The sequence below is a fragment of the Pseudomonas sp. NKUCC02_KPG genome (genome assembly GCF_019345465.1).
Lineage (GTDB): Bacteria > Pseudomonadota > Gammaproteobacteria > Pseudomonadales > Pseudomonadaceae > Aquipseudomonas.
The window spans coordinates 1-115,343 of sequence record NZ_JAHKRC010000018.1; the positions used below are offsets into that span (position 1 = coordinate 1).

Here is a 115,343-nt window from a genome sequence, read left to right on the forward strand (position 1 = left end):
CCTGGCGGCGCGTTCGGCCTGCGCGGCGTTATCGATCATGGCCAGTTTTTGAGCGCTCATGCACGGGGTTCCTTGTTGGTGAGCAACTGGTACGTCAGCTCGGTGTTCAGGTTATCCAGACGTTGTTCGGGGGTTACGCCGGGCTCAGCCAGTATCAGGCGATAAGCACCATGGGCCGGGCCTTGAGGAAAGTCCGTCCCCAGCACCGCTTGAAAACGCGCCCACAAAAAAATCTCATCGGCGGCGCTGTAGCCGTATCGCTCGGCAGTGTTTATGCAGTGGGCGACCCATTGTTCTGCGGTCATGTCCTGACCTTGCAGATAGTCGGGGAAGTAAGTGTCGCAATGTTCGATCAAGCGCCGGGTAAAGCCCTGTTGCTTGGCACTGTTCAAGTGATCCAGTTGTTCTGCGGGCAGACGCAGCCAGGGCGTGTCTGCATACCGCGCTGCGGGCTGATCAGGTTGGGCCTGATGAATTACTGAGTGCGCCAGTCGTATTAGTTGTATTGGCCCCATCAAGGGGGCGCGCTCATGGGCAGGCAAGTCGGCTAGCCACAAGGCGGTAATCCGGGGGTCGTAGAAACGGAATAACACCGTGACCTCGCCCTGGACGCGGGCATGGACGAGGCTGCGCACATGCTCGACTACGGTTTTTTCATCAGCCAGTGATTCCAGCCAGATCCCCGCCGTGGCGCTCCACTGCTCGGTAAAGGTGTGAGCCAGAGGGCTGTTGGGCGTCACTGGGACCAGTACTGGGCTGACTTCATCCAGCGCGCTGTAGGCGGTGCGTTGATACAGGGAATGCAATTGCACGCCGGGCGCGACCTCGAACAACCGGTGCGCCAGATTGTCGATTTGGGTGCGATCAAGTAACAGGTACGCCTGACTCATACCTTCGACTCCTCAAGCTTCTGACACACCGCACAAATAGAGGTGACCTGTTGCGTGGCCTGCCTCACGGCTGTTTTTTGCGCAGGCAATGAAGGCATCCCCCACGCACCCGCCACTACCGGAACCACCGAAGCCGCAGGCATGGCCCCTATTCCCACCGCCGGTGCGCCGCCCACGACGATGGGTTGGCTGCTGAAAATACCGCCGGCACTGATGACGATGTGTTGGCCGCCCGCTGCCAGCGTGAGGCTCATGCCTGCATCGATCACTACGTTGGCGGCGCTGAGGTGTGCCTGGCTGGTTGCCTGTATCACCAGTGAGCCATCGGCCGTGGTGCTGCTGTTACCGCGGATGGACAACAGCTCGTTGCCGCCGATCACAGTGTTGCGCAGGCCCTGGGTGGTGTGCAGTTCGTCGCCTTCAATCAGGCTGGAGCTGTTGCGGTCGACCTGCTCGAAGCGGTCGTGTTCGATCAGGCTGTGGCTGTCTCGGGTGATGTGCTCGCGGCGGTCGTTGCCAATGGTGGTGTCGCTGTTGTTGAGGATTACCTGCTCAAGGTCACGTTGGGCCCGCAGGTAGATTTTTTCCTGGCCTGCACGGTCTTCGATCAACAGTTCGTTATAGCCACCGGTGTGTGGCGAGCTTTGGCTGCGCAGCACGGTTTTGGTTTTGTGCGCCGGTAACGGGTAAGGCATCGGGTTGGTCTTATTGGGGACGCAACCGGTGATCAGCGGTTTGTCGGGGTCGCCTTCGACGTAGCTGATGACCACTTCCATGCCGATGCGCGGGATCGTCACGGCGCCGAAGTTTTCCCCGGCCCAGCTGGATGAAACCCTGACCCAGCAGCTGCTTTTTTCGCTGTTGAGTTCAGCTCGGTCCCAGGGCAGTTCAATCTTTACCCGTCCTAGCTCGTCGCAATAGATCTCTTGACCTTGGGGGCCGGTCACGCGGGCGGTTTGCGCGACCAGTGGCGCGCGGGCGGGTGGCAGGGGTGGGCGGAAGAACACGTCCCACGGTATCGCACTGAACGTGTTGCGGTAGCCCTGGGTGAAGCCGTCAGCGGGTGTTGCATCGCGGGTGATCGATTCTTCCAGCGCCTGGGGCTGCTTGCCTTCGTGGTTCACGCTGAGCAATAGCCACAGGTCGTTGCAGGCTTTGCGCGGGTGTTCGCTCAGGGTGAACAAGTGGCCACTGCGCAACGTGGGCTGATCGCTTTTGCCTTCGGCCAGTTGGTAGTCGGTTCGATGGCGTTCGAGGGCTTGCCGGGCCAACTGTTGGCCGCGCTTTTCGGTACTGATCAGTACCGGGTAGTGGTAATCCTCCAGCGCGGGGGTGAACTTGGCGGTGAAGGCATTTTCGATCAGCAGGCTTGGCCGGTTCAGGTCGTAATCACGACGGGTAACCGTGCTGGTGCGGGTACTGAAACGTTGGGAAAACTGCTCAACCACCGGGTAATCGGCGACGTTTCCGGTGCCTTGCTGGTAGGGCGTTTCGCCCAGCGCAGGAAAATAGGCCTGGCTGTCAGTGAATACCAGCAGGTGGCCGTCTTTCGTATGCTGGTGATGCCAGGCAATACCGTCTTCGGCACACAGGCGTTGCAGGAATGAATAATCGCTTTCGCCGTATTGAGTGCAGTACTCGCGCACAGGGCTGGTGCGGACATTAAAGCTAAATGCGTCAGCCTGAATACCATGGCCTTGCAGGACTTTTGCGATGATCTGCGGCACGCTGTGGTGTTGGAAGATTCGCTGGTCGTAGCTGAACTGCAAATAGTGGAGTGCGGGGACCAGGGTCAAGTGATAGTGGGTCAGGCGCTTGCCGGATTCGCCCACGCAAACATCTTCGATGCGCCCGTGTATGCCTTCGCCGTTGAGGCCAAATTGCAAAAAGGCAGGCAGGCTGAGCAATGATTCAAGATTGATGTCTGGGTTTTCACTGACCAGTTCAATGTTGATTTCGTAGAGTTGGCTGATGGCTTCAAATCCTTCAAAGCCGAGCACTTTGAAGTCGTTGCGGATATCGGGAATGTGCAGCGAGAAGTGTGCCGTGTTGGCCGGTACGAACATGCAATGACCTTCGGGGTGGGAGTTTAAATAAGGGCATTGAAAGCCTGTGGGTCAAAGAGTATGACCGATGGTTATTTGTTGTTGAAGTGCCTGGCTATATATAAAGATTTGTTTAATCTATATAAAAATTCATGCTTATCAATGGCTTGCATAAATTCAGAGGGCTGAAGTTTATTTAAATTATTTGAATTATTTTATAAAGTGCGCAAGATGTTGCGCACTTTCTACCGGTTAATAACGGCTTGATTAGTAGCGGTAAATAAGCAAGTGGTCTTTATCCAAGTGTGCAACAAGTTGCGCACTTGGATAGATAGGGTTTGTTTTCGATGGCCATGGTGTGTCGTGTTGCAGCGTGATCAAGGGCACATTTCACTGCCGGTGAAAGCAGGTCGTGGGTGGTTTTTACCGCTTGAAACGTGCCTCTGGGTCACCGGGCGGGGAACTGAGTAGCAAATAGGCAGTCTTTAAGGCGGGTAAAGCAAGGTCGCCGCTAGCTTAGGCGGTGACTTTTCTTTATCGTACGCGCCCTCCGAAACTGCTTGAGAACACCACCATGATTGAGTCATCCCTTAGCAAACTGGAACAACTGGTCAGCGACCTGGTTCAGCAAAAGCAAGAACTGCTGGACGCCAACGAACAGCTGAGCGCTGAACTGGCTCTGGCCAAAGACGAAAACGAAAGCCTGCAACTGACCCTGATGGAACAGGAAGAGAAACAAGGCGCAACCGCAGCCCGCATTCAGGCACTGGTTGAGCGCGCGAGCCCTGTCAGCGCATGAGCGTGGACAGAGACGGAGTAAATGTCGTCTCGATTTTGGGTAACGACTACACGATCAAAGCGCCGGAGGGGGAGCAAAAGACCCTGATGGCGGCCACGGTCATGTTGAAAGCCGCCCTGGCCGAAACGAAAAGAAAGTACCCGAGCCTGATCGGGGACAAGCTGTTGGTGCTGGCAGCGCTGAATCTGTGTTCCAAGCAGATTGAGCTGCAACTGAGCCACAAACAGGAACTCGACCGTTATCAAGAGCAAGTCAGCGCCACGGTCGATGTGATTGAGCGAACGTTAGGGCAATCCTGACACTTCGCAATACTCTGTAGTCGCTGCCCAAGGCTGAAGGTCCTGCGGACCTTATCGCAGCCTTCGGCAGCGACTACAGGGAATCAGGCTGTTTTTACCCCGCCATCACTTCGCGAATATCCGCCGCCAGTTCCCGTACCCGTGCCTCTTCGGTGTCCCAGGAACACATGAAACGTGCGCCGCCTTTGCCGATAAAGGTATAGAAGCGCCAGCCCTTGGCGGTCAGCGCAGCCACGGCCGGTTCCGACAGTTGCAGGAACACGCCATTGGCTTCCACGGGGAACATCAGTTCAACCCCCGGAATGTCACTCACCAACTGGCTCAGCAACTGCGCGCAGTGGTTGGCGTGGCGTGAGTGTTTGAGCCATGCGTCGTTTTCCAGCAAGCCCACCCAGGGTGCCGACAAAAAGCGCATCTTCGACGCCAGTTGACCGGCCTGTTTGCAGCGGTAGTCGAAGTCCACCGACAGGGTGTGGTCGAAGAACAGAATCGCTTCACCCACCGCCATGCCATTTTTGGTCCCGCCAAAGCACAGTACATCCACACCGGCTTTCCAGCTCAGCTCTGCGGGCGTGCAGCCGAGGAAGGCGCATGCGTTGGAGAAGCGGGCACCGTCCATGTGCAGCAACAGGCCCAGCTCCTTGCAGGTGTCGCTGATGGCGCGAATTTCTTCAGGGCGGTACACGCTGCCGACTTCCGTGGCCTGGGTGATGGTCACCACTCGCGGCTTTGGATAGTGGATGTCTTTGCGCTTGAGGGCGATTTCGCGGATCGATTCGGGGGTGATCTTGCCGTTTTCAGTGCGGGCGATCAGCAGCTTGGAGCCGTTGGAAAAGAATTCAGGCGCGCCGCATTCGTCGGTCTCGACGTGGGCGGTCTCGGAGCAGATCACGCTGTGGAAACTCTGGCACAACGATGACAGGGCCAGGGAGTTGGCCGCAGTACCGTTGAAGGCAAAATAGACTTCGCAGTCGGTTTCGAACAGTTTGCGAAAGTCGTTGGCAGCGCGCAGGGTCCACTCGTCATCGCCATAAGAGCGTTGATGACCGTGGTTGGCCAGTTCCATGGCGGTCCAGACTTCAGGGCAGATACCGGAGTAGTTGTCGCTGGCGAATTGTTGGCTCTTGTCAGTCATTTCCCGGTTCCTTGGTCGAATTGTGTCGTGCACTTTATCCAAGATTTTGTCGGGTGCACAGGCACGACTCAAAGTGCGGAAAACCCTTACAAAAGAATAGCTCAAAGTCCCGTAATAAAAGTGTGGGAGGGGGCTCGCTCGCGGTGGCATCGCCCGGGTTTGCCAGGCAAACCGCGCCGCCAGTATCGCGAGCAAGCCCGCTCTCACAGGGTTATGCGAAACCATGTCGTAAACGCACCATTGCGTGGCGTCCATAGGCATTTGATCTGCCTGCGCCAGCTCTACCATCTGGCTCAAAGGGCATACGCCCCACCGAGACCAAAGGCGCGCTGGCGCTGGGAGACACGCAATGTTCAGCAAGCAGGATCAGATCCAGGGTTACGACGATGCCTTGTTAGCGGCCATGAATGCCGAAGATCAGCGCCAGGAAGATCACATCGAGCTGATTGCCTCCGAGAACTACACCAGCCAGCGTGTGATGGAGGCCCAAGGCAGCGGCCTGACCAACAAGTACGCCGAAGGCTATCCGGGCAAGCGCTATTACGGCGGCTGCGAACATGTGGATAAAGTCGAGCAGCTGGCCATCGACCGCGCCAAACAACTGTTCGGCGCCGATTATGCCAACGTGCAACCACACTCCGGCAGCCAGGCCAACGCGGCGGTGTACCTGGCGTTGCTCAATGCCGGTGACACCGTGCTGGGCATGAGCCTGGCCCACGGCGGGCACTTGACCCACGGCGCCAGCGTCAGCTTCTCCGGCAAGTTGTACAACGCCGTGCAGTACGGCATCGACACCACCACCGGGCTGATCGACTACGACGAAGTAGAACGTCTGGCCGTTGAGCATCAGCCAAAGATGATCATTGCCGGCTTCTCGGCTTACTCCAAATTTCTCGACTTTCCACGCTTTCGCCAGATTGCCGACAAGGTGGGTGCCTACTTGTTTGTCGACATGGCCCACGTGGCCGGCCTGGTCGCGGCGGGGCTGTACCCCAACCCGCTGCCCTACGCCGACGTGGTCACCACCACTACCCACAAAACCCTGCGCGGCCCCCGCGGCGGGTTGATCCTGGCCAAGTCCAACGAAGCCCTGGAAAAGAAACTCAACTCGGCCGTGTTCCCCGGTGGCCAGGGCGGTCCGCTGATGCATGTGATCGCGGCCAAGGCGGTGTGCTTTAAAGAAGCCCTGGAGCCGGGCTTCAAGACCTATCAAAAGCAGGTCATCGACAACGCTCAGGCGATGGCCGAAGTGTTTATCAAGCGTGGCTTCGACGTGGTCTCGGGCGGCACCGACAACCATCTGTTCCTGCTCAGCCTGATCCGTCAGGGCCTGACCGGCAAAGACGCCGACGCAGCCCTGGGCCGTGCTCATATCACGGTCAATAAAAATGCGGTGCCCAATGACCCGCAATCACCGTTCGTGACGTCGGGCCTGCGCATCGGTACCCCGGCAGTGACCACGCGCGGTTTCAAAGTGGCGCAGTGCACGGAACTGGCGGGCTGGATCTGCGACATCCTCGATCACCTCGGCGATGCCGATATCGAGGCCGACGTGGCACGCCAGGTGACCTCGCTGTGCAAAGACTTCCCGGTTTATCGCTGAGCGCGTTTTTGGAGTAAACCCTATGCAACGGTATTCAGGCTTCGGCCTCTTCAAACACTCCCTCAGCCACCATGAAAACTGGCAGAAGATGTGGCGCACGCCGACCCCTAAAAAGGTCTACGACGTGGTCATCGTCGGCGGTGGCGGCCACGGGCTGGCCACTGCCTACTATCTGGCCAAGGAGCACGGCATCACTAACGTGGCCGTGGTCGAGAAGGGCTGGCTGGGCGGCGGCAACACGGCGCGCAACACCACCATCGTGCGTTCCAACTATTTGTGGGACGAGTCGGCGCACCTGTACGAACACGCGATGAAGCTTTGGGAAGGCTTGTCCCAGGACTTGAACTACAACGTCATGTTCTCCCAGCGCGGTGTCTACAACCTGTGCCATACCTTGCAAGACATACGTGACTCGGAGCGCCGGGTCAGCGCCAACCGCCTCAACGGCGTGGATGGTGAACTGCTTGACGCCAAGCAAGTGGCGGACGAGATCCCGTACCTCGATTGCTCAAAAAATACCCGCTACCCGATTATCGGCGCCACCGTACAGCGCCGTGGCGGTGTGGCCCGTCACGATGCCGTGGCCTGGGGTTTTGCCCGGGCTGCGGATGCGCTGGGTGTAGACCTGATCCAGCAAACCGAAGTGCTCGGTTTTCGCAAGGAAAACGGCGTGTGCATCGGCGTTGAAACCAGCAAGGGTTTTATCGGTGCCAAGCGCGTAGGCGTGGTGACGGCCGGTAACTCCGGGCACATGGCCCGTCAGGCCGGTTTCCGCCTGCCGATTGAATCCCACCCGCTGCAAGCGCTGGTGTCGGAGCCGATCAAGCCAATCATCGACAGCGTGATCATGTCCAACGCGGTTCACGGCTACATCAGCCAGTCCGACAAGGGCGACCTGGTGATCGGTGCCGGGATCGACGGCTACAACGGCTACGGTCAGCGCGGCTCGTACCCGGTGATCGAGCACACGATTCAGGCCATTGTGGAAATGTTCCCGGTGTTGTCCCGCGTGCGCATGAACCGCCAGTGGGGCGGCATCGTCGACACCACTCCCGATGCTTGCCCGATCATCTCCAAGACCCCGGTGCCGAATCTGTTCTTCAACTGCGGCTGGGGTACGGGTGGCTTCAAGGCCACGCCGGGCTCGGGCAACGTGTTTGCCGCCAGTCTGGCCAAGGGCGAGATGCACCCATTGGCTGCACCGTTTTCCATTGACCGGTTCCACACCGGCGCCCTGATCGACGAACACGGCGCTGCCGCTGTCGCCCACTAACAGGAGAAACACTCATGCTTCATATCTTCTGTCCCCATTGCGGCGAACTGCGCTCCGAAGAGGAATTCCATGCCAGCGGCCAGGCGCACATCCCGCGCCCGCTGGACCCCGCGGCCTGCACCGACGCCGAGTGGGGCGACTACCTGTTCTTTCGCGACAACCCTCGCGGCCTGCACCACGAACTGTGGAACCACGTCGCCGGTTGCCGCCAGTTCTTCAACGCCACGCGCAACACCGTGACCTACGAAATTCTTGAAACCTACCTGATTGGCACCCAGCCGCAGTTCACTGAACAGGCGGCACCACTGATCACCACGGCCACCCGCGAGCAGGGAGAAAAGGTATGAGCCAGACCCATCGCTTGCCTAATGGCGGCCGCGTAGACCGCAGCAAAGTGCTGACCTTTACCTTCAACGGTCAACAATACAAAGGCTACGAGGGCGACAGCCTGGCCGCAGCGCTGCTGGCCAATGGTGTCGACGTCATTGGTCGCAGCTTTAAATATTCCCGGCCTCGGGGCATTTATGCTGCCGGTGCCGAAGAGCCCAACGCGGTGCTGCAGATCGGCGCCACCGAAGCGACCCAGATTCCTAACGTGCGCGCTACGCAGCAGGCGTTGTACCAGGGCCTGGTTGCCACCAGCACCAACGGCTGGCCCAACGTCAACAATGATGTGATGGGGATCCTGGGCAAGGTTGGCGGCAAGCTGATGCCGCCGGGCTTCTACTACAAAACGTTCATGTACCCGCAATCGTTCTGGATGACGTACGAGAAGTACATCCGCAAGGCGGCAGGCCTGGGCCGTTCGCCGACCCAGAACGACCCCGACACCTACGACTACATGAACCATCACTGCGACGTACTGATCGTCGGCGCAGGGCCTTCAGGCCTGGCGGCGGCACTGGCTGCAGCACGCAGCGGCGCGCGGGTGATCGTGGCCGATGAGCAGGAAGAGTTTGGCGGCAGCCTGCTCGACAGCCGCGAAAGCCTGGACGGCAAACCGGCGATGGAATGGGTTGCTAAAGTCATCGCTGAACTCAAGGCATTGCCGGGCGTGACGCTTTTGCCTCGGGCGACAGTCAACGGCTATCACGACCACAACTTCCTGACCATCCACGAGCGCCTCACCGACCATCTGGGTGATCGCGCACCGATTGGCCAGGTTCGTCAGCGCATTCACCGGGTTCGGGCCAAGCGTGTAGTCCTGGCGACCGGCGCCTGCGAGCGGCCATTGGTGTACGGCAACAACGACGTGCCGGGCAATATGCTGGCGGGCGCAGTGTCGACTTACGTGCGCCGTTACGGCGTGGCACCGGGTAAAAAACTGGTGCTCAGTACCAACAATGACCACGCCTACCGCGTTGCTCTGGACTGGATCGATGCAGGCCAGCAAGTGGTGGCTGTCGCCGATGCGCGCAGCAACCCTCGCGGCGCACTGGTAGAAGCGGCGCGGGCCAAGGGCATCCGTATTCTGACCGCCAGCGCGGTGATCGAAACCCGTGGCAGCAAACACGTGACCGGTGCCCGTGTGGCCGCGATTGACCTTAAAACCAACAGTGTCGCCAGCCCCGGCGAATGGCTGGAATGCGATCTGGTTGCCACTTCGGGCGGTTACAGCCCGGTGGTGCATCTGGCCTCGCACCTGGGCGGTAAACCCACCTGGCGCGAAGATATTCTGGGTTTCGTACCCGGCGAAGCACCGCAAAAACGTGTGTGCGTAGGCGGCATCAACGGTGTCTACGGGCTGGGCGACAGCCTGGCCGATGGGTTCGAAGGGGGCGTGCGTGCTGCCAGCGAAGCCGGCTTCAAAGCGGTAGAGGGCGTGTTGCCCAAAGCCCTGAACCAGCACCAGGAGCCAACACTGGCACTGTTTCACGTGCCCCATGAAAAGGGCACTGCACGGGCGCCCAAACAATTTGTCGACCTGCAGAACGACGTCACCGCCGCGGCCATCGAACTGGCAACCCGTGAAGGTTTCGAGTCGGTCGAACACGTAAAACGCTACACCGCGCTGGGCTTCGGTACCGATCAGGGCAAGCTGGGCAACGTCAACGGGCTGGCCATCGCCGCACGCTCGCTGAATGTAACCATCCCGCAGATGGGCACCACCATGTTCCGCCCCAACTACACGCCGGTGACGTTCGGCGCCGTGGCGGGTCGCCATTGCGGGCATATTTTCGAACCGGTGCGTTACACCGCGCTGCAAGCCTGGCACGTCAAGCAGGGTGCCGAGTTTGAAGATGTGGGCCAATGGAAGCGTCCGTGGTACTTCCCGCGTAATGGCGAAGACCTGCACACAGCGGTCAAGCGCGAGTGCCAGGCGGTGCGTGACAGCGTCGGTATTCTCGATGCCTCCACCCTGGGCAAAATCGACATTCAGGGCCCGGATGCGCGGGAATTCCTTAACCGCATTTACACCAACGCCTGGACCAAGCTCGATGTGGGCAAGGCTCGCTACGGCCTGATGTGCAAAGAAGACGGCATGGTGTTCGACGACGGCGTAACGGCCTGTCTGGCCGACAATCACTTTGTCATGACCACCACCACCGGTGGCGCAGCACGGGTACTGCAATGGCTGGAAATCTACCAGCAGACCGAATGGCCTGAACTGAAGGTGTACTTCACTTCCGTGACCGATCACTACGCGACGCTGACCCTGTCCGGGCCCAACAGCCGCAAGCTGCTGAGCGAAGTCACGGATATCGATCTGGACCGTGAAGCGTTCCCGTTCATGACCTGGAAAGAAGGGCTGGTAGGCGGTGTTCCGGCGCGGGTGTTCCGCATCTCGTTTACGGGTGAGCTGTCGTATGAGGTCAATATCCAGGCGGACTACGCGATGGGCGTGCTGGAAAAAATCGTCGAGGCGGGCAAGCAATACAACCTCACCCCCTATGGCACCGAGACCATGCACGTGCTGCGGGCCGAGAAGGGTTTCATCATTGTCGGCCAGGACACCGACGGGTCCATGACCCCGGACGACTTGAACATGGGCTGGTGTGTGGGTCGTACCAAGCCGTTCTCGTGGCTCGGCTGGCGTGGCATGAACCGCGAAGACTGCGTGCGTGAACAACGCAAACAGCTGGTGGGCCTCAAGCCGGTAGATCCGACCAAGTGGCTGCCTGAGGGCGCGCAGCTGGTGTTCGATCCCAAGCAGGCAATCCCGATGACGATGGTGGGTCACGTGACCTCCAGCTATGCCCACAACTCACTGGGTTATTCGTTTGCAATGGGTGTGGTCAAGGGCGGCTTGAAGCGCATCGGCGAACGTGTGTTTTCGCCCCAGGCCGACGGCAGCGTGATCGAGGCTGAAATCGTGTCTTCGGTGTTCTTCGACCCGAAAGGCGAGCGCCAGAATATTTGAGTGACACCTGTGGCAGCGGGCTTGCCCGCGATGACGGCAGACCAAACTACACAGAATTGAGCGGGTGACCCATGACCACAGCCAACGTATACCAACAGCGCCCGGACTCGGGCGCCAAAGCCGAGTCATCGTTACACCAGGCCAATCTCGCGGGCCTGATCGGCAAGGGCCGCAAAAACCCTGGCGTGACCGTGCGCGAGAAGAAACTGCTGGGCCATTTGACCCTTCGCGGCGACGCCAAAGACCCGGCCTTTGCCGAAGGCGTGCACAAGGCCCTGGGCCTGGAATTGCCGGTGGCCCTGAGCCTGGTGGCCAAAGACGAGACATCGTTGCAATGGATGGGGCCGGATGAGTGGTTGCTGATCGTACCCGGAGGCCAGGAATTCGCCGTGGAGCAAGCGTTGCGTGCAGCACTGGTCGGGCTGCATATCTCGGTGGTCAACGTCAGCGGCGGGCAACAACTGCTGGAACTGAGCGGGCCAAAGGTGCGCGAAGTGCTGATGAAGTCCACCAGCTATGACGTCCATCCGGACAACTTCCCGGTGGGCAAGGCGGTGGGCACCGTGTTCGCCAAGTCGCAGCTGGTGATTCGCCACACGGCTGAAGACACATGGGAGCTGCTTATCCGCCGCAGCTTTTCGGACTACTGGTGGTTATGGTTGCAGGATGCAGCAGCGGAGTACGGGCTGAACGTCGAAGCGTAAATATGATCCTGCCTGCGCCTCTGTGGGAGCGGGCTTGCTCGCGATTGCAGCACCACGGTCATCCGGATGTACCGTGTTGTTTGCAGCGCGAGCAAGCCCGCTCCCACACAGGTCGTGTGCGTTCCAATACCCATCAAGGAGCACCCCATGAGCCGCGCGCCCGATACCTGGATTCTCACCGCGGACTGCCCGAGCCTGCTGGGCACGGTGGATGCGGTCACGCGTTATCTGTTCGAGCACAGTTGCTACGTCACCGAGCACCATTCCTTCGACGATCAGCGCTCGGCGCGATTCTTTATTCGCGTGGAGTTTCGTCAGCCCGACAGGTTTGACGAGCACGCCTTTCGCGCAGGCCTGGCCGAGCGTGGCCAGGCGTTCGGCATGACGTTCGAACTGACGCCACCCCATCACCGGCCCAAAGTGCTGATCATGGTGTCCAAGGCCGATCACTGCCTCAACGACCTGCTCTATCGCCAGCGCATCGGCCAGTTGTCGATGGACGTGGTGGCCGTGGTGTCCAATCACCCCGACCTGGAGCCGCTGGCAAGCTGGCACGGCATCCCTTACCACCACTTCGCTCTGGACCCGCTCAACAAACCGGCGCAAGAAGCAAAGGTGTGGCAGGTGATCGAAGACACTGGCGCCGAACTGGTGATCCTCGCCCGTTACATGCAAGTGCTGTCTCCTGAGCTGTGTCGCAAGCTCGACGGCAAGGCGATCAATATTCACCACTCCCTGCTGCCCGGTTTCAAGGGCGCCAAGCCCTACCACCAGGCCTACGAAAAGGGCGTCAAGCTGGTGGGTGCTACGGCGCACTACATCAATAACGACCTGGACGAAGGCCCGATCATTGCCCAGGGCGTGGAAGTGGTCGACCACAGCCACTATCCCGAAGACCTGATCGCCAAGGGCCGCGACATCGAGGCCCAGACGCTGGCTCGCGGTGTGGGCTATCACATAGAGCGGCGCGTTTTCCTAAATGGAGGTCGTACGGTGGTGCTGTAGGGGCGCGGCACGTTCTAAGCTGGCTGCAGCAAGTAATCTCTCCAATAACAACAAGGGTGAATACGATGGCTGACAATCGCGGTGTGGTGTACCTGGGCAATGGCCAGGTTGAAGTGCAAAGCATTCCTTTCCCGAAGATGCAAAACCCTCAAGGCAAGCCCATCCACCACGGCGTGATCCTGCGTGTGGTATCGACCAACATCTGTGGCTCCGATCAGCATATGGTGCGTGGCCGTACCACGGCGCAAACCGGGCTGGTGCTGGGCCATGAGATCACGGGCGAGGTGATCGAGGCCGGGCGCGATGTGGAGCATCTGAAAGTCGGCGACCTGGTATCGGTGCCGTTCAACGTGGCGTGCGGGCGTTGCCGCAGTTGCAAGGAGCAAAACACCGGCGTCTGTCTGACCGTCAACCCGGCCCGTCCCGGCGGTGCCTATGGGTATGTGGACATGGGCGATTGGGTCGGCGGTCAGGCTGAATATGTATTGGTGCCTTATGCCGATTTCAACCTGCTCAAGCTGCCTTATCGTGACGCGTCGATGGAAAAGATTCGTGACCTGACGTGCCTCTCCGACATCCTGCCCACCGGCTATCACGGTGCTGTCACCGCAGGTGTTGGCCCTGGCAGTACGGTGTATATCGCCGGCGCCGGCCCCGTAGGCCTGGCCGCGGCGGCTTCGGCGCGTTTGCTGGGCGCTGCGGTCGTGATCGTGGGTGACGTGAATCCGATTCGCCTGGCTCACGCCAAGGCACAGGGGTTTGAAATTGCCGACCTGTCCAAAGACACGCCATTGCACGAACAGATTGCCGAGCTGCTGGGCGAGCCGGAAGTGGATTGCGCCGTCGATGCCGTGGGCTTTGAAGCCCGGGGTCATGGGCATGACGGGGTGAAACACGAGGCGCCGGCCACGGTGCTCAACTCACTGATGGGCGTGGTGCGGGTTGCGGGCAAAATCGGTATTCCGGGGCTGTACGTCACCGAAGATCCGGGTGCCGTCGATGCAGCCGCGAAAATGGGCAGCCTGAGCATCCGCTTTGGTCTGGGCTGGGCCAAATCCCACAGCTTCCATACCGGGCAGACCCCGGTCATGAAATACAACCGCCAACTGATGCAGGCCATCATGTGGGACCGGATCAAGATCGCCGATATCGTGGGCGTTGAGGTGATCAGCCTGGACGAGGCACCACGGGGCTATGGCGAGTTCGATGCCGGTGTGCCGAAGAAGTTTGTGATCGATCCGCACCGGATGTTCAGCAAGGCTTAAAAGCCACAACTGACTGTGTAGTCGCTGCCGCAGGCTGCGATGGATTGCGCAGCGATCCTGCCTTGAAGGGCCTGAGGCCCTTATCGCAGCCTGCGGCAGCGACTACAGGTTGGTTTACAGTGTCGCCAGCGGCCCCTGATACAACACGGGGCCGGTTGGCTGCCCGGTTGGTGAGCCGCCCTGCGGCTCAAGACTCACCGCCAGTACCACCGGAACCCTGATCAATTGCTGCTGGCTCTGGCTCAGGGCTATCCGACCATCGCCATCCGCGGGGATCAGCCCCAGGGACACCGGCTTGCCCTCAACCGGAATCGCCCACAATTCCAGACTGCGTCCTGCCTCAACCGCGCTCAGCTCAAGCGGTCGAACCTTCAGGTAATCGGCGTGGGCCTCGATCCTGAGGCCGGGCTGAGCGGTGCCGCTGAGCAGAGTTGCCTTGTACTGGACGCTGTCGTGGTTGTAGAGCAGGCCCACGGTCAAGGCGACCAGCAACGAACAGGCAACCGCACCCAACCGCAGCCAGTTCCAGAACGCACGCTTTGGCGGTACATGGAGTGTTTGCGGTTCAATGCGCGCCACGATGGCGTGCCACACGTGCTCGGGCACAGGTTGCTCGATCAGGGGCTCGGTCAGTTGGGTGAGGTGGTTCTGCCAGTGGGCCAGCTCGCTACGCAGGTCGGTATCGTCCAGCAGCAGGTTTTCGAAACGTTTGCGGGCGGTGGGCGGCATCAGGCCGATGGCGTAATCGGCGGCCAGCGCACGGCGCCGTTCAGGGGTTTGATAGTTCATGATTCAAGGCACCTGCGCAGCCGCTCCATGCCCCGGCGGATCCAGGATTTGACCGACCCCAGCGGTGCATCAAGGGTGTGCGCCAGTTCGCTGGCACTCAGCCCCTGAAAATAGGCGATGGTGATGCTCTGGCGCTGCATGCCTTCCAGTCGTTCAAGGCAATGGCCAAGGGCGCTGGCCGCCCGGGCGCTGTCCAGTTGCTCATGGGCGCTGGGGCTCTCATCGGCCAAGGTGTCTTGCTGCAGGTCACTCAAGGGCAGTTCGCGATGTTTGCGCAGCTGGTCGATGGCCAGGTTGCGAGTGATGGTGATCATCCAGGTCAGAGGGGCCGACAAGTGAGCTTCATAGCGGGGGGCGTTGTGCCAGATGCGCACAAAGCTTTCCTGTACCACGTCTTGCGCCAGGTCGCTGCGGCCCATGCAGCGCAGTGCCACGCTGTGCAGGCGCGGCGCCACGGTTCGGTAGAGGGTTTCGAAGGCGCGGCGATTGCCCAGTGAACATTGGGCCAAGAGCGTTGCAAGGTCATCGGCATCGGTAATTAAAATAGCCACTCTCCCGTCAAACACAGTCAGGGCATCAGACCAGTCGTCGGTTGAGGTTAGTTCAGGCTGTGTGGTTGTTCCAATCATGTGGCACCTCTGTGTCCTGTATACGCAGGCAAGGGCACAGCGGATGCAGCGGTTTTCAATTAAGATTGCGGCCCGTTTGATCCGATAGTGGCACCTGGGAACATCTGCTGGGGTTTTGGGTCATAGACATAGTTTTACCGCTCTATTGCAGGCGGTTTTTTGGTTCTGGAGGTTGAAGCGATGAATAAGTTGAGCGGCGTGGCACTGGCAACATTGATGACCGTGGCAGCGAGCCCGGTGTTTGCAGGTTTCAGCCTGAGCGACGTGGCCAACGTGGCGGCGCAAGTGCAGGGTGCCAATGGCAATGGCGCGACCACCGACAAGTCGGCGCAAGCGGTGCAAATGCTGACCAAAGTCAACGAGCTGGGTGTAAAGCCTGAGCAGGCGGCGGGCGGTATCGGCGCGATGTTGAGCCTGGCGAAAAACCAGCTGACCTCCAGCGACTATTCCGAACTGACCCAGCAAGTGCCGGGCGTCAACAAACTGGCTGGCGCCGGTGCACTGGGCCAGTTGAGCCAGTTGGGCGGCCTGCTGGGCAAATCCAGTGGCGTGTCCGAGACCGCGACCAGCGCCGTCAGCAACGTGGCCAACACCGACCAGTTGAACAGTGCATTCACAGCCCTGGGCATGCAGGACGGCATGGTTGCCAAGTTTGCCCCGGTATTGCTGGAGTACTTCAAGGGCCAGAACGTCAGCACTTCGCTGCTGAGCAAGCTGGGCAGCGCCTGGGGCGTTTAAGGCTGGCAACTTTCACACCGTATTCTCTTTAAAAGGAAGTGCCCGTATGAGGTCTGTTTTTGTGTTGCTGTCTGTATTGGCGTTGCCGGTGATGGCGGCCGAGCCGACCCTGTACGGGCGTTACGAATACATCAAGTTGCCGGAAATTGGTGAAACCCTTAAAGCCAAGATGGACACCGGAGCCCTGACGGCGTCGCTGTCGGCCAAGAACATTCAGACCTTTACCCGTGATGGTGACGAGTGGGTCCGCTTCCAACTGGCGACCGAAGGCGCGAGCAGCAAGGTGTACGAGCATAAAGTGGCGCGCATCAGCAAAATCAAGAGCCGCGCCGATGAAGATGATGAGAAAGAAGTCCCCGAAAGTGCCAAGCGCCCGGTGGTCGACCTGGAGATGTGCCTGGGTAACGTCAAGCGCACCGTGGAGGTCAACCTCACCGATCGCAGCAGCTTCAACTATCCGTTGCTGATCGGCGCCAAGGCGCTGCGCGAGTTTGGTGCCGCGGTGAACCCGGCCCGTCGTTACACGGCAGACAAGCCCGATTGCTGATTTAGGTGGGAGCGGGCTTGCTCGCGATGGTATCGACGCGCTTTAACTGCAAGACCGAGTCGATTGCATCGCAGGCAAGCCAGCTCCCGCCTGCTCAGCGCTTGAGCAAACCGCGCACACTGATCCACACCGGGATCCCCAGCCCGATCCAGCTCAAGATGTCCCACGCGCCGTCACCCAGTAGCGCGCTGAACAATCCGGTCACGCTCACAAGCCCAATGGCCAGCGGGATGGAAAACACCTTCCAGAAGTTCGACTGACGCGGCCTCATCGAGCGTTCTCCCTGGCCGCACGTCGACGCACCCACCACAGGTACAAGCCGCTGGCGAGCACCACGATGGTCAGCAGGTCGAGGGCTGCCCAGAGGACTTTCATCGGCATGCCGCCGTAGTCGCCAAAGTGCAGCGGCTGGGACATGCCCATCGCATCCATGTACCACGGCCGTCCGGCCACCGCAGTGACGGCCAGGGTGCTGGCATCGATCAATACCGGTGTCAGCAGGTGCGAGGTCAGGTGCGTGCTGCCTTTCATGAATACGGCGTAATGGTGTTCGCTGGAGAAGCGTGTGCCGGGGAAGGCGATAAAGTCCGGGCGCATGTCGGGCGCGGCTTTTGCGGCGATCTCCAGCAGTTGGCTGGCCGGGGCGAGACGGGTCAGGGGCGGGGCCTCGCGGTAGGGTTCGATCATGGCGCTGAGGCTGTCATTGCGCCAGGCGGCGATGATCAGGTCGGCGCAGGCGCTGATCACGCCGGTCACGCCCACCACCAAGGCCCAGGTCAGGGTCACGGCGCCAAGCAGGTTGTGCAGGTCGAGCCAGCGCAAGCGGGTGGACTTGTCGGTGCGCACCGTCGCGAATTCGTGGCGGCGCATGAAGGGTAGATACAGCACCGTGCCGGAGATGATCGCCAGCACAAACAGCAGACCCATGAAGGCCAGCAGCAGCTTGCCGGGCAGCCCGGCGAACATGTCTACGTGAAGGCGCAGCATGACCATCATGATCCCGCCATTGGCTGACGGAACCTCTATGGCCTCGCCGGTGCGCGCATCGAGCATAAAGGTGTGGGACGAGTTGGGCTCGGTGCCCGCGGTGGCCGCCATGATCGTGAGGACGGCATTGGGTTCGTCTTCTTCCCAGCCGAAGTACTGCATGACCTCGCCAGGCCGATGAGCTTCGGCGGCGCGTACCAGTTGTTGCAGGTCGAGCGTCGGGGTGTCGGAGGGCAGTTCCTTGACCTGCGGCGCATCGCCCAGCAGGTGGTCGATTTCATGGTGAAAAATCAACGGCAAACCGGTCAGAGCCAGCATCAGCAAAAACGCGGTGCAAATCAGGCTGGTCCAGGTGTGGACAAAGGACCAGCGGCGGATGGTTTTGCTTTTCATGAAAATCCTGAATGCGTAAACCCTCTGTGGGAGCGGGCAAGCCCATTCCCACAGGAGTCAGGTGTCCCTTGGCGGGTTACCACTTGTAGTTGACGCTGGCCATTACGTTGCGGCGATCGCCGTAGTAGCAGTAGAAACCGTCGCAGGTCGACAGGTATTCCTTGTCGAATACGTTGTTGGCATTAACCGAGACCGTGGCACCCTTGAGCGTTTTACTGACCTTGGAGAGGTCGTAATGCACGGCTGCGTCGTAGACGGTGTAAGCATCGGTGTGCCCGTAGGAAGCATCCGGCACATAGGCCATGCTGCCGATCGCAATGTTGTCGGTTTCACCAATGTAGCGAGCGCCAAAGCCCACGCCGAAGCCATCCAGCACGCCTTTGTGCCAGGTGTAGTCAGCCCAGATGGACGCCTGATGTTCAGGCGTCAGTGGCAGTGGACGGTTCTTGTCCAGCGGGTCGGACACCTTGGTCATTTTGGTGTTGGCGTAGGTGTAGGCGGCTGTCAGCTTCAGGTTGTCGTTGACGTTGCCCACGGCCTCCAGTTCTACACCGCGTACGTTGGCTTCACCCAGTGGTCGGCTGACACCCAGGGTATCGCTGAGCACAATGTTTTTGCGGGTCAGGTCATACACGGCTGCCGTGAACAGCATCTCGGTGCCGGGTGGCTGGTACTTGAGACCCACTTCGTATTGCTTGCCTGTGCCGGGTTTGAAGGCCTTGCCGCCAAAGCCACCCGGCTCGGCCTGGAACGATTCGGCATAGGAAACGTAAGGTGTGAAGCCTGAATCGAACACATAGCTCAGCGCGGCATTGCCGGTGAAAGCGCTGTCGTCACGTTTGTCGCGAGCGTTGTTTTCGTTGTAGAACGTGGTGTCGGTGTGCAGCCAGTCCTGGCGTCCGCCCAGGGTCAAACGCCAGTTATCCAGCGCCATCTGGTCTTGCAGGTAGAGGCCGGTATCACGGGTTTTCTGGTTGTAGTCGTTATAGGCGGTGTATTGGACGTTGCTGAAGTCTTGCCCGTAGATCGGGTTGATTATGTTGCTGGCCGGGGCAGCGCCGTATTGCCATTTATAGTTGGTGTTGACGCGCTGGTGGTCGAGCCCGATCAGTACCGTGTGCTTGAGGGTGCCGGTGTTGAAGTCCGCCTGGAAGTTGTTATCCACGGCGAATTGACTGATGTCCTCGTTCACGATGTTGGCGCCGCGCTGCAGAGTGCCGTCGTCGGCAACCGAACCGTAATAACCGCCTGCCGTGATGCCCTGGAAGGACAGATCACTTTTTGTGTAGCGCAGGTTCTGGCGGAACTGCCACACATCATCAAAACGGTGCTCAAAGGCGTAGCCGAGTGCGTAGTAGGTTTTGTCGTAGAACTCCCACTTTGGATCACCCAGGTTCTCGTGAAACTTCACCTTGCCCGCTGGTGAGTCCACTTTGGTGCCCTGGATCGGCAAGAACTGGCTGGTGATGCCGGTGTCGTCACGATTGAACTGGCTGAGGAACGTCAGCTTGGTGTCTTCGTTGATGTTCCAGGTCAGGCTGGGCGCGATGTTGTAGCGTTTGTCTTCGTTATGATCGATTGCAGTGTTGCTGTCGCGTACCACGCCGCTGACTCGATACAAGAATTGCCCTTCATCATCAATCGGGCCGGTGCTGTCGAAGCTGATCTGCTTGCGCTGGTAGCTGCCGACTTGTACCTGCACTTCATGGCTTGGGGTGTCTTGCGGGCGACGGCTGACCATGTCCAGCAAGCCGCCAGCAGGTGTCTGGCCGTAAACCGATGATGCCGGGCCACGGAGCAGGGCTACGCGCTCCAGGTCCCAGGTTTCCAGCTTGGGCATGGTGTAGGAACCCTTGGGCAGCGGCAGGCCGTCCAGAAACTGGGTCGGTTCAAAACCACGTACCTTCAGCCACTCCGAGCGGCTGTCGCTGCCGTAACTGCTGGCCGTAACGCCGGGCATATAGCGCACCGCGTCATCCAGGTTCTGCACTGCCCTGTCCTGCATCTGGCTGCGTGTGGCAACGGAGATGGAGCGCGGAGCTTCTGCCAAAGAGGTATCGGTTTTGGTGCCCGACGCTGTGCGCTGGGCCAGGTAGCCATCAACCGGGCCCCAGGCGCTTTCGTAATTGCCCTGGCCAGAGATAGTCGTTGCCTCCAGGGCCAACGCACCCTGGGGGATTTCGATCAGTGTGAAGCTGCCAGCAGTGCCGGGCACCAGCTGCAACCCGCTCCCCTGCAATGCTTCACGCAATGCAGTCGTGGCCTCGAACGTACCTTTGACCGGCGCCGAAGTTTTGCCCGCCAGCAAGGACGAGTCGATGGCCAGGGTGATGCCGGCCTGGCTGGCGATCTGATTCAGGGTGGCCGCCAAGGGTCCGGCGGGCAGGTTGTAGCTGCGCGCAGACGATGCCTGCTCGCCAGCAACCAGAACGGTACTGGTCAACGGGGCGCAGAGGGCGATGGCGATGGCTAACAGGCTGGGGCGCAACAACGTGTCGAGGGAGCGGGACATTCGGCGGGTTCCTGAATGGAAATGTTTCTGATGCCTCTCTGCCGGATGAGAGTTGAAAAGTGATAGGGCTGATTGAAAATAATTTAGATTCAGTTCGCCGACGGCTTGGCGCTGACGGTGATCCACCACGGGGTACGTTGCTCGATACGCACTGGCAAGGTCGGCTGCAAGGCATTGAGCGACCGTTCGATGTTGTTCAGTGGAAAGCTGCCGGTGATGCGCAGGTCGGCGACTTCGGGGCCTACGCCCAGATGGCCGACGTGATAGCGACTGAGTTCGCTGACCATGTCGGCCAGGCGCACGTTGTCCAGCACCAGCATGCCCCGCGTCCAGGCGTCTGCCCCCGGGCTGAGGGTGAGCATCTGGCCCAGGTGGTCGCGGCGCATCAGGACCTGCTGGCCTTCGCTATAGATGATGTGGTCTGCGCTGTTCTCTGGGTGTGCTTCGACTCGCGATTGCAGCACGCTCAGGCGCGTGCCGTCGTCTTCGCGCTTGACCATGAACCGTGTGCCCAGTGCGCGCAGGCTGCCGTCGCGGGTTTGCACGATAAACGGTCGAGGGTCGCCATGGCCGGTCTCAACCATGATCTCGCCTTCCTGCAGGATGATGCGTCGGGTCGTTTCATCAAACTGCACATCGACTGCGCTGTGGGTGTTGAGGTTGAGCAGCGTGCCATCGGCCAGGCGCAACTGGCGTTGTTCGCCGGTGGCGGTGCGCTGGTCGGCCATCCAGTAATCAATGGGCAGGTAGTTTTTACCGGCGAACAAGGCCAGCCCACATACCAGCGCGATACTGGCCAGGCCACTGCCGATTTTGCGCACCTGTCCCTGTGCGCCGTTGCGGGCATTGAGCAAGGCGTTGCGCGCCGGGATGCTGGTAGTGCTGAAGCGCTGATCGAGCATGCCCAGTTGCAGCCACGCGCGGGCGTGTTCTTCGCTGGCGCTGTACCACTTGGCAAATTCGGCCTGCTCCACGGCACTGCCGCTGCCGCAATCCAGGCACAACTGCCAGGCGATGGCGGCGTCCAGCACCTGAGAGGAAACCGGTTTGGTGTTGGCCTGGCTCATGTCGGTTCGCCATACAAGGCGATATAGCACTGGCGGATGCCCTGGGCCAGATACTGGCGTACGCGGGGCACAGACACGCCAAGGCGTTCGGCGATTTCAGCGTGGGTCAGTCCATCCAGACGGCTGTGAAGGAAGGCTGCACGGGACTTGCTCGACAGCTTGCCCAGCAGGCGATCGATGGCCCTGAGGTCTTCAAGGATCAGGTGCTGGGCTTCGGGTGAGGGGTGTTCGGCCTCGGGGATCAGCATCAGCTCGTTGAGCCAGGCCTGCTCCAGTGCCACGCGGCGAAAATAGTCGAACAGCAGGCCCTTGGCGATGGCCGCCAGCAATGCCCGTGGTTCGCGGGGGGCTTGCAGTCCTGGGCGGCCGAGCAGGCGCACAAACGTGTCCTGACTCAGGTCTTCGGCCCGCTGCGGGCAGGCCACGTTACGCCGCAACCACGCCAGCAGCCAGCCGCGATGGTCGCGATAAAGCGCTCCAACCAGCTCACTGTGTGGGTTTTGGACTGACGACAAAGACATCACCGACGGCAAGTTTTAACTAACGATAATTATTCGCGATTGTGTCAGAGGGAATGGTCCTACGCAATTGACGCTCATCGGATGGCAGACCGGGAGGGGTAAAAACCATTTTTTGTGGGAGCGGGCTTGCTCGCGATGAAATCGCTGCGGTGTGTCTGATGGACCGGGTTGTTTGAATCGCGAGCAAGCCCGCTCCCACAGATTAAAAACCGTGCATCTGCTTGCGCCGTTGCCACTGGTTCAGCCGCTGTTGCAGGGCCTGGGGGGTGTCGATGCCTTGGGTGCGGGCACGGCTGAACAGGATCAACGCCAGTTCGGCGGTGGCCAGGGCATCTGCGCTGGCGTTGTGGCGGTCTTCGACCTGCAGGTTGAAGTGGTTGATCCATTGATCAAGTCCGGCTTCGCGCAGATTCACCTGGGGACAAAGCATGGGTGCCAGTGCCGCCACATCCAGAAACGGATGCTGCAAGCGGTAGCCCAGGCTGTCCTTGAGGGCACGGGCGAGCATGTGCTGGTCAAACGGCGCATGGAACGCCAGCACCGGGCTGTCGCCAACAAAATCCATGAAGTCGAGCAGGGCATCGACCGGGTCGCTGCCTGCGGCAATGGCGGCAGGCCCCAGCTCATGGAGCAACATGCTGGGGCTCAAGGGGTTGTCGGGGCGCAGCAGGGTGCGTTCAAACCCCTGGCTGAAGTCAATGGCGCCGTCCTCAATGACCACCGCACCGATCGACAGCACTTGGTCGCGATTGAGGTTCAGGCCGGTGGTTTCCAGATCGACCACCACCCAGCGTTGCGTGCGCATGGGTGTCTCGCTCAACCCGCAGGCGGTCGGCAGTCGCAGCAGGCGCTGATGCTGCTCAAGGCTGAGCACCGGTTTTTTGCGTGGCAACAACCATGACAGCAGGCTCATAGCTGATACCGCAGGGCCAGGCTGCTTTGCAGGCGCTGGGCCTGGCGCAGGGCTTCACGCAGGATGCGTCGGTCCAGCTGGTTGAGGCTGTCAGGGTCGACGCGGTTGGAGTACGCACGGTTTTCCCGGGTTTGCAGCTGGTGCTGCTGCATGCGGGTTTGCTGGATGAAGTGATAGGCCTCTTCATAGGCGGCCCCGTCCAGTGGCTCGATCACGTGCAGGGTGACCAGCTGGCGCAGACGTTCCAGGGTATTGTTGGCTTCGACCCCGTTGGCCAGCGCCAGCAAGCGCGCGCCGTCAACGAAAGGCGTGAGGCCCTGGATCTTGAGGTCGAGGGTGGCCTTGTCGCCGCCTTTGCGTTCCAGCACAAACTCACGAAAGCGCCCCACGGGCGGGCGATGACGCAGTGCGTTGTCGGCCATCATGCGCTGGAACAGACGGTTGTCGGCGACCTGTCCAAGCATGCCGCGGCGCAGTTGCTCACAGCCCTGTTCATCGCCCCAGACCACCCGCAGGTCGAAATAAATGGTGGAGGCCAGCAGGTTTTCAGGGGTGGCTTCGCGGATAAATGCGGCAAAACGGCGGGCCCACTCGGCGCGTGACAGGCACAGGTCGGGGTTGCCGGCCATGATGTTGCCCTTGCACAGGGTGAAGCCGCAGGCTGCCAAGTGCTGGTTGATCTGCTGGGCGATGGGTAGCAGGCGCTGGCGAATCTCGGCGGCCTGGGCGTCATCCCTGGCCTCGAACAGAATGCCGTTGTCCTGGTCGGTGTGCAGGGTTTGCTCGCGTCGGCCTTCACTGCCAAAACACAGCCAGGTAAACGGTACGCCGGGGTCGCCCTTGTCAGCCAGCACCAGTTCGATTACCCGGCATACGGTGTGGTCGTTGAGCTGGGTGATGATGTGGGTGATCTGCGTGGAGGACGCACCGTGGGCCAGCATGCGCTCCACCAGTTGGCCGATTTCACCGCGCAGGTTGATCAGGGTATCCAGCCGTGGCGCGTGGCGGATGGTGCGCGCCAGATGGACCAGATCGACCCGTTGCAGAGAGAACAGATCGCGTTCGGACACCACGCCACACAGGCGCTGGTCCTTGACCAGGCACACGTGGGCAATGTGCCGTTCAGTCATGGCGATGGCGGCGTCGAAGGCGCTGTTATCCGGGCTCAGGTAGAACGGGTCGGGTGTCATGTGCAGTTCGATGGCTTGCGCAAAATCCTCAATGCCATTGGCCACCACCTGACGCAGGTCGCGCAGGGTGAAAATCCCCAGGGGCGATTTGTGTTCGTCGACGATCACAATGCTGCCCACTTGCTGTTCGTGCATCAGCCGTACGGCTTCGCGCAGCGAGACGGTGGGCGCACAGGTCACAGGGTGGCGCATGGCCAGTTCGCCCAGGCGGGTATTGAGCGAGTATTGGGTGCCCAGGGTTTCAGCCGCTTTTTGCTGAACCTGCTGATTGACCTTGTCGAGCAGGCTGCTGACGCCACGCAGGGCAAAGTCGCGGAACTCGTCGGACAGGCCAAACAGTTTGATAAATGCGAGTTTGTTCAGTTGCAGGCAAAACGTGTCTTCGGCGGCGCGGTGTTCAGTGCGGGTGGCGCGCTCGCCCAGCAAGGCGGCAAGCGGGAAGCACTCGCCAGCGGTGATCTCGAAGGTGGTCTGGGCTTCTTCGCGGCCCACGTGGGTGCGCTCGCCCACCACACGGCCCTGCTTGACGATATAGAAGTGTTCCACCGGGCCGTCGGTCGGTCGGATGATGCTTTCGCCGGGGGCATAGAAGCGCAGTTGGCACTGCTCGACCAGATACGCCAGGTGAGTGTTTTCCATTTGGTTAAAGGGCGGGAATCGCTGCAAAAACTGCATGGTGCCGTGAATGTTCTGTAGCACCGCGGTTTTCCCTGCCTGGAGAAACGCATCCGATTTACTCATTACTGATACCGCGTTGTTGGTGGTTAACCGTTGTTGTTATGACCGGACAGGGCTTCGCCCCATGGCGTACTTCTATCCCTCATGCTCGGCGGTCTGCACGCGGGTGCCCATTGGACGTAAGTCTATGGGGCCAGGGTTCTGAGACGGCTTTCAAAAAGGCGGACAGGTTTTTGTACATTATTTGTACTGCAAGGCTTGGAAATGCGAATGGCTAAGTGCACATTGGCAAATGGTCAGGGATAACCGACTACGCTCTTAGGATATTTCGCCGACAAGTTTGCTTTAGAGAAACATATGACTGAGCACGACATTTTGACTGACGCCGAACGTGAGGCCTTGAAAGAGGTCATGCTGACCCCTGCTTCGGCTTCATCATGTGTGTTGATTGTTGAGGACGATCCAGTGGCTCGGGAGTTGTTGGCGGAGCTTCTGGAACTCAATGCAATCGAAAGCCTCACGGCCAGCAATGAAGAGCAGGCGCTGGCGCTGTTGGCATCGGACAAGCCGATTAACCTGATGATCACCGATTTACGCATGCTGCCCCACGATGGCTTGCACTTGATTCGCAAAGTGCGCGAGTCGGATCAGGCCACCTTGCCGATTATCATCATGTCGGGGGATGCGAGTGTGCGCGATGCCATCGATGCCATGCATCTGCATGTGGTGGACTTTCTGCTCAAGCCGATTGATACCGCCAAGTTGCTCAAGCTGATCCGTCAGGAACTGGGGATCTAGGGCTTGCTGCGGGAAGGTGGGTCAAGGCAATAAAAAAAGCCCCGAATGTTCGGGGCTTTTTTTATCGTGACGGGTTACAGGCCGTTTTTGGCCTTGAACTCGCGACGACGACGGTGCAGTACCGGCTCGGTGTAGCCGTTTGGCTGCTGGGTGCCTTCGATCACCAGTTCGATGGCCGCCTGGAAGGCGATGTTGCTGTCGAAGTTTGGCGCCAGCGGACGGTACAGCGCGTCGTTGGCGTTTTGACGATCGACCACAGGCGCCATGCGCTTGAGGCTTTCCAGGACCTGGGTTTCGCTGACGATGTCATGACGCAGCCAGTTGGCGATGTGCTGGCTGGAAATACGCAGCGTGGCACGGTCTTCCATCAGGCCGATGTCGTTAATATCCGGCACCTTCGAACAACCTACGCCCTGGTCGATCCAGCGCACCACGTAGCCCAGGATGCCCTGGGAGTTGTTGTCCAGTTCGTTCTGGATCTGTTCCGGCGTCCACTGGGGGTTCACTGCCAGCGGGATGGTCAGGATATCGTCCACCGACGCAGGGGCGCGCTTGGCCAGTTCGGCCTGACGGGCGAACACGTCAACCTTGTGGTAGTGCAGCGCGTGCAAGGCGGCGGCGGTCGGCGATGGCACCCAGGCGGTGTTGGCACCGGCCAGCGGGTGAGCGATTTTCTGCTCCAGCATCGCGGCCATCAGGTCGGGCATGGCCCACATGCCTTTGCCAATTTGCGCACGGCCTTGCAGGCCAGTGCTCAAGCCGACATCGACGTTGTTGTTTTCGTAGGCCGAAATCCACTTCTCGGCTTTCATGTCGGCCTTGCGCACCATCGGCCCGGCTTCCATCGAGGTATGAATCTCATCGCCAGTACGATCCAGGAAACCGGTGTTGATGAACACCACGCGCTCGCTGGCAGCCTTGATGCACGCCTTGAGGTTGATCGTGGTGCGCCGCTCTTCGTCCATGATCCCGACTTTGAGCGTGTTGCGTGGCAACTTGAGTACGTCTTCGATACGGCCGAACAGCTCGTTGGTGAACGCGGCTTCTTCAGCGCCGTGCATCTTCGGTTTGACGATGTAGACCGAACCGGTGCGGCTGTTGCTGCGCGTGGCCTTGCCGTTGAGGCTGTGGATCGCGGCCAGGCTGGTCAGCAGGCCGTCGAGGATGCCTTCGGGTACTTCGTTGCCGTCCTTGTCGAGGATCGCATCGATGGTCATCAGGTGACCCACGTTGCGTACGAACAACAGCGAGCGGCCGTGCAGGCTGACGGTACCGCCATTTGGCGCGGTGTACTCGCGGTCCGGGTTCATGGTGCGGGTGAAGGTTTCGCCGCCCTTGGACACCTGTTCGCTGAGGTCGCCTTTCATCAGGCCCAGCCAGTTGCGGTAGATCACCACCTTGTCATCGGCATCAACGGCGGCAACCGAGTCTTCGCAGTCCATGATGGTGGTCAGGGCCGCTTCCATCAGCACGTCTTTGACGCCTGCGGCATCGGTCTGGCCGACAGGGCTTGCGGCATCGATCTGGATTTCGAAGTGCAGGCCGTTGTGCTTGAGCAGCACGGCGGTCGGTGCCGCGGTTGAGCCGTGGTAGCCGATCAGTTGCGCGGTGTCGCGCAGGCCGGTGCTGGCGCCGCCCTTGAGGGTGACCTGCAAGGCGCCGTCAACGATGGCGTAGCCGGTGGAGTCAACGTGAGTGCCGCTGGCCAGAGGCGCGGCTTCGTCGAGAAAGGCGCGGGCGAAGGCGATGACCTTGTCGCCGCGAACCTTGTTGTAGCCGCGACCCTTGGTGGCGCCATCGGCTTCGCTGATGGCATCGGTGCCGTACAGCGCGTCGTACAGCGAGCCCCAGCGGGCGTTCGAAGCGTTGAGGGCGAAGCGCGCATTCATGACCGGCACGACTAATTGCGGGCCTGCCATGCGGGCGATTTCGTCATCGACGTTTTGTGTCGTTGCCTGGAAATCTGCGGCTTCTGGCTGCAGATACCCAATATCCTGGAGGAAGGCTTTATAAGCCACGGCGTCATGGGCCTTGCCGGCCTGAGCCTGGTGCCAGGCGTCGATCCGCGCCTGCAAATCATCGCGTTTGGCGAGCAGTGCTTTGTTCTTGGGTGCCAGGTCATTGATGACCTTGTCGGCACCGGCCCAGAACTGATCGGCGGTGAGGCCGGTACCGGGGATAGCTTCGTTGTTTACGAAGTCGAACAGGACTTTGGCGACCTGCAGGCCACCGACGTGAACGTGTTCAGTCATTGCTTGCCTCACTCATTTTTATTTAAAGCCTGGAGCGCTTCTTAAAACACCGCGTGGCTCATGCTGGCGGGGTTGGACGGGGTACAGCAGACACCTTGGCGGACCATGTTGCAAGTTATGTAGTGGTCGCCGAGGCATACTACATGATCAATTGCAGATGTGAAAATCAGACCAATCACGTCGTTCTGCGACCGTTTTTACGCTATCGGTCACGCAGAAGAACAGGATGTTCTCAAGAAACATGCAGGTTGTTCCAGATAATTCTAAAAACAGTACACAATTTAATGTTTAGCGATCGGGTTTTATCTGTGTAGTCGCTGCCGAAGGCTGCGAAGGGTTGCGGAGCAACCCGTTTTCCATAGAGCGACACAACCCGCTTCGCAGCCCTCGGCAGCGACTACGAGCATTTGATGGCGGCCTATACTCATTCGATCCCCCCAACAAGAGAGACCCCCGCCATGAACCATCTTGTGATTACGGTGTTTGCCCAGGACAAGGCCGGGCAGGTCGAGCGCATTGCTCAATGCATCGCCGAGCATGGCGGTAACTGGCTGGAGAGTCGAATGTCGCGCATGGCCGGGCAATTTGCCGGAATCCTGCGCGTGGGTGTGCCCGCCGAAGCTCACGATGAGCTGGTCGATGCGTTGCAGCATCTGGGCAAGGAAGGGATTCGGGTGTTGATTGCCGAAAGCGGCATCGAGCAGTCCTGCACCTGGAAGCCCATCGCCATGGAGCTGGTGGGCAACGACCGCCCCGGCATTGTGCGCGACATCACCCGGGTGCTGACGGAGCAGGGCGTGAGTCTGGAGCGGCTGGTGACAGACGTGCGGCCCGCGCCGATGAGCAACGAGCCGCTGTTTCATGCCGAGGCCATTTTGGCGGTGCCCCTGACCTTGTCCCTGGATGTGCTGCAAAAACGTCTGGAAACCCTGGCGGATGAGCTGCTGGTGGATTTGAAGTTCAGCACCGAGGAGTAACGTCGCCGGTTCAGCTGCGCTTGCGCAGGCTGAACCAGGCATCGAGGCTGTACACCACCAGGCCGGCCCAGATAAATGCAAAGGCGATCAAGGTGCTTTCGGACAAGTGCTCGCCGTAAACCGATACCGCCAGAATCAAGACCAGCGTCGGCGCGATGTACTGCATAAAGCCCAGGGTTGTGTAGGGCAGATGCCGTGCGGCGGCGTTGAAACACACCAGGGGTATCAGCGTGGCCGGGCCTGCGGCGACCAGCAACCAGGCCTCTGAGGTGCTCCAGAAGTCGGCATGGGCGCTGTTGGCCTCGGGGTGCAGCAGCAACCAGACGATGGCCACCGGGACCAGAATCCATGTTTCGACCACGAGCCCCGGCAATGCCTTGACCGGGGCCTGTTTGCGGATCAGCCCGTAAAAACCGAAGCTCAGTGCCAGCGCCAGGGACACCCAGGGCAGACTGCCCACTTGCCATACCTGTTGTGCCACACCGACAACGGCCAGGCCCACTGCAATCCACTGCAGGCGGCGCAGGCGTTCCCCCAGCAACAACATGCCGAGCAATACGTTGACCAGTGGGTTGATGTAGTACCCCAGGCTGGCTTCGAGCATGCGGTCGTTGTTCACGGCCCACACATACGTCAGCCAGTTGGCGGCAATCAGCAGGCCACTGAAGGTCAAAACGCCAATGCGCTTGGGGTTGTCGCGCAGTTCCTGCCACCAGCCGGGGTGTTTCCACACCAGTAGCAACAGTGAACCGAACAACGCGGACCAGAGCACCCGGTTCACGATGATTTCGGCAGCCGGAACGCTGGCCAGCAGTTTGAAGTAGAGCGGGAAAAGGCCCCAGATGACATAGGCCGTGAGGCCTAAAATATACCCGCGACGCGGGTTTGCGGCTTGCATGCAGAATCCTTGCTTAGGCAACTAACAGACACGGAAGAAGCTGTGAGTGTAAGCAGGTTTTGCAGGCGTGTCCGGTGTGAGGCGGGACGTTTTCTGTAGTCGCTGCCGAAGGCTGCGAGGGGTGGCCGGCGCTCCCGGGAAAACGGGTTGCTTCGCAGCCCTTCGCAGCCTTCGGCAGCGACTACAGTGTTCACCCGGCTTTCTTAAAACAGCTTCAGCGGCTCTTCATTCAATGCCGAAAGCTGCTCGCGCAATGCCAGGATCTGGTCGCCCCAATAACGCTCGCTGCCAAACCACGGGAAGCTGTGGGGGAAGGCCGGGTCGTCCCAGCGCCGAGCCAGCCAGGCGCTGTAGTGCATCAGGCGCAAGGCGCGCAGCGGCTCGATCAGCGCCAGTTCGCGGGGGTTGAAGTCATGGAACTCGCTGTAGCCGTCCATCAGCTCTGACAGCTGGCCCAGGCATTCCTGGCGATCCCCGGCCAGCATCATCCACAGGTCCTGCACTGCAGGGCCCATGCGGCAATCGTCGAGGTCGACGATATGGAACACTTCGTCGCGGCACATCATGTTGCCGGGGTGGCAATCGCCGTGCATGCGGATGCTGGTGTGGGGGGTGGCGGCGTAGACGTCTTCGACCCGCTTGAGCAGGTCGCGGGCGACGGACTCGTAGGCCGGGAGCAGGCTGCGCGGAATGAAGTTGCCTTCAAGCAGGGTGGTCAGCGAGTCGTGACCGAAGTTTTTCACCCCCAGTGCTTCGCGGTGCTCGAACGGCTTGGTCGCGCCTACGGCATGCAGGCGACCGAGCAGTTGCCCGAGGCGATACAGCTGGTCGAGATTGCCCGGTTCTGGCGCGCGGCCACCTCGGCGTGGAAACAGGGTGAAGCGGAAACCTGCGTGTTCGAACAGGCTTTCACCGTTGTGAATCATCGGTGCGACCACCGGGACATCAAGCTCGGCCAGTTCGAAGGTGAAACGGTGTTCTTCGAGGATGGCTTCGTTGGTCCAGCGCTGCGGTCGATAGAATTTGGCGATCAGCGGTTCCGAGTCTTCGATACCTACCTGGTACACGCGATTTTCGTAGCTGTTGAGCGCGAGCACACGGGCGTCGCTCAGGAAGCCGATGCTCTCGACGGCGTCGAGCACCAGATCAGGGGTAAGTGTTGCAAACGGATGAGACATGCTGACTCCTGCGCGCAGCAGGCTGCCGCGTCCGGCCATGCATGTTAGCGCAGACCGGGGTATGGAAGGGCAGGTTAATGCACCGGCCTGTGGGAGCGGGCTTGGTCGCGATGCAGTCCTTGCGGTGTATCAGGCAAACCGCGTCGACACTGTCGCGGGCAAGCCCGCTCCCACAAAAGCGGGTTCAAGCTTTTACGCGCCGACGATACCGCCGTCTTCCCGGCTGATGGCCATGACCGATGAGCGCGGTTTGCCGTTGGGCAGGTGTTCGGGGAAGGTGGAACCGCCGTTCTCGCCAGGGTGCTGAATGCCCACGAACAAGGTTTTGTGGTCGGGCGAGAAGCTGATACCGGTGACTTCGCAGCCCACCGGGCCAACCATAAAACGGCGGATTTCACCGCTGACCGGGTCGGCGCACAGCATCTGGTTATTGCCCATGCCTGCAAAGTCGCCGCTGTTGCTGGCATCACCGTCGGTCAGGATCCACAGGCGCCCTGCGTCATCGAATCCCAGGCCGTCGGGGCTGTTGAACATGTTCTGCGGGTTGATATTGGCGGAGCCGCCCTTGGGTTGTTTACCGTGAACGGCCGGATTGCCCGCCACGACGAACAGGTCCCAGTCGAAGGTGTCTGAGCCGTGATCGGCATTGCGCGCTTTCCAGCGCAGGATCTGCCCGTAGACGTTTTTCTCACGGGGATTGGGGCCGCCGACCGGTTGCCCGTCTTCGCCGCGCTTGACGTTGTTGGTCAGGGTGCAATAGACCTGGCCGTCCTTGGGGCTGACCACGATCCATTCCGGGCGGTCCATGCGGGTGGCGCCGACGGCGCTGGCGGCCATGCGTGCATGGATCAACACGTCGGCCTGGCTGGCAAAGCCGTTCGCGGCATCAACGCCGTTTTTGCCGTGGGTCAGTTCAATCCACTGACCGTGACCCTTGGGGCGATCAGGGTTGCTGTCGCCAGCGTCAAAGCGCGCCACATACAGCGTGCCGTGGTCCAGCAGGTCGCGATTGGCCTTGGGGTTCTGGTGGTCGATCTTGTCGCGGCTGATGAATTTGTAGATGAACTCGCCGCGCTCGTCGTCGCCCATGTACACCACGGCACGGCCGTCGCCGGTTTCGGCCAGGGCGGCGTTTTCGTGTTTGAAACGGCCCAGTGCGGTGCGTTTGACCGGTGTTGAAAGCGGGTCGAACGGATCGATTTCAACGACCCAGCCGTGGCGATTGAGTTCGTTGGGGTTGAGTGCCATATCGAAGCGCGGGTCGTGCTGGTGCCAGTTGATGTCTTTGCTGGCCGCGACCACGCCATAGCGCTTTTGCGCGGCATCGAACGCTTGCTTCGGGTCGGAGCTGCCGAAGCAATCGGTGAAGTTTTCTTCGCAGGTCAGGTAGGTGCCCCACGGGGTTTTGCCATTGGCGCAGTTCTGGAAGGTGCCCAGTGCGCGGGTGCCGGTCGCGTCGGCCTGGGTGCGCAGCAACTCATGACCGGCAGCGGGGCCGCTCAGGCGAATGGGCGTGTTGGCGTGGATACGTCGGTTGAAGGGAGAGCCCTGGACAAACTGCCAGCCGTCGCCCTTGCGCTGGATCTCGATCACCGACACGCCTTCAGTGGCCTGGGCCTTGTGCACTTCTTCTGCAGAAACAGGTGAACCGCCATGGGGGAAGAGGTAGCGGTAGTTGGTGTATTCGTTGTTGATCGCCATCAGGGCGCGGTTCGGATCATCCGCGAAGGCGAACAGGCTCATGCCGTCGTTGTTGTCGCCAAACTGTACTTCCTGGGCGCTGGCAGTGCCGTTGCCGGAAGGATCAAACACCGGGCCGTCGGCTTGCAGCGGCTGCCCCCAACTGATGAGCACCGAGGAGCGATAGCCGGGTGGCAGGCTGATGGTGTCAGTGGTGGCCGCATTGATGCTGTCGAAGCCCAGCAGGTTGCTGTTGGCGGCGCTGACACCGGCTGCCAGGGCACTGCGACTGAGCAGGCCACCGCCTAGAAACATCGCTGCGCCGCACAGGGCGCCAGCACTGATAAAGCCGCGACGACTCAGGCCAATGATCTGCTCAAGGTCGGTGGATTGGTTTTCTTCTAATAGGCTCATGGCTGGCTTGGCTCTTGACGGTTTTGGCAAACACCATAAGCAGCGGGTATGACAGAGATGTTTCAGTCGGGAGCGGATGCGGGAGCTGGTGACACTTACAGCGCGGTGCCCAGCAATACCAGCGATGGCGCAAAGTGCACTTGGGCCTCGCTACCCTCGGTCAGCCCAAGTGTTTCGAGGTGTTGCGGTTCGGTCAGGGCACACAGGGTCTGGCCGCTGGGCAGGGTGATACGGACTTCGCTGGGGCCGTTGTCGATGTGCAGGATCTGCTCGATGCGTCCGTGCAGGTGATTGTGCTCGGCGTTGGAAGGGGATGCGGCATCCTGCAGTTGCAGCCAGCCTGCCTTGATCAACGCCACTGCCTGGCTGCCGATTGCCAGTTCCAGGCGCAGGGTGCTGTCGCGGGTGATTTGTGCGTGAAGGGTCAGGCCACCGGGCAGTTCCAGCTGAATCAGATCGTTATGGCCGTGGCGGTGGATGGCAATGACGGTGCCGTGCAACTGGTTGCGGGCGCTGGTGCGCAGCATCAGGCGTCCCAGCAGGTCGAGGTCCTGAATGTCTTCGGCGGCGTCCAGCACCTGGGTTTGCAGCGCCTGCAGACGCTGATATAGCCGCAACACCCGCTCACCGGCCACGGACAGTCGAGCGCCGCCGCCGCCTTTGCCGCCGATGCTGCGCTCAACCAAGGGGGTTTGCGCCAGGTTGTTCAGTTCATCAATGGCATCCCACGCGGCTTTGTAGCTGATACCGGCGCTTTTGGCGGCGGCCGTGATCGAGCCTTGGTCAACAATGTGCTGCAGCAGCGCGATGCGTTGCGGGCGACGGACCATGTGTTGGGCGAGGAGGGCGGGCAGGTGCATGACGGAGAATTCACAAGGCAGGACGTGCCCGGAAAGTGCCTGCTCAACCGGGTGGCGTCAAGGAGGCCCGTCGGGTTTTGGCGTGCGGGCCAGGCAATACACATCGACCCGCCTGGCCCCGGCCTTGACCAGCAGCCGGGCCAGGCTCTGCGCCGTGGCGCCGGTGGTCAGCACGTCATCTACCAGCGCCAGGTGCAACCCGGTGACCTGCACGCCCGGTGCCAGCCTGAATGCTTGCAACACGTTGCGCTTGCGGTTTTTGGCGTCCAGGACTTGTTGCGCGTCCGTGTCCTGGGTACGCAGCAGCCAGTGCTCGTGTCGAGGGATGTTCAGCGCAGCACTTAGCCACTGGGCGAGCAGGGCGGCCTGGTTATAGCCGCGCTGGCGCAGACGTTTGCTGGACAAGGGCACCGGCAGCAGGAAGTCGGGTCGCGGGCTGCCGGAGTTGAAGGCATCGAGCAGCGATTGGCCGAGAAGTTCGGCTAAAAGTCGTCCATAAGGCCACTTGCTGTGATGTTTGAAACGGATGATCAGACTGTCGATCGGAAAGCCGTACACCCAGGGTGCATGCACTTGCTCATAGGCTGGCGGCTGCTTGATGCAGTGGGCGCATACCAGCCCGGCCATCGGTAATGGCAATGCGCAGCGCTTGCAGCGATCAACCAGCCAGGGCAATTCCAGTTCGCAGGCGGCACACAGGGCATAGGGTGTGCAGCAGTGCTCATCACACAACAAACAGGATTGGTTATTAAATAACCAGATGTAAACCAGCTTGATCCATTGTGGTTGACAGTTCATGTCACATCCTTAAACATGCCGACATCCGTGCCGTGCCTGGGGCGTTTGCCTCAGGTTCAAGTCTAAGCATAAACAAGAGAAACGCCGATGAGCGCCAGCAGCCTTGCCAACGTGCGACATGATTGGTCTTTAGCCGAGGTCCGGGCGATGTTTACCCAGCCCTTCAATGACCTGCTTTTCGAAGCGCAGACCGTTCATCGCAAGCACTTCAATGCCAACCGGGTACAGGTTTCGACGCTGCTGTCGATCAAGACCGGCGCCTGCCCGGAAGATTGCAAATATTGTCCGCAGTCGGGCCACTACAACACTGGCCTGGCTAAAGAGAAGTTGATGCAGGTGCAGAAGGTGCTGGAAGAAGCACAGCGGGCCAAGTCCATCGGCGCTACCCGTTTCTGCATGGGCGCCGCGTGGAAGCACCCGTCGGCCAAAGACATGCCCTACGTACTGGAAATGGTCAAAGGGGTGAAGGCCATGGGGCTGGAAACCTGCATGACCCTGGGCAAGCTCGATCAGGAGCAAACCGCAGCGTTGGCCCACGCAGGTCTGGATTACTACAACCACAACCTCGACACCTCGCCCGAGTTCTACACCAGCATCATCACCACCCGTACTTACAGCGAACGCCTGCAAACCTTGAGTTACGTGCGTGATAGCGGGATGAAAATCTGCTCCGGCGGGATTCTGGGCATGGGCGAGTCGCTGGACGACCGCGCCAACCTGCTGATCCAGTTGGCCAATCTGCCTGAGCACCCCGAGTCGGTGCCGATCAACATGCTGGTGAAAGTGGCCGGCACGCCGATGGAAAACGCAGAAGACATCGACCCGTTTGACTTCATCCGCATGCTGGCGGTGGCGCGGATCATGATGCCGCACAGCCATGTACGCCTGTCGGCGGGCCGTGAGGCAATGAACGAGCAAATGCAGGCACTGGCGTTCTTTGCCGGGGCCAACTCGATTTTCTACGGCGACAAATTGCTGACCACGGCCAACCCTCAGGCGGACAAGGACATGCAGCTGTTCAGCCGTCTGGGCATCTTGCCCGAGGCGGGTGAAGACCATGCGGACGAGGTGCATCAGGCCGTGATCGAGCATGCGCTCAGGGATCAGAAATCCAGCGAGCAGTTTTATAACGCTGTGGTTTAACCCACACATTCCCGTAGCCGCTGCCGCAGGACCTTAGCTTTCAATACCGAAGCCGGGGCCGCTTCGCTGCCCATCGCAGCGTGCGGCAGCGGCTACAAGGGATTACAGTCAGCATGCCATTTGATCTAAACGCCCGCCTGGCCGTTCGCCGTGCCGACAATCTGTACCGTCATCGACCGCTGCTGGAAAGCCCTCAAGGGCCGCAAGTGGTGGTCGACGGGCAGCCTTTGCTCGCCTTCTGCAACAACGACTATCTGGGGCTGGCCAATCATCCGCAGGTCATCGAAGCCTGGCAGGCCGGTGCTTCACGCTGGGGGGTGGGGGGAGGGGCGTCCCATCTGGTCATCGGCCACAGCACCCCGCATCACGCACTGGAAGAAGCCCTCGCCGAGTTCACCGGCCGTGAGCGGGCACTGCTGTTCAGCAACGGCTATATGGCCAATATGGGCGCCGTCACGGCGCTGGTGGGCCAGGGCGATACGGTGCTGGAAGACCGTCTGAACCATGCCTCGTTACTGGATGCCGGTTTGCTGAGCGGCGCGCGCTTCAATCGCTATTTGCATAACGACGCGGTCAGCCTGACCAAGCGCCTTGAGAAAGCCTGCGGCAATACGCTGGTGGTGACGGATGGCGTATTCAGCATGGACGGCGATCTGGCCGACTTGCCTGCGCTGGCCCGTGAAGCCAGGGCCAAAGGCGCCTGGTTGATGGTGGACGATGCCCACGGCTTTGGCCCCTTGGGTGCCAATGGCGGCGGGATTGTCGAGCACTTCGGCTTGAGTGCGGACGATGTGCCGGTGCTGGTCGGGACGCTCGGCAAGGCATTTGGCACCAGCGGTGCATTTGTCGCGGGCAGCGAAGAGCTGATCGAAAGCTTGATCCAGTTCGCCCGGCCTTACATCTACACCACCAGCCAGCCCCCTGCCCTGGCCTGCGCAACGTTGAAAAGCCTTGAACTGCTGCGCACCGAGCATTGGCGACGTGAGCACCTGAACACCTTGATAGGCCAGTTTCGTCGTGGCGCCGAGCAAATCGGCTTGCAGTTGATGGACAGCTTTACCCCGATCCAGCCGATCATGGTGGGCGACAGTGGCCGGGCCATTCGCCTGTCGCAGAGGCTGCGCGAGCGCGGTTTGCTGGTGACGGCCATTCGTCCGCCAACCGTGCCTGCAGGCAGTGCACGCTTGCGCGTGACCTTGTCGGCCGCTCACACAGAGGCACAGGTGCAGCTATTGTTAAGTGCACTCGAAGACTGTTGGCAGACGTTGGAGCCAGATCATGCGTGATCGTTTGGTTTTGTTGCCGGGCTGGGGCCTGGGGGTGTCACCCCTGGAGCCTCTGGCCCAGGCATTGCGCGCTCTGGACGAGCACTTGCGGGTTGAGATCGAACCGCTGCCGGTGCTGCTGTCTGTCGATCTTGAAGACTGGCTCGACGAGCTCGATTCGACCCTGCCCGACAACGTATGGCTGGGCGGCTGGTCACTGGGCGGGATGCTCGCCAGTGAGTTGGCGGCACGCCGGGGCGACCGTTGCTGTGGCCTGGTGACATTGGCCAGCAACCCGAGTTTTGTCAGTCGCGAGGACTGGCCGAGCGCCATGCCCGTGTCGACGTTCGAACCGTTCCTCAGCGGTTTTCGCGATGCACCCAACACCACCCTCAAACGCTTTTGCCTGTTGTGCAGCCAAGGCTCGCCTGAGTCTCGGGCACTGGCCGGGCTGCTGTTGGGCGCAGCGCCCCACGCTCAACCCGATACCCTGCTGGCCGGTCTTGAACTGTTGGGCAAGCTGGATGCCCGTGATGCCTTGCAACGTTTTAGCGGGCCGCAACTGCATCTGTTTGCCGGGCTTGATGCGCTGGTGCCGGTGCAGGCAGCGACCGATGTGCTGGCGTTATTACCCGATGTCGAAGTGGGTCTGATTGAACAGGCCTGTCATGCTTTTTTACTGGAGGCTCCCCACGAATTGGCGGCGGCAATCCAGGCGTTTTTACACGAGTCGGGCGATGAATGATTTAAGTATTGCGATGCTTGCGGCCAGTTTGCCGGACAAGCGTCAGGTAGCGGTCTCGTTTTCCCGTGCGGCTGCCAGTTACGACAGTGTCGCCGAGCTGCAACGGGCCGTTGGCCATGAATTGATCGCCCGGCTGCCGGCCGGTCTCAGTCCGCAACGCTGGCTGGACCTGGGCAGTGGCACGGGCTATTTCAGTCGCGTGTTGGGTCAGCGTTTTGTCGATAGCCAGGGGCTGGCGGTAGACATTGCCCAGGGCATGCTGGCGTACGCCCGCCCACTGGGAGGTGCGCAACACTTCATTGCTGGCGATGCCGAAAGCCTGCCGCTGCAATCCAATAGTTGCGATGTGATTTTCTCCAGCCTCGCGCTGCAATGGTGTGCGGACTTCAGGGCGGTACTGAACGAGGCCCACCGTGTACTCAAGCCTGGCGGGGTGCTGGCGTTTGCCAGTTTGTGTGCGGGCACCTTGAGTGAGTTGCGCGACAGTTGGCGAGCGGTCGACGGTCAGGTTCACGTCAATCGTTTCCGTGAGTTCCAGACCTATGAGCAGTTGTGTGCCAACAGTGGAATGCAGGTGCTCGGCTTGCACAAACAGCCCCATGTGCTGCACTACGCTCAGGTTCGCCAGTTAACCCATGAACTTAAAGCGCTGGGTGCGCACAATCTGAACCCCGGTCGTCCTGAAGGATTGAGTGGCCGGGCGCGGCTTCAGGGGATGGTTGGCGCCTATGAGAAATTTCGTCAGCCGCTCGGGTTGCCGGCGACGTATCAAGTGGTCTACGGCATTTTGGAGAAAGCGCGATGAGCCCTGCGTACTTCATTACCGGTACTGATACCGATGTGGGTAAAACCACGGTGGCGGCAGGTCTTCTGTATGCCGCCCGCATCTCAGGGCTGAGCACTGCGGCGGGCAAGCCGGTGGCGTCCGGGTGTGAAATCACGCCACAGGGCCTGCGCAATGCAGACGCGCTGGCGCTGATGGCCGAAAGCTCGATCAAGCTCAGTTATGACGAGGTCAATCCGATAGCCTTCGAACCGGCTATCGCTCCGCATATCGCTGCGCGCGAAGCCGGGGTGGTGTTGACGGTTCGTTCGCTGCTGGAACCCATGCAGCACATTTTGGCCAGGCAGGCAGATTTCACCCTGATCGAAGGCGCGGGTGGCTGGCGCGTGCCGCTTTCAGGGCAAGACAGCTTGTCGGATTTGGCTCAAGCGCTGGATCTCCCGGTGATTTTGGTGGTGGGCGTGCGTTTGGGGTGTATCAGCCATGCGTTACTGACCGCCGAAGCGATTGCACGGGATGGCCTGCAACTGGCTGGCTGGGTGGCCAATATCATTGGTCCGAAAACTTCACGCCTGGAAGAGAACCTCGCCACGTTGGCCGAGCGTTTGCCCGCACCCTGCCTGGGTCGTGTGCCAAAGCTGAAATCGGCATCGGCGCAGTCCGTGGCTGAATATCTGCAACTGGATCTGCTGGACTGACAGCAGTTCCCACAAATCAATCCTCCTTTGCCTACGAGCCGACCTAAGACGAACGGCGGCTTCGCGCTGCTTGACAATAAATAGGCGTAAACGTATGTTTCAAACACCTGTTTGACCGCCATAACAAATCCACGCGGTCGTTCATCCCCGGATTCATCAGCAGAGGTTTATCGCTATGCCTGACTACAAGGCCCCCTTGCGTGATATTCGCTTCGTTCGTGACGAACTGCTCGGTTACGAAGCGCATTATCAGAGCCTGCCGGCTTGCCAGGACGCTACTCCAGATATGGTTGACGCCATTCTTGAAGAAGGCGCCAAGTTTTGTGAGCAGGTGCTGGCACCTCTGAACCGCGTGGGTGACATCGAAGGCTGCACCTGGAGTGAATCCGGCGTTAAAACCCCTACCGGTTTTAAAGAAGCCTACAAACAATTCGTTGAAGGCGGCTGGCCGAGCCTGGCCCATGACGTAGAACACGGCGGCCAGGGCCTGCCGGAGTCGCTGGGTCTGGCAGTCAGTGAAATGGTTGGCGCTGCCAACTGGTCGTGGGGCATGTACCCGGGCCTGTCCCACGGTGCGATGAACACCATCTCCGAGCACGGTACTCCCGAGCAGCAAGCCACTTACCTGAGCAAGCTGGTGACTGGCGAGTGGACCGGCACCATGTGCCTGACCGAATCCCATTGCGGTACTGACCTGGGCCTGTTGCGCACCAAGGCCGAACCTCAGGCTGACGGTTCATACAAGATTTCGGGCACCAAGATCTTCATCTCGGCTGGCGAGCACGACATGGCCGACAACATCGTCCATATCGTTCTGGCCCGCCTGCCGGATGCACCGGCTGGCACCAAAGGCATTTCGCTGTTCATCGTTCCCAAGTTCAACGCCAACGCCGATGGCAGCCTGGGTGAGCGCAACGCCGTGTCCTGTGGTTCGCTTGAGCACAAAATGGGCATCCACGGTAACGCGACCTGCGTGATGAACTTCGACGGCGCGACAGGTTTCCTGATCGGCCCGCCGAACAAAGGCCTGAACTGCATGTTCACCTTTATGAACACCGCACGTCTGGGCACCGCTTTGCAGGGCTTGTCCCACGCCGAAATCGGTTTCCAGGGCGGCCTGAAATACGCCCGTGACCGTCTGCAAATGCGTTCGCTGACCGGACCAAAAGCCCCTGAAAAGGCGGCTGACCCGATCATCGTTCACCCGGACGTACGTCGCATGCTGTTGACCATGAAGGCATTCGCCGAAGGCAACCGTGCGATGGTTTACTTCACCGCAAAGCAAGTCGACATCGTGAAATACGGCGTTGATGAAGAAGAGAAAAAGAAAGCCGACGCACTGCTGGCCTTCATGACTCCGATCGCCAAAGCGTTCATGACTGAAGTAGGTTTTGAGTCCGCCAACCACGGCGTTCAAATCTACGGCGGCCACGGCTTTATCGCTGAGTGGGGCATGGAGCAGAACGTTCGCGACAGCCGCATTTCGATGCTGTACGAAGGCACCACCGGTATCCAGGCACTCGACCTGCTGGGCCGTAAAGTGTTGATGACCCAAGGCGAAGCCCTCAAGGGTTTCACCAAAACCGTCCACAAGTTTTGCCAGAGCAACGAAGGCAATGAAGCGCTGAATGAATTCGTCACGCCACTGGCTGCACTGAACAAGGAATGGGGCGAGCTGACCATGAAGGTCGGTATGGCAGCCATGAAGGACCGTGAAGAAGTGGGTGCGGCTTCGGTCGATTACCTGATGTATTCCGGTTATGCATGCCTGGCGTACTTCTGGGCTGACATGGCCCGTCTGGCGGCTGAAAAGCTGGCGGCCGGCACGTCCGAAGAAGCGTTCTACAAAGCCAAGCTGCAAACTGCGCGCTTCTACTTCCAGCGCATCCTGCCGCGCACACGCGCACACGTTGCCACCATGCTGTCGGGCGCTGCCAACCTGATGGACATGAAAGAAGAAGACTTCGACCTGGGCTACTAAGTCCTGGCGGGTCATCTTGCAAAGCCGCTTCTCCTTTTGGGGAGGCGGCTTTTTTTTGGGTGGGCACATGTGGGAGCGGGCTTGCTCGCGATGGCATCACCACGGTCTTCCTGAAACACCGCGCCGCCTGAATCGCGAGCAAGCCCGCTCCCACAAAAAATATATGACCGTATGTATGTTTTCGGTCACAGCATGACCCTATGTATCGCCGTTGTCGTTAAGCTAGACTGGGTCCTACATTAATCGCCGTTTACAGATTACGAGGTTTGCCATGGCTGACTACAAAGCGCCCCTGCGCGATATGCGCTTCGTCCTCAATGAAGTGTTCGAGGTCGCTACACTTTGGGCGCAATTACCTGCGTTGGCAGACACCGTGGATGCTGAAACGGTAGAAGCCATTCTTGAAGAGGCGGGCAAGGTCACCGCTAAAAGCATCGCGCCGCTGAGCCGAAGCGGTGATGAAGAAGGTTGTCACTGGGACAACGGTGCGGTGACCACCCCCGCAGGTTTCGTCGATGCCTATCGCACCTACGCCGAAGGCGGCTGGGTCGGCGTAGGCGGTGATCCACAGTTCGGCGGCATGGGGATGCCCAAGGCGGTGTCGGCCCAGGTCGAAGAAATGATCAACTCCTCCGGCCTGTCCTTCGGCCTGTATCCGATGTTGACCGCCGGCGCCTGTGTGTCGATCAACGCCCACGCCAGCGAAGAACTGAAAGCCACCTATCTGCCCAATATGTATTCGGGCGTGTGGGCCGGTTCCATGTGCTTGACCGAACCCCATGCCGGGACGGATCTGGGGATCATTCGCACCAAAGCCGAACCTCAAGTGGATGGCTCTTATAAAGTCAGTGGCACCAAAATCTTCATCACTGGCGGCGAACACGACCTGACGGAAAACATCATCCACCTGGTGCTGGCCAAATTGCCGGATGCGCCTGCCGGGCCCAAAGGCATTTCGCTGTTCCTGGTGCCGAAGTTCATGGTCAACGCCGATGGCAGCCTGGGTGATCGCAACCCGGTTACCTGCGGCTCGATTGAACACAAAATGGGCATTCAGGCGTCTGCCACCTGCGTGATGAACTTCGATGAAGCCGTCGGCTACCTGGTGGGCGAGCCCAACCGTGGCCTGGCTGCGATGTTCACCATGATGAATTATGAACGCCTGGGGGTTGGCATTCAGGGTCTTGCCTGCGGCGAGCGCTCATACCAGAACGCGGTTGAATATGCCCGCGACCGCCTTCAAGGGCGTGCTGCAACCGGCGCTCAAGCCCCGGGCAAAGTGGCGGATCCGATCATCGTGCACGCGGACGTGCGCCGCATGCTGCTGACCATGAAGGCTTCGAACGAAGGGGGTCGAGCCTTTTCGACGTATGTTGCCAATCAGTTGGACATTGCCAAGTTCAGCGAAGACCCATCGGCGCGTGAGCGGGCTGATGGCCTGGTTGCCTTGCTGACGCCTGTGGCCAAAGCCTTCCTGACGGATCTTGGGCTTGAAACCACGGTGCACGGTCAGCAAGTGTTCGGCGGTCATGGCTACATTCGTGAGTGGGGCCAGGAGCAACTGGTGCGTGATGTGCGTATTACCCAGATCTACGAAGGCACCAATGGTATCCAGGCGCTGGATCTGGTGGGGCGCAAGATCGTGGGTAACCAGGGTGTTTACTATCGCCAGTTCGCTGACGAGATTCGTCAGTTCATCGCCTCGGCCAACAGCGATCTGAATGAGTTCACCCAGCCATTGGCGTCGGCTTTGGACACACTTGATCAGTTGACAGCCTGGGTGCTGGACCGCTCGCAAAACAACCCGAACGAGATCGGAGCCGCATCGGTCGAGTACCTTCAAGTTTTTGGTTACACGACGTATGCGTACATGTGGGCGTTGATGGCCAGGGCCGCGTTGGGCAAAGAGGCCGATGAAGCCTTTTATGCCAGCAAACTGGGCACTGCACGCTTCTACTTCGCACGTTTGCTGCCGCGGATCCATTCATTGAGCGCGTCGGTGAAGGCGGGCAGCGATTCCCTTTATCTGCTGGACGAGGCACATTTTTAAAGGGTTTATTAATTTGTAAGCATTTGCTTACATTGCATGCTGACAATCTCCCATATCGCCAGATTGGATCCAGAGGTAATCTACTTTCCATGGACGTAGAGCAGGAAGCTCAAAGCAACAACAGGGACACGTAGGATTCTGCCAGGATGGCGGAGTGAAAAGGATGTCAGGGAAACAGTCTGTAAAACCCCGCCTCGGCGGGGTTTTCTTTTTTGTGCGTCAGAATTTTTACTTTGACGTTAGATCCCTCCGTAGCAGCTGCTACGCGGCTACAACGTTTGTTCATTGCTCTGCATCACATCCTCAAGCAGCGTGCGTAATAGCCCCAATGTGGCTTGCTGACGCTGCACATCACGGCACACCAGCCCGACCTTCAGCGGTACGCGAGGCTCACTCAGGGGTTTCCACAGCAATGTCTGGTCGTCATGTTGATGGCGCGAGCGCCCCGGCAATACGGTGGCCAGTTTGCTGTGGGGCAGGCTGTCGAGGATCCCGGCCATGGTATTCAACTCGGCCTGGACCTGCGGTCGACGGCCGAGGTTGGCGAGCTGGGTTTGCCAGATCTGGCGCACCTGAAACTCTTCCCCCAGCAACAGCATCGGCAGCTCTGCGGCCTGGCTCAGTGAAACCTTCTTGAATTCACGCAGCGGATGATCAGCCGGGATGACCAATTGAAGCTCGTCTTCGTACAGCATCATGCCGTGCAGGCCTGGCTGGCGTGGCGGCAGGTAGCTGATACCAATATCGAGTGAGCCATTGAGCAGGCGCCGTTCGATCTCGATGCCGGTCAACTCGTAAATCTGTACCACCAAATGGGGTTGGGCCTGGCGCACACGCTCCAGCATGTGCGGGACGAGGCTGGTGTGCACGGTTTGCAACACGCCGATGGCAATCGTGCGCAGGGCCTGGCCCTGGAAATGGTGCAAGGCCTCCTTGGCCCGCTGCAAACCATCGAGCAGTGGCAAGGCGTGGTTGTACAACGTGTGCGCTGCAAGCGTGGGCAGCAGGCGTTTGCTGCTGCGCTCAAAAAGGCTGACATCGAGGTTGTGTTCGAGCTGGCGGATCTGCTGCGAAAGGGCTGGCTGCGAGATAGAAAGACGCTCGGCAGCACGGCCCACATGGCCTTCTTCATAGACCGCGACGAAATAACGCAGTTGCTTGAAATCCATAAGTAATACTTATCGAAAATGCTTAAAAAACGAAATGGCCCATTGGCCTTGAGGCGCCTAGTCTACGCCCATTCCACAAGGCTCATCGAGCCAGAGAGGCTGATGTGCAGCGGCGTTTTACATAGGCAGGGCAATAAACCCATCGAGAGGTTTACCTTCTATATGAACAGCCGCAGGTTGCAAATCGAATCTGTTTATGGTCACAAGGTCCGCGTGCATGAACCTGTTTAACCTGCGTCGTCATTCCCCCAGTCTTGAAGAGATGGCTGCGCATTCGACACCCTCGATATCTGGCAACCACCCTTCCCGTGAGTACCTTATGCCTTGCGTTGAGCGCGAAGCCCATGTGTTTGTGCGCGGACAAGGTTCGTGGATGTGGGACAGCGACAGCCGTGCGTACCTGGATTTCACCCAGGGCGGGGCGGCCAATAGCCTGGGCCATAGCCCGGCGGTGCTGGTCAAGGCGATGGCTGACCAAGCGCAATCCTTGATGAACCCAGGTGCGGGTTTTTTAAACCGGGGGATGCTGGATTTGGCGCATCGTTTGTGTGAAAGCACTGGCAGCGATCAAGTGCATTTGCTCAATACCGGGGCTGAGGCCAACGAGGGCGCAATCAAGCTGGCGCGCAAATGGGGGCAACTGCATCGCGGGGGCGCACACCGGATTATCACGGCCAGCCGCAGTTGTCATGGTCGCAGTTTTGGTGCGATGTCGGCCTCGGGCAGCGCGACGGTGGATAACCGTTTCGAGCCGCAACTGCCGGGTTTTATCAATGTGCCGTTCAACGACTTGCCCGCGTTGCATGCGGCCGTCGATGCACAGACCGTGGCAATCATGCTGGAACCGGTGCAAAGCGAAGCCGGCGTGATCCCGGCAACCGAGCATTACCTCAAGGGTGTGGAGCGTTTGTGCCGCGAGTTGGGGATTTTGCTGATTCTGGATGAAGTCCAGACCGGTATGGGCCGTTGCGGCACGTTGCTGGCGGAGCAGAATTACGGCATTCGCGCCGACATCATCACCCTGGGCAAGGGCCTGGGCGGGGGAGTGCCACTGGCTGCGCTGCTGGCTCGCGGCAAGGCATGCTGCCTGGCGCCAGGCGAACTGGGCGGCACCCATCATGGCAATGCCTTGATGACCGCAGCAGGCTTGGCAGTGCTCGACACGATGCTGGAGAAGGGCTTTTTGCAGCAGGTCCGTGACGCGGGGCAGCACTTGCGCGAAGGCCTGGGCCGTTTGGCCAATAGTTATGCACAGGGTGAATTGCGTGGGCAGGGTCTGCTGTGGGGGCTGACCTTATCGGACGACTCGGCCCAGGCGGTGGTCAAGGCGGCGCTGTACGAGGGGCTGCTGATCAGCGCGCCGCAACCTGATTGCCTGCGGTTTACCCCGGCACTGTGCGTCAGCAAGGGCAATATAGATGAAATGCTGCTGCGTCTGGCCCGGGCCTTTGCCCGTGTTCGCACGGCTCAGTTGCAGTGCCGTCGCGGTGTTGCGGTCTGACTGCATCTGCCACACAGAATTTAAAGAACCGTCTCGCGGTATAACGCGTCGCCCTGTGCCTGATTTCTTCGGCACGGGGCGTTTTTTTTGTCTGTGGATAAGTGCTGACTGAACCTTTGGCCTGAGCTCGCAGTCGATTGTCGGTAGGGCTTGATTGAGCCCGCCAATCATTGGGAGCTGTGAATATGGACCTTATCAAAATCATCTTCGCCATCCTGCTTCCGCCGTTGGGCGTATTTATGCAAGTGGGTTTTGCAGGGGCATTTTGGCTGAATATTCTGCTGACGTTGTGCGGTTACATTCCGGGGATCGTGCACGCGGTGTGGATTATCGCCAAGCGCTAGTGCGGCAACTGATTCGGGTGGGAGCGGGCTTGCTCGCGATTCAGGCAACTCGGTCTATCAGGCAGGTTGAGTTGATGCTATCGCGAGCAGCCCGCTCCCACGGGATCAGTGCGTCAATAATTGGCTGTAAAACAACCATTCCTGTTCCAGTGCGTGGGCCTGGTTGCTGGCCTTGCGAAAACCGTGGCGCTCGTCGGGGTAGTAATGGGCCTTGGCCGGGATGCCGTTGGCTTGCAAGGCCAGGAGCATGTCCCGGGTTTGTTGCGGCACCACGACAGCGTCCAGTTCACCCTGGAAGAAAATCACCGGCACCCTGATCTGGCTGGCGTGTAACAGTGGGGTGCGAGCCGCGTAGCGCTGGGCATCGCGCTCCGGATCGCCGATCAGCCAGTCCAGGTAATCACCTTCAAACTTGTGTGTGGCACGGGCCAGGGCAATCGGGTCGCTGACGCCATACAGGCTGGCACCTGCCCGAAATACGTTGTTGAACGCCAACGCGCACAGCGTGGTGTAACCACCTGCACTGCCACCGCGAATAAATGCCTTGCCGGGGTCAATCAGTCCTTGGTCGGCGAGATAGCTGACCACCGCGCAGGCGTCTTCCACATCCACCTCTCCCCATTTCAGATGCAGGGATTGCCGATAGGCACGGCCATAGCCGCTGCTGCCGCGATAGTTGAGGTCGGCCACGGCAAAGCCGCGCTGGGTCCAGTATTGGATACGCGGGTCGAGCATCGGGTAGCAGGCAGACGTCGGGCCGCCGTGGATAAACACCACCACGGGCGGTTTGATTTCGCCCTGCATCGAGGGGTAGAAAAAACCGTGTGCCTGGCCCCCGCCTGAGGGATAGCACAGGGTCTGCGGACGGCTGATGTGCTCGGGAGGCAGCGGCGCAACGCCACCGGCCAGCACGTCGACGCGGTGGTCGGTGCGACTGATGCGCACCACTGCCGATGGGTAGACAGGCGACGCGGCAATGCAATAGATGAACTCATCATTCAGTGCCAGGCTGCGAAAGCGACTGTATTCGCCGGTGAAGTCGTCAATGGTGCCGTCAGCCGTGCGGATGCCCAAATGCCCGAAACCAGCCTCGGTCCAACTGGCGAGGTAGGCCTGCTCGCCCATCGGCAGCCAGGTGCTGGCGCCCAATTGCCAAGGTGCAGGGGCATGATCGGCGTGGGCGCTGGGTGCAGGCATCAGGCCCTCACCCGACTCGGCCCACGGCTGCCAGAACCCCGCGCGGTCGGTCAGGCAATGCAGGCGATTGTGTTCGTCGAAGCGCGGTTGTTGCAGCGATTCTTCTGCGAGATCGCCCGCCAGGCAATGCGCGGGGTTCCAGCGCCCAGCGGTTTGGCCTTCAGCCAGCATCAAGCGGGTCGAGGTCCACGGCTGATGGGGACGACTCCATTCGATCCAGGCCAGGCGCTGGCCGTCGGGGCTCGGTGTGGGCGCTGCGTAGAAGTCGGCCCCTTCGGCCAGAACCTGGCGCTCCAGGGTGCTCAGGTCGATGCTGACCAGTCGATGTTGATCGAGGTGTTCTTCGACAGCCAGCACCTGGTCCGCAGCAAACTGCACGTCGCCATAACGGCAGGCGCCCTGGGTCAGGGGCTGCGGGGCAGTGCCGTCCAGAGCTTGCCGGTACAGCTGCTGGTCGGCCTCGTTGACGAACACCACGGCGTCATCACTCAGGCAAAACGCGCCGCCGCCGTACTCGTAGACCCGGCTGCGTACGCTGAAACCGTCGGGCGTCAGGCAGCGGGCCTCGCCGTCGCGCCAGTGCCAGATGCGACAGGCAGCATCCTGTGGTCGGTATTCGTTCCAGAACAGGCCCTGTAGGCCGACGCGCAATTCTGCGAAATCGACCCCGGCGGCCACAGCGAGCGCGGCGCTGAACGGTTCAGCCTTTAGCGATGAGACGTGAGTTTCGTTCATTTCGGAAGGCCAATTGTTCAATGGTCTGGGTGGCGTGCTCTGCTTCTTCGCGCGCCTTGAGAATCAGGTCGTGTTGGGGCGATTTACTGCAGACCGGGTCGGCGTTGCTGGCGTCCCCGGTGAGCATAAAGGCCTGGCAACGGCAGCCGCCGAAGTCCTTTTCTTTCTCGTCGCACGAGCGGCAAGGCTCGGGCATCCAGTCATAACCGCGAAAACGGTTGAAGCCAAACGAGTCGTACCAGATGTGCTGCATGGTGTGGTCGCGCACATTGGGAAATTCGATCGGCATTTGCCGTGCACCATGACACGGCAGGGCCGTACCGTCAGGCGTTACGGTCAAAAAGATGCTGCCCCAGCCGTTCATGCAGGCTTTTGGGCGTTCTTCGTAATAATCCGGGGTGACGAAAATCAGCTTGCAGGGGTGGCCCTGGGCTTCAAGTTTGGCCCGGTATTCATTGGTGATGCGCTCAGCACGGACAAGCTGCTCTTTGGTCGGCAGCAAGCCGACGCGGTTGAGCTGGGCCCAGCCGTAAAACTGACAGGTGGCAAGCTCAACAAAGTCGGCCTCAAGGGCGATGCACAGCTCGATGATGCGGTCGATTTTGTCGATATTGTGCCGATGGGTGACGAAGTTCAGCACCATCGGATAGCCGTGTGCCTTCACGGCGCGGGCCATTTCGAGCTTTTGCGCGAAGGCTTTTTTCGAGCCGGCCAGCAGGTTGTTCACTTGCTCGTCACTGGCCTGGAAGCTGATCTGGATGTGGTCCAGCCCGGCTTTTTTGAAGTCGCTGATCTTTTGCTCGGTCAAGCCAATGCCCGAGGTGATCAGGTTGGTGTAAAAGCCCAGCTTGCGGGCTTCGCCGATCAGCTCGGCCAGGTCCTGACGTACCAGTGGCTCGCCCCCGGAGAAGCCCAGTTGGGCAGCCCCCATCTCCCGTGCCTCACGAAAAACCTTGATCCACTGCTCGGTGCTCAGCTCTTTGCCTTGCTGGGCAAAGTCCAGCGGGTTGGAGCAGTACGGGCATTGCAGCGGGCAGCGATAGGTCAGTTCGGCCAGCAACCACAGCGGCAAGCCCACTTCGGGCTTGGGTGGCAACGCCATCGGGCTGTCAGGCGAGTTCGATCCAGTGCTCTGCACGAGCGACCTCCATAAATTGCTCGATGTCTGCACCGAGCTCGGGTACGCCGGGGAACTGTTTGTCCAGTTCGCCAATGATGGCCGCGACATCGCGCTGGCCGTCGATCAGGCCGCCAATCAGTGCGGCACTGTCATTGAGTTTGATCATGCCTTCGGGGTACAGCAGCACGTGGCCTTTTTGCGCCGGTTCGTACTGAAAACGGTAGCCGGTGCGCCAGGTCGGGACTTTGCTGCGATCAAAGCTCATAGGGTGATTCCTTTATGCCAGACACGTTCGCGGGTCACGCTGTGGTACGGCGGGCGGTCAAGCTCGTAGGCCATGGTCATGGCATCGAGCATGCTCCAAAGAATGTCGAGTTTGAACTGCAGAATTTCCAGCATGCGCTGCTGGCCTTCGTAGGTGGTGTAGTGCTGCAGGGTAATCGCCAGCCCGTGCTCCACGTCGCGCCGAGCCTGGCCCAGGCGGGTGCGGAAGTACTCGTAGCCGGCCGGGTCGATCCACGGATAGTGCTGGGGCCAACTGTCCAGGCGCGACTGATGGATCTGCGGCGCGAACATCTCGGTCAGCGAGCTGCTGGCGGCTTCCTCCCAACTGGCGCGGCGGGCGAAGTTGACGTAGGCGTCCACCGCGAAGCGCACGCCGGGCAGTACCAGTTCCTGGGATCGCAGTTGGTCCGGGTCCAGGCCGACGGCCTGGCCCAAACGCAGCCAGGCCTCGATGCCGCCGTCTTCGCCGGGGGCTCCGTCGTGATCGAGCAGGCGCTGAATCCACTCGCGGCGCACTTCGCGGTCCGGGCAGTTGGCCAGAATGGCGGCGTCCTTGAGCGGAATATTGACCTGATAGTAGAAGCGGTTGGCGACCCAGCCCTGAATCTGCTCGCGGGTCGCGCGGCCTTCGTACATCGCCACCTGATAGGGGTGGTAGATGTGGTAATAAGCGCCTTTGGCACGCAGCGCGGCCTCGAATTCGGCGGTGGAGAGTGGGGCTTGGGTCATCTGGTGCCTCCGGAAAGTATTCTATGTAGTCGCTGCCGCAGGCTGCGATATGGACCGCAGGGTCTTCGAGAAAACGGGTTGCTGCGCAACCCTTCGCAGCCTTCGGCAGCGACTACAAGGTTCAGCTTTTACAACTCGATACTCATGCCATCAAAGGCGACTTCAACACCCCGGCGGGCCAGTTCGGCACGCTCGGCGGAGTCTTCGTCGAGGATCGGATTGGTGTTGTTGATGTGGATAAGGACTTTGCGCTGCCCGGGCAGTTGCTCAAGCACTTCGAGCATGCCGCCGGGGCCATTTTGCGCCAGGTGGCCCATCTCGCGGCCGGTGCGGGTGCCGACGCCACGACGCTGCATCTCGTCGTCGTCCCACATCGTGCCGTCCACCAGCAGGCAATCGCTGCCCGCCATGATGTCCAGCAACGGTGCATCGACTTTGCCCAGCCCCGGGGCGTAGAACAGTTTGCCGCCGGTGCGCAGGTCTTCGACGATCAGGCCAATGTTGTCGCCCGGGTGCGGGTCGAAACGGTGCGGCGAATACGGCGGCGCCGCACTGCGCAACGGCAGCGGGCTGAAACGCAGGTTGGGGCAGGCCGGGATGGTGAACGAGCCTTCAAGCTCGATACGGTTCCAGTTCAGGCCACCGTTCCAGTGCTTGAGCATGGTGAACAGCGGGAAGCCTGTGCTCAGGTCTTCGTGGACCATGTCGGTGCACCACACATCATGGGGGCAACCTTCGCGCAGGCTGAGCAGGCCGGTGGTGTGATCGATCTGGCTGTCCATCAGGATGATCGCGCTGATCCCGGTATCACGCAGGGCGCGGCCCGGCTGCATCGGGGCGAAGCTTTGCAGTTGCGCACGAATATCGGGCGAGGTGTTGCACAGTACCCAGTTCACACCGTCATCGGAAATCGCAATGGAGGACTGAGTGCGGGCGGTGGCACGCAGGGTGCCATCACGAAAACCCGCGCAGTTGACGCAGTTGCAGTTCCACTGCGGGAATCCACCGCCAGCGGCGGAGCCTAGAATCTGGACGAACATGGCGTGTTCTCTTGCGATGCTGAAAATAAAAACGCCCCGGCGAACCGAGGCGTTGGGCTGCTCTGCTGGGCTCTTTTACTCAAGAGGCCGGGCAGATCAACGGCTTGCGAAGTACATGGTGACTTCAAAGCCAATGCGCAGATCGGTGTAAGCAGGTTTAGTCCAAGCCATGAGGTGACTCCTTCAGTGAGTGGGTGAATGGGTGTCTCTTGATTAGTCCAGCTCCCGAGGGAGTTGTTCAAACGCTTAGGTGACCATGTTACTAAATTTGACGGTTTTTGAACGCTCAATGTCGAAGAAAGCCCGTTACGTGGTTGGTAACGATCAGCTTCTCCCTTGATAAAACGTTTCAGTCTCCGGACTTGTGGCCAAGCATAACCAACGGCTTTGCGGCGAGTTAATGTGCTCGGCCGCCTTCAGTGTAGTGCCTTGATCCAGCGCCATAAGTGCTGTGTAGAGGGCTGTCAGGTAATCCGACGGGTGGCCCGCCAGTTTGGCTTGCCATAACAATTCACCGGCCTGGAACACCCCCAGGGCCTCGGTCGAGAATTGTTGTGCCAAGGCAGTACGGGCTTGGGTGAAAGATATTTCATCTAGCGTCGAGATCAATTTCGGCAACTCCACGAGGAAATTCTGGATGTGCTCAAAGATCTGCGTCGTTGAGGCGTGAGGCGATTGCACCCCGAACAGCAGCCCGGTTTGACCATTAATTTGGCGCAGGCCGCTGAACACGGCATAACCCAATTGCAACTCGACCCGCAGGCGTTGATAAAACGGGGTTTGCATCACTTGGGCGAGCATGCGCCAGGCGGCTTCGTCAGCCAGCGTTGCCTTGGGGGTCGGGCAAAACAGGATGAGCGCGTGTTCGCTGGAATCACTGGCTTCGGTGTGCCAATGGCGTTGGGCTGGCTGCTCGCCATGCTGCGCCAGATGCGCATCCGGGGTGCCGGGAACCTTGTGCAGTACAGGTGTGATCAAGGCCTGCGTGGTGGCGGGCAGGCCGACCGCCAAGCCGTCCCAGTGCGCCTTGGACCAGCCGTGTTGCAGATCGTTGAGTGCTGGCTCGCTGGCTGGCTGGCACAGCTCGGGCAGGCGTTTGATCAGTTGGCGAATCGGCATCAAGGTGGCGCCAGGGGACAGGTTGCCCGGCGGCTTGGCCGATGGTGCGCTGAGCACACGCAGCGCGTGCTCGAGAATGGCGGGCATTGGCTCGTGGAAACCGGACATTTTCAGCAGCCAGTCATTGCCTGACCCATTGAGCGACACTTCAACCCCAGCCTGTCTGGCATCGAGTATCAGCGAGCGCAGGCTGTTTTCCAGTGACGCCGGCAGATCGTCAGCTGGCTTTGCGGGCAGACGCCAGCGCAGGTAAATCGCCGCTTCGCCGCTGTGACTGGGCACTGCGGTGCTGAAACTCATGGCAGACACGTCGCGGCGAGTGCGCAAGCGGTCCTGGGCAAAAGTACGCAAGCCACGGTGAGCGCTGGTTTGTCCGCGAATCAGGCCGGCGCTGACCGGCTCTTTCGCCGCGTGCAGATACGGATTGGGTGCAGGCAAATGCCAGGCCTGTTGCGATGACGGCATGGGCGCAGGTTGTATCTGCTCGAGCACAGCCTTGAGGGTTATTACGCCCTGATCCGACAGGCCGGGGGCACGTTGCTCGCAATCACGGCGGGCCAGTTCCAGCGCGCCACTGACGTCTTGCTGACGCTGCTGCAGAAGGTGGAACTCCTCACGCAGCGTGGGCCAGTCCTGCTGTGCGCTGAAAAACGCCAGCCAGTCATGGAACGTGTCGCGAATCTGCATGGCCTGCGGGGCAATATCGGTGGTGGCTTTGAACTCGATCTGCAGCAGTGCCTGGCTCTTGAAGTGATAGAGCGGTGTGGCTTTCAGGGTGTCGACCAACCTCTGTTCGCGTAATTGTGCGAGCAGGCCGCCGGGCTTGTCTGCGTTGATCCAGTGGCACAGAAAATCCAGGGCCTGGGCGGACTCTGGCGGCAACTGTTCCAAGGCGAACATCAGGCTCAGGTACGGGCCGTCCATGTATTGATACTGGGGTTCAACGCGGGTCAGCAGCGCTGGCGGGCAAGCCTGCAGCAGGGTGTCGCCTGGGCGCAACACAGCGCTGCAACGTTCAGCCAGGACGATCAAGTCTTGGGTTGATTGCGGACCGCTCAGGCTCAAGGTCATTTGCCCGGTCTGATAGAACCCTTGGTAAAAGTCTTCCAGGGCTTGCTGAAAGTTTGCGCGCGGCACGGGCAGGCTGTAACGGTTGCCTGCGTGGAATGCCCGCAGCGGATGAGCCGGGTTCAGTGGCTGAAACAACTTCATTTCCCGCTGCGCAGACGTTTCGCGGGCCCAGGCGATAAATTCGGCGTGCAGTACTTCACGTTCGCGAAGCTGGTCATCCAGAGCCATGCGCGGATGGGCGAGCATGTCGCACAAGCGCTCAAGCCCGCCGTCAAAGGCGGCCGGTGGCAGCTCGAAAAAGAAGTCGGTATGTCGTTCGCAGGTTTTGGCATTGACCTGGCCGCCGTGGCGCTGCACGTAAGCCATCAGGTTGTCTGCCGCCGGGAAGCGCGCGGTGCCCAGAAACAGCAAGTGCTCCAGGAAATGCGCGAGGCCGGGCCACGCGGCGGGCACATCGTGGCTGCCTGCGACAACCCGTATAACGGCCGCACAACGCTTGAGGCGCGGCTCATGGCGCACGCAGAGGGTCAGACCGTTTTCAAGTGTCTGACGTTGGGGGTGAGGGTGATTCAGCGCAGGCATGGGCACTTCCGGAACAGAGATGCGCTCATGCTAGCGGATTTAGCGCTTGCTCAGCTCGCGATAAAGTTCGGGGCGACGGTCCGCCAGGTAAAAATTCCCGGTTTTGGCATCCGCCAGTTGCTGACGTTGCAGGGTCGCAATCAGCAGGCTTTGCTCATGCCCGGCCAGCGCTATTTGCTTGCCGTCGGGCGCGGCGATACTGCTTTGGCCGCAGTAATGGATCTCGCCTTCATGCCCGCAATAGTTGGCGTAGGCCACATAGCACTGGTTCTCGAAGGCGCGGCAGCGCACCGTGACATCGGCGATGAAGTCGTAGGGCGCCATATTGGCGGTGGGTACCACAATCAACTCGGCACCGGCCAGCGCCAGGCGGCGGGTGTTCTCCGGGAATTCAAGGTCGTAGCAAATCAGCAGGCCAAGCTTCCAGCCATTGAGTTCGATGACCGGGAATGAATCGGGGCCTTTGCTGAACATCGAGTGATCGAGTTTGCCGAACAGGTGGGTTTTACGGTAGTTGCACAGGCTTTTGCCGTGGGCGTCGATCAACTGCACGCTGTTGTAGATCTGCCCGTCTGCACCGCGTTCGGGGTAGCCGTAGGCAATGGCCATGCCAGTGGCTTTTGCCAGTTCGCCAATCTGTCTGGCGGCGTCGCCGTCGTGGGTTTGCGCGAGTCTGGCCACGGCCTGGGCGCCGATGTTGTAGCCCGTGAGGAACATTTCGGGCAGAACCAGCAGGTCGATGTTTTCGGCTTGCCGTGCAATGTCATTCAAACGCTGCAGATTGCCCGCGACATCCAGGGGCAGAGGCGTGCATTGGTAAAGGGCGACGCGCATGGGGTTCTCCTGGTGGTCAAATTTCCCGTTGAAACTGGCGCTGACAAATTTCGTAGCAACTGCCGAAGGCTGCGTCCGGCGACGCAGTCGTCGTAAATCAAGGTACTGCGGTGTGACAGATGGATCTGGGACTTGGATTTTACGATTGCTACGCAATCGGACGTAGCCTTCGGCAACGGCTACGAAAGCGGTTTGAGGTCTCCCACAGGGATCAATCCGGCAATGCAATCGGGCCGATTTCGTGGAACACATCGCCCGGCCCGGGGTTGGCCGCGTGGGTACTGCCGCCAAAGTGGGTCATGATGCCCCACACCGCGTTCAATGAAGTCTGTACTGCACCTTCCACCCAGGCCGGGGTCCACGATACGTCGTCGCCAGCGATAAAGATCCCCCGCTGTTCGCCGGGCATGTCCTGCTGCATGAAGTGCGCGTACATGCGCTGGTTGTAACGGTAATGCCCCGGCAGTGCGCCCTTGAAGGCACCCAGAAAGTGCGGGTCGGCTTCCCACGACACCGTGATTGGATCGCCGATGATGCGGCTGGCGATGTCCACTTTGGGGTAAATCTTTTTCAACGAATCGAGGGCCAGCTTCACGCGCTTTTCCACCGGGTGCGGGAGCATTTTCAGCGCATCGCTCATCCACGAGTACGACAGGCAAATCACCCCCGGCTTGTCGTCACCGTTGTCGAACAGGTAAGTGCCGCGGGTCAGGCGATCGGTGAGAGTCATGCTCATCAGGTCACGGCCAGTCTCGGGGTCTTTGTCTTTCCAGAACGGGCGGTCGACCATGACAAAGGTTTTGGAGGATTGCATGTAGCGTGTACGGTCCAGTGCCATCCACACTTTTTGGGAGAACAGCGACTCTTCACATTCGATCTGGGTGGTCAGCAGCCAGCTTTGACAGGTCACCAGCACCGCTTCATATGGACGAGTCACCCCGAGTATGTCGGTGACGGAAAACATCCCGTCCTCTGAACGAGAGATGGCCTTGACCCCGGTACGTGGTGCGCCGTGGTGGAGCGAACTCAGACTGGTGCCAGCAGGCCAATGGGCGCAGCGCTCGGGCGCGTGACGCCAGATCCCCAGGGGTACTTGCTCAACACCACCAACCACCAGGTGTTGGTGATCGTCGCAGTTGGTCATCACCACACGGAAAATCTCGAGCATCGAGTTGGGGAAGTCGGAGTCCCAGCCACCGGTGCCGAACCCCACCTGGCCAAACACTTCGCGGTGCTGGAACGACAGCTTGGCGAAGGCCTTGGACGTGGCGACGAAGTCGTAGAACGTGCGGTCGTCCCACAGGGGAACCAGGGTGTTCCACAGCTCTTTCAGGCGAGGCACGTCTCGGTCGCGGATGGCCTGCTGAATATCGCCAAAGCGCGAGCCCGCTTCCAGTGCGTCTGCCCAGGCATCGGCCACTTCCTGAAACAGCGCAGGCAGGTCTGCCAGTTTTTGTGCGTAGAAGGTCTGGCCTTCAAGGTCAATCACGGTGCTGCCCGAAGCGGGCGTCAGCGGGTTGGGGAAGGGTTTGGTCTCCAGGCCCAGCTTGTCGACGTAGTGATAAAACGCCGTGGAAGACACCGGGAAACGCATGCCGCCGAGTTCGGCGATAACCCCTTCGCTGCCCTCAAAGGCTTGCGAGCGCAGACGTCCGCCCATCTTCGACGCTTCATACACCACGGGTTTGAGGCCCAGTTTCATCAGCTCATAAGCCGCCACCATCCCGGCCATCCCGGCGCCGACAATCGCCACCTCAGCCCCCAGCTTGTGTGCCGGGATGCTGCCCAGGCCCGCCGGGTGTTCGATCCAGTCATCAAAGGCAAACGGAAAGTCCGGGCCGAAGATGGTGATGGGTTTTTTGCCGTCGTTAGGGTGGCGATTATTCTTGTTCATGGCTGACCTTGCTGGCGACTCACGCATAACGTTGAGTATAGGAAAAGACAGGCACCATGATAGGGAGCGTGGAACACGGTAATAAGACGCAAACTGTCGTCGTTATGGCTTTTGTTTAGTCAATGTGACGAAGATGGCAGTCGAAGTGACTTATCCGCGATCAACTTTGCTGCTGAGAATGATGGAGGTGGTGGTTTTCTCGACGCCCTCGACGCTGCCGATCTGGTCGAGCAATTGGTCCAGTTGCTCGGGAGAATCACTGCGCAGCCAGGCCACGTAATCGAACTCGCCACTGACCGCGCACAGTTGCTGCACCTGGGCCATTGCGCTCAAGCGCCGGACCACCTCTTTGCCTGAGCGTGGCTGTACGGTAATCCCGACATAAGCCTGCAAACCGCCATCAATCAAGCGCTGCCCCAGGCGAACCCCGTAACCGGTGATCACCGACGTTTTCTCCAGTCGTGCCAGCCGAGATGTCACGGTGGTGCGCGCAATTCCCAACTGGCGAGCCAGCATCGCAACGCTTTCCCGTGCATTGAGCTGCAAGGCCGCAATCAATTGGCGGTCGATTTCATCCAGCGCGGGAGGGCGGGTATCAGGCACGTGAAGCTCCAAAGGCATGGGCGTGGTGGGCGGTCATGGTACAGGGCTGCGGCACCACTTTGCTGGCGGGCGGATTTTAAGATTGAGCGCCGAGGGTTGTCACACTTTGTCCAATCTACAGGGGTGTAGATGATTACGATTCTCTTTTAAGTTGAATCATAAGGACGCTTCATGCATTCGTCTCTTCGCTTTCACCCATTGCCCCTGTGGGTTCGTCTGGCCTTGGCTGCAGGCGCATCCGGCACGCTGGTGACTTCTGCCCAGGCGGCAGATCCGCAAGCACTGACCCTTGATGAAATGGTCGTTACGGCTTCCGGTTACGAGCAGAGCATCGAGGATGCGCCCGCCTCGATCACGGTGATTGATGGGGAGACGCTTCGCCGCAAATCCTATCGGGACCTAGGCGACGCCGTGCGTGACGTTGAAGGTGTAGTGGTCAACGGCGGGGCCAATGAGACGGATATCTCCATTCGTGGCATGCCAGCCGATTACACCCTGATTCTGGTCGATGGCAAACGCCAGAGCGCCCGTGAGTCGCGGGTCAACGGCAACAGCGGTTATGAGCAGAGCTTCGTGCCGCCAGCCGCGGCCATTGAGCGCATCGAGGTGGTTCGAGGGCCGATGTCATCGCTGTATGGCTCGGATGCCATTGGCGGGGTGATTAACGTGATCACCCGCAAAGTGTCGCCCCAGTGGGGCGGCTCTGTGGGCTACGACTACTCGGCGCGCCAGCACAGCGACCAGGGGAATGCCCGCCAGACCCAGTTCTACCTCAGTGGTCCGCTGCGCGAGGATTTTCTAGGTTTGCAGGTCTGGGGCCGTTATCTGGACCGCCAGGCGGACGACGACATCGAGCAAACCAATGGTTTCAGCAATGCCGATCATCGTGACCTGACCGCGCGGCTGGCATTCACCCCGACAGTCGACCACGACATCCTGCTGGAAGCGGGCGCCACGCGCCTCAAGAACGGCGATGGCGTGAGCGCAAACTGGGCCACCCGCGAACAAGAGAACAATCGTGATCACTGGTCGCTGTCACACCAGGGGCGCTGGGGCTGGGCGACGTCGGACATGGCGTTGTTCCAGGAAACGTCCAGCCGCGAGGGCAAGGCGACACCTGCGCAAACGGATATCTACGGCCGCAAGCCCGAGATCAAGAGCACGGTGTTTGACGCCAAACTGGTGCTGCCGACCGCGCACAATGTCAGCACCGTCGGCGTGCAGTGGAATGAAAGCCAGTTGACCGACTGGAACCAGGGCCTGGGTGATCGCGTCGATTACGAGTTCTCAGTGGTACAGAAGGCCGTGTTTGCCGAAAACGAATGGGCGATGACCGATACCTTTGCCCTGACCACAGGATTGCGCCTGGACCACCACGAACAGTACGGCACCCACGCCAATCCGCGAATCTACGGGGTGTGGCGCGCAACCGACAACTGGACCCTCAAGGGCGGCATCGCCCGTGGCTTCAAGGCGCCGGAGCTGCGTGCCGTGGTCAAGGACTACGCCTACCTGCGCCGCAATCGCTTCGTGATGTTTGGCAACCCGGACCTCAAGCCCGAGTCGAGCACCAACTACGAAATGTCCGCGCTGTGGTCCAATCGCGACAATTTGTCGGCAGGCGCGACGGTGTTTTACAACGACTTCAAAGACAAACTCTCTACCGTCACCACTGATGAGCGATGGAATGGCTACATCGTCATGGATCGCGTCAATGTCGACAAGGCCGTGATCCAGGGCGTTGAGCTGACCGGTCAATGGGATGTCAGCGACAGCGTCTTGCTCAAGGCCAACTACACCTACACCGACTCTGAACAGAAAAGCGGCGCCAACGCCGGCGCCCCACTGGCGTTGACGCCCAAACAGAAAGCCAACGTGCGCGGCGAGTGGGTGGTGACGGACCGTGCCCAGGCCTGGGCGTCCGTCAGCTATTACGGTGAAGAAACCGGCAACACCCTGGCTGACGTGCCTGCACCGGGTTACACCACGGCTGATATCGGCGGCTCTTACGAACTCACAGACTCGATCACGTTGAACAGCTCACTGAACAACCTGACGGACAAGCGTCTGGACGACGAAACCTACGGCACGGTGAACTACGGTCGCACCTTGTGGATGGGGGCTACGCTGAACTTCTGACCAGGGCCATCGGCAGCCTGACCACGGCGCACAACCCGGCGGGCGGTCGATTTTCCAGCAGCAGTTCGCCGCCGTGGGCTTGCACGCAGGCGCGGGCGATGGCCAGGCCCAGGCCGATGCCGCCATTGTGAGAACCGTCGGCGGCGCCAAACTGTACGAAGGGCTCGAACACTTTGCTGAGCCATTCTTGCGGCAGGCCCTGGCCGTGATCGAGAATTTCCAGTCGCAGGGTGCCGGGGTCCTCCTGGTACAGCGTCAACGTGGCATCTGCGGCGTGACGCAGTGCGTTGTCGATCAGGTTGGTCAAGGCCCGCTTCAACGCCAGGGGACGGCAGGTGAGCATGATCGGCGCCGAGCCTGACCAGGTGACCGGCTGCTTCATGAGTCGGTAGCGCTTGGCCAGATCCTCCAGCATGTCATTCAGCACGATTGTCAGCGTGGGCTCCTGCACGGCATCGTCACGAACGAAGTTGAGGGTTGCGCCCACCATCGCACTCAACTCATCCAGGCTTTCGAGCATGTCCTCGCGGGCAGGGCTCTCTTCCAGCAGTTCCAGCAGCAGCCGCAGTTCAGTGATGGGCGTGTTCAGGTCGTGGCTGAGCGCCGCGAGCATTCGGGTACGGCCTTCGACATGGCGGGCGATATTGGCTTGCATGGTGTTAAAGGCCGCCGTCAGGTCACGTGCTTCTTGTGGGCCGGTCAGAGGCAGTGGCGCAATCCATTCCCCGCGGCTGACGCGTTCGGTGGCCTGGGCCAGGGTCTTGACCGGGCGCACTACGCGGCTGATGCAGAACATCACGATCAACAGCACCGGAACGGTCGTCACCGGCAGACTGTACGCCAGCATATTTCCCCATTCGTAGGCGCCTGCCGGATGTTGCAGGGCGTTGAGGTAGCGGCCGTCGGGCAATTCGATACTGCTGCGCAGCCGCAGGGGGGCCCAGCCGTCGGGGCTGAACACGCGCCCCCGGGCATGGTCGCCGCTGACCCGTTCCAGTTGCATGGCCACGCGCACGTCCTGGGCCAGTTGCAGCTGCTCGCGCAGGGCGCTGGCCATTCGCTGTTCTTCGGCACGCATGGCAAAGGGTTCGACGTCGGCCTGGGTGGAGATCCAGAAACGTGCATCTGCGCTGGTGATCGCCCCCAGCAGCCGGTCGAAGACCTCGTCCTTGGCTTCCATGGCCACATGATGGGCGGTCACCAATCGCTCCAGGCTCATGGTGCGCGACAGGGGATGGATCAACGCGCCGGTGTGTTGCACAAACACAATGGCGATGACATTGGAGGCGAGCAGCGCGAGCAACAACAACGCACTGAGTTGATGCAGCATCTTGCGGGGCCACAGGGCGCGCAGACGATTCATGGCGCTTGCAACGTGACATCGGCCGCAAACAGATAACCGCCACCCCAGACTGTGCGCAGTAACTCGGGCTCCCCGGCGCTGTTCGCCAGCTTGCGGCGCAGGCGACTGACCTGGCGGTCGATGGCGCGATCGCTGACATCGCTGTCGGTGGCGGTCGTGAGGTCAATCAGGCGTTCGCGAGGCAGCAGCGTATTGGGTTGGTCGAGAAACACCTGCAGCAGTTTGCTCTCCACCGTGCTGAGCACAATCTGCGCCCCTTGATCACGGGTCAGCGTGGCGTGACTGGGGTTATACAGCCAGCCAGCGAACCGATAACAGGGGCTCATCTTCAGGGCGCTTGTCGATGCAACCTGCTTCGCGGCGCCAGGACGGTGGCGACGCAACACACTGTTGATCCGCGCAACCAGCTCCCTCGGTTCAAAGGGTTTGGTCACATAGTCGTCTGCTCCCAGGTCGAGGCCCCGTACCCGATCTGCCGAAGTGTCCCGGGCGGTCAGCAGAATCACCGGAGTGTCGGCGCGCCGATGCAGCCTGCTGCACAAGTCAAAGCCATCGCCATCGGGTAACGACACATCGAGAATGATCACGTCAAAGGCGTGTTGCTTGAGCAATTGCCACATGCCCGCGGCGTCCGCTGCCGTGCGCACATCAAACGTGTGGCGGCGTAGGTACGCGGCCAGCGGTTCGCGAATTTTGCGGCTGTCGTCGACGATGAGTACGCAGGGCGCCGTGTTCGGGGGAAGGGGGGTCATGGCGGGTAGAAACACCGGGAGAAACAGATGGCAATGATACTACTAGCATTTCTCAGTTGTATCTCTGTGCGCAGAGGCTACGGGGCGCTGATCCCCTGCCTCAACGAGCCTGCCAAAGCTCGTTTCTAAGGGGGCAGGGAGTTGTAACCAAGTATTGAAGTGGCGAACGTCCTGCGGGTAAGATTGAGAATAATTCGCACTTACATCTGGTGGGCCGCTCGGTGCAACCTCCTTCGACCAGCAAGTTGGGCTTTTTTTTCAGCGATCATCATCGTTGGCTGCTGTCCCATATCCAGCGGCATTTGCGCAATCACGCCGATGCCGAGGACACGGTTGCCGATACGTTTTGCCAGTTACTGGTGGCACGGGTAGACCCGGACGCCATCGAGCAGCCCCGTGCCTACCTGTCGACCATTGCCCGACGCCTGATCTTCGATCGTCATCGTCGGCGCAAGCTGGAGTTGGCCTACCTCGAACGCCTGTCCATGTTGCCCGAAGCGCTGGCGCCGTCCCCGGAAGAACAATTGCTGTTGATCGAAGCCCTGGTGGCCATCGATCGGGCGATTGACGGCCTGCCGATGCTGGTCAAGGCGGCCTTCCTCTACAGCCAGCTGGATGGCCTGAGCTACGTGGAGATTGCCCGCAAGCTTGAGCTGTCCGAGCGCACGGTGAGCCGCTACATGAAGCAGGCTTTGCGTCAGTGCTATCTGAGCGAAGGTGCATCATGAGCAAGCGGCGTCTTGACCCCGTCAGCGAGCAGGCGATCGACTGGATGGTGCGCCTGCGTGCGGGCGAACCGGATGTGTCGCTGCAGAAGCGTTTCAATGCCTGGCTGGTACTCGATCCCGCCCACGCCCAGGCCTGGGCCACTTTGCAGGAGCGACTGGGTACTTCCTTCGGTGCCGTTCGCACACTGGATCGACGGGTGCCCGGCCAGGCCGCAGAAGCGCGCCAACTATTGCTCCAACCCAAGGCTTCGCGCCGCGATGCGCTCAGGGTAATTGCAGGGCTTGGCTTGCTCGGCGGGGCTACCTGGGTCGGTGCGCGCAGCCCGTGGGGTGACTCGCTGCTGGCTGACCTGCACACCGGGCGCGGCCAGCGTCAGGACTTCACCCTGGCCGACGGCAGTCGCCTGAGCCTGAATGCCGAGAGTTCGGTGGACCTGCGCTTCGATACCCAGCGCCGCCTGGTGATTTTGCGCCACGGCGAGCTGGTGATCCAGGTCGCCGCCGATCCTCTTCGTCCGCTGAGCGTGCGCACCGCAGAAGGTGAAATTCGCGCACTGGGGACTCGATTCCTCGTGGCCCAGGAACACGGCGCCACGCGGGTAGTGGTATTGCAGCACTCGGTCAACGTCCGGCTGTTCGACGGCACCAGCATTGATTTGCAGGAAGGCCAGTCAGCCGTCATGCAAGCCGGCAACATTGCTCCGCTCGCCGGTGATCAACATCATCGGGCTGACTGGATGATCGGGCGCTTGAACGTGCTGGACGACCCGCTGGAGGCAGTCGTCAACGCACTGCGCCCTTACAGTCGCGGCTTTGTGCGGGTGGCTCCCGAGGTTCGCAACCTTCGTGTCCAGGGGGTATTCCCGCTAGAAAATCCGGATCGGGTGTTTGCGGCACTGGCAGAAACCCTGCCGATTCGTGTTGATCGCTACAGCCCCTGGTTGACATTAATTCGTGGGAAATAGCACGGCTGAAGCGTTATTTTTGAAAATCGCTCTCATTCGTGTCTGGTTTTCATTTCTCGCCCCACCTATCTCCTGACACTTTCACATTTTCAGGAGAACGCTGTGTTCAACCCGTGGCCCCATCCCCTTTGCGTTGCCGTCACCCTGGCTGCGCTGGCCAGTTCCACTCTGGCGCAAGCGCAGGATCTGACCTTCAATCTGCCGTCCGGCCCGCTCGCCAGCACCCTGAATGCCATTGCCAGCCAGAGTGGACACATCGTTTCGCTGGAGCCGTCGCTGGTAAAGGGCAAGCAGGCGCCTGCGGTGGTCGGCAAGATGCCCGCCGAGCAGGCGATGCAACAGGCATTGTCGGGCAGCGGCTTGCAACTGCGAGTGACGGGCCAGGGCAACTTCAGCGTCGAGCCGGTCATGGACAGCAATGCCGCGCTGCAACTGGGGGCTACCAACATCGTTGAACTCAGCACCGACGCCACCACTGAAGGTTCTGGCTCCTACACCTCGCGGGCGGTGACCATCGGCAAGGGCACCCACACCCTCAAGGAAATCCCTCAGTCGATCACGGTAGTGACCCGCAAGCAGCTGGACGATCAAGGTCTGACAGACCTCAAGGACGCGGCCAACAAGACCACCGGACTGGTCGGCGCACAAGGCGTGGGTAAAGGCATGATCCTCAGTTCGCGCGGGTTCCAGATCGACGACTGGCAATACGACGGTGTACCGATCCCGCGCAACACCTATGCACTGGGCAACTGGGCAACCCAGGACCTGATCTTCTTCGATCGCATGGAAGTGCTGCGTGGCGCATCCGGTCTGCTGCAAGGCACCGGCAGCCCTGGTGGCGCGGTGAATCTGGTGCGCAAACGCGGGCAGATCGCACCCACTGTGACCCTCACCGGCAAGGCGGGCTCCTGGGATCATTACGGCTTGCAACTGGACGCCGGCGGCCCGCTGAACCAGACCGGCACGGTCCGTGGACGCTTCGTGGCCGACCAGGACGACAGCCACTCGTTCGTCGATTCCGCCTGGAGTAAAACCACCTCGCTGTACGGTGCCCTGGACTTCGATTTGCGTGACGACACCACCCTGGGCCTGGCGGTCAGCCACTCCAGCGGCGAATCACGGCCGATGGTTCGCGGCTTCCCGCGTTACGCTGACAGCAAGGCAATCGATCTGCCGCGCAGCACCTACACCGGCGCGAAGTGGAACCACTCTCAGATCGATGTCACCACCCTTTATGCCGATCTGGAGCACAGATTCAACGACGACTGGGCTTTCAAGGTCGGCGCCGTGCGCCAGACCGAGAGCAATATAGCCAAGAACCAGCGGGTGCAATCCACCCTCAAGGGCTTGGCCGCGGATGGCAGCGGCGTGCAGTACGCCGATTTTTACTCGGACTTCGACTCCACCAAAATCGGTCTGGACATGAACCTCACCGGCAAATTCGAAGCCTGGTCCATGCAGCAGGAGATCATGGTCGGCGGTAACTACTCGAAGCTGACCACGGACGACCAATACGCCCGTACTTTCAATGACAGCACTGACACTATTTTCGGTATCGACCATGACCGTCCTGACATCAGCTACGAAGGCCTGATTAATTCCCCAGGGGGGCAGGGCACTCCGAGCAACTATGACATTCGTCAAAAAGGGCTCTATGGCAGTTGGCGAGTCAAGCCGGTCGACTCCCTGACCCTGGTGCTGGGTTCCCGGGTCAGTTGGTACGACTACAGCTACAAGTATTGGACCCAGAAAGCGTCCGGCATTACCGCCAACCCGGACAGCACCACCAACGAAACCGGGCAAGTCACCCCTTACGCAGGCATCGTCTATGACCTGAGCCGCGAGTGGGCCGTCTACGCCAGCTACACCGACGTTTTCGAACCACAGACTGCCCGCACCGTAACGGGCCCTGTGCTCAAGCCGGTGATCGGCAGCAACTACGAAGTCGGCATCAAGGGTGAGTTGATGGACGGCCGGGTCAACACCTCCCTGGCGGTGTTCCGTTATGACCAGGAAAACCGTGCCGTCCCTGACATGCAATCGCCCCAGCTCTGCGACGGTTGGTACTGCTCAATCGCGTCAGGGAAAGTGCGCAGCCAGGGGATCGAGGCTGAAATCAGCGGTGAAGTGACCGACAGCCTGCAACTGTTTGCGGGCTACACCTACAACACCACCAAATACCTCAAAGACCCGGAAAGCGAAGGCAAAATCTTCAGTTGGTGGACGCCAAAACACATGCTGCGGGTGTGGAGCAACTACCAGTTCAGCGGTGACTGGAGCCGCGTGAGCACGGGCCTTGGCTTCACCGCTCAAACCCATACGATTGGCTATGACAGCTCCGTGAACGTGCCGGGTTACGCCGTGTGGAATGCCCGTGTCGGCTACCAGATGACGCCGGAGATCGAACTGGCGATGAACGCCAACAACCTGTTCGACAAAACCTACTTCACTGCGGGCTATAACCAGCTCAATGGCAACAACAACTACGGTGATCCGCGTAACGTAATGTTCAGCGTGAAATACACGCCAACGTTCTGATGCCGCGAATCAAGGGTGTGGACGGTTTGTGGACGGAAAGCGGTTTTCAGGGTGTTTTGAAAAGCAAAATCCCAAACCCCGGAAACACAAAAGCCGCGCAGTGCGCGGCTTTGAGTATGGTGGGCCCAGTAGGACTCGAACCTACGACCAAGGGATTATGAGTCCCCTGCTCTAACCAACTGAGCTATAGGCCCTCAGTAGGCCGCGGATTATAACGACGGTTTCTCGGTAGTGCTATCCGAAAAATCTGAAATAGGCATACGAAGGAAGGTTGCTGCGAATTTTTCAGCAGACAGAGGGGGGCTGACGATGGCGCCCTGGATTTGTTCGCAACCGGCTTGGGCCAGGAATGTACGCTGTGCCCCGGTTTCTACGCCGTCCGCGATGATGGTCAATTGCAGGCTGTGCCCCAGTGTAATGATGGCGCGAACAATAGCGGCATCGTGTGCGTCATCGGGCAGGCCCTTGATAAAAGACGAGTCGATTTTCAGCGTGTCCAGCGGCAAGCGCTTGAGGTAGCTGAGGGACGAGTTGCCGGTGCCGAAATCGTCAATGGACAGTCTTACCCCCAGTTGTTTGAGTCGATGCAGGGCTTCACAGGCTTCTTCGGCCTGGCACGTAATAAAGCTTTCAGTGATTTTAAGTTGCAGGTAGCCGGGCTTGAGCATGCAAGTCTTGAGCAGGTGCTGTACGTGCTCCAGTAACCCGGGTTGGTGCAGTTGAGCGCTTGCGAGGTTGACTGAGATCGCTCCAAAGGGGACGTACACCTGGTTCCATGAGTGCAGTTGCTGGCAGGCGCGTTCAAGCATCCAATCCCCTATTTGTATGATCATGCCGTTTTCTTCGGCCAGATGAATCAAGCGCTCGTGGGGGATTTCTCCGAGTATGGGGTGGATCCAGTGCAGCAGAGCTTCGGCCCCGACCACGCTGCAGTCATCCAGGCTGATTTTGGGTAGGTACAACAGTGATACCTGGCCGCGTTCCAGGGCTCGGCGCAGCTCATGGCTCAGGACGACCCGCGCACTGGCTTGTGAACCAAGGTCGTGGCTGTAGCGTTCGACGCGGTTGCGCCCTTTGAGTTTGGAGTGGTACATCGCCAGGTCGGCATTTTTGACGAGTGTGGCGACGTCGTCGCCATCGTCCGGGAATACGCTGGTGCCGATGCTGGCGCTGATGAAAAGCTCGTGCTCGCCTGCCAGGAAGGGTGCGTTGAAACACGCCAGCAACTTGTTGGCAATCATTTGCGCATCGTTGGCTTGTTTGAGCCCGGGCAGCAAAATGATGAACTCATCCCCGCCCAGACGGGCCACTGTGTCGATGTCGCGCAGCTGTTCCTTGAGGCGGGTTGCGATGCCTTTCAGCAGAAGGTCGCCCACTGGATGCCCGAGGCTGTCGTTGATGTTTTTGAATCGATCAAGGTCCAGAAACAGCACGGCACTGCGCTGGCCGTTTCGCCTCTGATCGGCCAGTACTTCGCATAACCGGTTTTCAAACAGTAAACGGTTGGGAAGGTTGGTCAGCGGGTCGTGATGGGCCTGGTGGTCAAGGCGTGCCTGAGCATGTTTGAGGCTGGAAATATCAGAAAATACGGCCACAAAGTGGGTGATCAGGTTGTCGCTGTTGCGAACGGCGCTAATGGTCAACCAGTTGGGGTAGATTTCGCCATTTTTGCGTTTGTTGCTGATTTCGCCCTGCCAGTTGTCGGCGTTCGACAGTTGATGCCACATGGCTGCAAAAAATACCCTGTCGTGTTGGCCTGACGCCAGGATTCTCGGGGTCTGACCCACTGCTTCACTCTCGCTGTAGCCGGTGATTTCGGTGAAGGCCCGGTTCACTGCAGTGATTTTTTGCTGGGGGTCGGTAAAGATGATGCCTTCGGCCGTGCTTTCAAAGACGGTGGCCGTTTGCAGGAGTTTTTCCTGCATCTGGTGACGTTCGGTGATGTCGTGAATGATGGTCAGAATGCAGTGTTCAGCTCCGATCATCAGTGGGTAGCTGGAAATCTCACAGAGGCGAATGTGCCCGTCTTTATGACGGAAGTTACAGCTGAAGTCCCGTACAAAACCGTCCTGTTCCAGTAGTCGCAGCACTTCGCGCCGCTGCTGGAAATCTACCCATAGATGCAGGTCAAACGTTGAGTGGTGCAAGGCGCTGGTACTGTCATAACCACTGAGACGGCTGAAGCCTTCGTTTATCTCTATCAGCAGGCCGTCACTTTTTCGGCTCACTAACAGGCCATTGGGTGAGGCATGGAATACTTTGGCGAACTTCTCTTCGGATAAGCGCAAGGCCTCTTCGGTCTGCTTGGTTTCGCTGATATTGATCATCAGGCCGCGCAGTACGACCTGCAGGTTATGGGTTGTGATGCTGGCGATGTCGCGCAGCCACAGCGTGTTGCCGTCAGCGGTGATCACGCGATAGTCCAGGCTGTGGTCGCAGTTGGCGTTGACTTCCTTTTCGCGGAATTCCCGGGCTCGGGCCAGGTCGTCGGGATGCAGGATTCGATTCCAGAAGCCCAGACTTAGCCAGTCTGCAATCGGGTAGCCCAGCAACGCTTCGGCCTGGGGGGAGACATAGGTATAGGTGCCGCCGCCCAGTGGTGCCTCCCAGGCGATAGCTGAAAGGCTTTCAATCATTCCCCTGTAGTGATGCTCGCTGCTGCGCAGCTCCTGTTCCAGGGCCGTTCGCCGGGAAATTTCAGAGCTCAGGTGCCGATTGATGCGCACGACGATGAGCAGCACGGTGATCAATAGCAGCGCGCCGGGAAGGACATACACCAGCAAGGTGCGCCACAAGGCCCGGTAGTCACTGATGTTGCCGACCCAGTGCTGCTGAATGCTTTCGGTTTCACTGGGGCTTATGTCAGCCAGTACTTTGTCCAGCAGTTCGAGCAGCACGGTCTGACTTTTGGGAACGGCCATTGCCAGTTGAAAGCGAAAAGGCGTTTCGCCACTGACGTAAAGACCATCGAGTTTGAGCTGGCGCAGGCTCCATACGCTGGAAGCCAGGTCGCCGACCATCGCATCGACCTGGTCCGTGGCCAGCGCCTGCAGGGCCGAACTGACGTTGGGCAGTGCGACGATGTTCAGGTCCGGGTATTGCGCGCGCAGAAGCTCATGGGGGGCGTAGTTTTCAATGACGCCGACCCTGAGGCCGTAGAGGTCTTCGATGTTTTTCGGTGACGCGCCACCCTTGTGGGCGAGGATGACGATGGGGAAGTCCAGATAGGGCCGGGTAAACGCCAGGTACTTTTGACGTTCAGGTGTCGACATGATGCCGGGCAGCAAGTCGATCTTGCCTTCTTTGGTCTGTTCCAGCACTTCGCTCCAGCTTGGAGCTGCCACCGGTTTGAAGGTTATACCCAGCCGGTCGCTGATCAGCTGTATGTAATCGGCGGCAAGGCCTTTGTAGTTGCCTTCCTGATCGCGGAACTCAAAGGGCGGCCACGTGGTGTCGATACCAAGGAGCAGCTCAGGATGGTCTTTGAGCCACTGTTGTTCATTATCGGTGAACGTCAGGGCGTGGGAGCCCGTAGTCCAAACGACAAGCGACAGTAGCAGGATGGCCAGCAATCGTGACATGCGCGTCTCTTCAAAACGCCTGGATGCATCCAGTGTAGTCGGGCTGTGGCAGGGGGAGGGAGCAGGAAGGGTCTTGGCTATAAAGCAAAACCCCCGGCAGGGCCGGGGGTTTTGTTATCACTCGTCGAGGAAGGAGCGCAAATGCTCGCTTCTCGTCGGGTGGCGCAGCTTGCGCAACGCTTTGGCTTCGATCTGACGAATCCGTTCACGGGTAACGTCGAACTGTTTACCAACCTCCTCGAGGGTGTGGTCGGTATTCATGTCGATACCGAAACGCATGCGCAGTACCTTGGCTTCACGGGCTGTGAGGCCGCCGAGTACATCGCGTGTCGCTTCTTTAAGGCTCTCAACAGTGGCTACATCGATTGGCGACTGCATGGTCGAGTCTTCGATGAAGTCACCCAGATGGGAGTCTTCGTCATCACCGATCGGGGTTTCCATGGAGATCGGCTCTTTAGCGATCTTCAATACCTTACGGATTTTATCCTCAGGCATTTCCATGCGTTCGCCCAGCTCTTCCGGGGTCGGTTCGCGACCCATTTCCTGCAACATCTGGCGGGAAATACGGTTGAGCTTGTTGATCGTCTCGATCATGTGCACCGGAATACGGATGGTGCGGGCCTGGTCGGCGATCGAGCGAGTGATCGCCTGACGGATCCACCAGGTGGCATAAGTCGAGAATTTGTAGCCGCGGCGGTATTCAAACTTGTCTACCGCTTTCATCAAGCCGATGTTGCCTTCCTGGATCAGATCGAGGAACTGCAAGCCACGGTTGGTGTACTTCTTGGCGATGGAGATAACCAGACGCAAGTTGGCTTCAACCATTTCTTTCTTCGCGCGGCGGGCCTTGGCCTCACCGATCGACATACGACGGTTGATGTCCTTGATCTCGGCAATCTTCAGGCCGGTTTCTGCTTCCAGGGCAGACAGCTTTTGCTGGCAACGGATGATGTCCGGTTGCAGGCGACCAATGGCTTCAGCATATTTGCTTTTGCCTTTGGCCAGCGCGTCGCTCCAGCTTTCGTCGACTTCGTTGCCCGGGAACAGGCGCAGGAAATCGGTACGCGGCATGCGTGCATCACGTACACACAGCTGCATGATGGCGCGCTCTTGTGCACGCAGACGCTCCAGGGCGCTGCGAACACGCTCAACCAGGCCTTCGAATTGCTTCGGGACCAGTTTGATCGGCATGAACAGCTCTGCCAGTGCAACCAGCTCGGCAATTGCCTGCTTGCTGCCACGACCGTGCTTTTTCAGTGCCTTGCGAGCGAGTTCCATCTGATCGGAAACGGCGCCAAAGCGCTGAGCCGCGATGATCGGATCGGGGCCGCTTTCGACCTCTTCCTCTTCTTCGCTGGACTCTTCCTTATCGTCCTCTTCGTCATCACCTTCGGCTTTCACCTTTGGGTCGACAGGAGGCGGCACTTCGGCTGCAGGCGGCGCAATACCATCGTCCGGGTCGATATAACCGCTCAGAACGTCGGACAGGCGACCACCTTCGGTGGTGACGCGAGTGTACTCGGAGAGAATATGGTCAACCGTGCCAGGGAAGTGCGCAATTGCGCCCATCACTTCACGGATGCCTTCTTCGATACGCTTGGCGATTTCGATTTCGCCTTCACGTGTCAGCAGTTCTACCGTGCCCATTTCACGCATATACATGCGCACAGGGTCGGTAGTACGACCAATGTCGGTCTCTACTGCCGCCAACGCGGCAGCTGCTTCTTCAGCAGCTGCTTCGTCGGTGTCGGCATCGGCCAACATAAGGGCGTCCGCATCCGGAGCACTCTCGTGTACGGGGATCCCCATGTCATTAATCATGCGGATGATGTCTTCCACTTGCTCCGGATCTGAAATATCTTCGGGCAGGTGGTCGTTGACCTCTGCGTAAGTCAGATACTTCTGCTCACGGCCGAGGGTGATCAACTCTTTGATACGAGACTGCTGTTGCGCTTTTCCGGACATAACACCCTATCCACTGAAGGTCTTGGCGGGCAAAAAACAAGCCGAGGATTATACCTTAGCTATGACCTCACGCGCCAGTTGAGGTCGGGTTTGATGCGGGATTATTGCGACTTAGAAGGTCGCGTAACTGATTTTTTTCCTCGCTACTTAGCTCGCCTTGACGTGCTTTTCGAAGAAGTTGCTCTAGATTTCGCTCGCGTTGACGAGCTGACAAGCTAGTTATGGTGTCGAAAAACTGTTGTTCAAGGTTATCGGCATCAATTAGCCATTCCTTTTCCAGCAGTCTTTGCAGCAAGCGGCCCTGTTCAGTGCCGTGCCAGCGGGACAGTAGCTGTATAGAGCTTAGCTTAGGATTTTTCTGTACGGCCTCTACCAGCGCAATCAGTAACTGATTGTTAGTCTGGTCTTCTGCAGCAAAGTGCCCGGCATCCTCAACTTTTTTGGCCAGTTGCGGATGGTGCAGCAGGGTGCGCAGGGCTGTCAGTGTAGGCGGTTCAACGCCTACGGGGATCCAGGCCTGCTCGCGTTCGCCGCCACGCTTGCCTTTTTTGTCCCAGGGTTTGTTTTCCCACTTTTTACCGCCAGCGCCAGGCTTTTTCGGCGTCCATTCCTGTTGCGGGATGTACATGTCCGGTTGCTGGAAGTCGCTGTAGTCGGGCATTGCATCGTAATCAATGCCGGGGTCGTAGGTCGGTTGAGCCTGGGGCTTCGAAGGTGCGTTTTGCGCCAGCTGGCTGACGGTCTCGCTGGTCAGGCCGGTAATTTCGCTCAGGCGCTGGCGCATCAAGGTCCGCAGGTTGGCACCCGGGACTTTGTCGATCAGCGGTGCTGCCAGCGTGGCCATATGGGCTTTGCCTTCTAGCGAGCGCGGGTCTGCTTCTTCGGTTAACTGCTGGAAGAAGTAATCGGCCAGTGGTTGTGCGTGCTGGTTGATGCGTGCCTTGAAGGCGTCGGTACCTTCGGAGCGCACCAGTGTGTCCGGGTCCTCGCCTTCAGGCAGAAACAAAAAGCGCGCGCGCCGTCCATCCTGCAGGCAAGGGAGTGTGGCCTCCAGTGCGCGCCAGGCAGCATTGCGGCCTGCCTGGTCGCCGTCAAAGCAGAACAAAACACTGGGTACCACGCGGAACAAGCGCTTCATGTGTTCTTCACTGGTGGCGGTGCCCAGTGTTGCGACGGCATTGCGCAGGCCTTGCTGGGCCAGGGCAATGACGTCCATGTAGCCTTCAACCACGATGATTTCGTCGAGGCTGCGATTGAACTTGCGTGCTTCGAACAGCCCGTACAGTTCCTGGCCTTTATGAAAGACCGGCGTTTCCGGGGAGTTCAGGTATTTGGGTTTGTCATCGCCCAGGACCCTGCCACCAAAGGCGATGATGCGGCCACGACTGTCGCGGATCGGAAACATGACGCGATCACGAAAGCGGTCATAGCGCTTGCCGGTCTCGGCGTTTTCCACCAGCAAGCCCGCATCGATCATGGCTTTTTGCTGCAGTGTGTCGCTGCTTAGGTGTTTGTACAGATTGTCCCAGCCTGGCGGGGCGAATCCGAGACCGAAGTCGCGGGCGATTTCGCCGGTCAGGCCGCGGCCCTTCAGGTAGTCCACAGCAGCTTTGCGTGCAGGATGGGTTTTTAATGCCTGGCGATAAAAATCGGCAGCCGCGGTCAGAAGTGGATAGAGCGGAGAGTCAGTTGGCTGCCGCGGCTTGTGTGGGCGGCCACTTTCTTCTCGCGGGATCTCCATGCCGGCGGCTTTGGCCAGTTCTTCGACGGCCTGGGGGAAATCCAGGTTGTCGTGGTCCATGATGAAGCCGAGGGCGTTGCCGCCCGCGCCGCAGCCAAAGCAGTAATAGAACTGTTTGTCGGGGCTGACGCTGAAAGACGGCGTTTTTTCTTTGTGGAAGGGGCAGCAGGCCGTGTAATTTTTGCCGGCTTTCTTCATTTGCACGCGAGAGCTGACGACATCGACGATATCGGTACGGTTCAGAAGGTCGTCAATAAAGCTCTGGGGGATTAACCCGGCCATGGCGTTCTCGTCATCACTGCGCAGAAATGGGTCCGTATAAAGGGCTTGGACATCGCGCGTGCAGGCGAATGCACTGCTCGATCGTGGGGCGTCAGCTCAATTATTTCGGGGAAGTGTATCTGTCGAAACCCGGTCTGCTCATTTTAAACAGAGTGAATGGGATCGGTAATTTTCACGCTCTGAGTCCGGCACTGACCAATGGCTGGTCTCGGATAGCTCATAAGCAGACACTGGAGAGGTGCCTTGGGCTGATCGTCTTTAGGGAAAATCAGAGAGGTGTGCTCGTCGGTAGCCTTGGAAGGCTCGTCAGTAAAGACGTGCACCGCTGGCTATTAGGCCAGGTCTGACGTGATGTAACGCTTGTCGCGGTCGCATCTGCGGCCTTGACGATAAAGCATGTAACCTTCAACAACTGCCTACGGCCCGGCTTTAGGCCGGGCTTGGCAGAAGCGTGCTACGAACGTCTGTGTATTAGTACAGACGAACGGCGCGGCGCTGCTCGCGCTGAACTTTCTTCGCGTGACGCTTAACAGCAGCTGCTGCTTTGCGTTTACGCTCGGAAGTCGGCTTCTCGTAAAATTCGCGGCTGCGAACTTCAGCCAGAACACCGGCTTTTTCGCAGGAGCGCTTGAAACGACGCAGAGCTACGTCGAAGGGTTCGTTCTCTTTTACTTTGACGGCTGGCATCCAGAGCTACCTTCATTCATTACCGGGGTCAACGTCTCAAGGCAAAAATTGCGTTGAAAGACGTCGGTTTTTAAGGGTTGCGGATGTTAACCCCTCATCGCCCGGAATGCAAAGCCTCTGATCGAAAACCGCTGGCCGGGGGCGGGAGTGGCGACTATTATGCGCGCCTTCGAATTTAGCCTCTACAAGGCGTAAACCCATGCTAGTACTGGGATTAGAAACCTCCTGCGACGAAACCGGCGTCGCGCTATACGACAGTGAGCGCGGGCTTTTGGCCGATGCACTGTTCAGTCAGATCGACCTTCACCGCGCCTATGGCGGTGTGGTGCCGGAGCTGGCTTCAAGGGATCACGTCAAGCGCATGCTGCCCTTGATTCGTCAGGTGCTGGCCGAAGCCGATTGTGTGCCGACCGAGATCGACGCAATAGCCTACACGGCGGGTCCAGGATTGGTCGGAGCCCTTCTGGTTGGGGCTTCTTGCGCTCAGGCGCTGGCTTTTGCCTGGGGTATTCCGGCCCTCGGTGTCCATCACATGGAAGGCCATTTATTGGCTCCGATGCTGGAAGAACAGCCTCCGGAATTTCCGTTCGTCGCTTTGTTGGTATCGGGCGGTCACACGCAGCTGGTTCGCGTTGATGGTATCGGCCAGTACGAGTTGCTGGGCGAGACGCTGGACGATGCTGCGGGTGAGGCGTTCGACAAGACCGCGAAGATGATGGGGCTCAACTATCCAGGTGGCCCTGAGATCGCGCGTCTGGCCGCTCAGGGCGTTGCGGGGCGTTTTGTATTCCCTCGCCCCATGACTGATCGTCCGGGGCTGCAGTTCAGCTTCAGCGGCCTCAAAACCTTCGCCCTGAACACTTGGCAGCGCTGTGTGGCCGCGGGCGACGATACCGAGCAAACCCGTTGCGATATTTCCCTGGCGTTCCAGCAGGCTGTGGTCGAGACGCTGACGATCAAGTGCAAGCGCGCCTTGAAGCACGCGGGCATGAAGCGCCTGGTGATTGCTGGTGGTGTGAGCGCCAACAAGGCGTTGCGTGTATCCCTGGAAAAAATGCTCGGCGAGATGAAGGGTAACGTTTACTACGCTCGCCCGGAATTTTGCACGGATAATGGCGCGATGATTGCGTTTGCTGGTTGCCAGCGTTTGCAGGCTGGCCAGCACGAAACATTGGCAATCAGCGTGCAGGCACGCTGGCCGATGGAGCAGTTGAAGCCCCTGTGAGAGCCGGGGTTGGATCGAGCGTGAGGTTTTTTCACGGGCAAGATTCAGAAATGGCGTTCGCGCCCAGCCATCAGGTCGCGTAAATTGCCGCGGTGGCGCCAGACAATCAGTGCCGTCAGGACGCTCATGGGCAGCAGGGCGGCAGGCTCTTGCCAGGCCAGCAATGGCAGGGTCAGGGGTGTGGCGATCAACGCCGCCAGTGAGCTGGTACGGGTCAGCTGAAAGGTTAGCAGCCATGCTGCGACAGCCAGCAATGCCGCGGGAGGGTATAGCCCCAGTAGCATGCCGGCAGCCGTGGCGACACCTTTGCCGCCGCGAAAGCGGAAGTACGCAGGGTACATGTGGCCTACGACGGCGCAGCTACCGATCCAGGCTTGGTCCTGGAGCGAGAAATCCAGTTGGCAGGCCAGAAGGACGGGTAAAAGCCCCTTGCACAGGTCGCCGAGCAAGGTCAGGACGGCAAGTTTTTTGCCAGCCAGACGCAACATGTTGGTTGCGCCGGCATTGCCGGAGCCACTCATTCGCGGATCGGGAGTTCCCGTCAGGCGGCTGAGCAAAATGGCAAAGGACAGAGAGCCAAGCAGGTAGGCGAGGATCGCCAGTAACCAAAACATGCTAACTATTCCGGGCGAGGACGCCCTGATTCTAACGGCGCATTGCGCCCTTGTCGTGCTGCGGAGAAGAGTGCTTGGACAGAGTGTTTATCGAAGGCCTGGAAGTCGACACCGTAATTGGTGCTTATGACTGGGAGCGCGGCATCCGTCAGTGCCTGCGTCTTGACCTGAGTTTTGCGTGGGATAACCGTCCGGCTGCCGCTGGCGATGACCTGACGCTGGCTCTCGATTATGCGAGCGTTTCCACGCGTATTCAGGCATTTGCCGAGCACGCTCAATTTCAACTGGTGGAAACCTTTGCGGAGCGTCTGGCAGAGGTGTTGATGAGTGAGTTCAACATTCCCTGGCTGCACCTCAAGCTGACCAAGCCCGGCGCCGTTGCGGCGGCCACAGGGGTTGGCGTGGAGATTGAGCGCGGATGTCGCTAACTCAGGTTTATCTCGGGCTGGGCAGTAATGTCGAGCGCGAAAAGCATTTGCTGGCGGGGCTTGATGCACTGACCGGTTTTTTGCGCGATATGTGTTGCTCTGCGGTTTTCGAAAGTCAGCCTGTGGGTATCAAAAGCGGGCCTTTTTTCAATCTGGTGGTGGCGGCGAAAACCGATTTTCCACTGATTGAGTTGAGTCGGCGATTGAAGCTGATCGAAGCTGATAACGGACGTTATGCTCAAGATCGTAAAGGATTGCCACTGGATATCGACGTGCTGTTTTACGGTGACCTGGTGGGGAGTTTTGACGGATTGACCTTGCCCCGTGCCGAGATTCTCAAGAATGCTTTTGTGTTGTGGCCGCTATCGTTGATAGCGCCAGACAAAGTGCATCCAGGTGTGGGCAAGACCCTTGCTCAGTTGTGGGCAGAGGCACAGATCGATCAAGTGCTCGCACCTGCTGCGTTTGAATGGCGGGGTGAGCAGTTGACGCCGCTGGAGATGCTGGCAGGCTGAAGGTCGTTTGAATGTGCAGCAGGGTGCTGCTTTTTTGTGGGAGCGGGCTTGCTCGCGATACTGGCGCTGCGGTCTTTGCGTCAGACCGCATTGATGCCATCGCGAGCAAACCCGCTCCCACAATATTTGCGCTACACGGCATCCTTGTAGGCTTGCAGTGCCTTGAGCCGCTCGTGCTTCAGGGCCTCACCCAGTTCTGGGCCTTTGAAGCCCTGCTCCAGCAGTGGTTGCACGGCCACGGCCAGTGCGGCCCGTGCAGCGCCGCGCAGGTAGTCAGCTTGCGGATACGGCCGGTTTTCCAGGCCAAGACGCCCTTTGGCGTCCATCTCGCATGCCACGATAAACTCCTCGAATCGCTGCGGGCGGCGGTACACGTCAAAGCGCTGCAGTAACTCGAGTAGCGTCGAAGCCTTGAGCTCAAGAGCACGATGGCCGTGGGTGTGGTACTCGCCCACCAGCAATGCCAATTCCTGGCAATCCCTTGGCACTTTGTAGCGATCATTTACGGCTTTGATCAGGCGTAGTCCTTTGTGCTCGTGGGCAATGTGTCTGGGCCAGTCTTTCTCCGGCGTAAGCCCCTTGCCAAGGTCGTGCAGAAGGCACGCCCAGCGAACGGTCAGCGGTTGCTTGTGCAGCGCCGATTGCTCCAGCACGCTCAGGGTATGCACGCCGCTGTCGATTTCCGGGTGGTGGGCAGGGGGTTGTGGCACACCAAACAGTGCATTCACCTCTGGCAGCAGCACCTCCAGTGCGTCACAACTGCGCAGCACTTCAATAAATACCTGAGGTTGGTCTTCCATCAGGGCGCGGGAAATTTCTTTCCAGCAGCGCTCGGGGGTCAAGGCTTGCAGCTCGCCGGATCTGGACAGCTGGCGCATCAATTCCAGCGTTTCTGGTGCGATGTTGAAACCAAGGCTCGCGTAGCGTGCTGCGAAGCGGGCCACACGCAGGACTCTGAGAGGATCTTCGGCAAATGCGGGGGAAACGTGGCGTAAAACACGGTCTTCAAGATCGCGCTGACCATTGTAAGGGTCAGTTATATTGCCAGCATCGTCCTCAGCCATTGCGTTGATGGTCAGGTCGCGGCGTATCAGGTCTTCTTCCAGGGTGACGTCGGGGCTGGCATGAAAAATAAAGCCGCCATAACCATGACCGCTTTTACGCTCTGTACGTGCCAGAGCGTATTCGTCGCCGGTTTTGGGGTGAAGAAATACCGGGAAGTCTGAACCTACAGGGCGATACCCCAAGGCTTGCATTTGTTCGGCTGTTGCGCCAACGACTACCCAGTCAATATCGGTGACAGGCTTGCCCAGCAGGCGATCACGTACAGCGCCGCCAACTTTATAGATCTGCATAAAAAACCTCCGTTAGCACGACAGGATAGCGCGTGTGCCGTGTTAACGGAGGCTTGTGTGCATTACAGGTGAATGGCGCCCATATCCAGTCGGCCGCGATCATTGTCGCCGTGATCGCCTTTTGGTGGGACATGATGGACTTTCACGACCTGGTCGCCTTGCAGTGTTTCAAGATGGATATCGAAGCCCCACAAGCGGTGCAGGTGTTTCAAGACCTCGTCGGTTGATTCGCCCAAGGGTTTGCGGTCATGTTGCTGGTGGCGCAGGGTCAGGGAGCGGTCGCCACGGCGGTCGATACTCCAGATTTGTATGTTGGGTTCACGATTGCCCAGGTTGTACTGGGCAGCCAGGGTTTCACGAATGATGCGGTAACCGTTCTCGTCGTGAATGGCGGGTACCAGCAAGTCGTCTTTTTGATCGTCGTCCATGATGCTGAACAATTTCAGATCGCGGATTACTTTGGGTGACAGGTATTGCAGGATAAAACTCTCGTCCTTGAAACTGCTCATGGCGAACTTGATGCTTGATAGCCAGTCGCTGCCTGCCAGGTCAGGGAACCAGTAACGGTCCTCGTCGGTTGGGTGTTCGCAAATGCGCCGGATGTCGCAATACATTGCAAACCCCAGTGCGTAGGGGTTGATGCCGCTGTAGTAAGGGCTGTCAAAGCCGGGTTGGAACACCACGCTGGTGTGGGAAATGAGGAACTCCATCATGAAGCCTTCGGTCACCAGGCCTTCGTCGTAGAGGTCGTTCATCAAGGTGTAGTGCCAGAAAGTAGCCCAGCCCTCGTTCATCACTTGCGTTTGCCGTTGTGGGTAAAAGTATTGTGCAATCTTGCGCACGATACGCACAACTTCGCGTTGCCAGGGCTCCAGCAGCGGCGCGTGTTTTTCTATGAAATAGAGGATGTTTTCCTGAGGTTCGTCGGGGAAGCGCGCGTTATCTTTCTCGCTTAGTTTGTCTGCGCTTTTAGGGATGGTGCGCCACAAATCGTTAATCTGCTTTTGCAGATGCTCTTCGCGCTCTTTTTGGCGACGGCGTTCCTCTTCAGCTGAAATCGGATCGGGTCGTTTGTAGCGGTCTACACCGTAGTTCATCAAGGCATGGCAGGAGTCGAGCAGGTCCTCGACCGCATCGATGCCGTGGCGCTCCTCACATTGCATGATGTACTGCTTGGCGAACACCAGGTAGTCGATGATCGAACTGGCGTCCGTCCAGGTGCGAAACAGGTAGTTACCCTTGAAGAAGCTGTTATGCCCATAGCACGCATGGGCCACCACCAGTGCTTGCATGCAGATGGTGTTTTCTTCCATCAGGTAAGCAATGCACGGGTCAGAGTTGATGACGATTTCGTAGGCCAGCCCCATCTGCCCACGGGTGTATGACTTTTCGGTGCTCAAAAAGTGTTTGCCATAGGACCAGTGGTGATACCCCAGCGGCATGCCCACTGAAGCGTAGGCGTCCATCATCTGTTCGGCAGTAATCACTTCGATCTGGTTGGGATAGGTATCCAGCGCATAGCGTTCGGCCAGGCGACCGATTTCACGGTCGTAAGCCTGGATCAGGTCAAAGGTCCACTCTGAGCCAGTGGAGATGGGTTGGCGTTTATTCTCTTTGGCGGTCATGTCACTAACCTGCGCTGGAAGAGTTCACGGAAGACCGGATAAATATCGCCGGCCGAGACCAGTTGTTGCTGCGCGAAGGTGTCGGAAAACGCCTCGCTGATGCGTTCGTATTCGTACCAGAGGGCCTGATGTTCGCGCGGTGTAATCTCTACATAAGTGTAGTACTGCACGAATGGCATGATCTGGTTGATCAGAATGTCGCGGCAAATGGGTGAGTCATCGTTCCAGTTATCCCCGTCAGAGGCTTGCGCTGCGTAGATATTCCACTCGTTGGTGGGGTAGCGCTCGGCCATGATCTCCTGCATCAGTTTGAGTGCGCTTGAGACGATGGTGCCGCCGGTTTCTCTTGAGTAGAAAAACTCCTCTTCATCCACTTCGCGTGCACTGGTGTGGTGGCGAATAAACACGACGTCGATTTTGTCGTAGTTCCGCTTCAGGAACAGGTACAGCAAGATGAAAAATCGTTTGGCGATGTCTTTCGTGGCTTGGGTCATGGAGCCAGAAACGTCCATCAGGCAGAACATGACGGCCTTGGAGCTGGGGTTGGGTTGCTTGACCAGCAGGTTGTACTTGAGGTCAAAGGTATCGAGGAAAGGTACGCGGTGAATTCGTGCGCTAAGTTTCTCGATTTCGGCCTCTACGGCTTTGATATCGCCGAAGTTATCGGGCTCTTCGCGCTTTAATCGTTCCAGCTCAGCCTTGGCCTCCCTGAGTTTTGCCCGACTGCTGCCTGAAAGGGCAATGCGCCGGGCGTGAGCTGAGCGCAAGGTACGAATGATATTGATGCGAGACGGGTTGCCCTCGTTGCTGATACCGGCGCGTACGGTTTTAAAGGTGTCAGTTCCGGTCAGGTTGCGTTTGACCAGATTGGGGAGTTCAAGGTCTTCGAACATGAATTCGAGGAACTCTTCCTGGGTAATCTGGAATACGAACTCATCCATGCCTTCGCCGGAATTGCCAGCTTTTCCGGGCCCACCGCCGCCGCCCGCTCCGCCTTGAGGCCGGGGAATGTGTTCGCCGCTGGTGAACTCCTTGTTGCCAGGGTGAACTACGGTTTGCTTGCCACCGCGCCCATGGTGAAGCACCGGCTCATCGATATCGCGGCCGGGAATGCTGATTTGCTCGCCATGTTCCATATCCGTTATGGAGCGGCGGCCCACGGCCTCTTCTACGGCCTTTTTGATGTGGTCACGGTAGCGCCGCAGAAAGCGCTGACGGTTTACCGTGCTCTTGTTCTTGCCATTGAGGCGTCGGTCGATCACATAGCTCATTAGGCCCTCCGGGCAGCTTCAAGTTGTGAGCTGCAAGCTGCAAGTCCAGGCAATTGCGCGTGCCTGGTCCTTGCAGCTTGAGGCTTGAGGCTTACAGCTGCCTCACTGCGACTTGCGGACCCGCAGGTACCACTCGGAGAGCAGCCGTACTTGTTTGTCGGTATAGCCGCGTTCGACCATTCGAGTGACGAAGTCGTTGTGTTTCTGTTGGTCCTCTTTGCTCGCCTTGGCGTTGAAACTGATAACCGGCAGCAGGTCCTCGGTGTTGGAGAACATTTTCTTCTCGATCACCACGCGCAACTTCTCGTAGCTGAGCCAGGTAGGGTTCTTGCCGTTGTTGTTGGCGCGGGCACGCAGAACGAAATTGACGATTTCGTTGCGGAAATCTTTCGGGTTGCTGATGCCGGCCGGTTTTTCGATTTTTTCCAGTTCTTCGTTCAGGGCTACGCGGTTGAGGATCTCACCGGTTTCCGGATCGCGGTATTCCTGGTCCTGAATCCAGAAGTCGGCGTACAGCACGTAGCGATCGAAGATGTTTTGCCCGTATTCGCTGTAGGACTCCAGGTAAGCCGTCTGGATTTCCTTGCCGATAAACTCGATGTAGCGCGGCGCCAGGTATTCCTTGAGGAAGCGCAGGTAGCGCTCACGGGTTTCGGCCTGGAACTGTTCCTGCTCGATCTGCTGTTCGAGTACATAGAGCAGGTGAACGGGGTTTGCTGCAATTTCGTGGGGATCGAAGTTGAATACCTTGGACAGGATCTTGAACGCGAATCGGGTCGAAAGCCCGTTCATGCCTTCGTCGACGCCCGCGTTGTCGCGGTATTCCTGAATGGATTTGGCTTTCGGATCGGTGTCCTTGAGGTTCTCACCGTCATATACCCGCATCTTGGAGTAGATGTTGGAGTTTTCCGGCTCTTTGAGGCGCGAAAGAACAGTGAACTGGGCCAGCATTTTCAAGGTGTCGGGTGCGCAATGGGCTTTGGCCAGTGAGCTGTTGAACAGCAGTTTGTCGTAGATTTTTACTTCGTCACTGACGCGCAGGCAGTACGGCACTTTGACGATGTAGATCCGGTCGATAAACGCTTCGTTGTTCTTGTTGTTGCGGAAGGTGTGCCACTCCGATTCGTTTGAGTGGGCCAACAGGATACCGGTAAACGGAATGGCCCCCAGACCTTCGGTACTGTTGTAGTTGCCTTCTTGAGTGGCAGTCAGCAGTGGGTGCAGCACCTTGATCGGCGCCTTGAACATCTCCACGAATTCCATCAGGCCCTGGTTGGACCGGCACAGCGCGCCCGAATAGCTGTAGGCATCGGCGTCGTTCTGCGGGAATTCTTCCAGTTTTCGAATATCAACCTTGCCGACCAGGGCTGAAATGTCCTGGTTGTTTTCATCGCCGGGTTCGGTTTTGGCGACACCGATCTGGTTGAGAATCGAGGGATAGAGTTTCACTACGCGGAACTGGCTGATGTCACCACCAAATTCGGCCAGACGCTTGGTGGCCCACGGCGACATGATGGTACTCAAGTAGCGTTTCGGGATGCCGAAATCTTCTTCGAGGATCGCGCCATCTTCTGTGGCGTTGAACAGCCCCAAAGGCGATTCGAAGACCGGCGAGCCCTTGATCGCATAGAAGGGCACCTTTTCGATCAGTTGCTTTAGCTTTTCGGCAAGGGATGACTTGCCGCCCCCGACCGGGCCCAGCAGGTAGAGGATTTGTTTCTTCTCTTCCAGGCCCTGCGCAGCATGGCGGAAGTAGGAGACGATCTGGTCAATGCATTCTTCCATCCCATGGAAGTCTTCAAAGGCCGGATAACGACGAATCACCTTGTTGGAGAAGATTCGTGACAGACGAGAGTCGTTTGAGGTGTCCAGCAGTTCCGGTTCACCAATGGCCAGCAGTAGCCTTTCAGCAGCAGAGGCATAAGTGCTTTTGTCTTGCTTGCACAGCTCCAGATACTCCTGGAGCGTGAGCTCTTCCTGGCGTGTGGATTCAAAGCGTTGTTGGAAGTGGCTAAAAATACTCATGACGTCACCTCGCTCGATACGTGGAGTCGGCGATAGATCGGTCAGTTCGAGTGCTGGCATGCAGCAGCATTTCAGCTGCTGTGTACCCCCCAGGACACCATCAAGGTGGCTAAGCCCTTGAAGTTACTACCGATGATCCATTCGCCGGTGTACCGGCTCTCCCCAGATTTGGATGGCCTGAGGTAAAGGATAGTTGGTAATCCGGGAGGTCAAGGCGAGATGCATGAATTGTTGCGCCTGACCGTTGGTCAGGAAGGGCGCCAGCCCTCTGATACCGGGGGCTGGCGCTGAAAAAAATATTATTCGGCAGTGCTTTGCGCGGTTTCGTTCGGATAAGTTGCACGCCACAGCTCGAAGCCGCCATCAAGGCTGTAGACCTCGCTAAAACCCTGGCTCACCAAATACGCCGCGGCGCTTTGGCTGGAGTTGCCGTGGTAACAGGCAACGATCAGGGGGGCGTCGAGGTCGGCGTTGGCGATGAAGTCATGCAGTGAGTGGTTGTCCAGGTGCTTCGCGCCGCTGATATGACTGGCGGCAAAGGCCTGTGGATCACGCACATCAACTACGACGGCGCCTTGTTCGCGCAAGGCCTGGGCCTGCTCTGGCGGGATACGTTTGAATTCGGTCATGGGGAGATTCCTGTGGCCTGACAGCGGGCGCGGTTAGCTGGCGCCCAAGGGTTGGGAAGGTGGGGCGGTTTGCACGGCGATGGAGGGCGCCGCAAGGGCCGGGTCGTCGCAATCGCAGATCAGGCGCTGACCGGTATCGACGTTGAGCAGAGTCATGGCGCCTCCCCAGACACAGCCAGTATCGAGAGCGAAGATGCCAGGCTCCTTGCAGTTGCCTTCCAGCGCTGCCCAATGCCCAAAGATGATCTTGAGCCCTTGGGTTTTGCGTTCTTTATAACTGAACCAAGGCGCGTAGCCTGGCGGTGCGCTACCGATGCCTTCTTTGCTTTTGAGGTCGAGCTTGCCTTCTCGGGTACAAAAACGCATCCGGGTGAAATAGTTGGTGATAACCCGTAAACGGGTGACGCCCGTCAGCTCGTTGTCCCACTTGGCAGGGTCGTTGCCGTACATTCCGTCCAGGTAAGGCCCGATGAGGTTGTCATCACGCAACGCATGTTCAACTTCACTGGCACACTTGAGGGCTTTCTTCAGTGTCCACTGCGGCGGTATTCCTGCATGCACCAGTGCAATATTGCGCTCGGCATCGTGATGCAGAAGAGGTTGCTGGCGTAACCAGCTCAGCAGTTCATCACAATCGGGAGCCTGGAGGATTTCACGCAGGGTATCGCCTTTTTTCAGGCGCTCGGCGTTATGGCCGACGGCCAGCAGGTGTAGGTCATGGTTGCCCAGCACGCACACCAGTGATTCTCGCATGCGGTACAAAAAGCGCAGGGTTTCCAGCGATTCCGGGCCACGGTTGACCAGGTCGCCCACCAGCCAGAGCTTGTCTCTGTCAGGGGCGAAGGCTACGCGTTCGAGCAGGCGTTTGAGAGGCTTCAGGCAGCCTTGCAGATCGCCAACGGCATATACCGCCATCAGTGCAGGGCCCCGGGGACCGCAAGGCGGAAGGGCGCAATGACGGCTTTGAACTCATGACCGTCGTCGGCATGCATCAGGTAGCTGCCTTGCATGGTGCCGACTTTGGTCGTGATGACCGAACCGCTGCTGTAGGAGTGCTCGCTACCGGGGGCGATTGTAGGTTGCAAACCCACAACGCCAGCGCCACGAACTTCTTCTACATGGCCATCGCCGTCGGTGATTACCCAATGCCGGGACAGCAGTTTTGCGGGTATTGAGCCGTTATTGCGCACCGTGATGGTATAGGCAAAGGCAAAACGCTGATGTTCAGGCTGCGATTGTTCTGGCAGGTAACGCGTGACGACACTGACGTCGACCAGGTAGCGGGGATCGTGCATGCGAGAGGCCTTACGTGAAAGCGAAGACACAGTTCGGGATAAAACTGATGCCTGAGTCTAGGCCAAACAACGTGTACTAGGCCAGACGTTGCGTCCGGCCCAGTACCCGTTTTTCTCGGCAATCAGTCGGCAGAGGGCGCTACGACAGGCTGTTCGCTGAGCTTGTCGGCCAGGCGCACAAAGGCGGCAAGGTCGAGTTGCTCCGGACGTTTGCTGCCATCAACGCCAGCGGCTTCGATTTCATCGTTGCTGAGCAAGGCTTTGAGGGTGTTGCGCAGGGTTTTACGACGCTGGTTGAATGCTTCACGAACCACGCGTTCAAGCAGTCGATGGTCCTTGGCTGGATGTGGCAGCACTTCGTGCGGCACCAGTCGGACAATTGCCGAATCAACTTTTGGCGGCGGATTGAATGCACCTGGGCCTACGTTGAACAGGTGTTCGACGCGGCAGTGGTACTGGACCATGATCGAAAGACGACCCCAGTCGCCACCGCCAGGACCGGCGGCCATGCGTTCAACCACTTCTTTTTGCAGCATGAAGTGCATGTCGCGGATCAGGTCGGCATTTTTCAGCAGGTGAAAAATCAGCGGTGTGGAGATGTTGTACGGCAGGTTGCCGACTACTCGCAGAGTACGGGGTGCAGCGTTGAGGCTTTTGAAGTCGAACTTCAGCGCGTCACCCTGGTGCAGGGTGAAGTTGCTCATCCCTGCGAACTGCCGATTGAGGATCGGGATCAGGTCTTTGTCGAGTTCCACGACGTCAAGTTGACCACCGCTGTTGAGAATGCCTTCGGTCAGGGCCCCCTGGCCCGGGCCGATTTCCAGCAGGCGATCGTCAGCCTTGGCGTGGATGGCGCGCAGGATACGGTCAATAACGCCTGCATCGTGCAGGAAGTTCTGGCCAAAGCGCTTGCGCGCCTTGTGTTGGTATTGCTCGTTCATATACGGGTCTCGGCCATCTGGTAGGCGGTTTCCAGGGCGACTTGCAGGCTGCCGGTGTCGATTTTGCCGCTACCTGCCAGATCCAGGGCGGTACCGTGGTCGACAGAGGTGCGGATAATCGGTAAGCCCAGGGTGATGTTGACTGCGGCACCAAACCCTTTGTACTTGAGTACGGGCAGGCCTTGGTCGTGGTACATCGCCAGCACTGCGTCGCAGTGTTCCAGATATTTGGGGGTAAACAGAGTGTCGGCAGGCAGCGGGCCACGCAGGTCCATGCCCTCGCTGCGCAGGCGCTCCAGGGTTGGTTCGATGATGTCGATTTCTTCATGGCCCAAGTGCCCGCCTTCACCGGCATGGGGGTTTAGCCCGCAGACCAGGATACGCGGTTGGGCAATGCCGAATTTTTGTTGCAGGTCGGCGTGCAGGATACGGGTAACCCGCATCAGTCGCTCGGAGGTGATTGCATCGCTGACCTGACGAAGTGGCAGGTGAGTCGTGACCAGAGCTACGCGCAGTCCGCGAGTGGCAAGCATCATTACCACTTGCTCGGTATGAGTCAGGTCAGCGAGGAATTCGGTGTGGCCAGAAAACGGAATGCCCGCTTCGTTAATCACGCCTTTGTGCACGGGGGCGGTGATCATTCCTGCAAAGTCGCCACTCAGGCAGCCTTGGGCGGCGCGGGTCAGGGTTTGCAGCACAAAGGCTGCGTTGGCCTTGTCCAGCGTGCCAGCGGTGACGGTGGCATTCAGGGGGGTATCCCACACGTACAAACTGCCTGCAGGCGCCGGTTGTTCGGGCCAGTTGCCAGGCCCTACAGACAGCAGGCTGACAGCCACACCGAGCTGCGCTGCCCGCTCAAGGAGCAGGTCGCGGCTGGTGATGGCAATCAGGGGGTGTGGCTGTTGCTGCGAGGCGAGCAGCAGGCACAGGTCTGGACCTATGCCTGCCGGTTCACCGGGTGTCAGGGCAAAGCGCTGTGCTTTCACTGCGCGGCCTGATCTGCGCTGTCAGTTCCGGTTGCGCCTGGCAGCTTGATTTCAACGTAGGCTTCGTCGCGGATCTGACGCAGCCAGGATTGCAGCTCTTCGTCGTACTTGCGGTTACGCAAAGCGTTCATTGCCTGTTGCTCGCGTGCCTGGGTGGTGCTGTCAGTGGCGCGACGGCCAAGGACTTCCAGTACATGCCAGCCGTATTGGCTTTTGAAGGGTTTGGACAGCACGCCTTGTGGTGTGTCGGCCATTGCTTCGCGGAACTCGGGTACCAGCGAGTTGGGGTCAACCCAGTTCAGATCGCCGCCGTTAAGAGCGGAACCCGGGTCTTCGGAGTAGTTTTTAGCCAACTCTGCAAAGTCTTCGCCGGCGCTGATGCGCTCGTAAAGTTTCTCTGCCAGCGCCTTGGTGGCCGCTTCGCTGCGAATTTCGCTTGGTTTGATCAGGATGTGGCGAACATGCACTTCGTCCACAACCACTGTTTCGCCGCCGCGTTTTGCATTCAGCTTGAGGATGATGAAGCCGCCAGGCGTACGCACTGGCGGTGTTACGTCACCCACAGGCATCTCGCTGAGCATGCGGTCAAAAGGAGGTGGCAGTTGAGCTGCTTTACGCCAGCCCATGTCGCCGCCTTCCAGTGCAGTGTCGCTGCCGGAGCGAGCGATAGCCATTTGCCCGAAGTCCGCGCCTTGCTTGAGCTTGTTGTAGACATCTTCGGCTTGCTTGGCGGCGTTCTGGATGGCATCTGAACTCGCGCTCTCAGGCGTTGGAATCAGGATGTTGGCCAGGTTGTATTCTTCGGACATCTGCATTTTGCCCAGATCCGAAGCCAGGAAGTTTTTCACTTCCTGATCCGTTACCTGGATGCGCTCAGCCACACGGCGTTGACGCACACGGCTGATGATCATCTCGCGACGTACCTGCTCGCGGGCATCTTCATAAGACAGGCCGTCGCGGGCCAAAGCCTGGCGGAACTGTTCGATGGTCATGTTATTGCGCTGGGCAATGGTGCCGATGGCCTGGTTCAGTTCTTCATCCGTGATACGGATGCCTGAACGCTCGCCGATCTGCAGTTGCAGGTTTTCGACGATCAGGCGTTCAAGCACCTGCTGGTCCAGAACGCTGGCAGGGGGAACACCCTGGCCACGCTTGGCGATGGTTTGCTGAACTTCGTGGACGCGCTGATCCAGTTGGCTCTGCATGATCACGTCGTTATCGACAATGGCCACCACTTTATCCAGGGGTTGTACCGCAGCGCTGGCTGCAGTACCCAGGAACAACGCGCCCAGCATTAGCGGGCGCAGACACTCAGAAAGCTTGATCTTCACGTTCACGATAACCTTGGATGCCTTTGTCGAGGAAGCTCTCTACTTTGGTGCCAACAACGCCACCGAGACCTTTCAGCACAACTTGGAGGAAGAGACCATGGTCGCCCTTCTCGTTAAGAGGGGCTGCTTGGGTGTACTCGTCGTTGGATACCCAATAACGGCTGATCAGACGAAGCTTCCAGCAGCAGTTGTCGTACTCGAAACCACCGAAGGCTTCCAGGGTACGGTTGCGGTTGTAGTCGTACTGCCAGCGGCTGATGGCATTCCATTGAGGCACGATCGGCCAGATAACCGAGAAGTCGTGCTGCTGAATTTTGTAGTAATCCTTGATGTAACCCGGTTGACCCGGGGTTCCGAAATCACCACCACCAACGATCCACTTGCCGGTGTACTGGTCGTAGCGAACCTGGTCGTTGCGATAGCGATAGCCGATGTTGACGACCTTGTTCGGGTTGTCTTCAGGCTGGTAATGCATCATCGCACTGCCAGAACGCGGGCTGCGGCTTTCCGGGTCCCAGTTGTAGTCGGCAGTGGCCCGCCAGTCGCGGTTGAAGCGATAGGCGTACTCCAGCGCATACGGCGACATGCTGGAAGTTGCATCCTTGCGGTCGTCTTCAATGCCAGGCAACTGAACCTTGCGGTCCTTGAAGTAGTAGGCCTGGCCCACGCTGATGCGTTGACGTTCAAAACCGTTGTCTTCGATCAGGCGGCTGGTCAGACCCAGCGACAGCTTGTTCTCGTCACCGACGCGGTCAGTACCGGTGAAGCGGTTGTCACGCCACAACGAGGAATAGCTGAAGGTGCTTTCGCTGGTGTCGAAAATCGGGATGTTGTCTTGATTGCGCTCAGGGACATACAGATAGAACGCACGCGGCTCCAGGGTCTGGCGGTAGTTGGTGCCGAACCAGTTGGTGTTGCGGTCGAAGTACAGCCCGCTGTCGACGCTTGCGATTGGCACACTGCGGCTAACCGAACTGTCGAATTTTCCACCTGCAGTGGCCAATTGGGTCTTGCCGGTACCATCCAGATCCAGGTCGTACTGGGTGTACATGTACTTGAGGGACGGCGTGAGGTAGCCGTAGCTCCAGTTCAGCGGCAGGCTGACACTCGGGGCCAGGTTCATGCGCGTACCGTTGGCTCGAGCCAGACCCGTTACGTTAGTGTCCAGGCGATCATCAGTAGTACCATTTTCGTTGGTGTACTGACCGTTTTCGAGGCTGCGATCGAATCGAACCAGCTCGGTGTTGTAGGCGATGTTCAGGCCGCCCGGTTGCTGTGGCAGTTCACCATTAAGGGTCAGTTGCGGCAGCATGTTGTAAGGCGTGATCTGAGTAACAGTGGCCAGTTGATAGGCCTGTGCGTTCAGCTTGGCGGTATAGCTGTCGCCACGATAGCTGACAGCACCTTGCTGGTTAACGTAATCACGGCTTTCAACGCCGATCTGATCACTTTCCAGGTCCTGGAAGTAATACGGGTCGCTGATTTTGGTGTAGTCGACTTCGGTCAGTACACGGGAATCGAGGCCACTCTTGTGCTGCCAGTTGAGCATGTAGCGCTTGTCGGTGTAGTCGGTCTGGCGCTTGCGGTCGTCGTTATCGTCGTTGAGGTACGCGGCACCGAACTGGCCTTCGCTGGACTCGGTCAGGTAACGGAACTCGCCTTCCATCAACAAGCCGCGCTTGGTCATGTAGCGCGGGTACAACGTGGCATCGTAGTTGGGTGCCAGGTTGAAGTAGTACGGGGTCACGAGCATGAAGCCGGTGTCGGAGCTGCTGCTGAAGGACGGCGGCAGGAAACCGGACTGACGGCGATCGTCGATCGGGAAGTAGATGTACGGGGTGTAGAACACCGGAATGTCCTTGACCCGCAGCGTCACGTTGGTCGCCGTACCGAAACCGGTAGCCGGGTTCAACGTGATGTTGTTGCCCTTGAGTTGCCAGGCGTTGCTGCTGGGTTCGCACGTGGTGTACGTACCATCCTTGAGGCGGATGATCGAGTCTTCGGCACGCTTGGCGTACAGCGCACTGCCGCGAATGCGCGACTTGTGCAGCACGTATTCGGCGTTGTCGACCTTGGCCGCACCCGTGTCCAGTTGAACATCGGCGTGGTCGCCTACGATCAGGGCCCCGTTGTCGCGCAGGCGAACCTTGCCATTGAGCTCGCCACGGCTTTCAGCCTGATACAGGCTGGCTTCGTCGGCTTCGATCTGCATGCTGCCCTGACGCATTACGACGTCACCGGCCAGGGTCGCGACCTGCTCTTCCTGCTGATAGCGGGAGGCCTTGGCGCCGATAAAGGTCGGGGAATCGCTTTTGCTGGTCGTGTCGTTCATGCCCGGACGGATGGGCTCTACGTACGAACCGGCGCAGTACGGACCGGTTTCGGCCAGTTGCGCTGCGGTCAGTTTGTCACGTGGCACCCAGTCGAGATGGCTGTAGTCGTCACTGCGCGCTTTTAGCGCACGGCCTTTGGCCTCAGTCACCAGCGGGGCCTGTTTGACCTGCTCGCTGGTTTCACCGCTTGCACCTACAGACCCGTCGGCATGGGCCGGACGCGGTGGCAGTTGCGCCACGCTGTTTTTTGGTGCGCAATCCCAGCCACCCGAAGCCGACACGGAACAGTCATACTGCTCCTCGGCAAACGCGAACGGCGTGGCTAGAGGTTGCATGGCCAGCAAACTGCCGGTTACCAGCAACGGAAATTTTTTACGAAACGCGGGGGATTTCAATGCCATCTTATTAGTCCGGGCTTCCTGCGTGCCATCAGCCCGCGGTGGGGGACCGCACGCCTATCGATGGTCTGGAAAAGATTCTGGATAATAAAGCATGACCCGCTTGACGGCTAGCACCGTCGGAGACCCTTGTAATGCCTGACCAAGATGTACGCTTGCAACACCTGAAAGTTTGGCTGGATGAGCAGTTGGCAACCTTGTTCGCGAATGAGGGGTGGGGTGCTGTGCCCCCGGCCACGCTGACTGCTGCCAGTAGCGATGCGAGTTTCAGACGCTATTTTCGCTGGGAAGGCGAGGGTCGCAGTTTTGTCGTCATGGATGCGCCGCCGCCCCAGGAAAACTGCAAACCTTTCGTCGATATTGCCGATTTGTTGCGTACTTGCCAGATAAACGTACCGAAAGTTTATGCTCAGGACCTCGATCGCGGCTTTCTTTTGCTCAACGATCTGGGCAATAAAACCTTTCTCGACGTGATTAACAGCACCAATGCCGATGAGCTGTTCAAGGATGCGATCGAAGCCTTGCTGGCGTTTCAGCAACTGCCGATGGTCGAGCCGTTGCCCAGCTATGACGTGGCCTTGTTGCGCCGCGAGCTTGAGCTGTTCCCCGAGTGGTACGTACGGGCTCACCTGGGTGTTGACTTCAATGAACAGCAACTGGCTGCCTGGCAACGGGTCAGCACACTGCTGATCGACAGTGCGCTGGCACAGCCCAAGGTGCTGGTGCACCGCGACTTTATGCCACGCAACCTGATGCTCAGTATTCCCAATCCCGGTGTGCTGGACTTTCAGGACGCCGTGTATGGCCCGGTGACGTATGACATCACCTGCCTGTTCAAGGACGCCTTTCTGAGCTGGCCCGAAGAGCGCGTGCGTGCCTGGCTGCAGGATTACTGGAAGCTGGCATTGCCCCTGGGCATCCCGGTGCAATCGAACTTTGAAGAGTTCCTGCGCGCCAGCGACCTGATGGGTGTGCAGCGGCACTTGAAAGTGATCGGCATTTTTGCCCGCATTTGTCACCGTGATGGCAAACCGCGCTACCTGGCCGATGTGCCGCGCTTCTTCTCTTATATAGAAGGCGTGTTGGCGCGGCGTCCTGAGTTGGCCGAGTTGGGTGAGCTGTTCGCCAGCCTTGGACTCGTCAGCGAGGCCGATGCATGAAAGCGATGATTCTGGCTGCCGGCAAGGGCGAGCGCTTGCGGCCACTGACCCTGCACACACCAAAGCCATTGATTTGCGCTGGCGGTGTGCCACTTATCGAGTACCACTTGCGGGCACTGGCGGCGGCGGGGTTTACCGAGATCGTGATCAATCACGCTTGGCTGGGCCAGCAAATTGAAGATCACCTGGGGGACGGTTCGCGCTTTGGCGTCAGCATCCGTTACTCCCCTGAGGGCGAGCCACTTGAAACCGGGGGCGGGATTTTCAAGGCGTTGCCATTGTTGGGTACTGAACCTTTTGCGGTAGTGAACGGTGATATCTGGACCGATTACGACTTTGGCGCCTTGCGTCAACCGCTGACGGGGCTGGCCCACCTGGTATTGGTGGATAACCCGGCGCATCACCCCAGCGGTGATTTCTGCCTGAACGGCAAGCAGGTTGAAGATGGTGTGTCTGGTAGCGATACGTTGACCTACAGCGGTATTGCCGTGCTCCACCCGGAGTTGTTCAGGGAATGCACGGCAGGTGCTTTCAAGCTGGCACCTCTGTTGCGCAAGGCGATGGTTGCAGGGCAAGTAACGGGTGAGCGTTTGCTCGGGCACTGGGTCGATGTGGGCACACATGAACGTCTGGCCGAGGTCGAGTCGCTGATTGAGAGCTCCCGCTAAAATGCTGTGGCCAGGGACTCTCGTTGGAGCCGGAGCGGGTTTTTTTATAGCCAGCATTCCGGGGGCCATGCTCGGAGCTTTATTGGGGCAAGCGCTGGACCGGCGCTTGCAGCTGCACAGTTGGGCGCATTTGCTTGAGCGCCTGGGTGCCCGGCCGGTGTTGCGCAACGATGAGCTGTTATTTGTGCTGCTCGGTCGACTGGCGAAAAGTGGAGGGCGAGTCGTGGACAGGCACATCGAGCAGGCGCGGCTTGAAATGCGTCAGCTCGACATGGAGCCCGCAGCCCAGAAGCGTGCCATTGCGGCGTTCAATCGCGGCAAGTCAGGTAATGATTCGTTGCGCGGCTACCTGCGGCGTCTTAAAGCTCAGCCCCATGCGGCAGAAGGTGTGTTGCGCGCCTGCTGGCGGATGATACTGGCTGATGGCCGCGTTGCGCCCCAGGAGCGTGAGTTGATCACGCGCTGGGGGAGCTGGCTGGGCTGGACACGGCAACAGGTTCTGGCACTGGGGGGCGAATATGACGCCCCTAAAAAGCCGGTGACGACTCGCGGCTGGACTTATCAGCAATCGCTGACCTTGCTTGGGGTTACGGCTACCAGTGATCCTGCGCAGATCAAACGTGCCTATCGACGATTGCTCAGCCGTCACCATCCGGACAAGGTTGCTGGCACAGGTGCCAGTACGCTGCAGGTAAGAGAGGCCACGGAAAAAACCCGTGAGCTGCATCAGGCCTACGCCTTTATCCGTGAACAGCACGGTTTTTAACGGCGCTTACTTGTCCACAGGCTGGGGGCTGAGCCAGCCGCGAACACGACGAAACAGTTGCTCCTGTTCGCCATCCCGATTTCCCGGGATGGCGAATAATCCTACCTGCTTGAAATTCGAACCGTTGGCTCGCTTGCTTGCCTGCAATCGTTGCAAGGCGGCTTCGCGGGCAAGTGGCTGGTCCTTGTAGAAAATATCCAGCAGTGCCACGTCGAGGGCGGGTGTCAGTTGGCTCAGCTCTGACTTTGCCTGGGCGGGTGTGTGCGCAGAAATCATGACCAGTTTCTGAATCTGGGCCGGGTGCTTTGCGCTGATATAGCGCGATGCCCAGTAGGCGCCTGAGCCGTGGCCGAGCAAAACAATACTGCGCATGTTTTGTTTCTGGGCAAAGGAGATGGCCGCGTCGATGCGGGCAAAGATGCGCTCGGCATCCGCTTCGCTCAAAGCATCAACGGTTTCAATGCTCTTGGGCTCCGGGCTTTCGGTGCCTGCACTGGCCGCCTGCTCGATGGGTTTGGCTGTGGTGCTGGCTGCTTTGCTGCTACTGTCTGTCGCTAATGTCGTAGGAGTTTTTTCTGGTTCGTCTTCCCGCGCCTGACTGGCTTCGCTTTGCATGTCCGGCAAGCTCAGGCTCAGGCTGGCCCAGTTGGCGTCCGGAAGCTTGTTGCGCAGAGGGCCGACAACCAGCGGCCAGTCGGCGGTTTCACCGGCCCCGGGAATAATGATCACCGCACCTTGAGGGGCGGTGCTGTTGGCGGGTTTCCAGAGGGCAAGAAAGCTGTCGCCCGGGGCTTGAAGCTGTTGCTGTTCGTGTTGCGGAACCTGTCGCTCAAGAGCCGCCGCGTCTTCCTGGCTACGCTCGGGCAGCGGTTCACGCACGGCAGGTTTGGGCTGGGCCTCGGCCTCGGCTTCTGTTGCAAACACTGGCGAGGCGAGTGGCAATAGCAGCGACATGTACAAGGCCGGTAGTACCAGACGATAAGAAAACATCAGTGATTCCAGGCCAGAAGTAGTCCCGGCAGCGTAATGGGTTGATCAGTATTTGTCAGGGTGTGAGCGTTTAGATGAGACGTTTTTGCTATCTGTGGGTTATCGGCTGGTTATGGCTGCCCTTAATGGGCAATGCGGTGCCTGTGCCTGCGGCCCAATTGTCGGCGGATCAGCGCGAGTGGCTGGCCCAGCACAAGGAGCTTCGGGTAGGGCTTGTCTTGCAGGCGCCCTATGCCAAGTTTGATCAACGGTTACAGCAGCTTTCGGGCGCCAACGTCGAGCTGATGAAGTGGCTGGCCCAGGCGCTGGATGTTGAGCTGATATGGCGTAACTATCAGGACCTGGCGCAACTTGAGCAAGCTGCCCGCGCCGGTGAAATCGATCTTGTGCCCGGCTTGACCCAGACCCCGGCCGGTTTGCGGTTGTGGCAGTTTTCCGATCCTTACATGCGTGTGCCGCAGTTGTTGGTGGGCACACGTAATGGCACCGGTTCGGTGGACCTGGAACGAGTCGACAGCCAGACCCGGGTCGCGGTGCGCATGCCCAGCGCCACGGCCGATTTTTTGCGCAGCAGTTACCCCGGCCTCAACCTGCAAGGTGTGCCGCTGGAGCGTCAGGCTCTGCAACTGCTGCTCAGTCAGCAAGCGACTTATGCCGTTATCGATGAGGCCCAGCTCAGTCGTTTGTCGGTCGAGCCGGAGTTCGCGGAGCTGGCCGTGGTGGGTGATGTCGGCTTGCCGCAGCTGTTGCGGGTTGCGACGCGCCGCGACTGGCCCCAATTGGCCGACATCGTTGAGCGCGGGCTGCATGCAATCCCGGCGCGGGACATGGAGCAACTGCACAGCCGCTGGCTGCAGCCCAAGTATCCGCACCTTGGGCCATCGCCCGGCTTTTGGCAGAACCTGAGTTTACTGATGGGTGCGTTGTTGCTGGCCAGCATGGCGATTGTGGTGTGGCAGCGTCGCCAGCAAACGGCCCTGGAGCGCGCGTTACTCAGCGCCCGCGAAGATCTTGTCGTGCGCACGGCCAGTGCCCAGGCGCTGCGCTTGAGCCAGTTCTCAATCGACCAAAGCCCGGTGGGTATCTTGTGGGTCAATTGGGACAGCCACGTGCGCTATGCCAATCGAGCGGCTGAAGACATGCTCGGCTATCAGCCGGGTGCCGTGCTGGATCGACCGTTAAGCGATTTTGAACCGGGTCTGAACATGGACCGTTGGCTGAATATGTGGCGGCGTGCGCGCAATCACAAAGAGGGTGTTCACCGCAGTGAAACCCTATGCGTGCGGGCCGATGGCAGTGAGTTTCCCGCCGATGTGACCTTGAGCTTTCTGCGCTTTCAGACGTCGGAGTACTTGGTCGTGTACCTCAATGACATCACTGAGCGGCACCGGGTACAGGCCGCCTTGCAAGAAAGTGATGCGCGCTTGCAGGGCATTGCTGCCAACGTACCGGGGCTGGTCTTTCGTCTGGAGCGTTCGTTGCTGACGGGTGAACTGGATTTCCCCTATATCAGTGAGGGCAGCGAAAGCCTTGCCGGTTTTTCTCCGGCAACACTGCGCCTGCGCGAGGTAGGCCTGCGTAGCCTGGTGCATCCTGATGACAGGGCTGACTACCATCGTGTGCAGGACATGGCGCTCGACAGCGACAGTGACTGGTCATGGCAGGGTCGGATATTGACCCGTCAGGGGCAGCAGCGTTGGGCCGAAATCAAGGCGATAACCCGTCGCCTGGATGATGGCACCGTAGTATGGGATGGCATTGTCTGGGATATCAGCGAAAGCAAGCGCATTGAACTTGAGCTGGACAGTTCCCGCGGGCAGTTGCGTGAATTGTCGGCGCACCTCGAAAGTGTGCGCGAAGAAGAGAAAGCGCGCATCGCCCGTGAGGTTCATGATGAGCTGGGGCAGATGTTGACGGTGCTTAAACTGGAAACCTCGATGTGCGAGCTGGCTTACGCGCAGCTTGATCCGGGGTTGAATGAGCGGCTCAACAGCATGAAAAGGCTGATTGCCCAGCTCTTTCAGTTGGTGCGCGATGTGGCCACGTCACTGCGACCACCGATTCTGGATGCAGGTATCAGTTCGGCCATCGAGTGGCAGGCCAGGCGCTTTGAAGCGCGCACGCACATCCCGTGTCTGGTGCAGGTGCCGGAGCACTTGCCGCCGCTTGGAGCGGCCAAGGAAGTGGGCTTGTTTCGTATCTTGCAAGAAGCGCTGACCAATGTGATGCGCCATGCTCACGCGCACACGGTTGAGCTGACCTTGAGTGTGGAAGGCAAGGAGCTGTGCCTGAACATCAGTGATGATGGGCAAGGCTTTGTGCCTGACACTGGCAGGCCGACGTCCTTCGGCGTCGTGGGGATGCGTGAGCGGGTCTTGATGCTGGGCGGAACCTTGTCTCTGCACAGTGTTCCGGGGGAGGGGACGACCCTGATTGTACGCGTGCCTTTGGTTGATAAAAGTTGATGAGGAATTGCCCGTGATTCGTGTACTGGTAGCGGAAGACCACACCATTGTGCGTGAAGGGATCAAGCAATTGATCGGCCTGGCCAAAGACCTGCTGGTGGTGGGTGAGGCCAGCAATGGGGAGCAGTTGCTGGAAACCTTGCGTCATGTGCCGTGCGAAGTCGTGCTGCTGGACATCTCCATGCCTGGGGTCAATGGCCTTGAGGCGATACCGCGTATTCGGGCCTTGAACAATCCACCGGCAATCCTGGTGTTGTCGATGCACGATGAAGCGCAAATGGCGGCGCGGGCGCTGAAGTTTGGGGCGGCGGGTTATGCCACTAAAGACAGCGACCCGGCGCTATTACTGATGGCGATCCGCAAGGTGGCGGCAGGGGGGCGCTATATCGACCCGGACCTGGCTGACCGCATGGTGTTTGAAGTGGGCCTGACCGATTCGCGCCCTTTGCATGCCTTGCTGTCCGAGCGTGAATTTTCGGTGTTCAAGCGCCTGGCCCAGGGCGTTAACGTCAATGACATTGCCCAGCAGCTGGCGCTGAGCAGCAAGACCATCAGCACCCACAAGGCGCGCCTGATGCAAAAGCTCAACGTCACGTCGCTGGCCGAGTTGGTGAAATACGCGATGGAGCACAAGTTGTTGTAACGACTTGCCTTGTTCCCGTAGTCGCTGCCGAAGGCTGCGAAGGAGATCGCAGGGTCTTCAAGAAAACGGGTTGCTCCGCAACCCTTCGCAGCCTTCGGCAGCGACTACAGGGACAAGGGTCATGCCTGTTTGCGACATTTTTGGCTGCCAGCCTTTAGCAAGTGCGTACGGGTGTCCTGATCACCATCCTGATCACGACATCTCTGTAGGGCAATCCCTACCCAAAGCCTTCCAGACTCCTGATGTGAATCTCTCTCACCCCCCGATTTCTGTGGGGTAGCCGCTTCTTTAGTCTTGGGCTACGGCAGTCCAAAACAAAAGGTGTGGTTATGAGTGAGGTCGGTGCAAGCGCTGGGGCGGATGAGATTCTGGTCAGCTTTCGTGGCGTGCAAAAGAGCTACGACGGTGAAAACCTGATCGTCAAAGATCTCAATCTGGAGATTCGCAAAGGCGAGTTCCTGACCTTGCTCGGGCCTTCCGGTTCGGGCAAAACCACCAGCCTGATGATGCTGGCCGGTTTCGAGACGCCAACCGCCGGTGAGATTTTGCTGGCCGGACGTTCGATCAATAACGTGCCGCCGCACAAGCGCGACATCGGCATGGTGTTTCAAAACTATGCGCTGTTCCCGCACATGACCGTGGCCGAAAACCTCGGCTTTCCCCTGTCGGTACGCGGGCTGAACCGAACCGATATCAGTGAGCGGGTCAAGCGGGTACTGAGCATGGTTCAGCTCGACGCCTTCGCCCAGCGTTACCCGGCCCAGCTGTCTGGCGGCCAGCAACAGCGTGTGGCGCTGGCCCGTGCGCTGGTGTTCGAGCCACAGCTGGTGCTGATGGACGAACCTTTGGGGGCTCTGGACAAGCAACTGCGTGAACACATGCAGATGGAAATCAAACACCTGCACCAACGCCTGGGCGTGACCGTGGTCTACGTGACCCACGACCAGGGTGAAGCGCTGACCATGTCCGACCGCGTTGCCGTGTTCCACCAGGGTGAAATCCAGCAAATCGCCCCGCCGCGCATGCTCTATGAAGAGCCAAAAAATACTTTTGTTGCCAACTTTATCGGCGAGAACAACCGCCTCAATGGCCGCCTGCTCAGCCAGGACGGCGATCGCTGCGTAGTCGAGCTGAGCCGGGGCGAGAAAGTCCAGGCACTGGCGGTGAATGTCGGTCGTACAGGTGATCCGGTCACCCTGTCGATTCGCCCTGAACGTATCAGCCTCAATGGTTCCAGCGAGTCGTGCGCCAATCGGTTCTCGGGTCGGGTTGAGGAGTTTATCTACCTGGGCGACCACGTCCGGGTGCGCCTGGAAGTCTGCGGCATGAACGATTTCTTTGTGAAACAGCCGATTGCCGAGCTGGACCCCACCCTGGCCGTCGGCGACGTCGTGCCGCTGGGCTGGCAGGTCGAACATGTACGTGCGCTGGACCCTCTCTTAGAGGCGAATTGATCGCCCCGGCTTCACCAACCCTGCACAGTGGAGAATAACAATGCATACATCCTTCAAGTTCACGGCCTTAAGTCTGGGCCTGATGTTTGCGGCCAATGCACTGGCCGCAACCGATCTGACCGTGGTGTCGTTTGGCGGCGCAAACAAGGCCGCCCAGGTCAAAGCGTTTTACGCCCCTTGGGAAGCCAAGGGCGACGGCAAGATCATTGCCGGGGAATACAACGGTGAAATGGCCAAGATCAAGGCCATGGTCGACACCAAAAGCATCTCCTGGGACCTGGTAGAAGTGGAATCTCCAGAGCTGTCCCGCGGTTGCGACGAGGATATGTTCGAACCCCTGGACCCGGCGTTGTTCGGCAATCCTGATCAATACGTCAAAGGCGCGATTCAGTCCTGTGGGGCGGGCTTCTTTGTGTGGTCCACCGTTCTGGCCTACAACGCCGACAAACTGAAAACCGCGCCAACCAGCTGGGTGGATTTCTGGGACACCAAGACCTTCCCGGGTAAACGCGGGCTGCGCAAAGGCGCCAAGTACACCCTGGAATTCGCGTTGATGGCTGATGGCGTCGCGCCCAAGGATGTGTACACCGTGCTGGCGAGCAAGGACGGTCAGAACCGTGCCTTTAAAAAGCTCGATGAGCTCAAGCCGAGCATTCAATGGTGGGAAGCGGGCGCTCAGCCGCCTCAATACCTGGCCTCTGGCGATGTGGTGATGAGCTCGGCCTACAACGGTCGAATCGCTGCCGTGCAAAAAGAAAGCAATCTGAAAATCGTGTGGAACGGCGGCATCTACGATTTTGATGCATGGGCCATCCCTAAAGGCCTGGGCAAAGCCAAGGCGGACGCGGCGAAGAAGTTCATGGCGTTCACCCTGCTGCCACAACAGCAAAGCGTCTATTCGCAAAACATCGCTTACGGCCCGGCCAACAAGGAGGCGATGCCATTGCTGCCTAAAGAGGTTCAGGCCGACATGCCTACAGCCCCGCAAAACATCGCCAACCAGGTGCAGATCGATGTCAGCTTCTGGGCTGACAACGGCGAGCAACTGGAACAGCGTTTCAACGCCTGGGCTGCCAAGTAAGCAGCGCTGAAATGCGGTGCGATCCATTGGGTCGCACCGCCATCGTTTAAAGTTTTTCGGAGTTCGCCATGGCCGTCGCCGTTCCCCTGAACGAGGTCTCCAGCCCCACCTTGAAGAAGCGCCTGGCGCATGCCGAGCGGATCAACCGCTGGAAGGCGCAGGCGCTGATTGCCCCCTTGGTGATCTTTTTACTGCTGGTGTTTCTGGTACCGATTGCGGCATTGCTCTACAAAAGTGTCGGTAACCCGGAGGTGGTCGAAGGTTTGCCGCGCACGGTGGTTGCCGTGGAGAGCTGGGATGGCAAGGGCTTGCCCGCCGAGCCTGTGTACAAGGCCCTGAGTGAAGACTTGGCCGAAGCCCGCAAGAATCAAGTCTTGGGCGATTTGTCCAAGCGTCTGAATATGGAATTGGCCGGCTATCGCAGCCTGTTGATGAAAACCGCCAAGGCGCTGCCATTCAAGGCGGCCCCTGAGTCTTACAAAGATGCGATGGAAGTGATTGATGAACGTTGGGGCGACCCGGCGTACTGGCAGGCGATCAAGCGCAACAGCTCCAGTGTGACTACGTTTTATCTGCTGGCGGCGGTCGATCACCGCATCGATGATCTGGGTGAAATCGCCCAGGCCACTCCCGATCAGTCGATCTACCTGGACATCTTCGCCCGTACCTTCTGGATGGGCTTTGTGATCACCTGTATTTGTCTGGTGCTGGCCTACCCGTTGGCGTATTTGCTGGCCAACCTGCCAACACGGCAAAGCAACCTGTTGATGATTCTGGTGCTGTTGCCATTCTGGACCTCGGTGCTGGTGCGGGTCGCGTCCTGGATTGTGTTGCTGCAGTCAGGCGGTCTGATCAACAGCGCGTTGCTCAGCATGGGTTTGATCGACAAGCCGCTGGAGCTGGTGTTTAACCGCACCGGGGTTTACATCGCGATGGTGCACATTCTTTTGCCGTTCATGATCCTGCCAATCTACAGCGTGATGAAAGGCATATCGCCTACCTATATGCGTGCAGCCATCTCGCTGGGTTGTCATCCGTTTGCGAGCTTCTGGCGGGTGTACTTCCCGCAGACCTACGCCGGTATAGGAGCAGGTTGCTTGCTGGTGTTCATCATTGCTATTGGCTACTACATCACCCCGGCCTTGCTCGGCAGCCCGAATGACCAGATGGTCAGCTACTTCGTGGCGTTCTACACCAACACCAGCATCAACTGGGGCATGGCGACAGCATTGGGCGGCTTGTTATTGCTGGCTACCGTCGTGCTGTACCTGATGTACAACTGGCTGGTAGGCGCCAGCCGCCTGCGTTTGAGTTAAGGAGAGCGCCATGCTGAGCCCCTATATGTCACCCGTTGAGCGGGTCTGGTTCTACAGCTTGCGCATTCTTTGCGGGCTGATTCTGTTGTTCCTGATTTTACCGGTGCTGGTGATTATTCCGTTGTCGTTCAACTCGGGCAGTTTCCTGGTGTATCCGTTGCAGGGTTTTTCGCTGCACTGGTATCAGGATTTCTTCGCCTCAGCGGAGTGGATGCGTGCCCTGAAAAACAGCGTGATCGTGGCCCCGTTGGCGACCGTGCTGGCGATGGTATTCGGCACGCTGGCGGCGATCGGCCTGACCCGAAGTGACTTTCCGGGCAAGGCACTGGTGATGGCCCTGGTGATTTCGCCGATGGTGGTGCCGGTGGTGATCATTGGTGTGGCCAGTTACCTGTTTTTTGCGCCGCTGGGACTGGGTAACAGCTACATCTCGCTGATCGTGGTGCATGCGGTCTTGGGTGTGCCGTTTGTGATCATTACCGTGTCGGCGACATTGCAGGGCTTCAACCACAATCTGGTTCGGGCGGCTGCCAGCCTGGGAGCTTCACCGTTGACGGCCTTTCGCCGAGTGACATTGCCACTCATTGCCCCGGGGGTGATTTCGGGGGCGTTGTTTGCCTTTGCGACCTCGTTTGATGAAGTAGTGGTCACCCTGTTTCTGGCTGGCCCTGAACAGGCGACCTTGCCACGGCAGATGTTCAGCGGCATCCGCGAAAACCTCAGCCCGACCATTGCTGCGGCTGCGACCTTGCTGATTGCGTTTTCGGTGGTGTTGTTGCTTACGCTTGAATGGCTGCGCGGGCGTAGCGAGAAGCTACGCACGGCACAGGCCTAGAACCAGCAAGCATCCCACAAGGGGTAATCACCGATCCGCGTGGTCAATTGGGCGCGGATCGGGTTTTTGATGATGTAGCGGGCGGCGGCCTTGAGGTCATCTTCCTGGCGCAAAGCGCGGTCGTGGTAACCCTTTTGCCATAACCGGCTTGCGGATTGGGCGGCCCGGTTGACGGCGACGCTGCTGCGCGACTTGATGCGGCACATCAGTTCACCCAGGGTTTTACGGCGTAGCTCTACCAGCCAATGACAATGGTCGGGCATGACCACCCAGGCGATTGAATGGACGATGCCTTCGTCATGGGCTTGCCTGAGTTGTGTGACGACGAGACGCCCTAAATGGAAATCGCTGAAAATCGGGCGTCTGCGATCGGTGACGGTTGTGAGCAGGTAAATACGGCCAGGTTCGGAGTAGCGGCCTTTTAGTAGTTGGTTGCTGGTAAATACTCGTGGCATTCCTTTGCCCTCGACGCAGTGGGTATTTGTTTAACCTAGATGGCTAACGAGGGAGTGGCCTGATCCTTTATTCGCAAAATATTGCAGAAAGGTGCTTCGGTCCTTTTCGCAGCCTTCGGCAGCGACTACAGATTATGTGTGTCTTTGTAGTCGCTGCCGAAGGCTGCGATCGGTCGCGAAGCGACCGTAAGGCGGTGTGCGGCACATAGCCAGCGGTATACAATGTGCGCCACCGTGTTTAGCCCACTAAAAGGTGCGTCATGCAGCCCTTCGCTATTGCCCCATCGATTCTTTCCGCCGATTTCGCCCGCCTTGGCGAAGAAGTGGACAACGTACTCGCCGCGGGTGCTGATATCGTTCACTTCGATGTCATGGACAATCATTACGTACCCAACCTGACCATCGGCCCGATGGTCTGCTCCGCCCTGCGCAAGTACGGCGTCACTGCCCCTATCGATGCGCATCTGATGGTCAGCCCGGTTGACCGGATCATCGGCGACTTTATCGAAGCCGGCGCCACTTACATCACGTTCCACCCCGAAGCGACCCAGCACATCGACCGCTCCCTGCAACTGATCCGCGAAGGCGGCTGCAAGGCAGGTCTGGTGTTCAACCCGGCAACGCCGCTGGATGTGCTCAAGTACGTGATGGACAAGGTCGACATGATCTTGCTGATGAGCGTCAACCCGGGCTTTGGCGGGCAAAAATTCATCCCCGGCACCCTGAACAAGCTGCGTGAAGCCCGCGCGCTGATCGATGCATCCGGCCGCGAGATTCGCCTGGAAATCGACGGCGGCGTGAACGTTGGCAATATCCGTGAAATCGCTGAAGCCGGTGCCGACACCTTTGTCGCCGGTTCCGCCATTTTCAACACGCCAAACTACGAAGAAGTCATTCAGAAAATGCGTGCCGAGCTTGCGTTGGCCCGCCCATGAGCCGCTTTGAGCAGCTACTTCAGGGCCAGCTGCCAAAATTGGTGATGTTCGATCTGGATGGCACCCTGATTGACTCGGTACCGGATTTGGCAGAGGCCGTGGAGACCATGCTGCTCAAGCTGGGTCGACCACCCGCCGGGATTGAAAGCGTGCGGTTGTGGATCGGTAATGGTGCGCCGATGCTGGTGCGCCGTGCCCTGGCCGGCAATATGGACGGCAGCGGTGTTGATGACGCGCAGGCCGAGCAGGCACTGGAGATTTTCATGGAGGCCTACGACGGCGGCCATGAACACACCAAGGTCTATCCCGGTGTGCGCGAAAGCCTCAAGTGGCTGCAAAAGCAGGGCGTTGAAATGGCCCTGATCACCAACAAGCCCGAGCGCTTTGTTGCGCCCTTGCTCGATGAGCTGAAGCTGGGGCGGTTTTTTCGCTGGATTATCGGTGGCGACACCCTGCCACAGAAAAAACCTGACCCGGCCGCGCTGTTGTTCGTGATGAAAATGGCTGGCGCCACCCCGGCCCAGTCGATGTTTGTCGGCGACTCACGCAATGACGTACTGGCGGCCAAGGCTGCCGGCGTTCGTTGTGTCGCGTTGAGCTACGGCTACAACCACGGTCGTCCGATTGAAGAAGAGTCACCGGATATGGTGATTGGCAACCTGCAAGAACTGATAGCCGGTTGCTTAGATTCTGCGCCTGAGATAACGTTGGGCAATTCTGTTTCCCCCTCTCGAAGAGATTCTATCGTGGTGGTCACTCGCAAACTCTGGATGAAAGTTATCAAGGCCCTGGCCCGTTGGCGTTGGCGCGCCTGACTTGAATCTGGCCGCATAGTCGGCACGTTTGCATACCTGACCGTTTTACCCTCAGACCACGAGGCACCTCATGATCCGCGAAGAATTCCTGCGTTTGGCCGCTGCCGGCTACAACCGTATCCCCCTTGCACGCGAAACCCTGGCTGATTTCGACACACCGCTGTCGATCTACCTGAAGCTGGCCGATAAGCCCAACTCCTATTTGCTGGAGTCGGTGCAGGGCGGCGAAAAGTGGGGGCGTTATTCGATCATTGGCTTGCCATGCCGCACGGTGCTGCGGGTGCATGATCACCAGATCAGCGTGACCCATGACGGTGTCGAGATTGAAGCCTGCGAAGCGCAAGATCCGCTGACGTTCGTTGAAGAATTCAAGGCCCGTTACAACGTGCCGACCATTGCCGGTTTGCCGCGCTTCAACGGTGGCCTGGTGGGCTATTTCGGTTATGACTGCGTGCGTTATGTGGAGAAGCGTCTGGGCAAATGCCCGAACCCTGATCCACTGGGCGTGCCGGATATCCTGCTGATGGTGTCTGACGCCGTGGTGGTGTTCGATAACCTGGCCGGCAAGATGCACGCGATCGTGCTGGTCGATCCGGCGCAGCCTGATGCTTATGAAGAAGGTCAGGCCCGGCTCGAGGCCCTGCTTGAACAGCTGCGTCAGCCGATTACCCCGCGTCGTGGCCTGGACTTCACAGCACAGCAAGCGGCTGATCCGGTGTTCCGTTCCAGCTTCACCCAGAACGACTACGAGAAAGCCGTCGACACGATCAAGGACTACATCCTCGCAGGCGATTGCATGCAAGTGGTGCCGTCGCAGCGCATGTCCATCGACTTCAAGGCCGCGCCGATCGATTTGTATCGCGCGCTGCGTTGCTTCAACCCGACGCCTTACATGTACTTCTTCAACTTTGGCGACTTCCACGTCGTGGGCAGCTCGCCAGAAGTGCTGGTGCGGGTTGAAGACAACCTGATTACCGTGCGCCCGATTGCCGGAACCCGCCCCCGTGGTGCCACCGAAGAGGCCGATCTGGCGCTCGAAGAGGACTTGCTCAGTGATGACAAGGAAATCGCCGAGCACTTGATGCTGATCGACCTGGGGCGTAACGACACGGGCCGTGTCTCTGAAATCGGCTCGGTCAAGCTCACCGAAAAAATGGTGATCGAGCGTTACTCCAACGTGATGCACATTGTGTCCAACGTGACAGGCCAGCTGAAAAGCGGGCTGACGGCGATGGATGCATTGCGGGCAATTCTGCCGGCGGGTACGTTGTCCGGCGCGCCTAAAATCCGTGCGATGGAAATCATCGACGAGCTGGAACCGGTCAAGCGTGGTGTCTATGGCGGCGCGGTCGGTTATTTCGCCTGGAACGGCAATATGGACACGGCAATCGCCATCCGCACGGCTGTGATCAAGAACGGTGAACTGCACGTGCAGGCTGGCGGCGGCATTGTCGCTGACTCGGTCCCGGCCCTTGAGTGGGAAGAGACGCTGAACAAGCGTCGCGCCATGTTCCGGGCCGTGGCACTGGCCGAGCAGACTCCACGGGATTGATGTGGGAGCGGGCTTGCTCGCGATGCTGGTCCCCGGTCTGTCTGATTGACCGAGGCGATGCCAGCGCGAGCAAGTCCCCTCCTGCTGGTTGTGTCATCAGAAGTTCAGGCTGACCCCGAGGTTGGCTCCCTGTTGAGCCACCCCATCACCCTTCCTCACGTGATAAGCCGCCTGCAGCATAAGGTCGGCGGTCAGTCTGTGGCTGATCCCCAGGCTGACACGGTCAAGGTTGCTTTGCGGTGTATAGCCTTCGAGTGTGAAGCTGTTGTTGGGCAGGCTGTTCAGCGCGATGCTCAGGCGCTGGGTCGCATTCTGGAACTCGTGCTCGTGGACGGCTTCGCCAAACACCCGGGTCTGCGGGGTGAACTGGTAGCTGGCGAGTACGCCCGCGCCAAGTCGATTTGAAACGAGTGTCTGCTCTTCGTAGTTCAATGCGGTCGAACGCCGCCCTTTTTCTGCATAGCGATTAACCTCTACTCGCGAGTAGTCGGCGCTGATAAAAGGCGACAGGTGCCACGAAGCCGAGGCCTGTGCGATGTCATAACCCAGACGTGTGCTCAATGCCCGGAGGTGGCCGTCGGCTTGCCCTTTCTCCACCCCCTCACTCACGCCTAGCGCGAACTTTCGGTTGAGGCTGTCGTAATCGAGCCTGCCCAAGGTCAGGGCGGCGTCACCCCACCAATGATTGTGTTGGTACTGAGCAAAGACACTGCCCAGGTAGCTATTGAGTTTGTAGTCCGATTCGTTGGCGCCCGTTTCGAGGCGTTGTCGGTAAAATCCGGATGCCACGCCCAGTCGCCAGTGTTCATCCAGTCGATAGCTGGTGCCGATATTGACGTTATAGCCCCGGCCATCCGCACTGACTGAGGTGTGCTGCTCGTCAATATTCAAACGTTGCCCGCCACCCGCAACGAACGCTCTCCATTGCCCTGTGGCTTGCCATTGAAGGTTGTCGCTGCCCCACTGGGTGCGCAGTTGGTCCTGGTGGGCATTCAGCGTGCCTTGGGCCATCACGGGTAACAGCGTCACCTCCCACGGGGCGGCCAGCAATGAGTAGGCATAGTCGGCGATTAAGCGTTGTCCCGCTTCGGTGGGGTGGACCGAGTCATTGAACAACAGCCTGGCTGGGTCGGGGGTCGGGCTGTTGATGCCGTACTGCGGGTTCTCTGTGCATTCGTCACCGCTGAAACAAGTGGCCACGAGGTTGTGCCCGGTGGCCAGGCCAAAACGGGCGGGATCGGAGACCGCTTCCCGGAACAGGAGCGGGACGTTGAGGGGGATGATTTCGGCATCTATCTGGCTGAGTTGATGGGCCAGTTCGGTGTTGAACACCGCGCTGAGGTAGCTGCTGCCAGCTTGTGCCGGTGTGTCGTAAATAGCCGGGGTCAGGCCCAGGTCAGGCAACAGCCAGACCATGATGTAACGCGCCCCGGCCTGTTGCAGGGCGAAGGCGCTGTCTGCCAGATTCTGCGCGGCTTTAGCTGCCTCGGCGGGGTTTCTTACTCTCTCATCGAGGAAGTCGTTGCCGCCGCCCGAGATGAAATACAACGCTTTGGGGTCGGCTTTGAAACCGTTCTCCACAAGGTAGCCGCGTCGGCTGCGTAATACGGTCCCCCCAAGAAACCAGCCTTGCGGTACGGCTACCTTCGATACTTTGGTAATGGAGTTAAAAATCTGGTCCGTACGGTAGCCGCCGACCGCCCAGTTGTTACCATCGGGATCGCCGGTGAATGCGTTGCCCGGTGATGTGGACGGGCTCAAGTCGCCGGGCGCGATGCTCAGTTTTGCACCCAAAATCATCGGTGCTACTGCCGAGTAAGCTTCACCCCTGTAGGTAGGCCCGCTGCGATTGGTAAAACGCATGCCGCTGCCGGTATCAGGAAAATGCCCCGAGTCACTCAAACTGTCGCCGAACACGATCATCGTGGAGTAGGGGGTTGGGGCGGCGAGTACGCGTTCGCTAACGAAGGACAGGATGCATCCCGCCAGGGGGATGAGTAGTGAAAGTCTGCGCATGAGGAGGTCTATTTTTATTGTTGGGAGCGCGGACACTATCAAAACAATTCGTATTAAGTGTTTCGTGTCAAATAAAGACACAAAGTATTGTCTGTATGTTTTTCCCCGTATTTGCTGCCCCGTGTTGCGCCTTCTGCGAGGCTACGTTACTGTGCCCTGACGTAGAAATGAGACCCTTCCTGTGTTGATCATCAGCAAACTCTTTATGCGAGTTCTCAAGGCCCACGGCCGTTGGCGTTGGCGCGCCTAATATTTCTCTGCCGGCCACGCCGGACCTGCCCCCTGCGTTTTCATGAATGGCTGCCCCTCGGTTGGTGTGTTCAAACCAGCAACTGAAACTGCGGGCACAGGGTTCTGAAAACAGTTTTGAATGTCAGTGAATTCAGAGGTTTAGCAACATGCTGCTGATGATCGATAATTACGACTCTTTTACTTACAACGTTGTGCAATACCTCGGCGAGCTGGGTGCAGAGGTCAAGGTGGTGCGCAACGATGAATTGACCGTGGCCCAGATCGAAGCGCTCAAGCCCGAGCGCATTGTGGTCTCGCCCGGCCCTTGCACGCCGAACGAGGCGGGTATTTCCCTCGAAGCCATCAAGCACTTTGCCGGCAAGCTGCCGATCCTGGGCGTGTGCCTAGGCCATCAGTCCATCGGCCAGGCATTTGGCGGCGATGTGGTCCGCGCCCGGCAAGTGATGCATGGCAAGACCAGCCCGGTGTATCACCTCGATACAGGGGTATTCCAGGGCCTGAACAATCCGCTGACCGTGACCCGTTACCACTCGCTGGTGGTCAAGCGTGAAACCCTGCCGGACTGCCTTGAGCTCACCGCCTGGACTCAGCTTGAAGATGGCTCGGTGGACGAGATCATGGGCCTGCGCCACAAGACGCTGAATATCGAAGGGGTGCAATTTCACCCTGAGTCGATCCTGACCGAGCAAGGTCATGAGCTGTTTGCGAACTTTCTAAAACAAACCGGCGGCACGCGCTAAGGACTTTTTATGGATATCAAGACAGCCCTGAGCCGTATCGTCGGCCACCTCGACCTGACCACCGATGAGATGCGCGACGTAATGCGCGACATCATGACCGGTCAATGCACCGAAGCGCAGATTGGCGCATTCATGATGGGCATGCGCATGAAAAGCGAAAGCATCGACGAAATCGTAGGTGCCGTGACTGTCATGCGCGAACTGGCAGACAAGGTTGAGCTCAAGACGCTGGACGGCGTGGTCGATATCGTTGGTACCGGCGGCGATGGCGCGAACATTTTCAACGTGTCCACCGCTTCGGCGCTGGTGATTTCCGCGGCGGGTTGCACGGTGGCCAAGCATGGCAACCGCGCGGTGTCCGGTAAAAGCGGCAGTGCTGACCTGCTGGAAGCGGCCGGTGTGTATTTGAACCTGACCCCGGTTCAAGTCGCCCGATGCATCGACAGCGTGGGCATCGGCTTTATGTTTGCTCAGTGCCATCATGGCGCCATGAAGCATGCGGCCATTCCGCGTCGCGACCTTGGCTTGCGAACCCTGTTCAATATGCTTGGCCCGCTTACGAATCCGGCTGGTGTGTTGCATCAAGTGGTCGGTGTGTTCAACCAGGCGCTGTGCCGTCCCTTGGCTGAAGTGCTGCAGCGTCTGGGCAGCAAACATGTGCTGGTGGTGCACTCGCAAGACGGCCTGGATGAATTCAGCCTGGCAGCGCCGACCTTTGTGGCAGAGCTGAAAAACGGTGAGATCACCGAGTATTGGGTTCAGCCTGAAGATTTTGGCATCAAGAGCCAGAGCCTGTTCGGCCTGGTAGTAGACAGCCCCGAGCAATCGTTGGAGTTGATCCGCGATGCGTTGGGTCGTCGCAAAACCGAAGCGGGCCAGAAAGCCGCCGAAATGATTGTGCTCAATGCTGGCGCAGCGCTTTATGCCGCGGACCTTGCCTACACTCTCAAAGAGGGTGTGGAGTTGGCCCATGATGCGCTCCACACCGGATTGGCCCGCGAGAAGCTCGAAGAGCTGGGCGCGTTTACCGCGATTTTCAAGCAGGAGAATGAAGCATGAGTGTGCCAACCGTTCTGGAAAATATTCTGGCGCGTAAAGTTCAAGAGGTTGCCGAGCGCAGCGCGCGCGTGAGCCTGGCCGAGCTTGAACGTTTGGCCGCTCAGGCGGATCCTGTTCGCGGCTTTGCCAATGCCTTGCTGGCGCAGGCCAAGAAAAAACAGCCTGCAGTGATTGCCGAAATCAAAAAGGCTTCACCGAGCAAAGGCGTGATTCGCGAGCACTTCGTTCCTGCCGACATTGCCAGGAGCTATCAGTCGGGCGGTGCGACGTGTCTATCCGTGCTGACTGATATCGATTACTTCCAGGGTGCCGACGCGTACCTGCAGCAGGCCCGTGCGGCCTGTACCTTGCCGGTGATCCGCAAGGATTTCATGATCGACCCTTATCAAATCGTCGAAGCCCGTGCCTTGGGGGCCGATTGCGTGCTGTTGATCGTGTCCGCCCTGGACGACGTGAAGATGGCAGAGCTGGCAGCCGTCGCCAAAAGCGTCGGGCTTGATGTGTTGGTTGAAGTGCATGATGGCGACGAGCTTGAGCGCGCACTTAAAACCCTTGATACGCCGTTGGTGGGCATCAACAACCGCAACCTGCACACTTTTGAAGTCAGCCTGGAAACGACTCTGGATCTGTTGCCCCGTGTACCGCGTGATCGCCTGGTGATTACCGAGAGCGGGATTTTCAACCGTGCGGATGTCGAGCTGATGGAAATCAGCGAGGTGTATTCGTTCCTCGTTGGTGAAGCCTTTATGCGCGCCGAGAACCCGGGCAATGAACTGCAGCGTCTGTTTTTCCCGGAGCGCGTTGTGCCAGTGACGGGTTCGACTCTGGATTGACTCATCCCCTTGTGGGAGCGGGCTTGCTCGCGATAGCAGCCCCGCGATTTTCCTGGCAGGCTGCGGCGCCTCAAGCCCGCTCCAACAGCGATCGAACCTGTATCTGCAGCGTCTGACAAGGAATCCCATGGCACCCATCCAGCACCTCACCGTCGAAGCCGGCCTCAAGGCCGAGCAGGATTTACTGGCCTCGGTCTGTGCCGCAGAGCTGGAGGCAGGGGTGCTGTTCTGGCAGCCCACGGATCGGGCGCTGGTCATGCCGCGGCGACTGAGTCGCTTGCCGGGTTTTGAGCAGGCCAGTATTGAGTTGGCTGCCAGCGGCTGGCCGGTTCTGTTGCGTGAGACGGGCGGAGAGCCTGTCCCGCAGTCCGCCTCGACGGTCAATATTGCACTGGTTTATGCGCCTTTACGCAGTGAAGGCGATCATGGGCGTATCGAAACGGCCTATCGCCGTTTGTGCGAGCCGATTTGCGATTTGCTGATGCAGTTGGGTGGCACCGCTTCTTTGGGCGAAGTTGAGGGTGCGTTCTGTGATGGGCGTTTTAACGTCAATCTCAATGCCCGGAAACTGGTGGGTACCGCTCAGCGCTGGCGTCAGAGTCAAGGCGGGCAGCGGCCTGTCGGTTTGGTTCATGGTGCATTGCTGGTAGAGAACGAGCGTGAGTCGATGGTGGCGGCGGTCAATCGTTTCAATCAGTTGTGTGATCTTGAGCAACGCTGTCTTGCCGACAGTCACATCGCTTTGCACGAAGCGTTTGCGGCCCCCGACTTCTTTGAGCGCTTGAGTGCCAGTTATCAACAGATCCTGGCGCCCTTGCTCAAGTCTTAACGTGTACCGAACACCACCATGGTTTTGCCTTTGACGTTTACCAGGTTCTGTTCTTCCAGACCTTTTAGTACGCGTCCTACCATCTCTCGAGAACAACCGACGATTCTACCGATTTCCTGACGGGTGATCTTGATTTGCATGCCGTCCGGATGGGTCATGGCATCGGGTTGTTTGCACAGCTCAAGCAGGCAGCGCGCAACCCTTCCTGTGACATCAAAGAATGCCAAGTCACCGACCTTGCGCGTAGTGTTGCGCAGGCGTTGCGCTATTTGGCCACTTAGCGCGTAAAGAATCTCTGGCTCTTGCTGAGTGTATTCTCTGAACTTTGGATAGCTGATCTCTGCAACTTCGCACTCGGTCTTGGCTCGAACCCATGCGCTGCGTGACTGCTCTTGTCCCGCTTGTTCAAACAGGCCCAATTCGCCAATAAAGTCTCCGCTGTTGAGATAGGCAATGATCATTTCACGACCTTCCTCGTCTTCAATCAAAACCGTTACCGAGCCTTTGATAATGAAGAACAGGGTGTGTGAAGACTCACCTGCACAAATGATATTACTCTTGGCTGGATATCGTTTGCGTTGGCAAAAAGTCAAAAACTTGTCGAGGTTCTTGATCTTGGGTATGGGAGTAAGAGCAACCATGGTTGTATCCCGAGAAGCGTACACAGTAAGGATTAAATCTATTTTTATATAGAGCGCTTTCTGGCAGGCGCCAGCGATTTGGCGCCAGCTTACCAGACAGGTTCTGTACGGATTGCAGAATTTTCGGAGTGCCAGGCCAGAGAAACGCTTCAGTGTGGTGAGTTATCAGTTTCTGACCCTGTGCTAAGCTGGCGCCCCTTTTAAATCAGTGGAGTCTGGGTGATGAAGGCACGCATTCAATGGGCTGGCGAAGCCATGTTTCTGGGCGAGTCAGGCAGCGGCCACGTCGTTGTGATGGATGGCCCGCCTGAAAGCGGTGGTCGCAATCTGGGCGTACGCCCTATGGAGATGCTGTTGTTAGGTCTCGGGGGTTGCAGCAACTTTGACGTTGTCAGCATTCTCAAGAAGTCGCGTCAGGCGGTTGAGAGCTGTGAAGCGTTTCTGGAGGCAGAACGCGCCACTGAAGATCCAAAGGTTTTCACCAAAATCCATCTGCACTTTGTGGTCAAGGGCCGTGGCTTGAAAGAAGCCCAGGTCAAGCGTGCTATCGAGTTGTCGGCCGAGAAGTATTGCTCGGCATCCATCATGCTTGGCGCAGCGGGTGTTGCCATCAGCCACGATTACGAAATTATCGAGCTGGGCTGAGTCAATAAGGGTCTTGATTTAGCTAATGCCAGTCAGTAAATCGGGAAGCTGGCTCTTATGGGAGCGGTCTTGCCCTCGATGGGAGCCGCGCGGTTTGACTCTCAGGCCGCGTCGCCTGCATCGCGAGCAAGCCCGCTCCCACAGTGCCCCTTAACTGACACGCACATAGCCTATGTGCAAAGTCCCGCTAAAGTGGCGGTCTCTACCGAAGCTGCGATCAGATACGGTACGTACTTTTTGTCATCACCTTGGCCATCAAGCTCATGCCGAATTTGACCGGGGCAGGGAAGCGGAAGCCGCCAGCATCGAGCGCAGATTCTGCGTGCTGCTCTTCGTCGATACGCATTTGCTCAAGAATCGCCCGGGACTTTTCATCTTCGACCGGCAGTTGCTCAAGATGCTCGTTCAGGTGCTTGCAAACCTGGTCTTCGGTGGCCGCCACAAACCCCAGGCTGACTTTGTCGCTGATCAGTCCTGCTGCTGCGCCGATCCCGAAGGACATGCCGTAAAACAGCGGGTTCAGCACGCTGGGATGGCTACCCAGTTGGCGAATGCGTTGCTCACACCAGGCCAGGTGATCGATTTCTTCTTCAGCGGCATGTTCCATCGCTTCGCGCACGTGCGGGAGCTTGGCTGTCAGTGCCTGACCTTGATACAAGGCTTGAGCACAGACTTCACCGGTGTGGTTGATACGCATCAGACCGGCAACATGGCGTGTAGCTTGCGGGTCTAGCGGGTTTTCAGGTTTGACTATGGCCGGTGATGGCCGATGAGGCTGGCCGCTGAATGGCAGCAGAGTGCGCAGGGCGGTATCGGCTTGTAACAGAAGACGGTCAATCGGCGAGTAGTGACGTTGGTTAGTCATGCTTACCTCCGGAAAAAATCACGGCGGTCAGTTTACCCCAATCGCGGGGGTGGAGTTTGCGTTGGATCATGGATGGATGTGGGAACCGTGCGGCTCCCACGTCAGAATCGTCTAGCAATCAGCCCGGCGGCCAATTCATCTGGCGTTGACCCAGAACGTGCATATGAATGTGGTAAACCGTTTGGCCACCCTTTTCATTGCAGTTCATCACTACGCGGAAACCGTCTTCGCAGCCCAGTTCTTTGGCAAGGCGCTGTGCCGTGAAGAGGATATGGCCTGCCAGCAGCTTGTCTTCTTCGGCCAGGTCGTTAAGCGTGCGTATCGGCTTTTTCGGGATAACCAGAAAGTGGACCGGTGCTTGTGGTGCGATGTCGTGAAAAGCGAGCACTTGATCATCTTCATAGATGATCTTTGCGGGTATTTCACGGTTGATGATCTTGGTAAACAAAGTATCCAAAGCTGTGTCTCCGTGAGTGAAGTCCGGTCTGAGTGTACTCAGGGCTGTGAGTTACGCCCAGTCGTCGTTAAC

Annotated in this window: 100 protein-coding genes and 1 tRNA gene (1 of these 101 running past the window's edge); 46 read left to right on the forward strand and 55 right to left on the reverse strand. The window is 59.0% G+C overall.

The window, feature by feature from the left end:
* Positions 1-56: 56 nt before the first annotated feature.
* Both KO536_RS20860 and tssI read right to left on the reverse strand, forming a co-directional pair.
* Entirely contained in the window at positions 57-890 is an 834-nt protein-coding gene (locus KO536_RS20860; RefSeq protein ID WP_219262840.1) for a DUF4123 domain-containing protein, read from the reverse strand.
* Positions 887-2,956: a type VI secretion system tip protein TssI/VgrG gene (gene tssI / locus KO536_RS20865; RefSeq protein ID WP_219262841.1), complete on the reverse strand. Its 2,070-nt coding sequence runs from the start codon at positions 2,954-2,956 to the stop codon at positions 887-889. Before tssI ends, KO536_RS20860 begins: the two co-directional genes overlap by 4 nt.
* Positions 2,957-3,509: 553 nt before the next feature.
* On the opposite strand from tssI, the gene KO536_RS20870 reads away from it, so the two are divergent.
* On the forward strand, positions 3,510-3,734 hold the full coding sequence (locus tag KO536_RS20870; protein ID WP_133075245.1) for a hypothetical protein: 225 nt from the start codon (positions 3,510-3,512) through the stop codon (positions 3,732-3,734).
* Positions 3,731-4,033: a cell division protein ZapA gene (locus KO536_RS20875; protein WP_133075246.1), complete on the forward strand. Its 303-nt coding sequence runs from the start codon at positions 3,731-3,733 to the stop codon at positions 4,031-4,033. Before KO536_RS20870 ends, KO536_RS20875 begins: the two co-directional genes overlap by 4 nt.
* Positions 4,034-4,127: 94 nt before the next feature.
* On the opposite strand, the gene KO536_RS20880 is transcribed toward KO536_RS20875, so the two are convergent.
* Complete coding sequence (locus tag KO536_RS20880) at positions 4,128-5,168, reverse strand: low specificity L-threonine aldolase (protein ID WP_133075247.1); 1,041 nt, start codon at positions 5,166-5,168, stop codon at positions 4,128-4,130.
* A gap of 349 nt (positions 5,169-5,517) precedes the next feature.
* On the opposite strand from KO536_RS20880, the gene glyA reads away from it, so the two are divergent.
* The 7 genes from glyA (at position 5,518) to fdhA (ending at position 14,379) form a co-directional block, all read left to right on the forward strand.
* Entirely contained in the window at positions 5,518-6,771 is a 1,254-nt protein-coding gene (gene glyA / locus KO536_RS20885; protein WP_219262842.1) for a serine hydroxymethyltransferase, read from the forward strand.
* Positions 6,772-6,793: 22 nt separating this feature from the next.
* Positions 6,794-8,044, forward strand: a complete 1,251-nt coding sequence (locus KO536_RS20890) for a sarcosine oxidase subunit beta (RefSeq protein ID WP_133075249.1) — start codon at positions 6,794-6,796, stop codon at positions 8,042-8,044.
* A 14-nt stretch (positions 8,045-8,058) separates the two neighbouring features.
* On the forward strand, positions 8,059-8,391 hold the full coding sequence (locus KO536_RS20895) for a sarcosine oxidase subunit delta (protein ID WP_219262843.1): 333 nt from the start codon (positions 8,059-8,061) through the stop codon (positions 8,389-8,391).
* Positions 8,388-11,405 (forward strand): sarcosine oxidase subunit alpha, encoded by a 3,018-nt coding sequence (locus KO536_RS20900; protein WP_133075251.1) that lies wholly within the window; start codon positions 8,388-8,390, stop codon positions 11,403-11,405. Before KO536_RS20895 ends, KO536_RS20900 begins: the two co-directional genes overlap by 4 nt.
* Positions 11,406-11,476: 71 nt before the next feature.
* Positions 11,477-12,109 carry a sarcosine oxidase subunit gamma gene (locus KO536_RS20905; protein WP_219262844.1) on the forward strand — a complete coding sequence of 211 codons (633 nt, stop codon included), beginning with the start codon at positions 11,477-11,479 and terminating at the stop codon, positions 12,107-12,109.
* Between the two features lie 147 nt (positions 12,110-12,256).
* Positions 12,257-13,114, forward strand: a complete 858-nt coding sequence (gene purU, locus KO536_RS20910; RefSeq protein ID WP_219262845.1) for a formyltetrahydrofolate deformylase — start codon at positions 12,257-12,259, stop codon at positions 13,112-13,114.
* 65 nt (positions 13,115-13,179) lie between these two features.
* Positions 13,180-14,379 carry a formaldehyde dehydrogenase, glutathione-independent gene (gene fdhA / locus KO536_RS20915; protein ID WP_133075255.1) on the forward strand — a complete coding sequence of 400 codons (1,200 nt, stop codon included), beginning with the start codon at positions 13,180-13,182 and terminating at the stop codon, positions 14,377-14,379.
* Between the two features lie 114 nt (positions 14,380-14,493).
* Here fdhA and KO536_RS20920 read toward each other — a convergent pair whose 3' ends face one another.
* The gene (locus tag KO536_RS20920; RefSeq protein ID WP_219262846.1) at positions 14,494-15,168 is read right to left on the reverse strand and encodes an anti-sigma factor domain-containing protein; all 675 of its coding nucleotides are present in this window, start codon (positions 15,166-15,168) and stop codon (positions 14,494-14,496) included.
* A complete protein-coding gene (locus KO536_RS20925; RefSeq protein ID WP_133075257.1) occupies positions 15,165-15,797 on the reverse strand; it encodes an RNA polymerase sigma factor in 633 nt (210 codons plus the stop codon). The genes KO536_RS20920 and KO536_RS20925 overlap by 4 nt, the downstream gene beginning before the upstream one ends.
* A 180-nt stretch (positions 15,798-15,977) precedes the next feature.
* On the opposite strand from KO536_RS20925, the gene KO536_RS20930 reads away from it, so the two are divergent.
* Together KO536_RS20930 and KO536_RS20935 are read left to right on the forward strand one after the other, a co-directional pair.
* Positions 15,978-16,535: a DUF2780 domain-containing protein gene (locus KO536_RS20930; protein ID WP_133075258.1), complete on the forward strand. Its 558-nt coding sequence runs from the start codon at positions 15,978-15,980 to the stop codon at positions 16,533-16,535.
* Positions 16,536-16,581: 46 nt separating this feature from the next.
* The gene (locus tag KO536_RS20935) at positions 16,582-17,082 is read left to right on the forward strand and encodes an ATP-dependent zinc protease (RefSeq protein WP_133075259.1); all 501 of its coding nucleotides are present in this window, start codon (positions 16,582-16,584) and stop codon (positions 17,080-17,082) included.
* A gap of 94 nt (positions 17,083-17,176) precedes the next feature.
* Here KO536_RS20935 and KO536_RS20940 read toward each other — a convergent pair whose 3' ends face one another.
* From KO536_RS20940 to KO536_RS20970, 7 genes are all read right to left on the reverse strand, one after another.
* Positions 17,177-17,353 (reverse strand): hypothetical protein, encoded by a 177-nt coding sequence (locus tag KO536_RS20940; protein ID WP_219262847.1) that lies wholly within the window; start codon positions 17,351-17,353, stop codon positions 17,177-17,179.
* On the reverse strand, positions 17,350-18,462 hold the full coding sequence (locus KO536_RS20945) for a PepSY domain-containing protein (protein WP_219262848.1): 1,113 nt from the start codon (positions 18,460-18,462) through the stop codon (positions 17,350-17,352). The genes KO536_RS20940 and KO536_RS20945 overlap by 4 nt, the downstream gene beginning before the upstream one ends.
* Before the next feature lie 76 nt (positions 18,463-18,538).
* Positions 18,539-20,974, reverse strand: a complete 2,436-nt coding sequence (locus tag KO536_RS20950) for a TonB-dependent siderophore receptor (RefSeq protein ID WP_219262849.1) — start codon at positions 20,972-20,974, stop codon at positions 18,539-18,541.
* Between the two features lie 89 nt (positions 20,975-21,063).
* Positions 21,064-22,041 carry a FecR family protein gene (locus tag KO536_RS20955; protein ID WP_219262850.1) on the reverse strand — a complete coding sequence of 326 codons (978 nt, stop codon included), beginning with the start codon at positions 22,039-22,041 and terminating at the stop codon, positions 21,064-21,066.
* Positions 22,038-22,562, reverse strand: a complete 525-nt coding sequence (locus KO536_RS20960; RefSeq protein ID WP_219262851.1) for an RNA polymerase sigma factor — start codon at positions 22,560-22,562, stop codon at positions 22,038-22,040. Before KO536_RS20960 ends, KO536_RS20955 begins: the two co-directional genes overlap by 4 nt.
* A gap of 202 nt (positions 22,563-22,764) precedes the next feature.
* Complete coding sequence (locus tag KO536_RS20965) at positions 22,765-23,475, reverse strand: PolC-type DNA polymerase III (protein ID WP_219262852.1); 711 nt, start codon at positions 23,473-23,475, stop codon at positions 22,765-22,767.
* The gene (locus KO536_RS20970) at positions 23,472-25,406 is read right to left on the reverse strand and encodes a putative nucleotidyltransferase substrate binding domain-containing protein (RefSeq protein WP_219262853.1); all 1,935 of its coding nucleotides are present in this window, start codon (positions 25,404-25,406) and stop codon (positions 23,472-23,474) included. Before KO536_RS20970 ends, KO536_RS20965 begins: the two co-directional genes overlap by 4 nt.
* A 294-nt stretch (positions 25,407-25,700) precedes the next feature.
* Here KO536_RS20970 and KO536_RS20975 point away from each other — a divergent pair, with 294 nt between their 5' ends.
* Complete coding sequence (locus KO536_RS20975; protein WP_133075267.1) at positions 25,701-26,141, forward strand: response regulator; 441 nt, start codon at positions 25,701-25,703, stop codon at positions 26,139-26,141.
* 74 nt (positions 26,142-26,215) lie between these two features.
* On the opposite strand, the gene KO536_RS20980 is transcribed toward KO536_RS20975, so the two are convergent.
* Complete coding sequence (locus KO536_RS20980; protein ID WP_219262854.1) at positions 26,216-28,393, reverse strand: malate synthase G; 2,178 nt, start codon at positions 28,391-28,393, stop codon at positions 26,216-26,218.
* Between the two features lie 458 nt (positions 28,394-28,851).
* Between KO536_RS20980 and KO536_RS20985 the strand changes: the two genes are divergently transcribed.
* Positions 28,852-29,370, forward strand: a complete 519-nt coding sequence (locus KO536_RS20985; RefSeq protein WP_019823006.1) for a glycine cleavage system protein R — start codon at positions 28,852-28,854, stop codon at positions 29,368-29,370.
* Between the two features lie 10 nt (positions 29,371-29,380).
* On the opposite strand, the gene rarD is transcribed toward KO536_RS20985, so the two are convergent.
* The 5 genes from rarD to KO536_RS21010 form a co-directional block, all read right to left on the reverse strand.
* Positions 29,381-30,268, reverse strand: a complete 888-nt coding sequence (gene rarD / locus KO536_RS20990; protein ID WP_133075269.1) for an EamA family transporter RarD — start codon at positions 30,266-30,268, stop codon at positions 29,381-29,383.
* A gap of 203 nt (positions 30,269-30,471) precedes the next feature.
* Positions 30,472-31,446, reverse strand: a complete 975-nt coding sequence (locus KO536_RS20995; protein WP_219262855.1) for a serine/threonine protein kinase — start codon at positions 31,444-31,446, stop codon at positions 30,472-30,474.
* A 192-nt stretch (positions 31,447-31,638) separates the two neighbouring features.
* Entirely contained in the window at positions 31,639-33,540 is a 1,902-nt protein-coding gene (locus KO536_RS21000; RefSeq protein WP_219262856.1) for a PhoX family phosphatase, read from the reverse strand.
* A gap of 95 nt (positions 33,541-33,635) precedes the next feature.
* The gene (locus KO536_RS21005) at positions 33,636-34,400 is read right to left on the reverse strand and encodes a TOBE domain-containing protein (RefSeq protein ID WP_219262857.1); all 765 of its coding nucleotides are present in this window, start codon (positions 34,398-34,400) and stop codon (positions 33,636-33,638) included.
* A gap of 57 nt (positions 34,401-34,457) precedes the next feature.
* Positions 34,458-35,198: a ComF family protein gene (locus tag KO536_RS21010; protein ID WP_219262858.1), complete on the reverse strand. Its 741-nt coding sequence runs from the start codon at positions 35,196-35,198 to the stop codon at positions 34,458-34,460.
* 87 nt (positions 35,199-35,285) lie between these two features.
* Here KO536_RS21010 and bioB point away from each other — a divergent pair, with 87 nt between their 5' ends.
* The 7 genes from bioB (at position 35,286) to KO536_RS21045 (ending at position 43,864) form a co-directional block, all read left to right on the forward strand.
* On the forward strand, positions 35,286-36,341 hold the full coding sequence (gene bioB, locus KO536_RS21015) for a biotin synthase BioB (RefSeq protein ID WP_219262859.1): 1,056 nt from the start codon (positions 35,286-35,288) through the stop codon (positions 36,339-36,341).
* Between the two features lie 113 nt (positions 36,342-36,454).
* A complete protein-coding gene (bioF, locus tag KO536_RS21020; protein WP_219262860.1) occupies positions 36,455-37,627 on the forward strand; it encodes an 8-amino-7-oxononanoate synthase in 1,173 nt (390 codons plus the stop codon).
* Complete coding sequence (locus tag KO536_RS21025; RefSeq protein WP_133075275.1) at positions 37,620-38,351, forward strand: alpha/beta fold hydrolase; 732 nt, start codon at positions 37,620-37,622, stop codon at positions 38,349-38,351. The genes bioF and KO536_RS21025 overlap by 8 nt, the downstream gene beginning before the upstream one ends.
* Positions 38,344-39,156: a malonyl-ACP O-methyltransferase BioC gene (bioC, locus tag KO536_RS21030; protein ID WP_133075276.1), complete on the forward strand. Its 813-nt coding sequence runs from the start codon at positions 38,344-38,346 to the stop codon at positions 39,154-39,156. The genes KO536_RS21025 and bioC overlap by 8 nt, the downstream gene beginning before the upstream one ends.
* On the forward strand, positions 39,153-39,833 hold the full coding sequence (gene bioD, locus KO536_RS21035; protein WP_133075277.1) for a dethiobiotin synthase: 681 nt from the start codon (positions 39,153-39,155) through the stop codon (positions 39,831-39,833). Before bioC ends, bioD begins: the two co-directional genes overlap by 4 nt.
* Positions 39,834-40,008: 175 nt before the next feature.
* Positions 40,009-41,814, forward strand: coding sequence for a phenylacyl-CoA dehydrogenase (locus KO536_RS21040; protein ID WP_219262861.1), 1,806 nt, complete (start codon positions 40,009-40,011; stop codon positions 41,812-41,814).
* Positions 41,815-42,085: 271 nt separating this feature from the next.
* Entirely contained in the window at positions 42,086-43,864 is a 1,779-nt protein-coding gene (locus KO536_RS21045) for an acyl-CoA dehydrogenase C-terminal domain-containing protein (protein WP_219262862.1), read from the forward strand.
* Positions 43,865-44,133: 269 nt separating this feature from the next.
* On the opposite strand, the gene KO536_RS21050 is transcribed toward KO536_RS21045, so the two are convergent.
* On the reverse strand, positions 44,134-45,033 hold the full coding sequence (locus KO536_RS21050; RefSeq protein WP_133075281.1) for a LysR substrate-binding domain-containing protein: 900 nt from the start codon (positions 45,031-45,033) through the stop codon (positions 44,134-44,136).
* A gap of 217 nt (positions 45,034-45,250) precedes the next feature.
* On the opposite strand from KO536_RS21050, the gene KO536_RS21055 reads away from it, so the two are divergent.
* Positions 45,251-46,534, forward strand: a complete 1,284-nt coding sequence (locus KO536_RS21055) for an aspartate aminotransferase family protein (protein ID WP_219262863.1) — start codon at positions 45,251-45,253, stop codon at positions 46,532-46,534.
* A gap of 185 nt (positions 46,535-46,719) precedes the next feature.
* Positions 46,720-46,878 (forward strand): YqaE/Pmp3 family membrane protein, encoded by a 159-nt coding sequence (locus KO536_RS21060; RefSeq protein ID WP_004419451.1) that lies wholly within the window; start codon positions 46,720-46,722, stop codon positions 46,876-46,878.
* Between the two features lie 105 nt (positions 46,879-46,983).
* On the opposite strand, the gene KO536_RS21065 is transcribed toward KO536_RS21060, so the two are convergent.
* The 10 genes from KO536_RS21065 to KO536_RS21110 form a co-directional block, all read right to left on the reverse strand.
* Positions 46,984-48,810 carry a S9 family peptidase gene (locus tag KO536_RS21065; RefSeq protein WP_219262864.1) on the reverse strand — a complete coding sequence of 609 codons (1,827 nt, stop codon included), beginning with the start codon at positions 48,808-48,810 and terminating at the stop codon, positions 46,984-46,986.
* Complete coding sequence (gene pqqE, locus KO536_RS21070) at positions 48,776-49,912, reverse strand: pyrroloquinoline quinone biosynthesis protein PqqE (protein ID WP_219262890.1); 1,137 nt, start codon at positions 49,910-49,912, stop codon at positions 48,776-48,778. The genes KO536_RS21065 and pqqE overlap by 35 nt, the downstream gene beginning before the upstream one ends.
* A gap of 7 nt (positions 49,913-49,919) precedes the next feature.
* On the reverse strand, positions 49,920-50,195 hold the full coding sequence (pqqD, locus tag KO536_RS21075) for a pyrroloquinoline quinone biosynthesis peptide chaperone PqqD (protein ID WP_133075285.1): 276 nt from the start codon (positions 50,193-50,195) through the stop codon (positions 49,920-49,922).
* Positions 50,192-50,944, reverse strand: a complete 753-nt coding sequence (pqqC, locus tag KO536_RS21080) for a pyrroloquinoline-quinone synthase PqqC (protein WP_133075286.1) — start codon at positions 50,942-50,944, stop codon at positions 50,192-50,194. The genes pqqD and pqqC overlap by 4 nt, the downstream gene beginning before the upstream one ends.
* 128 nt (positions 50,945-51,072) lie before the next feature.
* Positions 51,073-51,984 (reverse strand): pyrroloquinoline quinone biosynthesis protein PqqB, encoded by a 912-nt coding sequence (gene pqqB, locus KO536_RS21085; protein WP_133075287.1) that lies wholly within the window; start codon positions 51,982-51,984, stop codon positions 51,073-51,075.
* Between the two features lie 96 nt (positions 51,985-52,080).
* Positions 52,081-52,155 carry a pyrroloquinoline quinone precursor peptide PqqA gene (gene pqqA / locus KO536_RS21090; RefSeq protein WP_003444522.1) on the reverse strand — a complete coding sequence of 25 codons (75 nt, stop codon included), beginning with the start codon at positions 52,153-52,155 and terminating at the stop codon, positions 52,081-52,083.
* Between the two features lie 153 nt (positions 52,156-52,308).
* A complete protein-coding gene (pqqF, locus tag KO536_RS21095) occupies positions 52,309-54,756 on the reverse strand; it encodes a pyrroloquinoline quinone biosynthesis protein PqqF (RefSeq protein ID WP_219262865.1) in 2,448 nt (815 codons plus the stop codon).
* A gap of 39 nt (positions 54,757-54,795) precedes the next feature.
* Positions 54,796-55,590, reverse strand: a complete 795-nt coding sequence (locus tag KO536_RS21100; protein ID WP_219262866.1) for a carbon-nitrogen hydrolase family protein — start codon at positions 55,588-55,590, stop codon at positions 54,796-54,798.
* 211 nt (positions 55,591-55,801) lie between these two features.
* A complete protein-coding gene (locus tag KO536_RS21105; protein ID WP_133075290.1) occupies positions 55,802-57,484 on the reverse strand; it encodes an NAD(P)/FAD-dependent oxidoreductase in 1,683 nt (560 codons plus the stop codon).
* Between the two features lie 150 nt (positions 57,485-57,634).
* The gene (locus tag KO536_RS21110) at positions 57,635-58,087 is read right to left on the reverse strand and encodes an Lrp/AsnC family transcriptional regulator (RefSeq protein ID WP_019823049.1); all 453 of its coding nucleotides are present in this window, start codon (positions 58,085-58,087) and stop codon (positions 57,635-57,637) included.
* A gap of 171 nt (positions 58,088-58,258) precedes the next feature.
* On the opposite strand from KO536_RS21110, the gene KO536_RS21115 reads away from it, so the two are divergent.
* On the forward strand, positions 58,259-60,226 hold the full coding sequence (locus KO536_RS21115) for a TonB-dependent receptor domain-containing protein (RefSeq protein WP_219262867.1): 1,968 nt from the start codon (positions 58,259-58,261) through the stop codon (positions 60,224-60,226).
* Here the strand turns inward: KO536_RS21115 and KO536_RS21120 are convergent.
* Together KO536_RS21120 and KO536_RS21125 are read right to left on the reverse strand one after the other, a co-directional pair.
* On the reverse strand, positions 60,210-61,553 hold the full coding sequence (locus KO536_RS21120) for an ATP-binding protein (RefSeq protein ID WP_374105724.1): 1,344 nt from the start codon (positions 61,551-61,553) through the stop codon (positions 60,210-60,212). The two genes, KO536_RS21115 and KO536_RS21120, sit on opposite strands and share 17 nt — an antisense overlap.
* Before the next feature lie 32 nt (positions 61,554-61,585).
* Positions 61,586-62,341 (reverse strand): response regulator transcription factor, encoded by a 756-nt coding sequence (locus KO536_RS21125; protein WP_219262868.1) that lies wholly within the window; start codon positions 62,339-62,341, stop codon positions 61,586-61,588.
* 221 nt (positions 62,342-62,562) lie between these two features.
* On the opposite strand from KO536_RS21125, the gene KO536_RS21130 reads away from it, so the two are divergent.
* The 3 genes from KO536_RS21130 to KO536_RS21140 all read left to right on the forward strand — a co-directional run bounded on the left by KO536_RS21130 (position 62,563) and on the right by KO536_RS21140 (position 66,572).
* On the forward strand, positions 62,563-63,069 hold the full coding sequence (locus tag KO536_RS21130) for a sigma-70 family RNA polymerase sigma factor (protein WP_219262869.1): 507 nt from the start codon (positions 62,563-62,565) through the stop codon (positions 63,067-63,069).
* Positions 63,066-64,034, forward strand: coding sequence for a FecR domain-containing protein (locus tag KO536_RS21135; protein WP_219262870.1), 969 nt, complete (start codon positions 63,066-63,068; stop codon positions 64,032-64,034). Before KO536_RS21130 ends, KO536_RS21135 begins: the two co-directional genes overlap by 4 nt.
* 102 nt (positions 64,035-64,136) lie before the next feature.
* Positions 64,137-66,572, forward strand: coding sequence for a TonB-dependent receptor (locus tag KO536_RS21140; RefSeq protein WP_219262871.1), 2,436 nt, complete (start codon positions 64,137-64,139; stop codon positions 66,570-66,572).
* A 117-nt stretch (positions 66,573-66,689) separates the two neighbouring features.
* On the opposite strand, the gene KO536_RS21145 is transcribed toward KO536_RS21140, so the two are convergent.
* The 5 genes from KO536_RS21145 to rpsU all read right to left on the reverse strand — a co-directional run bounded on the left by KO536_RS21145 (position 66,690) and on the right by rpsU (position 74,828).
* Positions 66,690-66,766: transfer RNA gene (locus KO536_RS21145), tRNA-Ile, on the reverse strand.
* A gap of 15 nt (positions 66,767-66,781) precedes the next feature.
* Entirely contained in the window at positions 66,782-70,153 is a 3,372-nt protein-coding gene (locus tag KO536_RS21150; RefSeq protein ID WP_219262872.1) for a bifunctional diguanylate cyclase/phosphodiesterase, read from the reverse strand.
* A 117-nt stretch (positions 70,154-70,270) separates the two neighbouring features.
* Positions 70,271-72,118 (reverse strand): RNA polymerase sigma factor RpoD, encoded by a 1,848-nt coding sequence (gene rpoD, locus KO536_RS21155; protein ID WP_133075298.1) that lies wholly within the window; start codon positions 72,116-72,118, stop codon positions 70,271-70,273.
* A gap of 67 nt (positions 72,119-72,185) precedes the next feature.
* Positions 72,186-74,141, reverse strand: coding sequence for a DNA primase (gene dnaG, locus KO536_RS21160; RefSeq protein ID WP_219262873.1), 1,956 nt, complete (start codon positions 74,139-74,141; stop codon positions 72,186-72,188).
* 471 nt (positions 74,142-74,612) lie between these two features.
* A complete protein-coding gene (rpsU, locus tag KO536_RS21165) occupies positions 74,613-74,828 on the reverse strand; it encodes a 30S ribosomal protein S21 (protein ID WP_002551877.1) in 216 nt (71 codons plus the stop codon).
* 199 nt (positions 74,829-75,027) lie between these two features.
* On the opposite strand from rpsU, the gene tsaD reads away from it, so the two are divergent.
* Positions 75,028-76,053: a tRNA (adenosine(37)-N6)-threonylcarbamoyltransferase complex transferase subunit TsaD gene (gene tsaD / locus KO536_RS21170; protein ID WP_048361129.1), complete on the forward strand. Its 1,026-nt coding sequence runs from the start codon at positions 75,028-75,030 to the stop codon at positions 76,051-76,053.
* Positions 76,054-76,097: 44 nt separating this feature from the next.
* Here the strand turns inward: tsaD and plsY are convergent, their stop codons facing one another.
* Positions 76,098-76,667, reverse strand: a complete 570-nt coding sequence (gene plsY, locus KO536_RS21175; RefSeq protein WP_133075300.1) for a glycerol-3-phosphate 1-O-acyltransferase PlsY — start codon at positions 76,665-76,667, stop codon at positions 76,098-76,100.
* A gap of 74 nt (positions 76,668-76,741) precedes the next feature.
* Between plsY and folB the strand changes: the two genes are divergently transcribed.
* Complete coding sequence (gene folB, locus KO536_RS21180) at positions 76,742-77,095, forward strand: dihydroneopterin aldolase (protein ID WP_133075301.1); 354 nt, start codon at positions 76,742-76,744, stop codon at positions 77,093-77,095.
* A complete protein-coding gene (folK, locus tag KO536_RS21185) occupies positions 77,086-77,610 on the forward strand; it encodes a 2-amino-4-hydroxy-6-hydroxymethyldihydropteridine diphosphokinase (protein ID WP_133075302.1) in 525 nt (174 codons plus the stop codon). The genes folB and folK overlap by 10 nt, the downstream gene beginning before the upstream one ends.
* A gap of 131 nt (positions 77,611-77,741) precedes the next feature.
* Here the strand turns inward: folK and KO536_RS21190 are convergent, their stop codons facing one another.
* The 11 genes from KO536_RS21190 to KO536_RS21240 all read right to left on the reverse strand — a co-directional run bounded on the left by KO536_RS21190 (position 77,742) and on the right by KO536_RS21240 (position 91,802).
* On the reverse strand, positions 77,742-78,965 hold the full coding sequence (locus KO536_RS21190) for a multifunctional CCA addition/repair protein (protein WP_133075303.1): 1,224 nt from the start codon (positions 78,963-78,965) through the stop codon (positions 77,742-77,744).
* A gap of 62 nt (positions 78,966-79,027) precedes the next feature.
* Positions 79,028-80,590 (reverse strand): SpoVR family protein, encoded by a 1,563-nt coding sequence (locus KO536_RS21195; RefSeq protein WP_219262874.1) that lies wholly within the window; start codon positions 80,588-80,590, stop codon positions 79,028-79,030.
* On the reverse strand, positions 80,587-81,861 hold the full coding sequence (locus tag KO536_RS21200; RefSeq protein WP_133075305.1) for a YeaH/YhbH family protein: 1,275 nt from the start codon (positions 81,859-81,861) through the stop codon (positions 80,587-80,589). Before KO536_RS21200 ends, KO536_RS21195 begins: the two co-directional genes overlap by 4 nt.
* Positions 81,862-81,963: 102 nt before the next feature.
* The gene (locus KO536_RS21205; RefSeq protein WP_019823081.1) at positions 81,964-83,886 is read right to left on the reverse strand and encodes a PrkA family serine protein kinase; all 1,923 of its coding nucleotides are present in this window, start codon (positions 83,884-83,886) and stop codon (positions 81,964-81,966) included.
* Positions 83,887-84,185: 299 nt separating this feature from the next.
* The gene (gene glpE / locus KO536_RS21210) at positions 84,186-84,515 is read right to left on the reverse strand and encodes a thiosulfate sulfurtransferase GlpE (protein WP_019823082.1); all 330 of its coding nucleotides are present in this window, start codon (positions 84,513-84,515) and stop codon (positions 84,186-84,188) included.
* A gap of 33 nt (positions 84,516-84,548) precedes the next feature.
* A complete protein-coding gene (locus tag KO536_RS21215; RefSeq protein ID WP_219262875.1) occupies positions 84,549-85,430 on the reverse strand; it encodes a symmetrical bis(5'-nucleosyl)-tetraphosphatase in 882 nt (293 codons plus the stop codon).
* The gene (gene apaG / locus KO536_RS21220; protein WP_133075307.1) at positions 85,430-85,810 is read right to left on the reverse strand and encodes a Co2+/Mg2+ efflux protein ApaG; all 381 of its coding nucleotides are present in this window, start codon (positions 85,808-85,810) and stop codon (positions 85,430-85,432) included. Before apaG ends, KO536_RS21215 begins: the two co-directional genes overlap by 1 nt.
* Positions 85,811-85,932: 122 nt before the next feature.
* Positions 85,933-86,751, reverse strand: a complete 819-nt coding sequence (rsmA, locus tag KO536_RS21225) for a 16S rRNA (adenine(1518)-N(6)/adenine(1519)-N(6))-dimethyltransferase RsmA (protein WP_219262876.1) — start codon at positions 86,749-86,751, stop codon at positions 85,933-85,935.
* Complete coding sequence (pdxA, locus tag KO536_RS21230; RefSeq protein WP_219262877.1) at positions 86,748-87,737, reverse strand: 4-hydroxythreonine-4-phosphate dehydrogenase PdxA; 990 nt, start codon at positions 87,735-87,737, stop codon at positions 86,748-86,750. The genes rsmA and pdxA overlap by 4 nt, the downstream gene beginning before the upstream one ends.
* On the reverse strand, positions 87,734-89,068 hold the full coding sequence (surA, locus tag KO536_RS21235) for a peptidylprolyl isomerase SurA (RefSeq protein WP_133075310.1): 1,335 nt from the start codon (positions 89,066-89,068) through the stop codon (positions 87,734-87,736). Before surA ends, pdxA begins: the two co-directional genes overlap by 4 nt.
* The gene (locus tag KO536_RS21240) at positions 89,049-91,802 is read right to left on the reverse strand and encodes an LPS-assembly protein LptD (RefSeq protein WP_133075311.1); all 2,754 of its coding nucleotides are present in this window, start codon (positions 91,800-91,802) and stop codon (positions 89,049-89,051) included. The genes surA and KO536_RS21240 overlap by 20 nt, the downstream gene beginning before the upstream one ends.
* A gap of 131 nt (positions 91,803-91,933) precedes the next feature.
* On the opposite strand from KO536_RS21240, the gene KO536_RS21245 reads away from it, so the two are divergent.
* From KO536_RS21245 to KO536_RS21255, 3 genes are read left to right on the forward strand one after another with little or no spacing between them, the layout of a single operon-like run.
* Entirely contained in the window at positions 91,934-92,959 is a 1,026-nt protein-coding gene (locus KO536_RS21245; RefSeq protein WP_133075312.1) for an aminoglycoside phosphotransferase family protein, read from the forward strand.
* A complete protein-coding gene (murU, locus tag KO536_RS21250; protein ID WP_133075313.1) occupies positions 92,956-93,627 on the forward strand; it encodes an N-acetylmuramate alpha-1-phosphate uridylyltransferase MurU in 672 nt (223 codons plus the stop codon). The genes KO536_RS21245 and murU overlap by 4 nt, the downstream gene beginning before the upstream one ends.
* A 1-nt stretch (position 93,628) precedes the next feature.
* Positions 93,629-94,393 carry a TerB family tellurite resistance protein gene (locus KO536_RS21255; protein ID WP_219262892.1) on the forward strand — a complete coding sequence of 255 codons (765 nt, stop codon included), beginning with the start codon at positions 93,629-93,631 and terminating at the stop codon, positions 94,391-94,393.
* Between the two features lie 6 nt (positions 94,394-94,399).
* Here KO536_RS21255 and KO536_RS21260 read toward each other — a convergent pair whose 3' ends face one another.
* Entirely contained in the window at positions 94,400-95,383 is a 984-nt protein-coding gene (locus KO536_RS21260; protein ID WP_219262878.1) for an alpha/beta hydrolase family protein, read from the reverse strand.
* A 74-nt stretch (positions 95,384-95,457) separates the two neighbouring features.
* Between KO536_RS21260 and KO536_RS21265 the strand changes: the two genes are divergently transcribed.
* The 6 genes from KO536_RS21265 (at position 95,458) to KO536_RS21290 (ending at position 103,177) form a co-directional block, all read left to right on the forward strand.
* A complete protein-coding gene (locus KO536_RS21265; RefSeq protein ID WP_219262879.1) occupies positions 95,458-97,848 on the forward strand; it encodes a PAS domain S-box protein in 2,391 nt (796 codons plus the stop codon).
* Positions 97,849-97,861: 13 nt separating this feature from the next.
* Positions 97,862-98,491 (forward strand): response regulator transcription factor, encoded by a 630-nt coding sequence (locus KO536_RS21270; protein ID WP_019823106.1) that lies wholly within the window; start codon positions 97,862-97,864, stop codon positions 98,489-98,491.
* A 329-nt stretch (positions 98,492-98,820) separates the two neighbouring features.
* Positions 98,821-99,945 carry an ABC transporter ATP-binding protein gene (locus KO536_RS21275; RefSeq protein ID WP_133075316.1) on the forward strand — a complete coding sequence of 375 codons (1,125 nt, stop codon included), beginning with the start codon at positions 98,821-98,823 and terminating at the stop codon, positions 99,943-99,945.
* A gap of 40 nt (positions 99,946-99,985) precedes the next feature.
* Positions 99,986-101,026 (forward strand): ABC transporter substrate-binding protein, encoded by a 1,041-nt coding sequence (locus KO536_RS21280; RefSeq protein ID WP_219262880.1) that lies wholly within the window; start codon positions 99,986-99,988, stop codon positions 101,024-101,026.
* A gap of 68 nt (positions 101,027-101,094) precedes the next feature.
* On the forward strand, positions 101,095-102,342 hold the full coding sequence (locus KO536_RS21285) for an ABC transporter permease (RefSeq protein ID WP_219262881.1): 1,248 nt from the start codon (positions 101,095-101,097) through the stop codon (positions 102,340-102,342).
* Positions 102,343-102,352: 10 nt separating this feature from the next.
* Entirely contained in the window at positions 102,353-103,177 is an 825-nt protein-coding gene (locus KO536_RS21290; RefSeq protein WP_133075319.1) for an ABC transporter permease, read from the forward strand.
* Here the strand turns inward: KO536_RS21290 and KO536_RS21295 are convergent.
* The gene (locus KO536_RS21295) at positions 103,174-103,632 is read right to left on the reverse strand and encodes a transposase (protein WP_219262882.1); all 459 of its coding nucleotides are present in this window, start codon (positions 103,630-103,632) and stop codon (positions 103,174-103,176) included. The genes KO536_RS21290 and KO536_RS21295 overlap by 4 nt on opposite strands.
* 260 nt (positions 103,633-103,892) lie before the next feature.
* On the opposite strand from KO536_RS21295, the gene rpe reads away from it, so the two are divergent.
* The 3 genes from rpe (at position 103,893) to trpE (ending at position 106,934) form a co-directional block, all read left to right on the forward strand.
* Complete coding sequence (gene rpe / locus KO536_RS21300; protein ID WP_133075321.1) at positions 103,893-104,567, forward strand: ribulose-phosphate 3-epimerase; 675 nt, start codon at positions 103,893-103,895, stop codon at positions 104,565-104,567.
* Entirely contained in the window at positions 104,564-105,382 is an 819-nt protein-coding gene (locus tag KO536_RS21305) for a phosphoglycolate phosphatase (RefSeq protein ID WP_219262883.1), read from the forward strand. The genes rpe and KO536_RS21305 overlap by 4 nt, the downstream gene beginning before the upstream one ends.
* Positions 105,383-105,452: 70 nt before the next feature.
* On the forward strand, positions 105,453-106,934 hold the full coding sequence (trpE, locus tag KO536_RS21310; protein ID WP_133075323.1) for an anthranilate synthase component I: 1,482 nt from the start codon (positions 105,453-105,455) through the stop codon (positions 106,932-106,934).
* Positions 106,935-107,030: 96 nt separating this feature from the next.
* On the opposite strand, the gene estP is transcribed toward trpE, so the two are convergent.
* Complete coding sequence (gene estP / locus KO536_RS21315; RefSeq protein ID WP_219262884.1) at positions 107,031-108,950, reverse strand: esterase EstP; 1,920 nt, start codon at positions 108,948-108,950, stop codon at positions 107,031-107,033.
* A 398-nt stretch (positions 108,951-109,348) separates the two neighbouring features.
* Here estP and KO536_RS21320 point away from each other — a divergent pair, with 398 nt between their 5' ends.
* The 4 genes from KO536_RS21320 (at position 109,349) to KO536_RS21335 (ending at position 112,663) form a co-directional block, all read left to right on the forward strand.
* Complete coding sequence (locus KO536_RS21320) at positions 109,349-109,942, forward strand: aminodeoxychorismate/anthranilate synthase component II (protein WP_133075325.1); 594 nt, start codon at positions 109,349-109,351, stop codon at positions 109,940-109,942.
* 9 nt (positions 109,943-109,951) lie between these two features.
* Positions 109,952-111,001: an anthranilate phosphoribosyltransferase gene (trpD, locus tag KO536_RS21325; RefSeq protein WP_133075326.1), complete on the forward strand. Its 1,050-nt coding sequence runs from the start codon at positions 109,952-109,954 to the stop codon at positions 110,999-111,001.
* Positions 110,998-111,834: an indole-3-glycerol phosphate synthase TrpC gene (gene trpC, locus KO536_RS21330; RefSeq protein ID WP_219262885.1), complete on the forward strand. Its 837-nt coding sequence runs from the start codon at positions 110,998-111,000 to the stop codon at positions 111,832-111,834. The genes trpD and trpC overlap by 4 nt, the downstream gene beginning before the upstream one ends.
* 127 nt (positions 111,835-111,961) lie before the next feature.
* Complete coding sequence (locus KO536_RS21335; protein ID WP_133075328.1) at positions 111,962-112,663, forward strand: lipoate--protein ligase family protein; 702 nt, start codon at positions 111,962-111,964, stop codon at positions 112,661-112,663.
* On the opposite strand, the gene crp is transcribed toward KO536_RS21335, so the two are convergent.
* Positions 112,660-113,304, reverse strand: a complete 645-nt coding sequence (gene crp / locus KO536_RS21340) for a cAMP-activated global transcriptional regulator CRP (protein ID WP_019823132.1) — start codon at positions 113,302-113,304, stop codon at positions 112,660-112,662. The two genes, KO536_RS21335 and crp, sit on opposite strands and share 4 nt — an antisense overlap.
* Before the next feature lie 222 nt (positions 113,305-113,526).
* On the opposite strand from crp, the gene KO536_RS21345 reads away from it, so the two are divergent.
* A complete protein-coding gene (locus tag KO536_RS21345) occupies positions 113,527-113,949 on the forward strand; it encodes an OsmC family protein (RefSeq protein ID WP_003444470.1) in 423 nt (140 codons plus the stop codon).
* Positions 113,950-114,166: 217 nt separating this feature from the next.
* Here KO536_RS21345 and coq7 read toward each other — a convergent pair whose 3' ends face one another.
* The 3 genes from coq7 to KO536_RS21360 all read right to left on the reverse strand — a co-directional run.
* Entirely contained in the window at positions 114,167-114,814 is a 648-nt protein-coding gene (gene coq7 / locus KO536_RS21350; RefSeq protein ID WP_219262886.1) for a 2-polyprenyl-3-methyl-6-methoxy-1,4-benzoquinone monooxygenase, read from the reverse strand.
* A 118-nt stretch (positions 114,815-114,932) separates the two neighbouring features.
* Positions 114,933-115,271, reverse strand: coding sequence for a histidine triad nucleotide-binding protein (locus KO536_RS21355; RefSeq protein WP_133075330.1), 339 nt, complete (start codon positions 115,269-115,271; stop codon positions 114,933-114,935).
* Between the two features lie 67 nt (positions 115,272-115,338).
* A protein-coding gene (locus tag KO536_RS21360; protein ID WP_219262887.1) for an SDR family oxidoreductase crosses the window boundary here: on the reverse strand, positions 115,339-115,343 show its 3' portion. The gene runs 784 nt beyond the window's last position; only the last 5 of its 789 coding nucleotides appear in the window; its start codon lies off the right edge, out of view; the stop codon is at positions 115,339-115,341.

Bases quoted from the DNA above. Each gene is read 5' to 3' on its own strand.
- KO536_RS20860 (WP_219262840.1), bottom strand. From the start codon at position 890: ATGAGTCAGGCGTACCTGTTACTTGATCGCACCCAAATCGACAATCTG.
- tssI (WP_219262841.1), bottom strand. From the start codon at position 2,956: ATGTTCGTACCGGCCAACACGGCACACTTCTCGCTGCACATTCCCGAT.
- KO536_RS20870 (WP_133075245.1), top strand. From the start codon at position 3,510: ATGATTGAGTCATCCCTTAGCAAACTGGAACAACTGGTCAGCGACCTG.
- KO536_RS20875 (WP_133075246.1), top strand. From the start codon at position 3,731: ATGAGCGTGGACAGAGACGGAGTAAATGTCGTCTCGATTTTGGGTAAC.
- KO536_RS20880 (WP_133075247.1), bottom strand. From the start codon at position 5,168: ATGACTGACAAGAGCCAACAATTCGCCAGCGACAACTACTCCGGTATC.
- glyA (WP_219262842.1), top strand. From the start codon at position 5,518: ATGTTCAGCAAGCAGGATCAGATCCAGGGTTACGACGATGCCTTGTTA.
- KO536_RS20890 (WP_133075249.1), top strand. From the start codon at position 6,794: ATGCAACGGTATTCAGGCTTCGGCCTCTTCAAACACTCCCTCAGCCAC.
- KO536_RS20895 (WP_219262843.1), top strand. From the start codon at position 8,059: ATGCTTCATATCTTCTGTCCCCATTGCGGCGAACTGCGCTCCGAAGAG.
- KO536_RS20900 (WP_133075251.1), top strand. From the start codon at position 8,388: ATGAGCCAGACCCATCGCTTGCCTAATGGCGGCCGCGTAGACCGCAGC.
- KO536_RS20905 (WP_219262844.1), top strand. From the start codon at position 11,477: ATGACCACAGCCAACGTATACCAACAGCGCCCGGACTCGGGCGCCAAA.
- purU (WP_219262845.1), top strand. From the start codon at position 12,257: ATGAGCCGCGCGCCCGATACCTGGATTCTCACCGCGGACTGCCCGAGC.
- fdhA (WP_133075255.1), top strand. From the start codon at position 13,180: ATGGCTGACAATCGCGGTGTGGTGTACCTGGGCAATGGCCAGGTTGAA.
- KO536_RS20920 (WP_219262846.1), bottom strand. From the start codon at position 15,168: ATGAACTATCAAACCCCTGAACGGCGCCGTGCGCTGGCCGCCGATTAC.
- KO536_RS20925 (WP_133075257.1), bottom strand. From the start codon at position 15,797: ATGATTGGAACAACCACACAGCCTGAACTAACCTCAACCGACGACTGG.
- KO536_RS20930 (WP_133075258.1), top strand. From the start codon at position 15,978: ATGAATAAGTTGAGCGGCGTGGCACTGGCAACATTGATGACCGTGGCA.
- KO536_RS20935 (WP_133075259.1), top strand. From the start codon at position 16,582: ATGAGGTCTGTTTTTGTGTTGCTGTCTGTATTGGCGTTGCCGGTGATG.
- KO536_RS20940 (WP_219262847.1), bottom strand. From the start codon at position 17,353: ATGAGGCCGCGTCAGTCGAACTTCTGGAAGGTGTTTTCCATCCCGCTG.
- KO536_RS20945 (WP_219262848.1), bottom strand. From the start codon at position 18,462: ATGAAAAGCAAAACCATCCGCCGCTGGTCCTTTGTCCACACCTGGACC.
- KO536_RS20950 (WP_219262849.1), bottom strand. From the start codon at position 20,974: ATGTCCCGCTCCCTCGACACGTTGTTGCGCCCCAGCCTGTTAGCCATC.
- KO536_RS20955 (WP_219262850.1), bottom strand. From the start codon at position 22,041: ATGAGCCAGGCCAACACCAAACCGGTTTCCTCTCAGGTGCTGGACGCC.
- KO536_RS20960 (WP_219262851.1), bottom strand. From the start codon at position 22,562: ATGTCTTTGTCGTCAGTCCAAAACCCACACAGTGAGCTGGTTGGAGCG.
- KO536_RS20965 (WP_219262852.1), bottom strand. From the start codon at position 23,475: ATGAGCCTGCTGTCATGGTTGTTGCCACGCAAAAAACCGGTGCTCAGC.
- KO536_RS20970 (WP_219262853.1), bottom strand. From the start codon at position 25,406: ATGAGTAAATCGGATGCGTTTCTCCAGGCAGGGAAAACCGCGGTGCTA.
- KO536_RS20975 (WP_133075267.1), top strand. From the start codon at position 25,701: ATGACTGAGCACGACATTTTGACTGACGCCGAACGTGAGGCCTTGAAA.
- KO536_RS20980 (WP_219262854.1), bottom strand. From the start codon at position 28,393: ATGACTGAACACGTTCACGTCGGTGGCCTGCAGGTCGCCAAAGTCCTG.
- KO536_RS20985 (WP_019823006.1), top strand. From the start codon at position 28,852: ATGAACCATCTTGTGATTACGGTGTTTGCCCAGGACAAGGCCGGGCAG.
- rarD (WP_133075269.1), bottom strand. From the start codon at position 30,268: ATGCAAGCCGCAAACCCGCGTCGCGGGTATATTTTAGGCCTCACGGCC.
- KO536_RS20995 (WP_219262855.1), bottom strand. From the start codon at position 31,446: ATGTCTCATCCGTTTGCAACACTTACCCCTGATCTGGTGCTCGACGCC.
- KO536_RS21000 (WP_219262856.1), bottom strand. From the start codon at position 33,540: ATGAGCCTATTAGAAGAAAACCAATCCACCGACCTTGAGCAGATCATT.
- KO536_RS21005 (WP_219262857.1), bottom strand. From the start codon at position 34,400: ATGCACCTGCCCGCCCTCCTCGCCCAACACATGGTCCGTCGCCCGCAA.
- KO536_RS21010 (WP_219262858.1), bottom strand. From the start codon at position 35,198: ATGAACTGTCAACCACAATGGATCAAGCTGGTTTACATCTGGTTATTT.
- bioB (WP_219262859.1), top strand. From the start codon at position 35,286: ATGAGCGCCAGCAGCCTTGCCAACGTGCGACATGATTGGTCTTTAGCC.
- bioF (WP_219262860.1), top strand. From the start codon at position 36,455: ATGCCATTTGATCTAAACGCCCGCCTGGCCGTTCGCCGTGCCGACAAT.
- KO536_RS21025 (WP_133075275.1), top strand. From the start codon at position 37,620: ATGCGTGATCGTTTGGTTTTGTTGCCGGGCTGGGGCCTGGGGGTGTCA.
- bioC (WP_133075276.1), top strand. From the start codon at position 38,344: ATGAATGATTTAAGTATTGCGATGCTTGCGGCCAGTTTGCCGGACAAG.
- bioD (WP_133075277.1), top strand. From the start codon at position 39,153: ATGAGCCCTGCGTACTTCATTACCGGTACTGATACCGATGTGGGTAAA.
- KO536_RS21040 (WP_219262861.1), top strand. From the start codon at position 40,009: ATGCCTGACTACAAGGCCCCCTTGCGTGATATTCGCTTCGTTCGTGAC.
- KO536_RS21045 (WP_219262862.1), top strand. From the start codon at position 42,086: ATGGCTGACTACAAAGCGCCCCTGCGCGATATGCGCTTCGTCCTCAAT.
- KO536_RS21050 (WP_133075281.1), bottom strand. From the start codon at position 45,033: ATGGATTTCAAGCAACTGCGTTATTTCGTCGCGGTCTATGAAGAAGGC.
- KO536_RS21055 (WP_219262863.1), top strand. From the start codon at position 45,251: ATGAACCTGTTTAACCTGCGTCGTCATTCCCCCAGTCTTGAAGAGATG.
- KO536_RS21060 (WP_004419451.1), top strand. From the start codon at position 46,720: ATGGACCTTATCAAAATCATCTTCGCCATCCTGCTTCCGCCGTTGGGC.
- KO536_RS21065 (WP_219262864.1), bottom strand. From the start codon at position 48,810: ATGAACGAAACTCACGTCTCATCGCTAAAGGCTGAACCGTTCAGCGCC.
- pqqE (WP_219262890.1), bottom strand. From the start codon at position 49,912: ATGGCGTTGCCACCCAAGCCCGAAGTGGGCTTGCCGCTGTGGTTGCTG.
- pqqD (WP_133075285.1), bottom strand. From the start codon at position 50,195: ATGAGCTTTGATCGCAGCAAAGTCCCGACCTGGCGCACCGGCTACCGT.
- pqqC (WP_133075286.1), bottom strand. From the start codon at position 50,944: ATGACCCAAGCCCCACTCTCCACCGCCGAATTCGAGGCCGCGCTGCGT.
- pqqB (WP_133075287.1), bottom strand. From the start codon at position 51,984: ATGTTCGTCCAGATTCTAGGCTCCGCCGCTGGCGGTGGATTCCCGCAG.
- pqqF (WP_219262865.1), bottom strand. From the start codon at position 54,756: ATGCCTGCGCTGAATCACCCTCACCCCCAACGTCAGACACTTGAAAAC.
- KO536_RS21100 (WP_219262866.1), bottom strand. From the start codon at position 55,590: ATGCGCGTCGCCCTTTACCAATGCACGCCTCTGCCCCTGGATGTCGCG.
- KO536_RS21105 (WP_133075290.1), bottom strand. From the start codon at position 57,484: ATGAACAAGAATAATCGCCACCCTAACGACGGCAAAAAACCCATCACC.
- KO536_RS21115 (WP_219262867.1), top strand. From the start codon at position 58,259: ATGCATTCGTCTCTTCGCTTTCACCCATTGCCCCTGTGGGTTCGTCTG.
- KO536_RS21125 (WP_219262868.1), bottom strand. From the start codon at position 62,341: ATGACCCCCCTTCCCCCGAACACGGCGCCCTGCGTACTCATCGTCGAC.
- KO536_RS21135 (WP_219262870.1), top strand. From the start codon at position 63,066: ATGAGCAAGCGGCGTCTTGACCCCGTCAGCGAGCAGGCGATCGACTGG.
- KO536_RS21150 (WP_219262872.1), bottom strand. From the start codon at position 70,153: ATGTCACGATTGCTGGCCATCCTGCTACTGTCGCTTGTCGTTTGGACT.
- rpoD (WP_133075298.1), bottom strand. From the start codon at position 72,118: ATGTCCGGAAAAGCGCAACAGCAGTCTCGTATCAAAGAGTTGATCACC.
- dnaG (WP_219262873.1), bottom strand. From the start codon at position 74,141: ATGGCCGGGTTAATCCCCCAGAGCTTTATTGACGACCTTCTGAACCGT.
- rpsU (WP_002551877.1), bottom strand. From the start codon at position 74,828: ATGCCAGCCGTCAAAGTAAAAGAGAACGAACCCTTCGACGTAGCTCTG.
- tsaD (WP_048361129.1), top strand. From the start codon at position 75,028: ATGCTAGTACTGGGATTAGAAACCTCCTGCGACGAAACCGGCGTCGCG.
- plsY (WP_133075300.1), bottom strand. From the start codon at position 76,667: ATGTTTTGGTTACTGGCGATCCTCGCCTACCTGCTTGGCTCTCTGTCC.
- folK (WP_133075302.1), top strand. From the start codon at position 77,086: ATGTCGCTAACTCAGGTTTATCTCGGGCTGGGCAGTAATGTCGAGCGC.
- KO536_RS21190 (WP_133075303.1), bottom strand. From the start codon at position 78,965: ATGCAGATCTATAAAGTTGGCGGCGCTGTACGTGATCGCCTGCTGGGC.
- KO536_RS21195 (WP_219262874.1), bottom strand. From the start codon at position 80,590: ATGACCGCCAAAGAGAATAAACGCCAACCCATCTCCACTGGCTCAGAG.
- KO536_RS21200 (WP_133075305.1), bottom strand. From the start codon at position 81,861: ATGAGCTATGTGATCGACCGACGCCTCAATGGCAAGAACAAGAGCACG.
- KO536_RS21205 (WP_019823081.1), bottom strand. From the start codon at position 83,886: ATGAGTATTTTTAGCCACTTCCAACAACGCTTTGAATCCACACGCCAG.
- glpE (WP_019823082.1), bottom strand. From the start codon at position 84,515: ATGACCGAATTCAAACGTATCCCGCCAGAGCAGGCCCAGGCCTTGCGC.
- KO536_RS21215 (WP_219262875.1), bottom strand. From the start codon at position 85,430: ATGGCGGTATATGCCGTTGGCGATCTGCAAGGCTGCCTGAAGCCTCTC.
- apaG (WP_133075307.1), bottom strand. From the start codon at position 85,810: ATGCACGATCCCCGCTACCTGGTCGACGTCAGTGTCGTCACGCGTTAC.
- rsmA (WP_219262876.1), bottom strand. From the start codon at position 86,751: ATGAACGAGCAATACCAACACAAGGCGCGCAAGCGCTTTGGCCAGAAC.
- KO536_RS21240 (WP_133075311.1), bottom strand. From the start codon at position 91,802: ATGGCATTGAAATCCCCCGCGTTTCGTAAAAAATTTCCGTTGCTGGTA.
- KO536_RS21245 (WP_133075312.1), top strand. From the start codon at position 91,934: ATGCCTGACCAAGATGTACGCTTGCAACACCTGAAAGTTTGGCTGGAT.
- murU (WP_133075313.1), top strand. From the start codon at position 92,956: ATGAAAGCGATGATTCTGGCTGCCGGCAAGGGCGAGCGCTTGCGGCCA.
- KO536_RS21255 (WP_219262892.1), top strand. From the start codon at position 93,629: ATGCTGTGGCCAGGGACTCTCGTTGGAGCCGGAGCGGGTTTTTTTATA.
- KO536_RS21260 (WP_219262878.1), bottom strand. From the start codon at position 95,383: ATGTTTTCTTATCGTCTGGTACTACCGGCCTTGTACATGTCGCTGCTA.
- KO536_RS21265 (WP_219262879.1), top strand. From the start codon at position 95,458: ATGAGACGTTTTTGCTATCTGTGGGTTATCGGCTGGTTATGGCTGCCC.
- KO536_RS21275 (WP_133075316.1), top strand. From the start codon at position 98,821: ATGAGTGAGGTCGGTGCAAGCGCTGGGGCGGATGAGATTCTGGTCAGC.
- KO536_RS21280 (WP_219262880.1), top strand. From the start codon at position 99,986: ATGCATACATCCTTCAAGTTCACGGCCTTAAGTCTGGGCCTGATGTTT.
- KO536_RS21285 (WP_219262881.1), top strand. From the start codon at position 101,095: ATGGCCGTCGCCGTTCCCCTGAACGAGGTCTCCAGCCCCACCTTGAAG.
- KO536_RS21290 (WP_133075319.1), top strand. From the start codon at position 102,353: ATGCTGAGCCCCTATATGTCACCCGTTGAGCGGGTCTGGTTCTACAGC.
- KO536_RS21295 (WP_219262882.1), bottom strand. From the start codon at position 103,632: ATGCCACGAGTATTTACCAGCAACCAACTACTAAAAGGCCGCTACTCC.
- rpe (WP_133075321.1), top strand. From the start codon at position 103,893: ATGCAGCCCTTCGCTATTGCCCCATCGATTCTTTCCGCCGATTTCGCC.
- KO536_RS21305 (WP_219262883.1), top strand. From the start codon at position 104,564: ATGAGCCGCTTTGAGCAGCTACTTCAGGGCCAGCTGCCAAAATTGGTG.
- trpE (WP_133075323.1), top strand. From the start codon at position 105,453: ATGATCCGCGAAGAATTCCTGCGTTTGGCCGCTGCCGGCTACAACCGT.
- estP (WP_219262884.1), bottom strand. From the start codon at position 108,950: ATGCGCAGACTTTCACTACTCATCCCCCTGGCGGGATGCATCCTGTCC.
- KO536_RS21320 (WP_133075325.1), top strand. From the start codon at position 109,349: ATGCTGCTGATGATCGATAATTACGACTCTTTTACTTACAACGTTGTG.
- trpD (WP_133075326.1), top strand. From the start codon at position 109,952: ATGGATATCAAGACAGCCCTGAGCCGTATCGTCGGCCACCTCGACCTG.
- trpC (WP_219262885.1), top strand. From the start codon at position 110,998: ATGAGTGTGCCAACCGTTCTGGAAAATATTCTGGCGCGTAAAGTTCAA.
- KO536_RS21335 (WP_133075328.1), top strand. From the start codon at position 111,962: ATGGCACCCATCCAGCACCTCACCGTCGAAGCCGGCCTCAAGGCCGAG.
- crp (WP_019823132.1), bottom strand. From the start codon at position 113,304: ATGGTTGCTCTTACTCCCATACCCAAGATCAAGAACCTCGACAAGTTT.
- KO536_RS21345 (WP_003444470.1), top strand. From the start codon at position 113,527: ATGAAGGCACGCATTCAATGGGCTGGCGAAGCCATGTTTCTGGGCGAG.
- coq7 (WP_219262886.1), bottom strand. From the start codon at position 114,814: ATGACTAACCAACGTCACTACTCGCCGATTGACCGTCTTCTGTTACAA.